This is a genomic window from Flavobacteriales bacterium, assembly GCA_016715895.1.
GTDB lineage: Bacteria > Bacteroidota > Bacteroidia > Flavobacteriales_F > PHOS-HE28 > PHOS-HE28.
Window position 1 is genome coordinate 2,181,247 of record JADJXH010000004.1, and the last position, 101,516, is coordinate 2,282,762.

98 protein-coding genes, 2 tRNA genes and 4 pseudogenes (1 of these 104 running past the window's edge) are annotated in these 101,516 nt (G+C 64.9%); 45 read left to right on the plus strand and 59 right to left on the minus strand.

Annotated features, from left to right (window positions below):
- The 10 genes and pseudogenes from IPM49_17820 to IPM49_17865 form a co-directional block, all read right to left on the minus strand.
- Window positions 1-258, minus strand: the 5' end (the start) of a protein-coding gene (locus tag IPM49_17820; protein ID MBK9276380.1) for a hypothetical protein. Its footprint begins 825 nt before the window's first position; the window shows 258 of its 1,083 coding nt (coding positions 1-258); it begins with the start codon at window positions 256-258; its stop codon lies beyond the left edge, outside the window.
- Window positions 259-484: 226 nt separating this feature from the next.
- Window positions 485-1,390, minus strand: coding sequence for a hypothetical protein (locus tag IPM49_17825; protein MBK9276381.1), 906 nt, complete (start codon window positions 1,388-1,390; stop codon window positions 485-487).
- 378 nt (window positions 1,391-1,768) lie between these two features.
- Window positions 1,769-2,991, minus strand: a pseudogene (locus tag IPM49_17830) (IS256 family transposase).
- 137 nt (window positions 2,992-3,128) lie between these two features.
- The gene (locus tag IPM49_17835; protein MBK9276382.1) at window positions 3,129-3,713 is read right to left on the minus strand and encodes a hypothetical protein; all 585 of its coding nucleotides are present in this window, start codon (window positions 3,711-3,713) and stop codon (window positions 3,129-3,131) included.
- A 372-nt stretch (window positions 3,714-4,085) separates the two neighbouring features.
- The gene (locus IPM49_17840) at window positions 4,086-4,712 is read right to left on the minus strand and encodes a fibronectin type III domain-containing protein (GenBank protein ID MBK9276383.1); all 627 of its coding nucleotides are present in this window, start codon (window positions 4,710-4,712) and stop codon (window positions 4,086-4,088) included.
- A gap of 741 nt (window positions 4,713-5,453) precedes the next feature.
- Window positions 5,454-6,248, minus strand: coding sequence for a nucleotidyltransferase domain-containing protein (locus IPM49_17845; protein MBK9276384.1), 795 nt, complete (start codon window positions 6,246-6,248; stop codon window positions 5,454-5,456).
- A gap of 43 nt (window positions 6,249-6,291) precedes the next feature.
- On the minus strand, window positions 6,292-7,104 hold the full coding sequence (locus tag IPM49_17850) for a restriction endonuclease (GenBank protein MBK9276385.1): 813 nt from the start codon (window positions 7,102-7,104) through the stop codon (window positions 6,292-6,294).
- 190 nt (window positions 7,105-7,294) lie between these two features.
- Window positions 7,295-7,867 carry a hypothetical protein gene (locus IPM49_17855; protein ID MBK9276386.1) on the minus strand — a complete coding sequence of 191 codons (573 nt, stop codon included), beginning with the start codon at window positions 7,865-7,867 and terminating at the stop codon, window positions 7,295-7,297.
- 37 nt (window positions 7,868-7,904) lie between these two features.
- Window positions 7,905-8,387: a hypothetical protein gene (locus IPM49_17860; protein MBK9276387.1), complete on the minus strand. Its 483-nt coding sequence runs from the start codon at window positions 8,385-8,387 to the stop codon at window positions 7,905-7,907.
- A 62-nt stretch (window positions 8,388-8,449) separates the two neighbouring features.
- Window positions 8,450-8,662 carry a hypothetical protein gene (locus tag IPM49_17865; GenBank protein ID MBK9276388.1) on the minus strand — a complete coding sequence of 71 codons (213 nt, stop codon included), beginning with the start codon at window positions 8,660-8,662 and terminating at the stop codon, window positions 8,450-8,452.
- 22 nt (window positions 8,663-8,684) lie between these two features.
- On the opposite strand from IPM49_17865, the gene IPM49_17870 reads away from it, so the two are divergent.
- Window positions 8,685-9,584: a phospholipase D family protein gene (locus tag IPM49_17870; GenBank protein MBK9276389.1), complete on the plus strand. Its 900-nt coding sequence runs from the start codon at window positions 8,685-8,687 to the stop codon at window positions 9,582-9,584.
- Window positions 9,585-9,594: 10 nt separating this feature from the next.
- Here IPM49_17870 and IPM49_17875 read toward each other — a convergent pair whose 3' ends face one another.
- The 3 genes from IPM49_17875 to paaZ form a co-directional block, all read right to left on the minus strand.
- Window positions 9,595-10,467 carry a glycosyltransferase gene (locus IPM49_17875; GenBank protein MBK9276390.1) on the minus strand — a complete coding sequence of 291 codons (873 nt, stop codon included), beginning with the start codon at window positions 10,465-10,467 and terminating at the stop codon, window positions 9,595-9,597.
- A gap of 36 nt (window positions 10,468-10,503) precedes the next feature.
- Window positions 10,504-11,796 carry a hypothetical protein gene (locus tag IPM49_17880; GenBank protein MBK9276391.1) on the minus strand — a complete coding sequence of 431 codons (1,293 nt, stop codon included), beginning with the start codon at window positions 11,794-11,796 and terminating at the stop codon, window positions 10,504-10,506.
- Window positions 11,797-12,040: 244 nt separating this feature from the next.
- Window positions 12,041-14,113, minus strand: coding sequence for a phenylacetic acid degradation bifunctional protein PaaZ (paaZ, locus tag IPM49_17885; protein ID MBK9276392.1), 2,073 nt, complete (start codon window positions 14,111-14,113; stop codon window positions 12,041-12,043).
- Window positions 14,114-14,473: 360 nt separating this feature from the next.
- On the opposite strand from paaZ, the gene IPM49_17890 reads away from it, so the two are divergent.
- Window positions 14,474-14,860: an addiction module protein gene (locus tag IPM49_17890; GenBank protein MBK9276393.1), complete on the plus strand. Its 387-nt coding sequence runs from the start codon at window positions 14,474-14,476 to the stop codon at window positions 14,858-14,860.
- Window positions 14,857-15,153, plus strand: coding sequence for a type II toxin-antitoxin system RelE/ParE family toxin (locus IPM49_17895; protein ID MBK9276394.1), 297 nt, complete (start codon window positions 14,857-14,859; stop codon window positions 15,151-15,153). The genes IPM49_17890 and IPM49_17895 overlap by 4 nt, the downstream gene beginning before the upstream one ends.
- Window positions 15,154-15,204: 51 nt before the next feature.
- Here IPM49_17895 and IPM49_17900 read toward each other — a convergent pair whose 3' ends face one another.
- From IPM49_17900 to IPM49_17910, 3 genes are all read right to left on the minus strand, one after another.
- A complete protein-coding gene (locus tag IPM49_17900) occupies window positions 15,205-16,035 on the minus strand; it encodes a pirin family protein (GenBank protein MBK9276395.1) in 831 nt (276 codons plus the stop codon).
- 5 nt (window positions 16,036-16,040) lie between these two features.
- Complete coding sequence (locus IPM49_17905; protein ID MBK9276396.1) at window positions 16,041-16,448, minus strand: hypothetical protein; 408 nt, start codon at window positions 16,446-16,448, stop codon at window positions 16,041-16,043.
- Between the two features lie 68 nt (window positions 16,449-16,516).
- Complete coding sequence (locus tag IPM49_17910) at window positions 16,517-16,975, minus strand: MarR family transcriptional regulator (protein ID MBK9276397.1); 459 nt, start codon at window positions 16,973-16,975, stop codon at window positions 16,517-16,519.
- A 153-nt stretch (window positions 16,976-17,128) separates the two neighbouring features.
- Between IPM49_17910 and IPM49_17915 the strand changes: the two genes are divergently transcribed.
- The 4 genes from IPM49_17915 (at window position 17,129) to IPM49_17930 (ending at window position 20,166) form a co-directional block, all read left to right on the plus strand.
- Entirely contained in the window at window positions 17,129-17,269 is a 141-nt protein-coding gene (locus IPM49_17915) for a hypothetical protein (protein MBK9276398.1), read from the plus strand.
- A 96-nt stretch (window positions 17,270-17,365) separates the two neighbouring features.
- Window positions 17,366-18,085, plus strand: coding sequence for a hypothetical protein (locus IPM49_17920; protein ID MBK9276399.1), 720 nt, complete (start codon window positions 17,366-17,368; stop codon window positions 18,083-18,085).
- Window positions 18,069-18,755: an ATP-binding cassette domain-containing protein gene (locus IPM49_17925; protein ID MBK9276400.1), complete on the plus strand. Its 687-nt coding sequence runs from the start codon at window positions 18,069-18,071 to the stop codon at window positions 18,753-18,755. The genes IPM49_17920 and IPM49_17925 overlap by 17 nt, the downstream gene beginning before the upstream one ends.
- On the plus strand, window positions 18,727-20,166 hold the full coding sequence (locus IPM49_17930) for a DUF389 domain-containing protein (GenBank protein MBK9276401.1): 1,440 nt from the start codon (window positions 18,727-18,729) through the stop codon (window positions 20,164-20,166). The genes IPM49_17925 and IPM49_17930 overlap by 29 nt, the downstream gene beginning before the upstream one ends.
- 27 nt (window positions 20,167-20,193) lie before the next feature.
- Here IPM49_17930 and IPM49_17935 read toward each other — a convergent pair whose 3' ends face one another.
- From IPM49_17935 to IPM49_17955, 5 genes are read right to left on the minus strand one after another with little or no spacing between them, the layout of a single operon-like run.
- Window positions 20,194-21,501: a hypothetical protein gene (locus IPM49_17935; protein MBK9276402.1), complete on the minus strand. Its 1,308-nt coding sequence runs from the start codon at window positions 21,499-21,501 to the stop codon at window positions 20,194-20,196.
- Between the two features lie 53 nt (window positions 21,502-21,554).
- Window positions 21,555-24,116: a hypothetical protein gene (locus IPM49_17940; GenBank protein MBK9276403.1), complete on the minus strand. Its 2,562-nt coding sequence runs from the start codon at window positions 24,114-24,116 to the stop codon at window positions 21,555-21,557.
- A 5-nt stretch (window positions 24,117-24,121) separates the two neighbouring features.
- Complete coding sequence (locus IPM49_17945) at window positions 24,122-25,444, minus strand: hypothetical protein (protein MBK9276404.1); 1,323 nt, start codon at window positions 25,442-25,444, stop codon at window positions 24,122-24,124.
- Window positions 25,445-25,496: 52 nt separating this feature from the next.
- Window positions 25,497-26,900, minus strand: a complete 1,404-nt coding sequence (locus tag IPM49_17950) for a hypothetical protein (protein MBK9276405.1) — start codon at window positions 26,898-26,900, stop codon at window positions 25,497-25,499.
- A gap of 50 nt (window positions 26,901-26,950) precedes the next feature.
- Window positions 26,951-28,225 carry an MgtC/SapB family protein gene (locus tag IPM49_17955; protein ID MBK9276406.1) on the minus strand — a complete coding sequence of 425 codons (1,275 nt, stop codon included), beginning with the start codon at window positions 28,223-28,225 and terminating at the stop codon, window positions 26,951-26,953.
- A 265-nt stretch (window positions 28,226-28,490) separates the two neighbouring features.
- Here IPM49_17955 and IPM49_17960 point away from each other — a divergent pair, with 265 nt between their 5' ends.
- From IPM49_17960 to IPM49_17970, 3 genes are all read left to right on the plus strand, one after another.
- Window positions 28,491-29,063: a Crp/Fnr family transcriptional regulator gene (locus tag IPM49_17960; GenBank protein MBK9276407.1), complete on the plus strand. Its 573-nt coding sequence runs from the start codon at window positions 28,491-28,493 to the stop codon at window positions 29,061-29,063.
- 75 nt (window positions 29,064-29,138) lie between these two features.
- Complete coding sequence (locus IPM49_17965) at window positions 29,139-30,320, plus strand: FAD-dependent monooxygenase (protein MBK9276408.1); 1,182 nt, start codon at window positions 29,139-29,141, stop codon at window positions 30,318-30,320.
- A gap of 11 nt (window positions 30,321-30,331) precedes the next feature.
- Window positions 30,332-30,817: an RNA polymerase sigma factor gene (locus IPM49_17970; protein MBK9276409.1), complete on the plus strand. Its 486-nt coding sequence runs from the start codon at window positions 30,332-30,334 to the stop codon at window positions 30,815-30,817.
- Between the two features lie 5 nt (window positions 30,818-30,822).
- Here the strand turns inward: IPM49_17970 and IPM49_17975 are convergent, their stop codons facing one another.
- The 4 genes from IPM49_17975 to IPM49_17990 all read right to left on the minus strand — a co-directional run bounded on the left by IPM49_17975 (window position 30,823) and on the right by IPM49_17990 (window position 35,598).
- On the minus strand, window positions 30,823-31,320 hold the full coding sequence (locus tag IPM49_17975; GenBank protein MBK9276410.1) for a GNAT family N-acetyltransferase: 498 nt from the start codon (window positions 31,318-31,320) through the stop codon (window positions 30,823-30,825).
- Window positions 31,321-31,461: 141 nt separating this feature from the next.
- Window positions 31,462-33,618 carry a S9 family peptidase gene (locus tag IPM49_17980; GenBank protein ID MBK9276411.1) on the minus strand — a complete coding sequence of 719 codons (2,157 nt, stop codon included), beginning with the start codon at window positions 33,616-33,618 and terminating at the stop codon, window positions 31,462-31,464.
- Between the two features lie 74 nt (window positions 33,619-33,692).
- Window positions 33,693-35,000 (minus strand): sensor histidine kinase, encoded by a 1,308-nt coding sequence (locus IPM49_17985; GenBank protein MBK9276412.1) that lies wholly within the window; start codon window positions 34,998-35,000, stop codon window positions 33,693-33,695.
- 55 nt (window positions 35,001-35,055) lie between these two features.
- A complete protein-coding gene (locus tag IPM49_17990; protein MBK9276413.1) occupies window positions 35,056-35,598 on the minus strand; it encodes a hypothetical protein in 543 nt (180 codons plus the stop codon).
- 73 nt (window positions 35,599-35,671) lie between these two features.
- Between IPM49_17990 and IPM49_17995 the strand changes: the two genes are divergently transcribed.
- Complete coding sequence (locus IPM49_17995) at window positions 35,672-36,589, plus strand: NYN domain-containing protein (protein MBK9276414.1); 918 nt, start codon at window positions 35,672-35,674, stop codon at window positions 36,587-36,589.
- Here IPM49_17995 and IPM49_18000 read toward each other — a convergent pair.
- Genes IPM49_18000 through IPM49_18020 form a run of 5 tightly spaced genes read right to left on the minus strand, consistent with a single transcriptional unit; the run spans window position 36,573 to window position 40,490 of the window.
- Window positions 36,573-37,292, minus strand: a complete 720-nt coding sequence (locus IPM49_18000; protein ID MBK9276415.1) for a HAMP domain-containing histidine kinase — start codon at window positions 37,290-37,292, stop codon at window positions 36,573-36,575. The two genes, IPM49_17995 and IPM49_18000, sit on opposite strands and share 17 nt — an antisense overlap.
- The gene (locus IPM49_18005; GenBank protein ID MBK9276416.1) at window positions 37,279-37,653 is read right to left on the minus strand and encodes a response regulator; all 375 of its coding nucleotides are present in this window, start codon (window positions 37,651-37,653) and stop codon (window positions 37,279-37,281) included. The genes IPM49_18000 and IPM49_18005 overlap by 14 nt, the downstream gene beginning before the upstream one ends.
- Complete coding sequence (locus IPM49_18010; GenBank protein MBK9276417.1) at window positions 37,650-38,081, minus strand: response regulator; 432 nt, start codon at window positions 38,079-38,081, stop codon at window positions 37,650-37,652. Before IPM49_18010 ends, IPM49_18005 begins: the two co-directional genes overlap by 4 nt.
- A gap of 39 nt (window positions 38,082-38,120) precedes the next feature.
- On the minus strand, window positions 38,121-40,115 hold the full coding sequence (locus IPM49_18015; protein MBK9276418.1) for a cation:proton antiporter: 1,995 nt from the start codon (window positions 40,113-40,115) through the stop codon (window positions 38,121-38,123).
- Window positions 40,116-40,118: 3 nt separating this feature from the next.
- A complete protein-coding gene (locus IPM49_18020; protein ID MBK9276419.1) occupies window positions 40,119-40,490 on the minus strand; it encodes a DMT family protein in 372 nt (123 codons plus the stop codon).
- Window positions 40,491-40,595: 105 nt separating this feature from the next.
- Here IPM49_18020 and IPM49_18025 point away from each other — a divergent pair, with 105 nt between their 5' ends.
- Entirely contained in the window at window positions 40,596-40,946 is a 351-nt protein-coding gene (locus tag IPM49_18025) for a hypothetical protein (GenBank protein ID MBK9276420.1), read from the plus strand.
- Here the strand turns inward: IPM49_18025 and IPM49_18030 are convergent, their stop codons facing one another.
- Window positions 40,947-41,546, minus strand: coding sequence for a transferase hexapeptide repeat family protein (locus tag IPM49_18030; GenBank protein ID MBK9276421.1), 600 nt, complete (start codon window positions 41,544-41,546; stop codon window positions 40,947-40,949).
- Window positions 41,547-41,698: 152 nt separating this feature from the next.
- On the opposite strand from IPM49_18030, the gene IPM49_18035 reads away from it, so the two are divergent.
- The 4 genes from IPM49_18035 (at window position 41,699) to lon (ending at window position 47,575) form a co-directional block, all read left to right on the plus strand.
- Window positions 41,699-42,346 carry a DUF47 domain-containing protein gene (locus IPM49_18035; protein ID MBK9276422.1) on the plus strand — a complete coding sequence of 216 codons (648 nt, stop codon included), beginning with the start codon at window positions 41,699-41,701 and terminating at the stop codon, window positions 42,344-42,346.
- Window positions 42,347-42,350: 4 nt separating this feature from the next.
- Window positions 42,351-43,751 (plus strand): inorganic phosphate transporter, encoded by a 1,401-nt coding sequence (locus IPM49_18040; protein MBK9276423.1) that lies wholly within the window; start codon window positions 42,351-42,353, stop codon window positions 43,749-43,751.
- 46 nt (window positions 43,752-43,797) lie between these two features.
- Window positions 43,798-44,991, plus strand: coding sequence for a GlmU family protein (locus IPM49_18045; protein MBK9276424.1), 1,194 nt, complete (start codon window positions 43,798-43,800; stop codon window positions 44,989-44,991).
- A 133-nt stretch (window positions 44,992-45,124) separates the two neighbouring features.
- A complete protein-coding gene (gene lon / locus IPM49_18050; GenBank protein MBK9276425.1) occupies window positions 45,125-47,575 on the plus strand; it encodes an endopeptidase La in 2,451 nt (816 codons plus the stop codon).
- Between the two features lie 41 nt (window positions 47,576-47,616).
- Here lon and IPM49_18055 read toward each other — a convergent pair whose 3' ends face one another.
- Window positions 47,617-48,075, minus strand: a complete 459-nt coding sequence (locus IPM49_18055) for a hypothetical protein (protein ID MBK9276426.1) — start codon at window positions 48,073-48,075, stop codon at window positions 47,617-47,619.
- A gap of 61 nt (window positions 48,076-48,136) precedes the next feature.
- On the opposite strand from IPM49_18055, the gene IPM49_18060 reads away from it, so the two are divergent.
- The 3 genes from IPM49_18060 to IPM49_18070 all read left to right on the plus strand — a co-directional run bounded on the left by IPM49_18060 (window position 48,137) and on the right by IPM49_18070 (window position 51,016).
- Entirely contained in the window at window positions 48,137-48,484 is a 348-nt protein-coding gene (locus tag IPM49_18060; GenBank protein MBK9276427.1) for an S-adenosylmethionine:tRNA ribosyltransferase-isomerase, read from the plus strand.
- A 72-nt stretch (window positions 48,485-48,556) separates the two neighbouring features.
- Window positions 48,557-49,756 carry a porin gene (locus tag IPM49_18065; GenBank protein MBK9276428.1) on the plus strand — a complete coding sequence of 400 codons (1,200 nt, stop codon included), beginning with the start codon at window positions 48,557-48,559 and terminating at the stop codon, window positions 49,754-49,756.
- Between the two features lie 27 nt (window positions 49,757-49,783).
- Window positions 49,784-51,016 carry an S-adenosylmethionine:tRNA ribosyltransferase-isomerase gene (locus IPM49_18070; protein MBK9276429.1) on the plus strand — a complete coding sequence of 411 codons (1,233 nt, stop codon included), beginning with the start codon at window positions 49,784-49,786 and terminating at the stop codon, window positions 51,014-51,016.
- Window positions 51,017-51,085: 69 nt separating this feature from the next.
- On the opposite strand, the gene IPM49_18075 is transcribed toward IPM49_18070, so the two are convergent.
- Window positions 51,086-52,420, minus strand: coding sequence for a hypothetical protein (locus IPM49_18075; GenBank protein MBK9276430.1), 1,335 nt, complete (start codon window positions 52,418-52,420; stop codon window positions 51,086-51,088).
- 156 nt (window positions 52,421-52,576) lie between these two features.
- Window positions 52,577-55,387 (minus strand): carboxypeptidase-like regulatory domain-containing protein, encoded by a 2,811-nt coding sequence (locus IPM49_18080; protein MBK9276431.1) that lies wholly within the window; start codon window positions 55,385-55,387, stop codon window positions 52,577-52,579.
- A gap of 175 nt (window positions 55,388-55,562) precedes the next feature.
- On the opposite strand from IPM49_18080, the gene porQ reads away from it, so the two are divergent.
- Window positions 55,563-56,678, plus strand: a complete 1,116-nt coding sequence (porQ, locus tag IPM49_18085) for a type IX secretion system protein PorQ (protein MBK9276432.1) — start codon at window positions 55,563-55,565, stop codon at window positions 56,676-56,678.
- A 24-nt stretch (window positions 56,679-56,702) separates the two neighbouring features.
- Window positions 56,703-57,404, plus strand: a complete 702-nt coding sequence (locus IPM49_18090; protein ID MBK9276433.1) for a (d)CMP kinase — start codon at window positions 56,703-56,705, stop codon at window positions 57,402-57,404.
- Window positions 57,405-57,410: 6 nt separating this feature from the next.
- Here the strand turns inward: IPM49_18090 and IPM49_18095 are convergent, their stop codons facing one another.
- The gene (locus IPM49_18095; GenBank protein ID MBK9276434.1) at window positions 57,411-58,640 is read right to left on the minus strand and encodes a 4-hydroxy-3-methylbut-2-enyl diphosphate reductase; all 1,230 of its coding nucleotides are present in this window, start codon (window positions 58,638-58,640) and stop codon (window positions 57,411-57,413) included.
- 322 nt (window positions 58,641-58,962) lie between these two features.
- Here IPM49_18095 and rpsA point away from each other — a divergent pair, with 322 nt between their 5' ends.
- From rpsA to IPM49_18135, 8 genes are all read left to right on the plus strand, one after another.
- Window positions 58,963-60,831 carry a 30S ribosomal protein S1 gene (rpsA, locus tag IPM49_18100; GenBank protein MBK9276435.1) on the plus strand — a complete coding sequence of 623 codons (1,869 nt, stop codon included), beginning with the start codon at window positions 58,963-58,965 and terminating at the stop codon, window positions 60,829-60,831.
- Between the two features lie 92 nt (window positions 60,832-60,923).
- On the plus strand, window positions 60,924-61,511 hold the full coding sequence (gene pyrR / locus IPM49_18105) for a bifunctional pyr operon transcriptional regulator/uracil phosphoribosyltransferase PyrR (GenBank protein ID MBK9276436.1): 588 nt from the start codon (window positions 60,924-60,926) through the stop codon (window positions 61,509-61,511).
- Window positions 61,415-62,455: an aspartate carbamoyltransferase catalytic subunit gene (locus tag IPM49_18110; protein ID MBK9276437.1), complete on the plus strand. Its 1,041-nt coding sequence runs from the start codon at window positions 61,415-61,417 to the stop codon at window positions 62,453-62,455. Before pyrR ends, IPM49_18110 begins: the two co-directional genes overlap by 97 nt.
- A 42-nt stretch (window positions 62,456-62,497) precedes the next feature.
- Window positions 62,498-62,872, plus strand: a complete 375-nt coding sequence (locus tag IPM49_18115) for an STAS domain-containing protein (protein MBK9276438.1) — start codon at window positions 62,498-62,500, stop codon at window positions 62,870-62,872.
- Window positions 62,873-62,883: 11 nt separating this feature from the next.
- Window positions 62,884-63,639 carry a T9SS type A sorting domain-containing protein gene (locus IPM49_18120; protein MBK9276439.1) on the plus strand — a complete coding sequence of 252 codons (756 nt, stop codon included), beginning with the start codon at window positions 62,884-62,886 and terminating at the stop codon, window positions 63,637-63,639.
- Window positions 63,640-63,705: 66 nt separating this feature from the next.
- Window positions 63,706-64,644 (plus strand): ribonuclease Z, encoded by a 939-nt coding sequence (locus tag IPM49_18125; GenBank protein MBK9276440.1) that lies wholly within the window; start codon window positions 63,706-63,708, stop codon window positions 64,642-64,644.
- 57 nt (window positions 64,645-64,701) lie between these two features.
- Window positions 64,702-65,385, plus strand: coding sequence for a response regulator transcription factor (locus tag IPM49_18130; protein MBK9276441.1), 684 nt, complete (start codon window positions 64,702-64,704; stop codon window positions 65,383-65,385).
- Between the two features lie 18 nt (window positions 65,386-65,403).
- Window positions 65,404-66,249 carry a hypothetical protein gene (locus IPM49_18135; protein MBK9276442.1) on the plus strand — a complete coding sequence of 282 codons (846 nt, stop codon included), beginning with the start codon at window positions 65,404-65,406 and terminating at the stop codon, window positions 66,247-66,249.
- Here the strand turns inward: IPM49_18135 and IPM49_18140 are convergent.
- Together IPM49_18140 and ftcD are read right to left on the minus strand one after the other, a co-directional pair.
- Window positions 66,218-68,584, minus strand: a complete 2,367-nt coding sequence (locus IPM49_18140) for a patatin-like phospholipase family protein (GenBank protein MBK9276443.1) — start codon at window positions 68,582-68,584, stop codon at window positions 66,218-66,220. The two genes, IPM49_18135 and IPM49_18140, sit on opposite strands and share 32 nt — an antisense overlap.
- Window positions 68,585-68,628: 44 nt before the next feature.
- A complete protein-coding gene (ftcD, locus tag IPM49_18145) occupies window positions 68,629-70,323 on the minus strand; it encodes a glutamate formimidoyltransferase (protein MBK9276444.1) in 1,695 nt (564 codons plus the stop codon).
- 350 nt (window positions 70,324-70,673) lie between these two features.
- On the opposite strand from ftcD, the gene IPM49_18150 reads away from it, so the two are divergent.
- The gene (locus IPM49_18150) at window positions 70,674-71,099 is read left to right on the plus strand and encodes a hypothetical protein (protein ID MBK9276445.1); all 426 of its coding nucleotides are present in this window, start codon (window positions 70,674-70,676) and stop codon (window positions 71,097-71,099) included.
- Here IPM49_18150 and IPM49_18155 read toward each other — a convergent pair whose 3' ends face one another.
- Both IPM49_18155 and IPM49_18160 read right to left on the minus strand, forming a co-directional pair.
- Window positions 71,100-71,891 carry a CPBP family intramembrane metalloprotease gene (locus tag IPM49_18155; GenBank protein ID MBK9276446.1) on the minus strand — a complete coding sequence of 264 codons (792 nt, stop codon included), beginning with the start codon at window positions 71,889-71,891 and terminating at the stop codon, window positions 71,100-71,102.
- A complete protein-coding gene (locus IPM49_18160; protein ID MBK9276447.1) occupies window positions 71,854-73,122 on the minus strand; it encodes an imidazolonepropionase in 1,269 nt (422 codons plus the stop codon). The genes IPM49_18155 and IPM49_18160 overlap by 38 nt, the downstream gene beginning before the upstream one ends.
- Window positions 73,123-73,210: 88 nt before the next feature.
- Here IPM49_18160 and IPM49_18165 point away from each other — a divergent pair, with 88 nt between their 5' ends.
- From IPM49_18165 to IPM49_18175, 3 genes and pseudogenes are all read left to right on the plus strand, one after another.
- Entirely contained in the window at window positions 73,211-73,732 is a 522-nt protein-coding gene (locus IPM49_18165; protein ID MBK9276448.1) for a hypothetical protein, read from the plus strand.
- 69 nt (window positions 73,733-73,801) lie between these two features.
- Window positions 73,802-74,950 (plus strand): annotated as a pseudogene (gene bshA / locus IPM49_18170) (N-acetyl-alpha-D-glucosaminyl L-malate synthase BshA).
- Window positions 74,950-75,471, plus strand: a complete 522-nt coding sequence (locus tag IPM49_18175; GenBank protein ID MBK9276449.1) for a hypothetical protein — start codon at window positions 74,950-74,952, stop codon at window positions 75,469-75,471. Before bshA ends, IPM49_18175 begins: the two are co-directional and overlap by 1 nt.
- A gap of 40 nt (window positions 75,472-75,511) precedes the next feature.
- On the opposite strand, the gene IPM49_18180 is transcribed toward IPM49_18175, so the two are convergent.
- The 5 genes from IPM49_18180 to IPM49_18200 all read right to left on the minus strand — a co-directional run bounded on the left by IPM49_18180 (window position 75,512) and on the right by IPM49_18200 (window position 77,944).
- Entirely contained in the window at window positions 75,512-76,321 is an 810-nt protein-coding gene (locus tag IPM49_18180) for a CoA transferase (protein MBK9276450.1), read from the minus strand.
- Window positions 76,322-76,873: 552 nt separating this feature from the next.
- A tRNA-Leu gene (locus IPM49_18185) sits at window positions 76,874-76,957 on the minus strand.
- 116 nt (window positions 76,958-77,073) lie between these two features.
- Window positions 77,074-77,433, minus strand: coding sequence for a hypothetical protein (locus tag IPM49_18190; protein MBK9276451.1), 360 nt, complete (start codon window positions 77,431-77,433; stop codon window positions 77,074-77,076).
- A 169-nt stretch (window positions 77,434-77,602) separates the two neighbouring features.
- Window positions 77,603-77,675, minus strand: a tRNA-Lys gene (locus IPM49_18195).
- 62 nt (window positions 77,676-77,737) lie between these two features.
- A complete protein-coding gene (locus IPM49_18200) occupies window positions 77,738-77,944 on the minus strand; it encodes a hypothetical protein (GenBank protein MBK9276452.1) in 207 nt (68 codons plus the stop codon).
- Window positions 77,945-78,135: 191 nt separating this feature from the next.
- Between IPM49_18200 and IPM49_18205 the strand changes: the two genes are divergently transcribed.
- Window positions 78,136-78,411, plus strand: coding sequence for a hypothetical protein (locus tag IPM49_18205; GenBank protein MBK9276453.1), 276 nt, complete (start codon window positions 78,136-78,138; stop codon window positions 78,409-78,411).
- Window positions 78,412-78,688: 277 nt separating this feature from the next.
- Here the strand turns inward: IPM49_18205 and IPM49_18210 are convergent, their stop codons facing one another.
- Window positions 78,689-78,910, minus strand: a complete 222-nt coding sequence (locus tag IPM49_18210) for a hypothetical protein (protein MBK9276454.1) — start codon at window positions 78,908-78,910, stop codon at window positions 78,689-78,691.
- 55 nt (window positions 78,911-78,965) lie between these two features.
- Here IPM49_18210 and IPM49_18215 point away from each other — a divergent pair, with 55 nt between their 5' ends.
- Window positions 78,966-79,520, plus strand: a complete 555-nt coding sequence (locus tag IPM49_18215) for a shikimate kinase (protein MBK9276455.1) — start codon at window positions 78,966-78,968, stop codon at window positions 79,518-79,520.
- Here IPM49_18215 and IPM49_18220 read toward each other — a convergent pair.
- On the minus strand, window positions 79,477-79,908 hold the full coding sequence (locus IPM49_18220; GenBank protein ID MBK9276456.1) for a phosphoribosyltransferase: 432 nt from the start codon (window positions 79,906-79,908) through the stop codon (window positions 79,477-79,479). The genes IPM49_18215 and IPM49_18220 overlap by 44 nt on opposite strands.
- Window positions 79,909-80,007: 99 nt before the next feature.
- Window positions 80,008-81,270: a hypothetical protein gene (locus tag IPM49_18225; GenBank protein ID MBK9276457.1), complete on the minus strand. Its 1,263-nt coding sequence runs from the start codon at window positions 81,268-81,270 to the stop codon at window positions 80,008-80,010.
- Between the two features lie 51 nt (window positions 81,271-81,321).
- On the opposite strand from IPM49_18225, the gene IPM49_18230 reads away from it, so the two are divergent.
- Window positions 81,322-82,065: a sulfite exporter TauE/SafE family protein gene (locus tag IPM49_18230; protein ID MBK9276458.1), complete on the plus strand. Its 744-nt coding sequence runs from the start codon at window positions 81,322-81,324 to the stop codon at window positions 82,063-82,065.
- A gap of 6 nt (window positions 82,066-82,071) precedes the next feature.
- Here IPM49_18230 and IPM49_18235 read toward each other — a convergent pair whose 3' ends face one another.
- Together IPM49_18235 and IPM49_18240 are read right to left on the minus strand one after the other, a co-directional pair.
- The gene (locus IPM49_18235; GenBank protein MBK9276459.1) at window positions 82,072-82,470 is read right to left on the minus strand and encodes a DUF1801 domain-containing protein; all 399 of its coding nucleotides are present in this window, start codon (window positions 82,468-82,470) and stop codon (window positions 82,072-82,074) included.
- Between the two features lie 82 nt (window positions 82,471-82,552).
- Window positions 82,553-83,134, minus strand: coding sequence for a methyltransferase domain-containing protein (locus IPM49_18240; protein ID MBK9276460.1), 582 nt, complete (start codon window positions 83,132-83,134; stop codon window positions 82,553-82,555).
- 173 nt (window positions 83,135-83,307) lie between these two features.
- On the opposite strand from IPM49_18240, the gene IPM49_18245 reads away from it, so the two are divergent.
- The 5 genes and pseudogenes from IPM49_18245 (at window position 83,308) to IPM49_18265 (ending at window position 88,577) form a co-directional block, all read left to right on the plus strand.
- Window positions 83,308-84,756: a sodium:solute symporter family protein gene (locus IPM49_18245; GenBank protein MBK9276461.1), complete on the plus strand. Its 1,449-nt coding sequence runs from the start codon at window positions 83,308-83,310 to the stop codon at window positions 84,754-84,756.
- Window positions 84,757-85,192 (plus strand): annotated as a pseudogene (locus tag IPM49_18250) (GNAT family N-acetyltransferase). It begins immediately after the preceding gene.
- The gene (locus IPM49_18255) at window positions 85,189-86,349 is read left to right on the plus strand and encodes an amidohydrolase (GenBank protein MBK9276462.1); all 1,161 of its coding nucleotides are present in this window, start codon (window positions 85,189-85,191) and stop codon (window positions 86,347-86,349) included. The pseudogene IPM49_18250 and the gene IPM49_18255 overlap by 4 nt, the downstream one beginning before the upstream one ends.
- A 5-nt stretch (window positions 86,350-86,354) precedes the next feature.
- Window positions 86,355-87,503, plus strand: a complete 1,149-nt coding sequence (alr, locus tag IPM49_18260) for an alanine racemase (protein MBK9276463.1) — start codon at window positions 86,355-86,357, stop codon at window positions 87,501-87,503.
- 3 nt (window positions 87,504-87,506) lie between these two features.
- A complete protein-coding gene (locus IPM49_18265; GenBank protein MBK9276464.1) occupies window positions 87,507-88,577 on the plus strand; it encodes an alanine/ornithine racemase family PLP-dependent enzyme in 1,071 nt (356 codons plus the stop codon).
- 43 nt (window positions 88,578-88,620) lie between these two features.
- On the opposite strand, the gene IPM49_18270 is transcribed toward IPM49_18265, so the two are convergent.
- The gene (locus IPM49_18270; protein MBK9276465.1) at window positions 88,621-89,313 is read right to left on the minus strand and encodes a hypothetical protein; all 693 of its coding nucleotides are present in this window, start codon (window positions 89,311-89,313) and stop codon (window positions 88,621-88,623) included.
- Window positions 89,314-89,324: 11 nt separating this feature from the next.
- Complete coding sequence (rlmD, locus tag IPM49_18275; protein MBK9276466.1) at window positions 89,325-90,755, minus strand: 23S rRNA (uracil(1939)-C(5))-methyltransferase RlmD; 1,431 nt, start codon at window positions 90,753-90,755, stop codon at window positions 89,325-89,327.
- A 44-nt stretch (window positions 90,756-90,799) separates the two neighbouring features.
- Between rlmD and IPM49_18280 the strand changes: the two genes are divergently transcribed.
- The 4 genes and pseudogenes from IPM49_18280 (at window position 90,800) to IPM49_18295 (ending at window position 92,997) form a co-directional block, all read left to right on the plus strand.
- Window positions 90,800-91,006: a hypothetical protein gene (locus IPM49_18280; protein MBK9276467.1), complete on the plus strand. Its 207-nt coding sequence runs from the start codon at window positions 90,800-90,802 to the stop codon at window positions 91,004-91,006.
- Window positions 90,996-91,325 (plus strand): hypothetical protein, encoded by a 330-nt coding sequence (locus IPM49_18285; GenBank protein MBK9276468.1) that lies wholly within the window; start codon window positions 90,996-90,998, stop codon window positions 91,323-91,325. The genes IPM49_18280 and IPM49_18285 overlap by 11 nt, the downstream gene beginning before the upstream one ends.
- Window positions 91,326-91,415: 90 nt before the next feature.
- Window positions 91,416-92,716 (plus strand): annotated as a pseudogene (gene rocD, locus IPM49_18290) (ornithine--oxo-acid transaminase).
- 50 nt (window positions 92,717-92,766) lie between these two features.
- Complete coding sequence (locus IPM49_18295; GenBank protein MBK9276469.1) at window positions 92,767-92,997, plus strand: hypothetical protein; 231 nt, start codon at window positions 92,767-92,769, stop codon at window positions 92,995-92,997.
- A gap of 290 nt (window positions 92,998-93,287) precedes the next feature.
- Here the strand turns inward: IPM49_18295 and IPM49_18300 are convergent, their stop codons facing one another.
- The 8 genes from IPM49_18300 to IPM49_18335 form a co-directional block, all read right to left on the minus strand.
- Window positions 93,288-93,785 (minus strand): hypothetical protein, encoded by a 498-nt coding sequence (locus IPM49_18300; protein MBK9276470.1) that lies wholly within the window; start codon window positions 93,783-93,785, stop codon window positions 93,288-93,290.
- Between the two features lie 371 nt (window positions 93,786-94,156).
- Window positions 94,157-95,362, minus strand: coding sequence for a hypothetical protein (locus IPM49_18305; protein MBK9276471.1), 1,206 nt, complete (start codon window positions 95,360-95,362; stop codon window positions 94,157-94,159).
- A 262-nt stretch (window positions 95,363-95,624) separates the two neighbouring features.
- A complete protein-coding gene (locus IPM49_18310; protein ID MBK9276472.1) occupies window positions 95,625-96,842 on the minus strand; it encodes a site-specific integrase in 1,218 nt (405 codons plus the stop codon).
- Window positions 96,843-97,046: 204 nt separating this feature from the next.
- The gene (locus IPM49_18315) at window positions 97,047-97,430 is read right to left on the minus strand and encodes a hypothetical protein (protein ID MBK9276473.1); all 384 of its coding nucleotides are present in this window, start codon (window positions 97,428-97,430) and stop codon (window positions 97,047-97,049) included.
- Window positions 97,431-97,474: 44 nt separating this feature from the next.
- Window positions 97,475-99,994: a TonB-dependent receptor gene (locus IPM49_18320; protein MBK9276474.1), complete on the minus strand. Its 2,520-nt coding sequence runs from the start codon at window positions 99,992-99,994 to the stop codon at window positions 97,475-97,477.
- A 42-nt stretch (window positions 99,995-100,036) separates the two neighbouring features.
- Entirely contained in the window at window positions 100,037-100,456 is a 420-nt protein-coding gene (locus IPM49_18325) for a DsbA family protein (GenBank protein ID MBK9276475.1), read from the minus strand.
- Window positions 100,457-100,766: 310 nt separating this feature from the next.
- Complete coding sequence (locus tag IPM49_18330) at window positions 100,767-101,057, minus strand: hypothetical protein (protein MBK9276476.1); 291 nt, start codon at window positions 101,055-101,057, stop codon at window positions 100,767-100,769.
- A gap of 171 nt (window positions 101,058-101,228) precedes the next feature.
- A partial coding sequence (locus IPM49_18335) for a hypothetical protein (GenBank protein MBK9276477.1) occupies window positions 101,229-101,516 on the minus strand: 288 nt, incomplete at its 5' end.

A 101,516-nucleotide genomic window follows, 5' to 3' on the forward strand; every position in this document is an offset into this window, starting at 1 on the left:
GGGCGGCAGGCCCTGCGTGCTGTCGATGAAGGTGAGCCGGCCATCCACCACGTGCGCCAGCCCGTTGTTGATGGTGCCGAACCACAGGCCGCCCTTGCTGTCCTCGAAGGCGCCCACCACGTACTCCGCAAGGGGGGGGCTGTCGTGCGCCGTGCCTGTGCCGGAGGCGAGCCCCTCAGCGGACCGCTGCCCATGCAATGAAGCATTGGAGCACGCGAAGAGCGGGAGCAATAGAAGCGGCCATAGGTGGGTGGGCATGGGATGAAGGTAGGGCGGTCATGCGGCGCGCAATTACTACGGGTGGCATTGCAGATGGCCGATAGGAGTGTGTGAGGCCTACAGGAGAGGAGCGGCGCCGTCGCGTTCCATGGGTTCGACAAGAAGAACCGGGCGAGCCGCAAGCCCCCGAATGAACCTATGGAGTGGGGCCTGCGCAAGGTCCCGAGGCGGAGCCCTGCGCAGGGCCAAAGGATGTCGCCCCCGTTCACTCCAGATCCTCCAGCACCTTCACGCGGTAGCCCTTCGCTTCCAGCGCTCGCTTCACGGGAGCCACGTGCATATAGCCGTAGAACACCGCAATGCGTTGCGCCTGATCCTCTTCCGCGGCGGCGATGATGCGATCGGCAATGGACGCGTTACGCGCCTCCCAGGCTCGTACGAAGGCCGTGTAGTCCGGATCGCCCCAGGCGGCGAGCACTTTCGTTTGAAGACTATCACCATGGGCGATCCAGGCGTGCGTGTTCACCCGTTCGAGCACCGCGCAGCGCTGAGTCGCCTCCGCTTCAGCTGCGTTGAACGCCGCCCACGCACCCTCCAACGTGCGCTGTTGAGCACTGTCCAACTTCTCCGCGAAGGCTTGGTAAGCCAGGCTCTGCGCCGCGTTGTACCGCCGCTCGTCCGTGAGGTGCAAGCGTTCGATGCCCAATGCGGCCGCCAGCGGATGCACCAGGTTCCCGAACTCGGTGTTGCTCATCCCGGCCAGGAGACGCGCGTGCCTGTTCACGAACGCGCGGCCGAAGGCGGTGCTGGTATCGACGAGGGTGTTCACATCGGCGTTCCGCAGCTGGTAACTGGCCTGGTCGCGGTTCCCGACATCCAAAGCCAGCGCGGCATAGCGCCACTTATGAAGCCAGTGCGCCGTGCTGTCCGCACCGGCCGGTGGCGCATCCCGCAACGCGTCCAGTTCCTCCAACGTGAGCACGCGCCCTTCCCACGCCACCATCACCGAGTCGCGGTAGGTGGCGTGATCCGCGCCGAAATAATGCGCCATGCTCAGCGTGTCGGCAGGCGCTGGGTGCTCCACGGCGATGGCATCCGGTGCATAGCGGAACACCTTCTCATAGGCGCTCTTCCAGTTGCACGCCAGGCTGTCGGGGATCTGGTGAAGCACACCTACCAACAAGACCTCGGGATCGCCGGATCTGGGCGGAGAGGGAGTACAACCCGCACCATGGAGGAGCACGGAAAGTGCAAGTGGTACGAGTGGGGGCGATCGCATGGACAACGATACGACGTCGAGAGGCGCAGGTTGTTACAGCGCGGGCTGAGGCCAGGGCATGTCTTGGGCGGTTGCCCGACACGCTATCCGAACCAGGCAGGTCAGCGACACGGGCACTATCGATGACCACGTGCGCCGCTGAAAAGGTGCGAACAGAGAACTGGGTCTGTTAGATAAAGTGTGTCATCATCGTTATTGCTGATGATGTTGATGTTGTTGGGTTTTGAACGAGGGGGTCCGGGGGAGACTCAGAACCTGTTGATCGGTGTTGATCGCCTGTGGATCGAAGCGTGGGCCGAAGAGCAGGCGTAGCTCGGCGGCTATCTCCCTCCAAGCGAAGATGGGCTTGGCGGCCATTTTCTCCACGATGCGCTGCTGGGCCAGATAGAGCAGCTTGAGCAGGGCCATGTCGTTGTCGAAGACGCGCTTGGTCTTGGTGTACTTGCGCAGCTGAGCGTGGAAGCCCTCGATGGGATTGGTGGTGTAGATGAGCCGCCGGATGCGCTCGCTGTAGCGGTACTGGCTGGCCAGCAGCGGCCAGTTGGTGTGCCAGGAGCTCACCGCCTGCGGGTAGCGTTCCCCCATTTGTCGCTGAAGACCTCCAGGGCATGCAGCGCTTGCTGCTCACCAGGGGCCCGGTAGATGGCCCGCATGTCCTTGACCACCTCCTTGTAGTGCTTGTAGCTGATGTACTTCAGGGTATTGCGCACCTGGTGCACGATGCAGAGCTGGATATCGCTCTGTGGGTACACCAAGGAGATCGCGTCGGAGAAGCCGCTCAGGTTGTCGATGCATGCGATCAGCATGTCCTCCACGCCGCGTTGGCGCAGGTCGCCCAGCACGCCCAGCCAGAACTTGGCCCCTTCGCTCTGCCCCACGTACAGGCCCAGCAGGTCCTTGTGGCCATCGGGGCCAACGCCCAAGGCGGTGTATACGGCCTTGTTCACCACGCGCCCTTCCTGCTTCACCTTGAAGTGGATGGCATCGAGCCACACGATCGCGTAGCGCGCCTCCAAGGGCCGCTGCCGCCAGGTCTGTACATCGGCGATCACCTGGTCGGTCACCGCGCTGATCGTGGCCTCGCTCACCTCGATGCCGTACAGGTCCCGCACATGGTCGCTTATGTCGCGCTGGCTCATCCCAAGCCCGTAGAGCTTGATGATCTTCATGTCCAGCTCGGCGTTCAGCACGCGCTCGCGCTTGGGCAGCAGCACCGGGTCGAAGGTTCCCTCACGGTCGCGCGGCGTGGCGATCTCCACCTCTCCGTGGGCGGTCTTCACCCGCTTGCGCCCATGTCCGTTGCGCCGGTTACCTCCAGGCGGCTCCTCGGCCAGGTGAGCGCTCAGCTCGCCCCGTAGCGAGGCCTCCATCAGTCGCTTCACCAGCGGGGTCAGCACCCCATCGCTGCCGCTCAAGGGCTTGCCCAGTAGCAATTGCTTCATGGCCTCCTTCTCGAAGGCTTCGTAATCGAACTTGTCCGTCTTGTCCTCCATGGGTCAGGTGTTGAAGTTCGCAATCCGGCCTGACACACTTTACTGAACAGTCTCAGAGAACTGGCCTTGCGCTCAACGCTCCGGAAGAACTCCGGCACCAGCTCGACCTTCTCGAACACCCTTCTACGATCACAGACCTACCACCGCAGCACCTCACCCTCCGGGGCCTCGGCCAGGGAAATGACATACACCTCCCGCGACGCCTCCTTCACCTCCAGGAGCACGGCCACCCATTTCGCGCCGTCGGGTCCGGGCACCCGCACCACCACCACCGGGCGCTCGGGGTCCAGGGCCGGTCGGTAGGGCTGCCCGACCGCCGTGCCGTAGGGCCACGTGATCGCCTGCACCTCGGCATCGATCCATTGGTAGCGTGAAGGCATGAGGTCGTTCTCGCGACCCAGGACCGGCAGGGAATCGTGCCGCGCGAAGCGCGTGGCCTCGCCCGGTCCAGAGCCATCCTCCGCACGTAGGATCTTCGTGCCGTTCACCCCACGAAGCGTGCGGCCGCACCATCCATGGCTGCTCGGCACATCATCGGTGCCCACCTCCGTGCGCACGAGTTCGAGGTCGAACACTCCGTCGCTGCTCAGGTCGTACGAGGTGTTGGGCGCCTTGCCGCAGGGCGGGTTGAACAGAACGGGGATAGGGCCTGGCTGTGCCATCGCTCTGCCGCCGATCAGGCAGGAGAGCACAAGGACCAGGTGCTTGGCGTGCTGGTTCATGCTGGGCGGTACACGCTTGTGCTCGTTGGGTTCATGGGGTGAAAAAGCGGGGTGCTGCGTTGAGGTGTACGGGATCGCCAACGCTGCGGGGCCAAGCCGGCTCGCTCACAAGAGTTCCTGGATAGCACCTGCACCAGCTCGCGCATGATCTTCGGCTTCAGGCCCGATCCGACCTTTTCGAACAGGCCCACCAAGCGCTCACCATCGATCAGTTCGATGGGAGGGCAGCCACGGGGAGAAGATCGGCGCCGCCACGTTGCGGGAGTTCGATCAGAGAACGCGTGCGTACCCCGAGCTGCCGAAGGGACCTTTTGAGCTGGGCTTGGGCAGGCTTCGCGCAGGTGCCAGCGCAGCCAGCGGTGGTGGTCGCGATCACGCCGCGCGGCCCAGTACCGGATCGCTCTGGCGGCCTTCGCCCAGGGCGCCCACAGCGCTTACGCAGAACCAGTAGGGCCGGTAGGCCACCAGGTGCTGCACGCGGTGCGTGATCTTGCCGGTGATGCCGATCAGGGACCATGCGCAGTTCGGATCCGCAGGGTCCTGCTCGGTCATGTAGATGTGGTAGGTGTGGCGGTTGGCCACCCCGCTCCAGCGCAGTTCCACCTCGCCGTGGCGACCGGTCATGTGCGCACCGCGCATCACCGGCGTGCCCATGGGCTGCGGCGGACCCGACGGCCTGGCCAGCTCGAAGCCACTGGAGGCCAGGATGACGGCATCGCCCTGCGCCACCATGCGCACGTAGTCCGCCACACGGCGCAGGTCCCCGGCGGCCTGGGCCACCCGGTCGTTGCGCTGCAACTTGCTCTGGCGGCTGCCCTCGTGCGCTTCGGTGATGGCGTGGCTCAAGGCCACGGCCGCGGCCCGCAGGTCGGCGGCCGCGAGGGGCGGTGCCGGCAGGTGCGGGTTGCCCTCCAGCCCATCGGCCACCACGCGCATCAGGGCGGCAAGGCGTACCGGGGTCAAGGTCTTCAGCTCCAGCTTGATGTTCGCGTTCGGCATGGCCTGCAGGTGTGGCGTTGCGGCCTTGTACGCCCGTGCACCCAAGGGGGTTGCACCATGCTCCCGACCCGGGGGGGCAGCGCACCCGCCCGGGTGATGGCCTTCACCCGGGCGGGACCTGCTGCACAGGTGATCTACATCTTCACCTCACCCGGGTGGGCGAGACCACCAGGTGAAGGAACATACACCCTCCTCCCGGGCGGGTGATGCCTCCGGGTTGAGCATGGACCTGGTCGCACCCGGGCGGGTGGGGAGGCCACCATCACCAACACATCCGCTTGACCCGGTCGGGTGGGGTGGTGACCAACACCAACAGTCCCTGCCCACCCGGGCGGGTGGGTGCTGCCTGTTGATCACCATGCGCAATGCACCCGGGCGGGGGTGCCGGGGACCATGATCGCAGTGGCCGATACCTGTGGCAGCACTCCCCGGCTCCTGAGGTCACATGCCCAATGACTTTTGGGCAACAGGCCGATCGCCCAGGCCCACAAGCCCAAGGCCTACAGGCTAAAGGCCAACAAGCTCAGAGGCCCATGAGCCCCAAGGCCAGCAAGCCTATGAGCCAACAGGCCCGAAGCCCAAGGCCAAAAGGCCTACAGGCTTTAGGCCAACTAGCCCATAGGCCCATGAGCCCCAAGGCCAGCAAGCCTATGAGCCGACAGGCCCGAAGCCCAAGGCCAAAGGGCCTACAGGCTTCAGGCCGACAAGCCCACAGGCTAAGGCCAACTAGGCCAATAAGCCTCAAGGCCAAACCTCCGCCAAGGTCCCCCGCAGTAATGCATCCAGCTTCCGCGTGTCGGCGTCCGTGGCCGTGCGGGGTTCGGGTGGGTGGGCCGCGTAGTGCGCCAGACGACCGTCGATCCAGTCGTGCAATGCCGCCACACGCGGACCACGTCCGAGTTCACCGCCGCTCATCTTGTCGCGCAAGAGCTGGTCCACTGCGGTGCGCACGCTGCGGCTGGGTAACAGGCGATCCAGCAGGTGGTGGAACTCCATGGGCGCCATGGTACCGGTGGCCGCGATCCAGTCGCAGGCCAGCAGGGGGCGCAGCACGTAGAGGTACTTCTTCAGGCGAACCTGCTCGCTTTGCAGGTACTGGGCGTGGTTGCGCTTGCCCATGCTCAGGTAGTGATGCATCACCGAAACCGGGCTGAAGAAGCCCTCGGAGAGGGTGCGCAACTGGGTGGCGGTGGAGTACTGCTCCCGGTAGTTCAGCGGACTGCGCAGCCACTCCAACAGCGGCGGGTTGCTCTTGCGGTACAGGCGTAGCGCCTTCCGAAGGTCCCAGCCGGCAAGATCGATATCGAGCGGGAGCATTTCCTCGATCACATCCCGCTTCTCGTCAATACCCAGGTACCACTCCGGTCGGTGCACGTAGATGAAACGCACATCCCAGTCGCTATCCGGACTGGCGAAACCCCACGCACGGCTCCCACTCTCAACGGCCAGCAGCACCTTCACGTCGTAGCGCTGCTCGGCTTGGGCCAATGCATCAACAATGGCAGTGTGGATGGGGGCGGGGATGGCGGGATGCATGGGCTTGGAGCCGAGGATAGGGGGAATGCCGGGGCTACGGTCTTCAGCTCTCAAAACTCCTGAAGAACTCCGGCACCAGCTCGTACACGACCCTTGGCTTCAAGCCAAGCTTGTACTTCTCGAAGAGCGTTACCAAGCGCTCACCATCGATCAGCTCGATGGGAGGAACGCCATCCCGGTTGGCCTCCTTCTGTGCATCGGGCGTGAAGCGGCCGGTGGTGAGGATCAGCCCTTTTTCGGCGCGGCCCTGCATACTACCCCGGAAGTCGCGGACCAAGGCGGGGGAGACGGTCTCCTTGTAGCGCTTGCACTGGAACACGATGTTGAAGTTGACCACATCGTTCAGGCGGATGCGGCCGATGCCATCGATGCCCTGGTCACCAGCGCCGCCGGTGATCTGGATGTCGTGGATGCCGATCTCGGTGAGCAGGCGCTTGCAGATCCGCTCGAAGCCTTTCGGGGTGAGGGCCTTCAGGGTCTCCAGCAGCGACTCGCTGTGGGCCTCGTCCTCCACGATGTCGTTGTCCAGGTTCTCCTTTTCCTTCTTGGCCTTCTTCTCCGCGCGCGACTTCGGATCACCACCCACGGTCTGGTGGATGCGCTGGAACATCTGGTACACCTGCTCCTCGGTGAGCTTGGCCTCGACACCTTCTTGTGTAAGGCGCCATGTACCGCTCTTGGGCGAATCCATCAGACCAGCCTTGGTGAGGTAGAAGCGCGCCCACTGGATCTGGTTGCGCACGCGGCTCTGCCCGGAGGGGATGAGCTGCTCCACCTCGCTGTCTGGGATCTTCAGGTCGGCGATCACGGCATCCACGACCTCGCCGGTGGCCCCTGAGCCGCCCAGGTTCTTCATGACGCGGAGAAGTGGGATGCAATACTTGAGGAAGTGGGGGCCTTTCATGGGTGATGGAGGAACGGCCCGAAGCTAGGGGGACGGATCTCAAAACCACCCTGTGCTGGAAGCTGTTGGTCAACGCCTGTAGATGTGCAGTGGTGAAGGCGAAGGTGGTGGGATAGTATGATAGGGTGAATCAAACTCGGGGCTAGCCGTATAGCTCAATAAGTTCAGCTCTGCGTTTTTCCAAGCGGCTTTGAATGACCGCCTCGGCAGCGGTTGACCATTGTTGAGCTTGAGGATTTGCTTGACGAAGTAGCCCGTGAGTTGGAGCCATTAGCTCTTTGGCCTTTGACAAAGCACCTTCCTTGTTCAGCACGCCGAGAGTGACTTCGACATTAATACTATCACCATCAGGCTGATAGAAGCGCAAGCCATCTAAGGTGGCCCCATTTGGAAAGACGCCAAACAATTCCTCGCTGCCCGACACACTGAAGCCGACGGTGATATTGTAGTAGGTCTTTTCACCACCCCACATGTTCTCGGCGCTTGAGCCAACGGACCTGACTTCCTCATTGTGGTCAATGACCTTCGGCTCAGCGATTGATGCCTGTTCCAAGAGCACAGCCTTTTTCGTCGCATTGACATACTGCTCAAAACTCCGTTCATCCTTAGCCTGCTGAATGGTTATGGCTGCCACATGGTCGTTCAAGTCGTTCATCCGTTCCTTGAAGAGGTCGTCAATAGGCTTTAGCTGATTGACAGAGAGGTAATTGCTCATTTGGGGGCTCTTGGTGGGTTGATTGGGTTTGCAGGGCTTAGTCAAACAAGCCAGGCGGATCGCACACCACGCTGTTGAACTTCGCTTCCTTCGTGCGCAGTCTGCGGACGCACTCTTCGAAGTCGTCCGTCCAGATGTCGCCGGGTGTCATTGCGACTGGCTGGAACTTGTTGATGCATGCACGGTCCTTGGCATCGGGGCGAAGCCAGGCTGAGACACAATACATGAACTTGGACCAGTCGCCGGTGGATGGCTGCATAGCCACGGCAAGGATGTCGAACTCTCCGAAACGGTAGGGCCGTGTGTCGCTGTCATCGGCGCCTTTCCCACCGCGCGTCTTTTGCGTTTCCACGACCCACATGTCCTCCGGGAACTTGCGGTTGGCCTGCCGGGCGGTCATGGGCTGGAACTCCTTGCTTCGCTGGAGCTTCACCTGCACAGAAACCTGGCCTTTGCCATCGTCGAGGAGGTAGTCGTACGCCTTGTCGCTCGGAGCGATCAGTGAAGACCAATGCTCCAAGTGGGCAACCACTTCCAGCTCGAAGACGGCATCAGTGCCGACCTCTTGCGGCCATCAGAATCCTAGCACTTTCTCGACTTGCGGTCCAGGATCTCAAATGCTTTGAGGATCATCTCTGGACTCGCTTGGAAGGTGCCTGACAGGTTTTGAACCAATGGGTGCTTTTTGAAAGCTTCTGCAACTTCCGGGTTGCTTTCATTCGCTTTCAGTATGGAGCCGATCTCTTGAGCGGCTTTGAGAGGAGCTTGTTGCCGACGGTTTCGCTTAGCTGCCATGGGGATGTGTTTTGGGCCGGACTTGGGCAAGGTAGAGCTCAATCTGTACTTTGCAACTCAGAATCCGCCAATGCCGCAGTTGCTACAGTCGCCATGGTCCAAGCAGTTCGCCACACTCGTAGAGCAGGCGGAGAACGCGCTGCTCCTTTGTACGCCGTACATCACCAAAGGACCATGCGAGCGCATTGTCGATACCGTCACGAAGCTCGGTCGCGCTTCGGACCTGAAGGTTTCGATCCTGACGGACTTGTCCCGCCAGAACATGATTTCGGGGTACACTGACCCCAAGGCACTTCACGATCTGACGACAGCTCTGCCGAAAAGCGCTGTCCGCTTCTTGCCGAGCTTGCACGCCAAGGTGTATGTTGCCGACGATCGTTTAGCCATCGTTACTTCTGGCAACCTGACTGATGGCGCAATGTTCCGGAATTTCGAGTACGGTGTCTGGTTCGATGATGAGGCCAGCGTACGTGCTATTCGGGCAGATGCCGAAAACTATGCCTCACTTGGGTCATTGGTAGATGTTACCCAGCTGTTGACGTTTGCTGAGATTGCCAGCGAACTGCGTGAACTGAGCAAGGCTGTGATCAAGACAGCAGAGAAAGACATTCAGCGCCAGTTTGATGAACGACTGAATATTGCCGAGGAGAGCATTCTTCTTGCCCGGACTGCAGGAAGGACGGCTCATGCGATTTTCTCGGATGCTGTGCTATATGTGCTTCGAAATGGACCACTTCCAACTAAAGAGATCCACGAGGCGATAAAGCGGATACATCCAGACCTTTGCGACGATACCGTTGATCGGGTGATCAACGAGCAGCATTTTGGCAAGAAGTGGAAGCACGCGGTGCGCACTGCACAACAGCACTTGCGCAGTGCCGGTAAGATCAATTTGGCGGACGACAAATGGTCGCTCGTTTGAAGTAACTGGCTTACCGCCGGAAGGTGCTGTAACCATGCAGCATTGCGGCGTATTGCAGTTGCGCCAGTTGCCGGTTCAATGCGCTGTCCACTTCGGGCAAGAAGGGTGTCGGGGTGAGGTCAAGGCCGAAGCGTTCGGCCACCAACCGGTTTCCCAATCCATAGCGCTCGAATCGTCGGATGAAGTCAGCGAGATCGGCATCGAAGTCATGCAAACAGATGCTTCCGTGCGCGTAGTCGAGCTGGCCAATGGTGCGCAAGCGGAAGCCCAAGTCTACATCCTCTCCGCCCGCAATGGGTATGGAACCATCGAAGCCCCCAGCAAGCAGGAATGCTTCACGCGAGACGAGGCAATTGGCGGTCACGAGGTAGTCAGGTCGTCCGGCTTCAGCCCCTATTGCCACTTCAGGCGGTATCAGGATCTCCTGCTGGTGGTAGTACAGCGAAACGGCATTGCGGACGAGAGGTTCTACATGCCCTGCATAGGCTACGGCGCCAGGGAGCGCGGCTAAGTAGCCGGAAAAGGACCCAGGCAGGGGTACACAGTCGCTGTCCATGAAGGCGAGCCATGGTGTGCGCGCCGCCAAAGCTCCATGATTGCGCGCATTGGCCGGACCGCGTCTTTGGCAGTTCAGCAAGCGGATGGGCAGCTCTGGCGGGAACGGGTCAAAGCCGGTTCGCGATCCATTGTCCACGACTATGATCTCGACTGGTAGTTGATGCTGCGGGTGCATGTTCCGGAAGGCTGCGAGCATCTGTGCGATACCAGCAGCGTTGTTCAGGACCGGCACCACCACGGTTATGTCCTTGACCGATGTGGGCAAAGGCGGCTGCAAGAGAAACCTTCGGCGAGGGATGTACCCGGTTCTAGACAGCAGGGTCATGGCTTCAGCTGATCAGTCAATGTTTGTGGCAGCCGGTCAGCGCCTTGCTCCTGCGATGTGAAAGCACGGTAAGCAGAATGGTTTCCAACGTGTAGTGGGATGGTATTCCCCGCATCGCAAACAGAACTGCCGGTTTGCGGGCGGGTCAAGGTTCATGTCCTCGCGTACCTTCTCAGGGTAGAAGCACTCGCCACACAATGGTTTGTACCGATTGCGGACTATTGGAGTGCGGCAGCGGATGCAGAATCCTTCCTTGGTTTTCTGCCATTCGGGTATCTCTGGCTCCCTCCGTTCATATGGCCTCGGCGCCGATTCGATGGGTTCGCTATCCTCTTCTTCGTCCAGGCTATCGCCGGCCCAGTCAGCATTCAGCATGGCCTCAGTATCGCAATGCTCGCAATAGTGTCCGACGTCGATCTTCTCGTATTTCAGTTCGCCACGCCCAGCAGGTGCGATGTACTGCGTGAACATGTGGAACTCGCCGGCGAAGGCTCCGCACTCCTTGCAAGTATTCGCCGGGTAGCTGCGCCGCTGTGTTCGGCTATACATGTCCTTGATCAGACAACCCTTGCTTCGGGCAAGTTGAAGTTCGGCATCGGTGAATTGCTCCGGCCCTGCGTACGTGCCGCCGCGTGACTCACCACCCTCCACAACAGCGATGGGCATGACGCACCCGCATTTCCAACAGCCGCCTTCGATGATCCACAGTACTACGTTGTTTTGAAAGCGCTGACACTTGGGACATCGCGGGTTCACGCATTGGTCTACATGGTCGGGCACGAGTACAGGAGCTGTGGCCTTCTCCAGATCTGTATCGCTCTTCAGATCGAAGCGGGCGAGTGCGATGCGTTGCTGGCGGTAGTAGGTAAGTGCCTGCTCTTCGGGGGCATGCGTTACTACAACCTCCAATGCCCAAACTGGGCTGTCCGCATTGGTGGAAAGAACGATGTCCGGTCGGCATGGACCGAGAGAGAGTTCCTCTTCCACCCGAGCGGCCTTCTTCAATAGGTTTCCTTCGTGTTCGCGATCGCATGCTCCGCACCGCCACTTGATAGGCAGGGGCTCCTTGTTGTCCAGATGCCGTTGGATCCGCTGGGAGAGCAATCGCTTGAAACCGAAGTGCAACACGGATTCTGGCTCGCAGTTCGGGCTTTTGACCTTATGCGCATAGTGTGGCCGCTTCGCACCCTTCTTCTGCTCCACACTGCGGCGTGGTATCATTTCACCCTTGCATTCAGGGCAGTGGTAGCGCTGGCCTTTTACGGCGTTCACGGCCAACACCAACTCCTGGGCGTCGTCGTACGCAACGGTGTATAGGATATCACGCATGGCGATTTGGGCAGGAGAATGACCCAATTCCAAAATTCGGTCCAAGACCGATCAGTTTAGACGTGGCGCGGGTTGCGTGAGCGGGCGCAGCGGCAGCCCGGCGCCGGAAGGGCCTTGCAGCCACGAGCAGCGAGGAGGCCGACGAAGGAGGACCCCGCAGCGCCGTGGGTGCTGGCCCTGACAAGCCGGCTACAGCGGAGCACGCGACCGGCCGCTTTTGGGCCGGGCACGCCCTCATCATCACCTAACTCTGGTCGAGCTTCTTCACCATCGTTAAGATCGTCGCCAGGGCCACGGTCTCGCCCGTCTCATCCACCACGTCTACAAGCCATTTGACTATCCCCCGCGCCACATCCGCCCCCTTGGGTGAATCCTCCGTCTTCGGCCGTTTCTCCTGATCCAATTTCTCGCGGCATGTGAACTTCACCTGGATGGTGGAGCCAGGGTACACCGGCTTCAGGAACCTGCACTCCTCGATGCCGTAGTTGAGCAGCACGGGGCCTTTTGGCGGATCCACGAAGAGGCCCGCCGCTCGGCTGAGGATGAAGTAGCCATGCGCCACGCGGCCGGTGAAGGGGGTGCCCTCGAGGCTGTTGGCGTCCATGTGCGCGTAGAAGCGGTCGCCGCTGAGCGCGGCGAAGTCCTCGATGTTCTGCAGCGTCACCAGGTGTTTCTCGCTGAGCAGCGTGTCGCCGATGTTCAGCTCCTCGAAGTGCAGGCGGAAGGGGTGCTTTTCGCTGATGTGGTAGCGCGCGCCCTGCTGGTACTGCTGGGTGAGGGCGGTGATGGTGGTGGGGCTGCCCTGGATGGCGGTGCGCTGCAGGTAGTGGAGCACGCCGCGCTTGCCGCCCATCTCCTCGCCGCCGCCCGCGCGGCCGGGACCGCCGTGTACGAGCGTGGCCAGCGGACTGCCGTGGCCGGTGTTCTCCTTGGCCATCTCGCGGTTCAGCACCAGCATGCGGCCGTGGTGGCTGGCGGCGCCCCACACGAACTGCTGGGCGGTCCTGTCATCGTAAGTGGCGATGGTGGCCACCAAGGAGCCCTTGCCGAGCTTGGTGAGGGCCACGGCATCGTCCAGGTCGGTGTAGGGCATCAATGTGCTCACCGGACCAAAGGCCTCCACGTTGTGGCTCTGCTGGTTCTTCCAGGGATCGGCATTGAGCAGCAGGATGGGGCTCATGAAGGCGCCCTTCGCCACATCGGCCCCGGTGACGTTCACGCTGTCGGGGTCGCCGTACACCACCTGCGAGGCCTTGAGCAGCTCGGCCAGCGCGCGCTTCACTTCCTCGCGCTGCGCCTTGCCCGCCAGCGCGCCCATGCGTACCCCCTCGGTGCGCGGGTCGCCGATCACGGTGCCGCCCAGGCGTTTGCCCAGGGCGATCTGCACGTCCTCGATGAGGTTCTGCGGCACCAGGATGCGGCGCGCGCCGGTGCAGCGCTGCCCGCACTTGAGGGTGATCTCGCGGCCCACCTCCTTGATGAAGAGCTCGTACTCCTCGGTGCCCGGCACGGCGTCGGGGCCGAGCACGATGGCGTTGAGGCTGTCGGCCTCCATGTTGAAGGGCACGCTCTCGTCGATGAGGCGGTCGTGGCGCTTGAGCATGCGGCCGGTGCTGGCGCTGCCGGTGAAGGTGACCACGTCCTGGTGCATCACGTGATCGAGCAGATCACCCGCGCTGCCCACGATCAGCTGCAGGGCGCCCTCGGGCAGGATGCCGCTGGCGATGATGTCCTTCACCATGGCCTCGGTGAGGTAGCTGGTGACGGTGGCGGGCTTCACCACGGCGGGCACGCCGGCCATCCAGTTGACGGCGCACTTCTCCAGCATGCCCCAGATGGGGAAGTTGAAGGCGTTGATGTGTACGGCCACGCCCTCCTTGGGCACCATGATGTGGTGGCCGATGAAGCTGCCGGTCTTGCTGGTCTTGATGGCCTCGCCGTCCACGTAGAAGGGCATGTTGCCCAGGGTGCGGCGCAAACTGGCGTTGGCGAAGAGGTTGCCGATGCCGCCTTCGATATCCACCCAGCTGTCGGCCTTGGTGGCGCCGGTGCGGTAGCTGATGGTGTAGTACTTCTCCTTGCGCTCCATCAGGTACAGGGCCAGGGCCTTGAGCATGCGTCCGCGCTCGGGGAAGGTCATCTTCCGGAGCTTGGGTCCGCCCACGGTGCGGGCGTAGTGGAGCATGGCGGCGAAGTCGAGGCCGCCGGAGGAGGTGGTGGCGACGAGCTCGCCGGTGGAGGCGTCAACGAGCTCGGCTTGCGGGCCGGTGCCGGCGACCCATTGGCCGGCGATGTAGTTCTGTAACTGGGTGCTCATGAGCGGAATGTAAAATGTAGAATGTAGAATGATGAAAGCTGAATGCTGCTCACCCGTTCCAAGTTGAGCGTTCTACATTCTACATTCTTCATTCCTGCCCTACAGGCCATCCAGGGGCCGGCTGCGTGGTTCTGGAGTTGCATGAGGTCCGCCTTCGCGCTGGTGCGCTTCGGCGTTCGAAGGCGAAGATCGGCACGGGAGGGCTATCCGCAGATGACGGGGTTCATCCGCAGATGACGCCGATGGCGCAGGACCTGTCCCGCCTTAGCGGGATGAATACCGGGCAGGACTGAGCTATCTGCGTCATCTGTGCCATCTGTGGAAAACCCATGGCGAGGGTCCGCGGATTAGCTTTGGGCTATGGACATCAAGACCTTCAAGCTCGAACTCTTGGAGCGCATCGCGCTGATCGATGATGAGGAGCGGCTGCTGGCCTTGAAGCGCGTGCTGGACAGCCCGCGCGGCTACGGCATTTCCAATGAGAGGATGAGCGTGATGAAGGAAGGTGAAGCCGGGTTCATACCGAAAGGGCAGCAGGCCTTCTCCCTGGACGAGGTCCGGGCCATCGTGGATGCGGTGCGCGAGGAATTCGAATTCGACCTGGACGCTGAACTTTCACCGGAAGAGGTGGCCGAACTGGAGAAGCGCGACCGTGAGATGGACAGTGGCCGGGTGAAGGGATACACTTGGGAGGAGGTGCAGCGCCTGCTGGATGGCGATCGCCAGAAGCAGCGGGGAGCGCGATGATCGTACGCTTCCATCCAGCGGCGCTTCAAGAGATGCGCGAAGCCGAATGGTACATCGAGGAGCGCCGACCAGGGTGGGGGGCGAAGTTCAGAGCAGAGGTGGCGGAGGTGATCCGCTTTGTGCTGGAAAGGGCGCATGCGCATGAGGGATCCCGCCATGGGGGCACCGGGTCCATGAAGGTCCGGCGTTTTCCATACCGGGTGTATTACCGGATCCTGCCCGATGAACTGAGGATACGGGCGGTATACCACGGCAAGCGCAAGCCAGCCGGGTGGTCTGGGCGCAAGTTCTAGCGAAGCACCCGCGCTGAAGTGCATGCACGTTGAGCATTGGCGTGTCCTCGACTACGGACGCTCCGGCCCCAATTCCCCCATCTCCCCACGCCCCAACCGCAGCCGCGCCTGGTGCATCTGCTCCTCGCTGCTCATCACGAAGGGGCCGCCGTACACGATGGGTTCGCGGTGGGGAGTGCCGGTGGCAAAGAGGAACTCCACGCCTTCCGCACCAGCGCTCACCTGCACCACATCGCCGCCCTCCGCGTAGGTCACCAGCGTCTGGGGCAGCAGGGGCTTCTCCAGCGTGGTCCCTGCGCCGCTCAGCGCGTACACGAAGGCCATCGTTTCCGCAGGAAGGGTGATGGCTTGGTTGGCGTGAAGCTGCACGTGCAGCAGCGTCACCGGTGTCACCAGATCGAAGGGGGAACGCTGGCCATCGAAGGACCCGGCCACCACGCGCACCCGGTGTTGCGCTGTCCGCACTTCAGGGATGCCCTGGGCGAAGGCATGCATGGCGCGCGGTGCTACCGTGCGGTCATCGGCAGCATGGTCGATCCAGATCTGGAAGCCGTGGCAATCCACGCCGGGCACGGTGGGGAACTCGTCGTGGTGGATGCCGCTGCCGGCCTGGGTCACATGCGCACCGCCGGGTTCGATCACGCTGCGGTCGCCCTGGCTGTCGCGGTTCAGGAAGGAACCGGCGCTGTCGGGCAGCATGTAGGTCATCACCGAGATGCCAGCGTGCGGGTGTGGCCCGAAGACAGGGCGCTCCATGTGGAACTCGGTGAGCACCAGGAAGGGCTCGATGCCGTAGCGGTGGGCCATGATGTCCACCCCGCGCAGGCCGGGGAAGGCCGGTTTGAAGGCCAGGGGGACGTGTTCACGGAGGGGCTTGTGCATGGTGTTCAAGGGTTGAGGCGTGCAGCGATGCGGGGGAGGAGCAGGGCACCCGCCATGGACACGAAGTGCATCGGCAGGGTGAGCATCGTGAAGGCGGCAGGCGTGGCCGAGCCGTCGGGCATGGGCTGGTTGAAGGTGCCCCAGAGGCTGAGCAACCCGAGCACCACGGTGCCGATGCTGTAGCCCACGCGGCCTTTGGCACCGAGCTTCTGCACGAAGAAGTAGATGATGCCGGCGACGATGAGCGGGATGAAGCTGCTCATGGTGATGCCCGTGGTATGTACGATCTGCGGGACGCTGAACCCGGTGATGGCTTCGTGCGCGGTCCGCCATGTCAGGCAGATCACGGCGGTGCCGGCACCGGCGATCAACGAGGCGAGGGAGGTCTGCTTGAAGGTGTACGTGGTGTTCATGGTTCGGGGTTGTTTGTGAGTAGTGCCGAAATGTGTTGCAACGAATAAAGGGTCAAAAAAAGGGGGCGTCATCCGCGGAGCTTGTCCAGCAGGTCGCTCAGCAGTTCGGCCTCCGCATCGGTCAGTCGCCCTTTCAGCGTTCTGGACTGCTCCTTCACCAGGTCGGTGATGGCATTGAGCTGTTCAAGGCCTTTGGGGGTAAGCCCGATGTCCACGCGCCGGCGGTCGCCCGCGCCCACCTCACGCACCACCCAGCCGAGGTCCACCAGCTTGTCCACCAGCCGCGTCACGTCCGGCGCCTTGTCCAACATCACTGCCTTGATGTCGCCGGGGCAAACGGGGTGGGGGTGGCGCCCCTTCAGGATGCGGAGCACGTTGAAGTGCTGCGGCTCGATGGGCAGGTCCTTGAACACGCCGCGCTGCATGTCGCGGAACCAGTTCGCCGTGTACTGCACGTTCAGCACCGCCTTCTGCGTGGCGCTGCCGAACTTCTGCTGGCGGATGGCTTCGGCGAACTTGGTGGGCATGACGGGGCAAAGGTAAGGGAATAATATGTTGCAACAAATGAACGACCGGTTGGCGGTCGCGGCCGGTCCGGTCGTGCACCTTCTGGTGCTGCCACAGCACCGTTGGTGTAGTTGACGGCCCAAACAGCGGACGGATCGCGCAACTTGCCTTCGATGACCAGCGCACCCGGTCCCGCCGTGCTCCTTCGCCTGCGCTGGCTGCAGCTGCGCCGGGCCTTCCCGCAATACGGTATCGTCCTGCTCGCGCTGGCCGTTGTCTTCGCGCTGGGTCTGATGCACCGCGCGGTGCTCTAGGACGCTGCCCATGCGGCCTACATCGCGGGTGGCGCACTGCTCACGGTCTGGGGCCTGCACCAGCGACGGCCCGACCTGCACTTCCTGCATCGCCACGTGCCACTGGCCCGCAAGGCCATGGCGGTGGAGTACGGCGCGTTGGTGCTGCCCGTGCTGCTGATGCTGGGCCTTGCCGGGGCGTGGGCCTCAGCGCTGGTGATCTTGGCGGCGGTCGCTTTGCCCTGGCTACCCGTGGTGCGCACCTCCGGTGTCCGTGGTAGCTGGCTCCGGCGTTGGATACCGACGCGGCTCTTCGAGTGGCGCGGCCTGGTGCAGGGCACACACCCGTGGGGACTGCTTGCGTGGCTGGTGGCCTTGGCGCTCTGCTGGTTGCCGGTGCTGCCGCTCTTCCTGCTAGGTGGTCTTGCCCTGATGGCCGCCGCTGCGCAGGAGCAGTGCGAGCCGCGCGCCATGTTGTTGGCCACGGCAGCCGATGCCCGCGCGCTGCTGCGGACGAAGGTGTTCGGTGCGCTGCGCCTCCTGCTCGTGCTGGAGCTGCCGGTGCTCCTCGCAGCCACGGTGTTCCGTCCCGAATGGTGGTGGGTGCACGTGGGCTTCGGCCTGGGCCTGCTCACGCTGGTGGCCTATGCCGTGGTGCTGAAGTACGCGAACTACCAGCCCAACGAGCGCCTGTCCGCCAATGGCGCCAACGTGTCCGTCGCCGCGCTCTTCGCCATCCTGCCCGGGCTCGGCGTGGTGCCGCTCGTCATGCTCCTCACCGAAGTGCCCAAGGCCCGCGCCAACCTCTCCGCCTATTTCCATGATCACGCTCGCTGAACTCCGCTGCGCCTACGGCGACAAGACCGTGCTGGACATCCCGGCCTATGACCTCACACCCGGTGTGCATGGGATCGTTGGCCTTAACGGAGCCGGCAAGACCACCTTCCTCAACGCGCTGTACGGCTTCGGACGCAATGCCGAAGCACGGGTGCGCTGGAACGACGCGGACATGGGCCACGGCAACACCGCGTTCCTGGAGACGGACACCTACTTCCATCCGGGCATCACGGGCCGCGAGTACCTGGAGCTCTTCATGAGCGGTCCGGCCGCCGCCGATGTGCGCATGCTGAACGAGTTGCTGGAAGTCCCGCTCGATGCGCTCATCACCACGTACTCCACGGGCATGAAGCGTAAGCTGGCCCTGCTCGGCGTGCTGAGCCTGGACAGGGAGGTGGTGCTGCTCGATGAGCCGATGAACGGCCTGGATCTGGCCTCGGTGCGCGTGCTCGAAGCGATCATCAAGCGACTGGCCGAGCGCGGACGCACGGTGATCATCACCTCGCACGTGCTGGGCCCGCTGATCGCCCTTTGCGACCGCATCCACCTCTTGCAACAGGGGCGCTTCACGCGCGTGTTCGAGCGCGGCCGCACCGAAGGCTTGGAAGCCGAGCTCTTCGCGGAACTGGATCGTCGTACCGATGATGTGGTCGCCCGGTGGGGTGGATAGCGCGAACGGTTCACCGGGCGCCGCGGAATGCACGGAGGATGGCATCTTTGTGCGAAGCGCGAACACCATGACCATCCAGCGTCTGCTCACGTACTTCCGTCTGGGTGAGAACGCCGAGGACCCGGCGGTGGCCCTGGAGACCATCGAGCGCAATGTGGTGTTCCGGGGGACCAATCTGCTCATCCTGGTCTTCGCGATCCTCATCGCGTCGGTGGGCCTCAACGTCAACTCGGCCGCGGTGATCATCGGTGCCATGTTGATCTCGCCGTTGATGGGGCCCATCGTGGGCATTGGGGCCGGTCTGGGGGTGCTTGACCTGAGGCTGGTGCGCAGGGCGTTGAAGAACCTGGGGTTCGCGGTGGGTGCCAGCGTGGTCACGTCCACGCTCTACTTCCTGGTCAGTCCGCTGGATGAGGCGTATTCGGAGATCCTGGCCCGCACCAATCCCACCATCTGGGACGTGCTCATCGCCGCCGCCGGCGGCTTTGCGGGCATCATCGCGGCGGCGAGCAAGGACCGCGGCAATGTGGTGCCCGGCGTGGCCATCGCCACGGCGCTGATGCCGCCGCTGTGTACGGCGGGATTCGGGCTGGCGCATGCGAACTGGGCCTACTTCGCCGGGGCCCTGTTCCTGTTCCTCATCAACTCGGTCTTCATCAGCCTGGCGGCCTTCAGCACTGTCCGGTGGCTCAAGTACCCCACCCGGCAGTTCGCGGATGCGGTCATCCGGCGGCGGATCGTCCAGGTGGTCAGTGGCATCGTGGTGCTCACCGTGGCGCCCAGCATCTGGCTGGCGGTGCGGCTGGTGCAGCAGAACACCTTCAAGCAACGGGCGGACCGCTTCGTCGCGATGGAGACCGGCATCCCGGACAACTACCTCGTGCAGCGCACCGTGGACCCGGTGGGCCGCTCCATCGTGCTCACGTACATGGGGTCCGGGGTGGACAGCGTGCAGGAGGCGCAGCTCAGGCGGCGGTTGGATGTACACGGCCTTGCGGGGTGCGACCTGCAGGTCCGGACAGGGCTTTCCTTGAAGGAGCTCGGCCGTGAGGATCGTGCCCGAACGGCCGGATTGCAGCGCCAGCTGGACGAACAACGCGCGTTGATGGCGCAGCTCTCCACCATCAAGGACAGCCTCGCCCGGCGGGAGGCGTTCCGGGATGAGTTGATGCGCGAGGCCATGGCCCTGGAGCCCGACCTGCGCTGGCTTGTCGTGGTGGACCTGCCGGGCCAGGCGGATTCCCTGCCGCGCGTGGTGTCCGCCCGCTACATGCACTATCCCGATACCGTCCAGGTGGCCCGCATGGACCGCTGGCTGGCGCAGAAGCTGAACGGGAGGGGCCACACGCTGGTGATCGCCGCGGACAGCCTGCCGCGGCTCCCGGCCACCCCGCCGAAGCGAAAACGCTGAGCCGCATCGGTGCCCGGGAAGCGGGCGTCACGGCACCTGCTCCACCCGCGTGGTCGTAGGCGTGGTCCCCCCGATGGTCACCAGGACGGGGTCGCGGTCGTTGGCCGTTCCGGTGTACTTGACCACGCCGTCCAGGTTCACGTCCTCCGAGCGGTACTGGCCGGCGAGCGTGGCGGTGGGGTTCACGCCTCCAATGGCCTGCAGGATCGCGTCGCGGTCGTTGCCGGCGCCGGTGTAGCTCACGCGGTCATCGCCGCTCGCATTGCCGCACCAGAGGGTCCTTGTGCTGCCCACCGTCCGGCGCGGCAGATCGGTGTTCGGCGCTGGGCGTGCGTAACAGGTGGTGGTCGGTGAGCGGAGGTCGATCGTCCAGGTATCGAACAGGCCCATGCTGAGCGCCGATGCGGTCATCACGGCGAGGTGGTTGCGGTGGCGCACCACCACGTGATACAGGCCGGCCGTGGCGGGGAGCCGCAGCGCCGAGAAACCGTCCACGCTCACCACGTCGCCGTCGCGTTGCAGCAGGCCGTGGGCACTGGCCACGGTGGGGCCGGTGGGCGATGTGCGCAGCTCCACGCGCACCCAGTCCACGATGGCGTTGTTGCCTGTAACGTCAAGCACGGACGGTGCCACGGTCTCCCCACCAGGGCCGCCGTATATCGCGGAGTACGGTTCCGTGGAGGGGATCAGCCCGGCGGTGCGGAGGTCGTCGCGCATCAGGTTCGCGCCTTGCTCGTAGGCACCATCCAGCCATATCCGGGGTTGCACCGCCACCCAGGGCAGATCATAGCTCACCGTGATGTCGTCGAACGCAGCATAGGAGTTCCCAGTGCCCACTCCGCACACGAGCATGATGCCGAACTGTGCATTGGGCCCCAACCAGTTCGGTGGGACCGCTTGATACGGACTGACCTTGAACTCCCAATTCGGGAACTGGGAGAATGAGGTGATGTTGTTCGCGGTCACATACATACCCGTGGTCAGGTCCATCCAGCAGAGAATGACCCCTGCAGCGGCCGTGGCGGCCCCCGGCCCATAGACGTACATGTGGCCCGTGATGCGGTACATCCAGGTCGGGTCGTAGGGCAGCGGGTGAAAGAGGGGGCTGGAGTAGTTGGTCGGTGGTGGCGGCACGCTCAGGTCGTAGGACTCCTTCGCGATGCCGTAGCCGCCGTTGGTCCCCAGGACAAAGACCGGTGCACTTCCGGTCCAGGACCAGCCGACCGGTGGCGCCATTCCACCGGTGCCCTCGAAGTCCTCGGACAGCAGGGTCCCCTGGGCGAGCGCCCCGCCGGAACAACAAAGCACCATGCCGACGACGGAAAGGGTTCGCATGAACAGGCAGGGTGTGGCGAGGATCGGCAGATCGGCCATTGGACGCATGGACGTCATGGCAGTTGGGTGGTCCGCGTTGCGGTCGGAACCGTCCCCCCGATGGTCTGCAGGACCACATCGCGGTCGTTGGCGGCACCGGCGTATTTCACCACGCCATCCAGGTTCAGGTCCTCCATGCGGTATTGACCGCTCAGCGTCGCCGTGGGCACGCTGCCTCCGATGGTCTGCAGGATGGCATCCCGGTCGTTGGCCGCACCGGCGTACTTCACCGCGCCATCGAAGGTGGCATCGCCGGGCCAGAGCACCATGGTGCCGTTCACGAGCTGGCGGGCGTCAGTGCCCCAGGTGGGCGTGGAAGGCATGGTGAGGTCGATGGTGGCCGGTGTACTTGAGAGGGCCATGGGTGACGCGCTCATGCACCCCAGGTGGTTGCGGTGGCGGATGGCCACGTGGTAGTCGCCGGGCTCCAACGTGAAACGAACAGGTGAGAAACCGTCCATGTCCACCACATCGCCGTCGCGCTGCAGCAACACGTGGCGAGCGGCATGGATGATGGAGGGGTCGAGCGCGTCCCGCAGCTCCACCACCACACGGTCCACGATGGCATCGTTCCCGGTCATGGCCTGTTGTCCACCGGACCGGTCGCTGTAGTCGCCACCCGGTCGTGGATAAAGCAAGGATGAGTACGGGTCGGTGGAGGGTACCAGACCAGCGACGATGAGGTCATCCGTCATCAGTCCGCTCACCTGATCGTATGGCCCTCCCAGGAACACGCTGGGCGCAACGGCGATCGACGCAGGCATGTACTCCCACATATCGTTCACCGGTGTGGCCGAGGTGGACGTGCCGCTGGTCGTATTGAGCGCACCACAAGCGATGAACCCACTGCCGCCGATGCTGAAGGCCGCCGCTTCCCGGCGCCAACCACCGCCCAAGGTGGGTAGCGAACTCCAGGTGTTCGCCATGGGATCATAGCTCCTGAACGTGTTCTGGTGGTAGAGACTACCGCCCTGAACTCCGCCTCCGCAGTAGCCCTTGTTCCCGATCGCGAATGCCATGTGGGCCTGCAAATTGCCCACGTGCGGCATGGACTGGACGCCAGCCCATGAATCGCTCGCGGGATCGTAGCGATACACCAGACTGGTCGCCGTGGTGGTGCCGCCCGTATTGCCACCGGTGACATATCCCTTGTTCCCCAATGCGAAGCCCGCTGCGGCATGCACGGCCTGTCCGGACTTGCTCGTCTTTTGTGTCCAGGCATTGGTCTGCGGATCGTACTCCCAGAGATCGTTCAAGCGGGTATTGTTCGCGAAACCGGTGGTCACGTAGATCTTTCCTTCCAGCCCGAAGGCGACAGTGGAAGCTCGCGGGACCGGCAGATCGGCCAGGGGGGACCACGCGTCGGCAAGTGGGTCGTAGGCCCAGAAGTTGCCTGTCGCTGTGTTCCTGAGGCCGTATCCTTTGCCGTCGACCGCAGCGGCCACCACCATGGTGCCGGGCAATGCCGCCTTGGCGGTCCATGCACGCAGTTCCGCGTCGTAAGCCCAGAGATCGGTATAGGTGGGGATCCCGCCATCACCTCCACCCAGATAGGCCGTGTTCCCGATGACGAACACGATCGGATCCTTTCGCGGCGGTGCAGGCAGGAAAGGTCGCTGCACCCATACACCGGTGGCGACAGGCGCTGACGGACCCAGCTCCCACAGATCGAAGTCCATCGGAGAATAACTGAACCCGCCGGTCACATAGGCCTTGCCTTGATGGGTGGTGGCCATGGCCCGCATGCGACCGTAGCTGGACCAGAGGTACGGCGCCGTGCTCCAACTGTCCGCCACGGGTTCGTATGCGAAAAAGTCCTTCACCTGGCTTCCGCCGGTATCACCAAGACCGACGAATCCTCGGCCGTTCAAGACGAAAGCCGATGCATCCGTGCGCGGTGTTCCGGGAAAGGAGGCCTTCGTCGTCCAGGTGTTCGATACCGGATCATACGCCCACAACTGTGCGGAGCCGTTGCGCACGACGTAGCCCTTGCCGGCCAGCGCGAAAGCCACACCGCCGCTGATGGAGGAAGGCATGTTCGCCCTGGGTGTCCACGTGTTGGCCGCGGGTTCCCATTCCCACAGATCGTTCTTGTTCAGGAGGCCGTCATTTCCACCACCGATGTAGACCTTGCCATTGATCGTGAAGGCGATCGCGTTGGAGCGCGGACCGCCCGGAAAGGCATAGCTCTGGTCAAAATATCCGCTGCTCCCGTTCAAGCGATGGATGTCGGACAATGCGGGCCACCCGGCACCTTGATCACCGAGTCCGACATAGGCATGCTGGCCGATGGTGACCGCAATGGCGTTCCGGCGTGCACCACCTGGCACAGCCTGGCAGATGTTCACCGCGTTCGTCACCGGATCGAAGCAGTACAGCAGATCGCTAGGTGAGTTGTTCGTTTCCCCCGTACCGAAGTACAGCTGGTCGCCCAATGAAAAGGCGACACCACCATACGTATAGGGTGTTCCGCTCACGCTGGGCGCCTTGTGGAACCACTCGAGCGCGGGCTGCGACATGACCGTGCTCACCAACAGGGCCGAGCATGCTCCGAGCAATGGGAGCCGAACGGTCATCAGCTTCATGGCAATTGCTGTGTGCGTGTCGCCGTAGGAACCGCCCCGCCGATGGCCTGCAGGATGACGTCGCGATCGTTATCGCTGCCAGCGTATTTCACCACCCCGTCCAGGTTCAGGTCCTCCGGGAGGTATTGTCCGTTGACCGTGTTCGTGGGAACGGAACCTCCGATGGCGGTGAGCACGGCATCCCGGTCGTTGCTGCTGCCGCTGTACTTCACCCGGTCATCGAGCACGGCATTGCCGGCCCACAAGGTGCGCACGGCACCCACGGTCCGGCGCGGGTCGTCCGTGAACGGAGCGGGCAGGATGGCACATGCGGTCTGGGGCAGGCGCGTATCCCAGTTCACCGGAGCGCCAGAGAAGTTCAAGGGAGCTGCGCTCATCACGGCCAAGTGATTGCGGTGCCGGAGGGTGACATGATAGTTCCCGGGGCCGGTGGGGAATGCGACCGGGGACACGCCATCGGTATCCACGATATCGCCATCCCGTTGGATCAATGCATGCCGATGGGCCACAGGGGTGGAAGAAGTGACATCGGACCGCAGTTCGAGCCGCACCCAGTCCACGATGGCATCCGGGCCGGTGACAGCGAGCACGGACGGAGCGACCTGCTCGCCGCCCACACCTCCATACACGGCTGAATAGGGTTCCGTGGCGGGGACCAGTCCTGCGGCGTTCAGGTCCGCACGCATCATCAGCGTGTTGGTGTCATAGGCTCCGTCCAGAAAAGCGGCCGCGTTGAGGACGGCACCTGAGCCGTCCGCACGGATCATCAGGTTGTCGAACCAGACCGGTCCGGTCTGATCGTCCGCCATGGACCCGAGCAGAATGGCCAGGCCCTCACCGGGCGCCAGGCCCGACACGGTACACGTGTGCTCATAGTAGGTCCAGTCCGTGGTGACCGGGGCCACCACGTTCGCACAGGGCATGTTCTGGTCGTAGGTGTAGGAGCTCGCCGACGTCATTTTTCCGAAGATCGACCGGTAGTACGCGGTCGCGGTCCCGTATCCCGGGGGGCGTTTGGCCCAGAAGGACACGGTGACGACGGTGCCGTTCGGATAGCCGAACAGCTCCTCGTAGAAGAGCGGGGTCGCAAAGGCGTAGTCGAAACACGCCTGCATGTCCACGGCATCGGCGGACATGCTCAGGACCTGGTCACCACCCAGGGGAGGTACATCCGTGGTGGTCTCCACGAAGCCCGCGGAAGGGCACGTGGTGAACCAGGTTCCGTTCAGCTCGAATCCGGGGTCAATGAATTGACCGGCCACCAACCCCGGTACCATGGCGAATAGCAGGAGGGGGGCGTGTCCGGGGCTTGGGGTCATGGTCAGAAGACGCTTCCGGCCTGGTTTGGTTGCCGTGCGCACCTGCGATCCTTCAATGCACCAGCGACAGGTGGAACCGTGCCTCGCCGACCTGCAAGAGGTACATGCCCGCAGGGAGGTGACCGGCCCGGATGGAAAGCAGACCATCGCGGAACTGCTGCCCCGCATTGATCGGCCGTCCCTGCACATCGAAGAGCCTTGCTGCGATCGTGGCATCCACAGGGGCCACAAGGAACTCGTCCACCGACGGGTTCGGCCAGACGCTGATCGCCGGCCCCTCCACCGGTTCATCGAAGCCCGTACCGGTGCAATGCTCAAAGGCACCGATATCGAGCGTGGCCTGCTGGCAGCGCAGGATGCCGTCAGCGGGATGCACGTATTCGTACCACGCCACCAGCGGGTACCCGTTGTGTGCGATGCCCGCCGGAACGCCACCGCTTTGCGCCGGGGAGCCCAAGGGGATGTGGTGGTCGTACGCGAGCGGGTCGGCGAACTGCAGGCTGGCGATGTCGGTTGTGATCAGGTTGGCCATGGTGTCCGCGCCGAAGGGCAGCACCCCGCCGGCCATGAAGTCCCCTGGCCCGGCGCAGATGTTGTTCCAGGCCTTCAGCAGCACGCTGTTGGGCATGGCCAGGTAGTTGCCCGTGGCCCGCTCGTTCACGAAGGTGTTGCTGATGACGTACAGCCGCTGCGGGCCAGGATTGGAAAGGCTCTCCACACCGTAACCCAGCAGGTTGCCGTTCTGCCCCTGCGGCCCCTGCTGCACCACGTTCCCGATCACAAAGGCCTGACCGCCGTCGGGCAGGTCGATCTCGCGGCTCGCGGTGCCATCGGCCTCGTTGCTGAAGCGGTTATACGCGATGATGTTGACGTGCGCCCTGCTTTTCAGCTCCTGCCCCACATGCGCATGGTGGCTGTAGTTGAAGCGGAAGTGGAGCGTGTCCACATGGTTGATGTACAGGTTGTGCGAGAAGCCGTCGCCGAAACCGTTGTACCCGAACTCGCTGTATTCAATGGTGATGGTGCTCGGGTTCACCGTGCCGGCCAGGATGCCGTTCTCATTGTGGTGGAACCGGCAGTGGCGCACGATGAGGTCATGCCCTTCCTGCCGGATGCCGGCGCCGTTGTTCGACGTGGAGGTGCACTCGGAGAACTCGATCCATTCGATGGTCGTTCGGTCCCCCTGCAGCACCCAGATGGCCTTGTCGCCCCAGCTGAGGCCGTTGCTCTCCAACTGGGCGAAGCCGCCCACACCGCGCAGCAGCAGGTCATGGGCCTGCCAGCGCGCGACATCGCCCGCGTACACGCCGGCTTCGATGTTCACCGTGTCGCCGTCGTTGACCAGCGTGGAGACCTGGCTGGGCAGGGTGTGGGCCTGGCCGGGGCCGACCAGCCAGATGGTGCACGGGGCGGGTCCCGGAAGCAGGAGCAACGCGAGGAATGAATGGGAGCGCATGCTTCCGAAGGTAATCCAGGCGTGGGATGTGAACGGGTCGTGGCGGACCGTTACGCCAGCAGGAGGGCGATCACGGTGGTGAGCAGGATGGCGCTGAAGCCGATGCCGACGTCCCGTCGGAGACTGCGCTCGCCGAAGATGAGCACCAACCCGAACTTCATCACGGTGTTCGACACGGTGGCGAGCAGGATCGCTGCCGCGCGCTGGGCCTCGGGCAGTTCGCCTTTGTGGGCGATGGACAGGGTGATGGCATCCATGTCCGTGGCGCCGAAAAGCAATGCCCCCGCGTACAGGCCCTGCTCGGGATAGTGCGCGGTGGCCAGCATCATCAGCCATTGCACCAGCATGTACACCGCACCGAACTGCAGGGCCACGGCGAAGTTCAGCGGGTTGGTCACCTGCAACGCCGCCGGCTCATCGGTGCGATGGTCGGCACGGCGCCAGAGCAGGACGGCGGCCAGGACGGCGGTGGCGGTGATGGCGAGGATGGAGGGGAGCGCGTGCAGGGCGAGGTTCCGGTCCACCACACCGATCTCCAGCAGGATGCGCGGATACAGCACGGCGGTGGAGGCCACGATGCCCACGGCGGCCAGCCGCCTGCCCGACACGGTGCCGGCGCGTGAACGGCGGGAGAGGCTGAGGGTCACCGCCGTGCTGCTCACCAGACCGCCCACCAGGCCTTCGAACAGCGTGCCCTTTCGTCCGCCGAAGATCTTCACGAGCAGGTAGCCTGCGAGGCTGATCCCGGTCACCAGGATCACCATCGTCCAGATCTCGCGCAGGTCCCATACGCCGTTCGGGCCATACCCGCCACGGGGAAGGAAGGGCAGCACCAGGGCCGAGATGATGGTGAACTGGATGAACGCGCGGATGTCGGCGGGGGAGAGGGTGGCGATGAAGGTGTGGAGCCGCATCTTCAGCGTGAGCAGGCTCACGACCAGGACGGTGATGGTGGTGGCCAGGAGGATGTGGTCCTCGAACACCAGCGCGCCCAGCAGGAACGCGATGATGCCGGCCAGCTCGGTGGTGATGCCGAAGCTCGCCGACCGTGCCATCATCACGTACGAGGCCACCACCATGGCGAAGAGGCCTGCGAACCCGGTCACGATGACGGCCTGGCCGTAGTGTTCAGCGAGCAGCGCGCTGAGGAAGCCCAGCAGGGCGATCAGCGGGTAGGTGCGCACCCCGGCGAACTGCTCCTCCTTGTCCACCACGCGCTTGGAGTATTCGCGCTCAAGCCCGATGAGCAGCCCGATGCCGAGGGTGATCAGCAGACGCACCAGCAGGGCGTGCGGACCGGTGCCGGGTTCAAGAAAGGGGTCCATGGTGACAGGTAGAAAGGTCGGAACTCCGGCCGTTCCGGCCAAGGATGCGCCTCAGGACCTCCGGAAGCGCAGGTCAGTGGCGCTTCTGCTCATCCGCTCCGCACCGCGTGGATCCACGCGTCCGCCACGCTTACATCGCTACCGTGGCTTGATGCTGCTCGATCGTTGATGATGGCTTGGAATGACAGCGGATGCGCGAGGACGAACCCGTGCAAGGGTGTGCTTCCCTGGATGGTAAATTGGCCCGGACAACGACCCGGCGTACATGCATCCCGATCCGGTCATAGCTGCCTTCCAGCGTGTGCAGCCGCTGCCTGATGAGGCGATCGCGGACCTGGAGAAGATCATTTCAGAGGAGCATCTGCGAAAGGGCACGGAGCTCCTGCGCATCGGCCAGGTCGCGCGCAACATGTTCTTCATCCGCAACGGACTGGCACGGGTATACTACCACCGTCAGGACAAGGAGGTGACCGACTATTTCGCGATCGACGGTCAGTTCATCGGTGCGGTGCCCAGCCTGATCACCCAGCAGCCTTCGCACAAAGCGATCCACCTGGTCGAGGATTCGGATGTGCTGATGTTCCCGGTCAAGGCGCTGGACGAGCTTTGCGCAAGGCATCATGATCTCGAGCGTGCCTCCCGGCGCATGGCGCTGTTCGGCATGCTCCAAGGGCAGGAACGGATCGAGAGCCTGCGTTTCCATTCGGCAGCGGAGCGCTATGCCTTGTTGGAGCGCACGTACCCCGGGATCACCAATCGCTGTCCGTTGCACTACATCGCCTCCTATCTGAACACCACACCGGTCAGCATCAGTCGCATCCGCGCCGGGGTTCAGTAGGTTCAGGCGCTGGATCGCACTTATTTACATAGGTAAAGTGGACCGTGTCAGGGCCGGGGAACATTTGTCCCCGTCATGGAACAACGGCACTTCACCATTCTCGGAGGGGGCATCGCCGGCCTCACCACAGCGATCGCCCTGGAGAGGTCCGGCATGTCCGTCTCCGTGTTCGAGGCCGCACCGGAGATGCGACCCATCGGCGCGGGCCTTGGTCTGGCCGCGAACGCGATCAGTGCGCTCGATGCACTGGGCCTGAAGGAGCGCACATGTGCGGTGGCCCGCGAGCTGCATGGCCTTGCCATCCTGGATGAGCGCGGTCGTACGATAACCAGAATGGAACGACCGGCAGGGACCGGGTCGGAACAGTATTCCATCCATCGTGCCGACCTGCAGTCCATCCTGCTCGCTGAGCTGCGGAGCACGCCGATCCAGCTCGGAAAACGCGCGGTATCGGTATCCCAGGACGGATCCGGGGTCACCGTTCACTTTGCCGATGGATCGGTACACCGCGCGGAGCACCTCATCATCGCCGATGGGGTCCGATCCGCCTCACGCGCTTTCCTGCTTCCGCACGTGAAGCCCCGGTATGCGGGATACACGTGCTGGCGGGGGGTGGTCCATGCCCCTGACCTGCGCGTGGAGCAGGCTACGGAGACCTGGGGGCGGAAGGGCCGCTTTGGCATCGTTCCGCTTTCCGGAGACCGCATCTACTGGTTCGCCACCGTGAACAGCAGCGGGCAGAATGAGCGCCACCGGGATTTCCGCATCCACGACCTGGTGCTGCACTTCGCGGACTACCATGCACCCATTACGGACATCCTTGCACGGACCACGGACGAGGAATTGTTGTGGGACGATATCCATGACCTGGCGCCCTTGGCCCGCTTCGCGTTCGATCGCATCCTGCTGATCGGTGATGCGGCACACGCCACTACGCCCAATATGGGGCAGGGAGCCTGTCAGGCGATCGAGGATGCCGCTGTGCTGGCAGGCATACTGCGCGGTGGATCCGACGTGGTGAGCGCCTTCGAGCGCTTCCAGGAGGTTCGGTGGCCGCGCACGAAATGGGTCACGGATTCCTCTTGGAGGTTGGGGCGCATCGCACAATGGGAGGATCCCTTGGCCATCCGGCTTCGCAACGGGCTGTTCCGCATGCTGCCGGCATCGATCAATGAGGCTTCGATGCGACACTTGGCCGATGTTCAATTCGACCCGGTGCCCGAGAAGGACGGCTACACCCGCATGATCACCGAGTGAAACGGATCACCATGGACATCAACGACTACAACCGGCTCGTGAGAATGCATTCCAATGCCCTCCTCCGCTTCACCCTGCGCCTTGTTCGCGATCGGGATGAAGCGAAGGACCTGGTGCAGGAGGCGTTCCTGCGCCTCTGGATGAACGTGGACGGTGTGGATGCGTCAAAAGGGCGCAGTTACCTTTTCACCACGGCCAGGAATCTCGTCATCGATCGGAAACGCCGGCGCAAGTTCCTTGTGCACTTTGAGAGTTGGCACCACGATCACCACGCCTGCCTGCAGCCAGCTGCCGGTGTGAAGGAAGTGCTGGACAGGGCCATGGACAGGCTGCCTCCCCATCAACGTCGGCTGTTGCAATTGCGGGCCATTGAGGGACACAGCTATAAGGAACTTGCGGCCCGGACAGGTATGGACATGGCCAGGGTGAAGGTCTATCTGCACAGGGCACGAAAAGCAGTGCAGACACACATCGGTGATCCCGGTCTCGTGGTGTAATGGAATCAGCGTCGCACCGCATAGATCCACTCGTCCTCCATCTGGCCGTTCTTCACCAGCGTGCCCATGAGCTTCGCCTCCAAGGTGAAGCCGGCCTTCTCCAGGGCCTTCTGCGAGGCGATGTTCCTGCCAAAGGGCGTGGCGTAGATGCGCGTCACCTCGGGGAAGGCCGCGAAGCCCAGCGGCACCATCTGCCGGATCGCCTCGGTCATGATACCCTGGCCGCGATGTGCCGCCGCTAGCCAGTAGCCCAGCTCCAGGTTGCGGCGCCAGAGGTCGGCCTTGGGATGCAGCCCGATGGCGCCCACGCACGTGCCATCGATGTCGATGCAACGGCGCAGCGGAACAGGCTTCATCGCTTCCTCCAGGAAGCCACGGCCATGCTGCTCGGTATAGGGATGCGGGAAGGCGTCGGTGAGGTTGGCGGCGACCGTGGGGTCGTTGGCATGCTTCACCAGCGCGGCCAGGTCATCGGGGCGGAAGGGGCGGAGGGTGAAGTTCATGAGGCTATGAAGTGGTGAGCGTCGAGTAGTGAGTGGCGAGTGAAATGCCCCCAAAGGAACGCTTGTCGTCGGGGCATTTCACTCGCCGCTCAACGGCCGTAGGCCGAACTCGCCACTCGCCACTCTGATGCCTTTCAACCCTCAGAATTTCGGCGTCACACCCATATTGTGGAAGAAGAACGCCCACTTGTCGGCCTGCTCGGCGATGATCTTGCTGGTGGGTTTGCCCGCGCCGTGGCCGGCCTGGGTCTCCACACGGATCAGCACGGGGGCATCACCCTGCTGGGCGGGTTGCAGCGCACTGATGAACTTGAAGCTGTGCGCGGGCACCACGCGGTCGTCGTGGTCGGCGGTCATCACCATCGTGGCCGGATAGTTCGCGGGCTTCACGCTGTGCAGCGGGCTGTAGGCCTTCAGGTAGGCGAACTCCTCGGGGCTGGTCTCCGCGTTGCCATACTCGGGCGTCCAGCCGAAGCCGGCGGTGAATTTCTGGAAGCGCAGCATGTCCAGCACGCCCACCTCGGGGAAGCACACGCCGAAGAGGTCGGGACGCTGCGTCATCACCGCGCCAACGAGCAGGCCGCCGTTGCTGCCACCATTGATGCCCAGGTGCGGCGTGTCGGTCCACTTCCCGGCGATCAGGTATTCCGCCGCGGCGATGAAGTCATCGAACACGTTCTGCTTCTTCTCCTTCATGCCGGCCTTGTGCCAGTCCTCGCCGTACTCACCACCGCCGCGCAGGTTGGCCAGTGCGAACACACCACCTTGCTCCAGCAGCAGCATGCGGCTGGTGCTGAAGCTGGGGGTGAGGCTGACGTTGAAGCCACCATAGGCATAAAGCAGCGTGGGGTTCTTGCCGTTCTTCTCCACGCCCTTCTTGTGCACGATGAACATGGGCACCTTCGTGCCGTCCTTGCTGGTGTAGAACACCTGTTCGGTGACGAAGTCGCTCGGGTCGAACTTCAGCTCGGGACGGAACCACACCTCGCTCTTGCCGGTGGCGTAGTCGTACTTGTAGATGCTGCCGGGGTCGGTGAAGCTGGTGAAGCTGTAGAAGCTGAAGGTGTCGCCACGCTTGCCGCCGAAGCCGCCCGCGCTGCCGATGTCGGGCAGTGCGATCTCCTGCTTGTCCGTGCCATCGAGCTTCATGCGGTGGAAACGGCTGGTGGCGTCCTTCAGGTATTCCGCGAAGAGCAGTCCGCCGCCAGTGCTCACGCTCTGCAGCAGTTCCGGGGCCTGGGGGATGATGTCCTTCCAGTTCTCTTTGGCGGGGTTCTTCGGGTCCACCTCCACCAGGCGGTAGTTGGGCGCGTCCACCTCGGTCATCACCAGGAACTTGCCGGTGGCGGGCACGAAGTCGATGATGCTCGTCTTGTGGTCGAAGCCGGTCTGCAGGGGCACCCACTTCGTGGCCGGGGTGGGGATGCCACCCGTGCGCAGGTCGTGGAAGTACATCTCGAAGCCGTCGGTGCCGGTGCTCACGTACAGCGTGGCGAACTCCTCAGCCTCGGTGACGCCGGCGCCCACATAGAGATCGCCGTTCTGTTTGTTCTCCCACACGAGCACATCCTTCTCCTGCGGATCGCCTAGCTTGTGGTAGTACACCTTTTGGAACTTGCTGGCGGCGCTCAGTTCGGTGCCCTTGGCGGGGGTGGGGTAGCGGCTGTAGAAGAAACCGTCCTTGTACCACGAGGCCCCGCTGAACTTGCTCCACTTGAGCAGGTCGGTGGTGGGCTGCAGGGTGCTGAGGTCGTACACCATGATCTCCTGCCAGTCGCTGCCGGCCTTCTGCACGCTCACCGCCATGTAGCGGTCGTCGTGGCTGGTGCCGATGGGGCTGTAGGTGGTGGTGCCGGCGGGGTCGAGCGCGTTGGGGTCGATGAAGACCTTGTCCTCGCCATCGAGGCCCTTGCGCACGTAGATCACGCTCTGGTTCTGCAGGCCGCTGTTCTTCCACACGAAGTAGAGCTCGCCCACACGCATGGGGCCGCCCACCTTGGGGAAGTTGTACAGCTCCTCATAGCGCTTGGCGAGGCTGTCGCGGAAGGGGATCTTGGCCAGGAAGCCGTTGGTGACGGCGTTCTGCGCCTTCACCCATGCGGCGGTCTCGGCGCTGGTGTCGTTCTCCAGCCAGCGGTACGGGTCGGCGATCCAGGTGCCGTGCAGGCTGTCGCCGGCGGTGCTGTCCTTGCGGGTCTCGGGGTAGGCGATCTTCTCCACGGTGGTCGTCTTCTCGGGTTGCTGCGGCGACCCGCAGGCGGCCAGCAGGAGCACTGCGGGCAGGATGGGCTGTTTCATGACCGGGTTTGGGACGGCGAAAATAGCCGCCACCGGGCCGCCGGGGCCGGGACAAGCAGGGACGGACGGTTGGTTCAGGCCACCTTGCGGCGGCCGACCTTGTGGCCGCGCAGCTCGTAGTGCGTGCCGGCCACGGGCAGCAGATCGATGTCGGCATCCAGCTGGCCGGCCAGGGTGTGGATCAGCTCCATGCCCAGGCTGTTGGGCCGTTCCCATTTGTCGCGACCGGGGATGCCGGGTCCGTCGTCGCCGATGCGCAACAGCAGGCCGTCCTCCTCACTGCCGCTGAGGTGCACGGTGAGCGTGCCCTCCATCCGCCCTTTGAAGGCGTACTTGAAGCTGTTGCTGATGATCTCGTTGATGAGCAGGCCGAGCGGAACCAGCGTGTCCACCCCCAGCGTGCGCACCTGGATGTCGATGTCCTGCCGGAGGCGGACGCCCACGGCATAGGCATGGATCAGGTCGCGCACGAGGCTTTCCAGGTAGGACCGTACGTCGATGTTCGCCAGGTCCTTGCTGAGGTAGGTCTGCTCATGCACGAGGGCCATGGCGCTCACGCGGGTGATGCACTCGTTGAACAGCTCCTTCACGCGGGGGTCGTCCACCTGGTCGGTCTGGAAGCGGATGAGGCTCTTGACGATCTGCAGGTTGTTCTTCACGCGGTGATGGATCTCCTTCAGCATCACCTCCTTCTCCTCCTTGCTGAGCATCGTTTCACGGAGCTCCCGGTTGGTCTGTTCGAGCCGTTGTTTCGCCTCAGCGAGCTGATCGCCGCGCTGGCGGCTGTCCACGAGAAGCCTGCGGTTCATGCCCACGAGCAGGGCGAACACGACGGCCATCAGGCACGACAGGAACATGAGCACCTGGGCCTCGTCCCAGCGACGGCTGAGCTGGGCGGAATGGACGCTGAGCCCCTGCTCATGGACGGCGCGGGCAGTGCGGTCGATGGTCTTGGAGGCGCGTTGGGCCACCAGCTGGAGGATGGCCTGCACCGTACGTTCCTCGCGAAGGTCGACCGCCTGCACCTCGGCGAGATGGTGCAGTGAATCGGCCTGGTCGAAGGCGAGCAGCAGCCTGGGGCGCAGTTCGGTCATGCCGGGCTCCTGGCTGAACCGGGCCGCGGTGCGGTCGAGGTCGGCGCGCAGACCGGTCATCCGTTCCTCCCAGTGGCCGCGGCCGGTGTGGAGGTCCACCCGGTGCATGGTGGCGAGTTCGCTCACCGCGCGGCTCATCCGGGCCAGGGCGTCGAGCAGTTCCACTTCGGCGCCCATGCGCTGTTGCACGTCACGCGCACGGGAGACCAGGTGAAGGTCGAAGGAGATGAAGAGGACCGCCAGCACGGTGGCGACGATCGGCCAGAAACGATGGGAGCGGTGGTCCAAGGGGGAGCGTTGGCGTCCGGTTCAACGGAGGCCACGGCCCGGAGGTTGCCCCGGATCAGGGCGCGGTGCGGAGCAGGGCGCCGAAGTTCCTGAGGAGCCCCTCGCCCTTCTGCCGGGCCAGCGCGCGGATCTCGGCGAGGAGCCCGGAGGCCGTACGGGCGGACAGGCCCGGGGGGCGCCTGGCCGCGGGGCCGCCGGCGGTGATCACGCCGAGGTCCGTGCCGCCGCGCATGGCGCTGCGGTTGCCGGTGTGACGGAAGGGACCGATGCTCACCTCACAACCGCCGTTGGTGGCGATGATCCGCACCCGGTAGCTCACCCGGCCCATGGTCTCCTCCCGTCCGGTGATGTCCTTGGACCGGAAGTTGAAATGAGCGCTGCCTTCCAGATGGTCGGGCCGCTCATCGGCAGGGCCCAGCGAGGCCCCGGGTTCCCGACCGAAGGTCTGCGCCCAGGCCTGCTGCGCCCGTTCGATCACCTGCGTCCGGCTCAGGGGCAGGCTGTAGGCGGTGGTGATCATCAGGGCCTGCGTGCTGTCCGCCTGCGCCCGCAGCCCGAACGTCCCTGCGAGGGAGCATAGCAAGATCAGGCCGCGCATGGTCCGGCGAAGGTACGGGGGGCGGTGGAGGCGACTACTTTTGGCCCCTTCTTCAACCATCAACTTCACATCCATGGCAGGTGCAACGGCCCTCAAGGTGGGCGTCTTCTACGACGGCAGCTATTTCACCCACGTCAGCAACTATTACAACTACGTGCATCCGCACCGCAGGCGCATCCACATCGGCGGGTTGCACGACTACATCCGTCACATGGTGGGCGAGCGGGAGGGCACCCACCCCAACCTCTGCCACATCATCGATGCCCACTTCTTCCGCGGGCGCTTCACCGCGCGCGAGGCCAACGAGAAGCCGAACCAGCTCTACTACGACCGCGTGTTCGATGATGTGCTCATGTACAACGCGGTGCAGACCCACTACCTGCCGGTGAAGGACCTGATGGGCCGCAAGCGGGAGAAGGGCATCGACGTGCTGATGGCGTTGGAGACCTACGAACTGTGCATGCTGAAGCGCTACGACATCGTGGTGCTGATCGCCAGCGACGGCGACCACGTGCCCCTGGTGCGCAAGCTGCACGCGCTCGGCTGCAAGACCATGCTGCTGGGCTGGGACTTCGAGTTCACCGATCAGGAGAGCGGCGAGGTGCAGGTGACCAAGACGAGCACCGACCTGTGGAACGAGGTGAGCTACCCGATGCCGATGCACGACCTGATCGACGAGGGTCTTCGCGACAACGATGCGGTGGTGCGCGAGCTGTTCGTGCTGCGGGACACCACGGTGCGTGAAGGCGAGGAGGGGGCGCCGGGGGCCGCTGCGCTGCCGGTGGACGATGAGCGGCACCGCAGCACGGTGATGAGCCTGCACAGCGGATACGGCTTCATCCGCTACCCGGACAACAACCTGTTCTTCCTGCGCGACGACCTGATCGACGTGCCCTTCGCCGAGCTGGCGGTGGGTGACGAGCTGGAGTTCAACGTGGCGATGAACGCCAAAGGCCAGCGCGTGGCCAAGCGCATCACCCGCCCGGCCTGAGGGGTACGGCGAGCGTGAACGTGCATCCGTTGCCCGGTCCATCGCTGTGGGCCACGAGGCGGCCGCCGTGCGCCTGTGCCCACTGGTGGGCCCGCGCCAGGGTGCCTCTGGACTGGCCTTCGCCCGCGGTGGGCTGCGAGCCGAGCCATGCATACCGGTCGAACACCTGGGCCAGGTCCTCCGCGCCGAGGCCCACGCCCCGGTCGATCACACGCACCACCGCATCCCGGTCGAACCGCACGGCCTGGAGCTTTACGGTGGACCCTTCGGGGGCGAACTTCGATGCGTTGGTGAGCAGGGCATGCACCAGATCGATGAGCAGGTCCTGTTCGCCGAGGATGGGCAGTGGCTCGGCGAGGTCGAGGTCGAGGGTCTGCCGCTTCCGTGCGAAACGGGCCGAGCTGCGCTCAGCCGCCAGCCGGGCGATGGAGGCCAGGTCGGTCGGCCGAAGGTCGAGGGTGCCGGGCCCGCGCTCCACACCCAGGTCATCCAGCGCGCGCTCCAGGGTGTGCATCGCCTGGAAGAGGTTGCGTTCGGCGAACCGGTGCAGCTCTTCCGCGCTCAGGCCCGACCCCGGCTCCCGCAATCCGCGCAGCGCCTCCAGCGCGGCACCGATGCGGTTCTTCAGGTCGTGCGAGAGCTTGTGCAGCCGCTCATCGAGGGCGGTGCGGTCGCGACCGCCGGAGGCTTCAGTGGGCGACATCGGCGCGGAGCAATTGCTCCAGCATGTCCATGAGGCCGTCGGAGCTGATGGGCTTGGCCAGGTAACGCGCACCTTTCAGGGCCCGGATGGCGTCCACCACCTCGGGCTTCGTGCTGGCCGTCAGGAACAGGATGGGGATGGGGTCGGTGGCATGGATCTGCTGGGCGAGCTCCAATCCGGTGCGCGGGCCTTTCAGGTAGACGTCCATGATGATCACATCCGGGCGCTCCTGGTCCAGGAGGTCCTCGGCCTCCTCGCTGCTGCGGGCCACGCCGATCACCTCGAAGCCCATGCGTTCGATCTGCAGGCGGTAGCCGAAGGAGATGATGGCCTCGTCCTCGATGATCAGGACCTTTTTCATGGGATGGGGGGGTTGGCGGAGGCCTTTCGGGCCTGATGAACGGCCACGACGCGCTCGAACGATTCGGCGGTCAGGGCCTTTTCCACGTAGCCTACGACGGACCGGAAGCGCCGGGCCTGGTCCATGTCGCAGGGGCGGTTGCTTGAACTGAACATCACCACCGAGGTATGGTCGTTGGGCAGGATGCCGTCGGCCTCGCACACGCCGACCAGGTCGAAGCCGGTCATGCCGGGCATGTTGATGTCCACGAGCATCAGGTCAGGCCGGTCGCCGTCGGCGCGGAGATGCTCCAGGGCCGCGTTGGCGTTGGTGAAGCAGGTGATGCGCCCGGTGAAGCCGCTCCGCTTCAGCACCATTCGGGTGACGAAGTTGCAGTCCTCCTCGTCGTCGATGAGGAGGATGTGCGCGATCGGGTGCGCGGCGGGCATGGGCCCTTGCTACGCGATCGGAGGGGCCAGGGTTCCGCCTCAGTCGCGCAGCAGGCGGTCCAGCATGGCCACGCCGTCGGGCGGGCCCAGCACGTAGAGCACGTCGTCCGGTTGCACACGACTGGTGCCGTCCACGCCGGTGAGCACGCGGCCGCCGCGCTTGATGGCGAGCACGCTCACACCGAACCGTCCCTTGACGTCCACGTCCATCAGCCGCTGGCCCACCACACGGCCCTTGCCGAAGCGCACGGGCAGGGCGGCGAGCTCCTGTTCCGACGGGTGCACGGTGAGCGATTCGGGCGGGCCGCCGCGGTCCATGGAACGCAGGGCCCGGTAATGCGATCCGCGCACGCGCATCACCAGTTCCTCCACCTCGTTCTCGGGTACCAGATAGCGGCGCAGGGTGCGTGCGAAGATCTCGATCGAGGTCTCGAACTCCTCGGGCACCACCTCATTGGCGCCGAGCTTGCGCAGGTCCTCGATCTCGTTGAGGTAGCGGGTGCGCACGATGAGGTGGGGGGCATCGCTCAGGCGCCGCACGCGGCTCACCACGCGCCGGGTGGCGGCCGGGTCGCTGATGGCCACCACCACCACCCGGGCCCGAGCCACATGCACCTCCTCGAGCACGTGCTCGTTGCTGGCGTCGCCGATGATCACATCCGCGCCGAGGCTGCGTGCCTGTTCGGCCAGGTCCGGGTCCATCTCCACGACGACATGCGTGATGCCGGCCGCGCGTGCGGTCTGGGCCACGTTGCGACCGTTGAGGCCGTAGCCCACGATCACCAGGTGGTCGCTGAGCCGGTGCGCGCTTCGTGCCTCGGTGCGGGCCTGGATGAGGGCGTCGAGCCGCTGGCGCAGGCGTGCGGGCACCAGCAGCCGCAGCAGCACCGCGGTCCATCGGCCCGACCCGCCGATGATCAGCGGGGCGAGGCCCATGGTGGCGATGGAGACCGACAGGAAGAGCTGGTAGTGGTCGCGCGACAGCAGGTTCTGCTCGAGCCCGGTGGCGCTGAGGATGAAGGCGAACTCGCCCACCTGGCACAGGGCCAGGCCGGTGAGCAGGGCCGTCCGCAGCGGGTAGCGCAGCACCATGGCGGCCACCGTCGCGATGAGCGTCTTGCCCACGAGCGTGAGCAGGGTGAAGAGGAGCACCAGGCCGAGATGCTTGACAAGGTGGCCGACATCGAGCAGCATGCCGATGCTGACGAAGAAGAAGCTGATGAAGACCTCGTGGAAGGGCAGGATGTTGCCGGTGGCCTGGAAGCGGTGCTCGCTCTCGCTGATCACCAGGCCGGCGAAGAAGGCGCCCAGCGCGAGGCTCAACCCGATGGCGCTGGTGAGCCAGGCCGTGGCGAAGCAGAGCACCACGATGGTGGTGATGAAGAGCTCGCGGCTGTGGGTGCGCACCACGGCGTCCAGCAGCCGGGGCACGGCATAGCGCGCCAGTACGATGATCAGCACGAGCAGCACGAGCATCTTGCCCAGCATGCCGAAGAGGTCGCCCAGGGGATCGGCGCTGCGCCCGGCGAGCATCGGCGTCAGCAGGATCATGGGCACCACGATGATGTCCTGGTAGATGAGCATCGCGGAGGCCACGCGACCGTGCGGAGCGCCCACCGCCCCCTGCTCCTGCAGGAGCTTCAGCACGATGGCCGTGCTGCTGAGGGCGAACAGGAAACCCAGGAAGATGCTCGGCGGCCAGGCGAGCCCGAGCGCGTGGGCCACGAGGGCCGTCAGGGCCACGGTGCCCACCACCTGCAGGGTGCCGCCCACCAGCACGGTGCGCGCCACCGAGGCCAGGCTCGACAGGCTGAACTCGATGCCGATGACGAACAGCAGGAAGATGACCCCGACCTCGGCCAGCAGTTCCACCTCATGCGTGGCGCCCACCAGCCCGAAACCATGGGGCCCGCACAACGCGCCCGTGGCCAGGAAGCCCAGCAGCACCGGCAGCTTGAAGCGCTTGAAGAGCAGCACCATCCCCACGGACAGGCCGAGGATGATGACGATCTCCTGGAGCAGGGGGATCTGCATCGCTCAGCGGTCCTTGAAGACGAGCCATACGGCCGCCACCAACAGCAGCGCGGCCACCGCGTGGTTCCAGCGGAGCGCCTCCTGCCGGAAGGCGATGAGGGTGAAGACGGCGAAGACCGCCAGGGTGATCACCTCCTGAACCACCTTCAGCTGCACCAGGGTGAACGGGCCGCCATGCCCGGCATGGCCGAGGCGGTTCGCCGGCACCTGCAGCACATACTCGAAGAAGGCGATGCCCCAGCTGATGAGGATGATGCTGAAGAGCCCCAGCCGCTTGGCCCAGTGCCACTCCTGGAACTTCAGGTGCCCGTACCACGCCAGGGTCATGAAGGTGTTGCTGGCGATCAGCAGCAGGATGGTCCACAGGCCGCGCATGTCGCGTTGTTCGGTCGCGAAGGTGGCGCCGTCACCCGCCACCGGCGCATGCGGGCCGGTCCAGTTGCCCAAGGTCGGTTGTTGATGGGCCGTACCTTGGCGCTGATGTTCGAGCATCGTTCCGAGCCGCTGGCCAGCCGTGGCCGGTTCCTGCGGCGCCAGCTCCGGTACGTGGCCTGGGCCGCGGTCTTCGTGGGCCTCAGCCTGGCGGTGGGCACCTGGGGCTATGCCGGCCTGGGCGGCCTTGGTCCGGTGGATGCCCTGTTGAACGCGGCCATGATCCTTTCCGGCATGGGACCGGTGGACCCCATGCGCACCAATGCCGCCAAGCTCTTCGCTGCGGTCTATGCGGTGTACAGCGGTGTGGCCCTCCTCACCACCGTGGCGGTGCTCCTCGCACCGGTGGTGCACCGCATGCTGCACGCACTGCATCTCGGTGACGAGGACCGGGAGTGATCACTCCGGGCGCCGGGTGGCGCTCCAGGTGCTGTACTGAGCGGTGATGGGCGGCCTGCTCCGGTCCACTTCGCGCAGCGGTTCGCACGGCCTGAGCGTGGCGTGCAGCTGGGCGGGCAGCTGCTGGTACAGGTGGGTGCCCTCGGTCTTCCAGGCGAGCATCGCATCGCTCACATCCTTCACCACGCGCGCCGGATTGCCCACGATCACCTTCCGCGCCTCCCACACGCTGTCCGCAGGAAGGAAGCTGAGCGCCCCCACGATGCAGCCCTCCCCGAGCACCACGTTGTCCATCAGCACGGCGTTCATGCCCACCAGGCAGTTGGCGCCGATGGTGGCCCCATGGATGATGGCCCCATGGCCGATGTGCGCGCCGGGATGGAGCACCACCTTCACCCCGGGGAACATGTGGATGGTGCAGTTCTCCTGCACGTTGCAGCCGTCCTTCACCACGATCTCGCCCCAGTCGCCGCGGAGGGCCGCACCCGGACCGATGTACACGTCGGCCCCGATGACCACGTTGCCGGTGACGGCCGCCTGGGGATGCACAAAGGCGGAGGGATGCACCACGGGACGATACCCGTTGAACTCGTAGAGCATGGGTTCGCCGCGGCGACCGTTCGATGGGCCGCGGGGGGTGCAACTTAGGTCAGGTCGGCGCATCCGCGCGTGTTAAGCCAGTGTTAAGCATTGGGGGGTGGCCCGCCCGGCCGGAAGGCCCGGTTACTTTTGCCGCGCCCAATCCGAACCCCATGGCCCTCGGCTCGCTGTTCCAGATCTTCCGTCCGAAGGACCGGATCTTCTTCTTCCACTTCGAGGCCTCTGCGGCGAACGTGCTGCGCATGAGCGAGGACCTGCTGGCGATCATGGCCACCGAGCCGGGCGCCCAGCGCACCGCGATCCTCGAGCGGCTGGAGATCACCGAGCGGGCGAACGATGACCTCACGCACACCATCTTCACGGAACTGGCGCGGAACTTCATCACGCCGCTGGACCGGGAGGACATCCACTACCTGGCGAGCAGCCTGGACGATGTGGCGGACTTCATCCTGGCGGCGGCCAAGAACCTGGAGCTCTTCGGCATCGGCAAGCCGGACGACACGGCCAACGAGCTGGCCCGGCTGGTGAACGAGGGCTGCAAGATCATCCAGCTGGCCGTGCAGGGGCTGCGGCTGATGCACAAGGACAACCAGCACGCCGAACTGGTGGTGCGCATCAATGCCGTGGAGAACGAGGCCGACGAGGTGCACGACCGCGGACTGCAGCGCCTCTTCGCACAGGAGAAGGACCCGATCACCCTCATCAAGCAGCGCGACCTGTACGGCACGCTCGAACTGGCCACCGACAAGTGCGAGGACGTGGCCAACGTGCTGGAATCCATCATGTTGAAGTACGCCTGAGGACATGACGCTCCTGGTCGTCATCATCGTCCTCGCCCTGGTGTTCGACTACATCAACGGCTTCCACGACGCGGCGAACTCCATCGCCACCGTGGTGAGCACCAAGGTGCTGACCCCGCTGCAGGCGGTGGTGTGGGCGGCCTTCTTCAATTTCGCCGCCTTCTGGATCTTCCAGGACCATGCGGTGGCCAACACCATCAGCAAGACGGTCCACCAGGAGTTCATCACGCTGCCGGTGATCCTGGCCGGCCTCATCGCCGCCATCATCTGGAACCTCCTCACCTGGTGGTACGGCATCCCCTCCAGCAGCTCGCACACCCTCATCGGTGGGTTCGCCGGCGCGGCGCTCGCCCATGCGCTGGCCACCGCCAACGGCTTCACCCTGACCGAGGTGATCGAGAGCGACAAGGTGACCAAGACCGTGCTGTTCATCTTCCTGGCCCCGCTCGTGGGCATGGTCATCTCCATGTTCATCACCCTGGTGACCATCGTGCGCAACCTGTGGACCCGCATCGCGTTCATCCTCGTGGCCGCCGTGGTCACCTGGTTCCTGTTCCTGCACCTGCAGCAGGGCAAGCTGGAGGAGAACCTGGCGAAGTATTACAAGGTGGACGTGCTCAAGAAGGCCGCGGCCGAGGATCCGGCCAGGTCGGTGGACCTGGAGGCCGCACGGGCCCGCTACGAGGCCGCGCTACCGCACCTCACGGGCTTCGGCTCGCGCGGTGGGGAGGGCATCGCCCAGGAGATCCGCACCAAGGTGGATCCGGAGGTGGATGTGGCCAAGCTGGCCAAGGGGCTGGACAGATCGGACAATTCCATCATCCGTGTGGGGCTGATGTTCACCGTGCTGCTGTTCATCGGCGTGTACATCTACACCGAGAAGGTGCGCACCCCGACGGCGCAGTCCGTGGCCAACATGTTCAAGAGGCTGCAGCTCTTCAGCTCGGCGGCCTTCAGCATCGGTCACGGCGGCAACGACGCCCAGAAGGTGATGGGCATCATCACTGCGGCGCTCATCGCGCACGGGACCATCACCGACATCAAGGAGATGCCCGCATGGGTGCCGCTGGCCTGTTACACGGCGATCGGCCTGGGCACCTTGAGCGGCGGATGGAAGATCGTGAAGACGATGGGCACCCGGATCACCAAGGTGACCCCATTGGAAGGCGTATGCGCCGAGACCTCCGGGGCCATGACCCTGTACCTCACCGAACAGATGGGCATCCCGGTGAGCACCACGCACACCATCACGGGTTCCATCATCGGGGTGGGGGCCACCAAGCGACTGAGCGCGGTGCGCTGGGGCGTCACCATCCAGCTGCTGTGGGCGTGGATCCTCACCATCCCGGTGAGCGCCTTGCTGGCGGGCCTCGCCTACTGGGTCTGCACGCTCTTCGGCCTGTAAGCCACCACGGTCGGGCGGTTCGGCCACACCGGGCTACCTTCGGCGCATGGCCATCCTGCTGCACGACGCCGGCGCTCATCCCCATCTGCTCCCGCTCACCTTCACACGCCCCGTGGGCGCGCTGCGACCCGGCATCCTCACCATCGCCGACGCCTGGTGGCGCATGACCGAGCTGCCCGTGGGCCACCGCACCGAGGCCTATCTGCGCGATCGGTGGCCCGAGGTGGGCGGTGAGGTGGTGCGGGATGTCCGCGCCGGACTGCTGCCCCTGCCCGAACTGGTGAGCGCCGTGCTGGACCTGGAGCCCGGCCGCATGCTGGTGAAGGAGGGCCGCGTGCTGGCCATCTGCCGAACGGGCGCACAGCCACCGGCGGAAGCCGATTGGAACGCGCCGCCCACCTACCTCATCCCCGTGGCCTTCGCCGGCGAGGTGGTGGAGATCACCCGTCCCTGGCACCTCTTCCAGCATTGCGGACGCGCGATCATCAACGACTTCGCCCTGCTCACCGAGGGCCGGCGTTCGCAACCCCTCAGCGGGCTCAACACCGTGGTGGGCGACCCCTCCCTGGTGTTCCTGGAGGAGGGGGCCGTGGTGGAGGCCGCCGTCCTGAACACCCGGAGCGGGCCCATCCACATCGGCAAGGGCGCCGAGGTGATGGAGGGCTCGCTGATCCGCGGTCCCTTCGCCCTGGGGGCGCACGCCCAGCTGAAGATGGGCGCCAAGATCTACGGGCCCTGCAGCTTCGGCCCCGAATGCCGCGTGGGTGGCGAGGTCAACAACAGCGTCATCCTCGGCCACAGCAACAAGGGCCACGACGGATTCCTGGGCAACAGCGTGCTGGGCGAATGGTGCAACCTGGGCGCCGACACCAACACCAGCAACCTCAAGAACACGTACGGCCCGGTGAAGGTGTGGAGCTACGCCGAGCGCGCCATGGCCGATACGGGCCTCCAGTTCTGCGGGCTCATCATGGGCGACCACGGCAAGAGCGGCATCAACACCATGTTCAACACGGGCACCGTGGTGGGCGTGGCCGCGAACGTGTTCGGCGGAGGCTTTCCGCCGAAGCACATCCCCAGCTTCACCTGGGGCGGTGCCGAGGGGCTCGCCGAACACGCGTTGGACAAGGCGCTGCACACCGCCCAGCGGGTGATGGAGCGGCGATCGATGACCCTGGACCCCTTGGACCGTGCGCTGCTCGCCCATGTGCATGCGGCCACGGCCATCGACCGGTCGTGACCTGACGGAAGGGCAGGCGGTCGATCCGGGCACGGCCCTTGGAGTGAGCGGAGCGCCTTCTGTGGAAAACCTGCATCCGGTGCGGATCCGCGAGGGGGATACCTTTGAACCTGTCATCCTGGCACCCACGTTGATGAACGACCTCCTGCACAGCGACCCCGCCCTCTTCAGTTCCGAGGCCCTCGAGAACGAGACCGAGCTCATCCCCTTGATCACGGCCGAGGACGAGGAGCAGATGAACGCGGAGACCACCCCGCCCGAGCTGCCCATCCTGCCGTTGCGCAACACGGTGCTCTTCCCCGGGGTGGTGATCCCCATCACGGTGGGGCGCGACCGCAGCATCCGCCTCATCCAGGACGTGTACCGCGGCAACCGCACGCTGGGGGTGGTGAGCCAGAAGGACAGCCAGATCGAGGAGCCCAACGCCGACGACCTGAACCGGGTGGGCACGCTGGCGCAGATCATCCGCATGCTGCGGATGCCCGACGGCAGCACCACGGCCATCATCCAGGGCAAGAAGCGCTTCGAAGTGCTGGAGATGGTGCGCATGGACCCCTACTTCACCGCGCGCATCAAGGAGTTCGCCGAGGTGCGGCCGGAGAAGGACGACAAGGAGTTCCACGCGCTGGTGAGCAGCCTGAAGGACCTGGCGCTGGAGATCATCAAGCAGAGCCCGCACATCCCCACCGAGGCCCAGTTCGCCCTGCGCAACATCGACTCGCCCTCCTTCCTGGTGAACTTCATCAGCAGCAACATGAACGCCGAGGTGGCCGAGAAGCAGCGCATGCTGGAGGTGGCCGACCTGCGCGAGCGGGCCAAGCTGCTGCTGGCGCACCTCACCAGGGAGCTGCAGATGCTGCAGATGAAGAACGAGATCCAGAGCAAGGTGCGCACCGAGGTGGACCGCCAGCAACGCGAGTACTTCCTGCACCAGCAGATGAAGACCATCCAGGACGAGCTCGGTGGCAACCCGATCGAGCAGGAACTGGAGGAGATGCGCGCCAAGGCGGCCAGGAAGAAGTGGAGCGCGAAGGTGGCCGAGACCTTCGAGAAGGAGCTCACCAAGCTCCAGCGCATGAACCCCGCCGGCGCCGAGTTCAGCGTGCAGCACAACTACGTGCAGCTGCTGCTCGAACTGCCCTGGGGCGAGTACAGCACGGACAAGTTCGACCTGCGGAACGCGCAGAAGATCCTGGACCGCGACCACTTCGGCCTCGAGAAGGTGAAGGAGCGCATCATCGAGCACCTCGCCGTGCTGAAGCTCAAGGGCGACATGAAGGCGCCGATCATCCTGCTCTACGGACCTCCGGGCGTGGGCAAGACGAGCCTGGGCAAGAGCATGGCCGAGGCGCTGGGCCGCAAGTACGTGCGCATGAGCCTGGGGGGGCTGCACGATGAGGCCGAGATCCGCGGACACCGCAAGACCTACATCGGCGCCATGCCGGGCCGCCTCATCCAGAGCCTCAAGAAGGCCGGCACCAGCAACCCGCTCTTCGTGCTCGACGAGATCGACAAGGTGGGCAAGGACTTCCACGGCGACCCCGCCAGCGCCCTGCTCGAAGTGCTCGATCCCGAGCAGAACAACGCCTTCCACGACAACTACGTGGAGATCGAGTACGACCTCAGCCGCGTGATGTTCATCGCCACGGCCAACAGCCTCGGCACGATCCATCCCGCCTTGCGCGACCGCATGGAGATCATCGAGGTGAACGGGTACACCGAGGAGGAGAAGGTGGAGATCGCCCAGCGCCACCTGCTGCCCAAGCAGTTCGCCGAGAACGGCATCAAGCCCAAGCAGCTCAAGCTGGCCCCGGGCCTCATCGAGGCCATCATCGAGCAGTACACCGACGAGAGCGGCGTGCGCACCCTGGAGAAGCGCATCGCCAAGCTGGTGCGCCACCGCGCCAAGCAGATCGCCCTCAAGCAGAAGCACAGCATCACCATCACGGTGGACGACCTGGTGAAGATCTACGGCCCCAGCCACGCGCGCGACAAATACCAGGGCAACGATGTGGCCGGTGTGGTCACCGGGCTGGCCTGGACGCCCACGGGCGGCGACATCCTCTTCATCGAGACCAGCATCACCAAGGGCGAGGGCAAGCTCACGCTCACCGGCAACCTGGGCGACGTGATGAAGGAGAGCGCCATCATCGCCCTGGAATACCTCAAGGCCCACAGCGGGATCATCGGGCTGGACCCCGATGTGTTCAAGCGCTGGAACGTGCACGTGCACGTGCCCGAAGGGGCCACGCCCAAGGACGGTCCCAGTGCCGGCATCGCCATGCTCACCAGCATCGCCAGCGCCTTCACCCAGCAGAAGGTGCGCAAGTTCACCGCCATGACCGGCGAGATCACCCTGCGCGGCCGGGTGCTGCCCGTCGGCGGCATCAAGGAGAAGATCCTCGCCGCCAAACGCGCGGGCATCAAGGAGATCATCCTCAGCGCGGACAACCGCAAGGACATCGAGGACATCGACGTGCGCTACACCAAGGGCATGCGCTTCACTTACGTGACCGAGATGATCGAGGTGGTGAAGCACGCCCTTCTCAAGGAGAAGGTGGAGAACGCGCTGAAGGTGGCGTAGGGGCACGCCGGAATGAGCGAATGGTAGCCACTCGCGAGGGACTACCTAGCCTGTCGTTGCTTCAGCTCAAGATCATCGCACCATCCGTCCGCGTTGGCGTCTAGATAGACGAATACACTGTCCGCAGTGTATCTCACCCACTCGTCGAAATACCCGTTTTGTCCAAAATCCTCAAACCGGGCCACCAATCGATCGCTTGGGTCGAAAGCATACTGGACTTCGAAGATGCCATTGAAGTCCTCATCTACCTGCACGTAAGCGGCTTTGTCATTTGTCGCGTAGGTGATCACTGAATCGTCCTCAAGGTCACGGTTCCTGTCATATCCAACATCCAAGAGCCTGCGGTCAGCTTTGAGACGACGAATGGTGATATCTCGGGGTAGGTCATGTTCCCACAGAACTTTACTGCCAGTCCACCTGGTGTTCTTCCGGTATTGAGCGTAACCGAAGATCAGGCTTGAGACCAGAGCGATGCCCAGCACAATGATCGCCTTGCGCATAGGCGAATCTACTTGTACCGAGCCTTGGCGCGAGCCACACTATTCGAACTTCGCCTCCCACATGGATCATCCGCGCCTGCTTTCCATTTCCACCGTTCAGTACGACCTTCCTCCGGATCGGATCGCCCAGCATCCGCCGGCCGATCGGGGAAGCTCACGGCTGCTGGTGTACCGCGAGGGTGCGATCGAGGACCGGCGGTTCGCCGAGCTGCACGATCTGCTGCCATCGCGCGTACTTCTGGTGATGAACGATACCCGCGTGCTGAACGCGCGGCTGCATTTCCAGAAGGACACCGGCGCTCGCATCGAGGTGTTCTGTCTGGAGCCCGCCGACGGCGGTCCCTTGCAGCAGGCCTTTCAGCGCACCGGCGAGGTGGAATGGCGCTGTGCGGACGGCCTGCGGATGTAAAGCCTATGTTAACTCCGGTAACATGGAGTTAACATAGGCTTAATTCTTTCGCAGCTTTGCGATAACCCGCCCATGCGCGCATCACTGCTCCTCATTGGCCTTCTGGTCCTGGTCGTCAGCACGTGGGCCCAGCGTCCGGGCGAAGGTCTATCGGCTCGGTTCGACAAGGGCAGAGGTGTGGTCATCCAGCGGGATAGTCTGTTCAGGATGACGGTCCGCTTTCGAATGCAGAACCGGTTCGCCATGTTGAGCGAGAGCGGTGATGACCTGTCCATCGGAAGCAGTGACATCCGGATCCGCCGCATGCGGCTGCGCTTCGATGGTTCCGTGCTCAGCTCCAAGATCCAGTACAAAGTGCAGTTGGGCTTCAGCAAAGCGGACCTGGACCTGGTGGATGGCACGGTGGCGCAGCCCATCCGCGATGCGGTCGCCACCTATGCGCCGGACGGACATTGGAGCTTCACGATCGGTCAGACCAAGCTGCCCGGCAACCGCCAGCGCGTGGTGTCCTCCGGGGCGCTGCAGCTTCCGGACCGCTCCATCGTGAACGCCGCATTCACCTTGGACCGCGATTTCGGGGTCTTCGCCACCTGGCAGGCCCCTATCAAGGCGCATGAGCTCGCTGTGAAGGTGGCGCTCACCAGCGGAGAAGGGCGCAATGCCTCACCCGGGGACGAAGGCCTTTGCTACACGGGACGCATGGAATGGCTTCCGTTCGGGGCGTTCACCGATGAAGGTGATTTCTTCGAGGGGGACCTGGCGCGGGAGTCCAGGGTAAAGGTCTCTGTGGCGGCGGGCTATTCCGCGAACATCAACGCGCGCCGAAGCGGTGGACAGCTCGGTACGTTCCTTCCGGACGATCAAGAGCGCACCTTGAACACCTTCATCGCCGACGCCCTGTTGAAGTACCGCGGACTTGCGGTGAGCACCGAGTTCTGCCACCGGGACGTGGCGGGCGCACCCGTGGTGATGGCAGCCGATGGTGGGTCCGTCATCGCCTTGGAGGGCTGGGGTTGGAACACCCAGGTGAGCAAGCTGCTTGGCGCCCGGAACGAGGTGGTCGGGCGCTATGCGATGGTGGTGCCGTCCGACGCCCTGCAAGGCTTCACGACCCGGAGCGAGGAGGGCTGGCTGGGCTATACACGCTACATCAACCACCACCGGGTGAAGCTGCAGAGCGCGGTCAGTTATGCATGGGCCGGCGGCCGGGCCGCCTTCGATGCACCCGGGGCGCGCTGGGGCCTTTGGTTGCAGATGGAGCTGGGCATCTGATCATCGCCCGTACCGATCTTCGCGGTCATGCCGCATCCCCGTGATCTGTCCGTCTCCGCCGTTCAGTACGACCTTCCTCCGGATCGGATCGCCCAGCATCCGCCGGCCGATCGGGGAAGCTCACGGCTGCTGGTGTACCGCGAGGGTGCGATCGAGGACCGGCGGTTCGCCGAGCTGCCCGATCTGCTGCCGTCGGGCGCACTTCTGGTGATGAACGATACCCGCGTGGTGAACGCGCGGCTGCACTTCCACAAGGATACCGGCGCCCGCATCGAGGTGTTCTGTCTGGAGCCCGCCGACGGCGGTCCCGCGGAGCAGGCCTTTCAGCGCACCGGCGAGGTGGAGTGGCGCTGTGCCTTGGGCAACGCGAAGCGATGGAAGCAGGGCCCCTTGGGTCAGGTGTTCCGCTCGGCGCAGGGTGACGTGCAGCTCTTCGCCGAACGGCTGCCCGACGATGGCAGTGGGCCGCGCGTACGGTTCAACTGGCTGCCCGACGGACTGTGCTTCGCCGACGTGCTCGCGCGCGCCGGCAAGGTCCCTCTGCCGCCGTACATGCACCGGGAGGCCGAGGACGAGGACCAGGAACGGTACCAGACGGTCTTCGCCCGTGCCGAGGGATCGGTGGCGGCACCCACGGCCGGCCTGCACTTCACGCCGGCGCTGCTGGAGGCCCTCGTCGCGAATGGCGTACAGCGCGCCCACGTCACCCTGCATGTGGGCGCGGGCACCTTCCAGCCGGTTCACGCCGGGACCATGGCCGGCCATGCCATGCACCGGGAACGCATCCTGGTGTCGCGGGAGGTGGTGCAGCAGTTGCACGACAGCGTGGGGGTGCGGCCCATCGTGGTCACCGGCACCACCACCATGCGGACGCTGGAGAGCCTGTACTGGCACGGCGCCCGGATCCTACGCGGCTCCGATCCGGAGGAGATGCAGGTTCACCAGTGGGAGCCGTATGAGTTCCCGCTGGCGGATCATCCGGGCGTACGCGAGGCCTTGGGCGCCGTGCTGCGCTGGATGGACGGCCGTGAGCTGGATCAGGTCAACGGTAGCACGGCCTTGCTCATCGCGCCCGGCTACCGCGTGCGGCTGGCCGATGCGCTGATCACGAACTTCCACCAGCCCGGCAGCACCCTGCTGCTGCTGGTCGCGGCCTGCGTGGGGGAGGACTGGCGCCGGATCTACGATCATGCGCTGGCCGGGGGCTACCGCTTCCTGAGCTACGGGGACGCCTCGCTGCTGTGGGTGCGGCGACCGTGAACGGGAAAGCCCCGCCGTGATGGCGGGGCCTTCCTACCGGGGTCATAGCCCCGGTGCGATGCTTCAGGCTTAGAGGGGAAGCGTCCAGCCGGCCGTCCAATCGTCGCCCGCCGGGACCGCGCCCTTGAACGTGGCCGGGGAGAACCAGCTGTCGAGCGTGGTGGGGTCCACGGCATTGGCGTTCTCGGTGCCCACGTAGCCGGTGAGCACGCCCGGGTCGGTGGCGGAGTTGGTGGCGTCGTTGGCGAAGGGATCGCAGCCGTTCCAGTTGGTGGCGAAGCCGTAGGCGGTGCTGTTGCGGCAGATCAGCAGGCCCTGGTCCATCCAGGTGCTGGAGCTGTCGCTGACGCGGATGCCGCTGCCGGCACCGGCGCCGGCCACCAGGCCGTTGTACAGGCTGCCGCGGGTGCCGTGGCGCAGGCGGACGGCCTCGCTGGCGGTGCCGTCATCGGCGGCCACGATGGTGAAGTTGCTCACGATGGGGTTCGAGAAGGGCTGCACCATGAAGTCGGTCTCCCAGTTGTCGCACTCGAAACCGCGATCGCAGCTGGCGGCGTCCTGGTGCACGGCCCAGAACTGGCCCTTGCCGCGCCAGCCATGGCTCCAGTCGAAGCTGTCGTCGCTGTTGCCTGTGCTCAGCGCCCACTTCAGGGTGGCGGTGCCGCCGAAGAACTCGAAGCCGTCATCGCTGCCCTTGTAGGCCTGCAGGTGCTCCAGCACCGTGCCACTGCCCACACCGTTGAAGGAGAAGCCGTTCAGTTCATTGTCCGTGCCGAGGATCTTGCCGGCGTACTCCACGCGCACGTACTTCATCACGCCGCTGTTGTCGCTGTCGTCGCTGCCGCCATAGGTGCCCGAGCCACCCTCGCCCTCGGCGGTGCAGCCGCCGCCGCCGCAGATGTTGATCTGCGCGTAGCCATTGAGGATGATGCCGCCCCATGCGCCCGGGGCCGCGCCGCCGGTGATGGTCTTGATCGTGGTGAACACGATGGGGGCCGAGGGGCTGCCCACCGCGTTGATGCGCCCGCCGCGTTGCACGCTCAGGAAGGGTGTGGTGCCGTCGTCGGCCGCGTAGATCATCGTGCCGGCATCGATCGTGAGCACCGCGCCGGTGTTGACGAAGACGCCTCCGCTCAGCAGCCAGCGCTTGTCCGAGCCCAGCGTGCGGCTGCTGCTTACGGTGCCGCTGAGGATGTGGTAGGTCTGTCCGTTGATCACCGTGGTGGGGTCCGTGGTGGTATAGACGCAGGTGCCATCATCGTTGTCCGCATCGGGATCGTAGTTCACGGCGCTGGGGTCTGTGCACCCTTCCTTCTTCTTGCAGGAGGTGAGCGGTGCCACGGCGATGCCGACCACGGCGAGCGTGGTGAGGAGGCGGCTGGTGAGGGAGGCGTTGATCTTCATGGTCTGTGTTGATGGCGCAAAGCTCCAGCCGCATCATGAGGCCGATGTGTGCCGAGCGTTATCCTTTCCTTAATCATCGCCGGCATCGCCCGCACATCCGCTTAACATGAGCGGCGCGCCGGACCACCCGGTCCGGCGCGCCGCTCATCTTCGTCCTTACAGGATGCGGAAGCCGATGCCGGCGGAGATACCGACGCCGGTGCGGTACTCGCTCACGAGCGAGGTACCGTTGGGCGTTTCCTGCTGCACCCGCACCGGGGCGTCGAGCAGGTTGCGCAGGTTGAGGTTCACCTGCCAGCGGCGGCCGATGTCGCCGCGCAGGATGAAGTTCAGGGTGTGCACCGGCAGCTCGTACTGGTCGCCCAGGCCATTGGCGCCCGCAGCGAAGACGCGCGCACCGAACACGTTGTACGCGGCGGTGGCCGTCAGCGTCAGCGTGCGGCCCAGCGCGCGGGTCCAGCTCAGGTCGGCGTTCAGCAGGTAGGGGCTGGCGCCCTGGAGCGGACGGGCCGCGTTCGTCAGCACCACCGTCCCGCTCTCCGATCCGGCGTTCTGTTCGCCGACCTCGAGGCGGCTGCAGAGGTAGGTGGCGTTCAATCCGATGCTGAAGGCGTTCCACACGCTGCTGTCACGCCCCATCAGGTGGCCGATGTTGCGCACCAGCTCCACCTCCACACCCGCCACGGTGGCCTGGCCCGTGTTGCGGAAGCTCATCAGCTGGCCGCTCGCGGTGGCCAGCGCCACCTTCTCGATGGGGTCGTTCAGCACCTTGCCGAAGGCGCCCACGGCGAGCAGTTCGCCATGCCCGGGGTAGAGCTCATAGCGCAGGTCGGCGTTGTAGTTCGTGCCGTTGCGCAGGTCGGGGTTCCCGATGTTCTTGGTGCCCGCGAAGAACTCGGTGTACTCGAAGGGGGCCATTTCACGGAAGCCGGGCCGGCTGATCGTCTTGCTGCCGCTGAGGCGCAGCACATGACGCTCACGCAGGTCGAGGCGCAGGCTCAGGAAGGGCAGCAGGTCGTCGCTCTCGATGCGGGCCACGCGCTGGGGCTGGTAGAAGCTGTCGCTCTGCTTGCGGTACACGATGCGCTGGTCGCCCTGCTCGAAGCGCGCGCCGGTGAGCAGCTTCAGCTTTTCGGGGACCAGGTCCACTTCGGCCGCAAGGTGGGCCCCGTTGATGTTCCGCTCGATCCGATGGTCCGCTTCGGGGCCGGTGCTGTTGTTGAGGGTGAACTGCCCGGCGGCGTAGGTGGTGGCGTTCAGGTACTGGTCCGGCGCGTCCACGTCGACCCCGCCAGGGTTCGCGGCGTTCACGCCGGTGAGGTCGTAGGTGAGGATGTCGTACCCGAAGCGGCGCTCCATGCGACGCACCTGGTAGCCGGTGCGGAGCGTGAGCACGTTGTGGAGCTCCATGTCGCGCTCGCGCTGGATCACGCGGTAGGCGGCACCGGCCTGGGCGCTCAGCTCCTCCTCGCGGAGGTCGCTGTACCAACGGTGGTTCTCGAGGCGGTCGATCGCGTTGAAGCGGTAGTTCGTGGTCCCGCCATCCGTGTTGTAGAGGTAGACCAGTTGCCGACGGTCGGGTTCGGCCGCATCGGCGGTGCCCATCGATCCGCTCCAGTCCAGGGTGAGGCGGTCGGCCCGGCCGAACGCATGGTGGCCGGCGAGCTGGTTCACCCACATGCTGTTCCGGCGGAAGGTGTAGCGACGCGCATGCACACGGTCGGCGTAGTCGAAGTGGAAGCCGTCGTTCACACGGTGCTCGTCGCTGCTGAGGTTCACCCACAGGCTGGTGACGGACACCTGATGCCGCTTGCCCAGTTCGAGGTTCAGGCCGGCGAGCGCGGAGCTCTGGGTGTTGAACTGCCAGCTTTGAAGTTCGTAGTCGATCAGCGCGGCGTTGCTGGCGTTGACGATGCGCACGGCCCCTTCCCGGTAGCGGTGCTCGTTGCGGTAGCTGGCGCTTCCGATCACGCCCAGCGCGATGTGCTCGCCCAGCCGGAGGCGCGTGCCGCCGGACAGCCCGAAGTTGAGGTCGGGCGCGGCGGTGCCCTGCGTGCCGTTGAGGTTCGTGGGGACCAGGAGCTGCTCCCCGCCGATGTTGGTCCCGGGTCGCGCGGCGCCGGCGGGCAGATCGCGCGTGCCATCATCGCGCCCCCAGAAGTCGCTGCCCCCGCCGTTGGAGGAGCGGAAGGTGCCAAAGGTGGTGCGTGTGTTCACCCCGCCGCCCACCTGGATGCGCAGGGTCGGCTCGGCCGTGGCCCGGCGCGTGCGGATGTCCACGGAACCGCCACTGAAGTCGCCGTAGAGTTCGGGGGAGAAGGCCTTGGTGACGGAGATGCTGCCCACCACATCGGTGGGGATGATGTCCAGCGGAGCCACCTTCATGTCGGGGTCGGGGGAGGGCAGGGGCAGGCCGTTGAGGTAGGCCGCATTGTAGCGGTCGCCCAGGCCGCGCACGAAGACGTAGCGGCCGCCCACGACGCTCATGCCGACCATCTTGGTGACGCCCTCGGCCACGTCCGTCGCACCTTTCTTCCGCAGCTCCTGTGCGCCGATGGTCTGCACGAGCTTGTCGGTCTCCTTGCGCTCCATCATCAGCACCGACTCGCGCTCACGGTCCACCGTATGCACCACATCCACCTGCTGGAGCTGGTTGGAGGGGGTCGCCAGGGTGACATCGGCGGTCGTGGCCGCACCCGGCACCACGGTGATGGTGCGCTCCACGGGCTCGAAGCCCACGAAGCTCACCAGCAGGGTATGTTCGCCCGCCGGGCAGGGAAAGCTGTACTTCCCGTCCAGATCGGTGCTGGCGCCGAAGGTGGTGCCCTTGATGATCACGTTCACGAAGGGCATCGGCTGCACGGTGCCGCCCTCGTTGGCGGTGATCACACCGGCCACGGTGCCGTTCTGGGCGAAGGCCGTCCACGTCACCAGCAGAAGCAGGGAGAGAAGGAGGGTGCGGTGCATCGAAGGAGGCGAACGGTCCTGTTCGTTCGCGCCGCAAAGGTCCCGGCATGGTGTTACGTCGGTCTGTTCCGATCGTTAAGGCTTTGTTACGTGCGGTCACCGGCAAGTTCTCGGGAGCGGATAATAGGTCGTTCTATCTTGCGTTCCCTAACCGCGCCGCCCGGCGCGTACCTGCATGAAGCGATCCCTCGCCGCCCCTGTCGCCTTGCTGCTCCTGTTGGCACCGGTCAGGGCCCAGCTCGGTGGTCAGGCCGTGTTCCGCGTGCTCGACATCCCCTCCTCGGCCCGCATCAGTGCCTTGGGGGGCACCCACATCGCGGTGATGGACGACGACCTGAACATGGGCATCTTCAATCCCTCGGTGCTCAACTCCACCATGGGGCGGCAGGTCGCCTTCAGCTATCTGCCCTACTTCGAGGGCATCAAGATGGGGTTCGGGTCCTACGCCCATCACTTCGACAGCCTGCGCACCACCTTCAGCGGCACGGTGCAGTTCGTGGACTACGGCACCTTCCAGCGGACCGAGGCCGATGGTTCGGAGACCGGCACGTTCCGCGGAGGCGAGTACGTCGTGCAGCTCGGGGCCTCGCGTGCCTTGGACAGCCTGTTCACCGTGGGCGCCAACCTGAAGTTCATCACCTCGCAGCTGGAGGCCTACACCGCCACCGGCTGGGCGGCCGACCTGGGGGCCACCTTTCACAAGCGGAGCATGGGGCTCACCGTGTCGGCGTTGCTGCGCAACATCGGCTTCGTGAGCTCGCGCTACACCGACCAAAAGGAGAAGCTGCCGTTCGATGTGCAGCTGGGGGTCAGCTACCGGTTCCGCCATGCGCCGTTCCGCCTGGGCCTCACCTTCGTCAACCTGCAGCAATGGGACCTCACCTATGACGATCCGGTGCAGCAGCAGCAGATCGACCCCACCACGGGCGAGCCGATCGTGGAGGAGGTCTCCTTCTTCGAGAACGCCGTGTTGCACCTGGTGCCCAACGTGGAGGTGTTGTTGGGCCGCTACTTCAACCTGCGGGTGGGCTACGACTTCCAGCGGCGGCGCGAGCTGAAGGTGGACGGCAAGCCGGGCATCAGCGGGTTGAGCTTTGGCCTCGGCCTGCGCGTGAGCAAGGTGCACCTGAGCTACGGCTTTGCGCAGTACCACCTGGCGGGCATCTCCAACACGATCACCCTGGCGGCCCGGTTCAGCGACTTCAAGAAGCGCCCCCCCGGCCAGGAGCCCGAACGCAGGCGGAAGCGCAAGGAGGAGGCCCCGGCGCCGGTGAGCGTGCCCGAAGGCTGAGCAGGACCGCGCTACCTTGCGGCCGTGCGGCGCATCACCATCGCCATCGACGGCTTTTCGTCCTGCGGCAAGAGCACGCTGGCCCGGCAGCTGGCCCAGCACCTGGGCTATACCTACATCGACAGCGGCGCCATGTACCGGGCGGTGGCCCTCTTCGCCATGGAGAACGGCCTGGTGCGCGACGGGGTGCTGAACAAGGAGGGACTGCTGGCGCTGCTCGACGGCATCGACATCCGGTTCCAGCACGACCCCATGACCGACCGCAGCGCCACCACCCTCAACGGGCGGAACGTGGAGCACAGGATCCGCTCCCTGGAGGTGAGCAACCACGTCACCCTCGTGAGCCCGGTGCCCGAGGTGCGGGCCAAGCTGGTGCGGCTCCAGCAGCGGATGGGGCGCGAGAAAGGGGTGGTGATGGACGGCCGGGACATCGGCACGGTGGTCTTCCCCGACGCGGAGGTGAAGCTGTACATGACGGCCCGCCCGGAGGTGCGCGCCCTGCGCCGCTACCACGAGCTGAAGACCAAGGGCGCGGAGGTCACCCTGGCCGAAGTGGAGGCCAACATCCGCCGGCGCGACCTGGACGATACCACCCGGGCGGCCGATCCGCTGACCATGGCCCCGGATGCGATCGCGATCGACAACAGCGACATCACCGCGCAGGAGCAGTTCGAACTGGCCCTGGGCCACGTGCTCGACGTGCTGGCCCAGGTGGGGCAGGAGTAGGGCCGCCTAGCCCGTGGACACCATCCCCTCCACCACTTCCACCGGGTCCTTCACGCCCGCCACAAAGCCCAGCACCTTCAGCATCACCTTGTCCAGCAGGGTGTCCGGGCAGCTGGCGCCACTGGTGAGGATGATCGTGAGCGGGCGCTTCGCAGGTAGCCAGCCATCCGTGGTCTCGAGCTTGTGCCCGGGATAGTTGAAGTGCTGGATGGTGTCCGCGCTCAGGATCTCGCCTTCGTCCTTGATGAAGTAGGTGGGGAACCTGCGCTCCAGCAATTCCACCAGGTGACTGGTGTTGCTGCTGTTGTAGCCGCCCACCACCAGGGCCAGGTCGGCCTCGGCCTTCAGCAGTTCGTGGGTGGCGTCCTGGTTGTCGTTGGTGGCGTAGCAGAGCGTGTCGCGCGTGTCGGCGAAATGGGCCTTGATGTCCGAAGCGCCGTACTTCCCGATCATCACCTGCTTCAGGTGGTCGGCGATGGCCTGGGTCTCGGTGGCCAGCATGGTGGTCTGGTTCACCACACCGATGCGCTGCAGGTCGCGCGCGGGGTCGAAGCCGTCGCTGGCACGGCTCCGGAACACGCGTTCGAAGGTGTCGGCCGGTTCATCGCCGCGGATGATGCGACCCAGGAGCTCGGCCTCGGCCATGTCACGCAGCACCACGGCGGGGGCCTTCCGCACGGTATGGCTGAAGGTGGCCCGCGTCTCCTCGTGCGTGGCCTTGCCGTGGATCACCACCGTGTACTGCTGATCACCCAGCTGGTCGCTGCGCTTCCACACCTTCTCCACGAAGGGGCAGGTGGTGTTGTACCGCAGGGGGTCGATGCCGATGGCCTTCAGCCGGGCCTCGGTCTCCAGCGTGGTGCCGAAGGCCGGGATGATCACGATGTCCTCGGCCGTGAGCGCGCTCCAGTCCATCAGCATCCGGCCGTGCGTATCCTGAATGAAGTGCATGCCCCGCGCGGTGAGGTCGTCGTTCACCGCCTGGTTGTGGATCATCTGGCTGAGGAGGAAGATCCGCCTGCCGGGGTTCTCCTCCAGGGCCTTGTAGCTGATCTCGATGGCGTTCTCCACCCCGTAGCAGAAGCCGAAGTGGCGGGCGAACACGAACCGCACCGGTCCCAGGTCCAGCAGGGTGGGGGCCAGGTCCTGCTTGCGCGGGTCCTGTGCCTTGCGGAACGCCTTGATGCGGCCGATGAGCGCGCTGCGGTAGTGGACGGGAATGGTGAAGCTGCGCACGACGGGACGGGGCGATGGGTGGGAGGAGGCTGGGAACGGCTGAGGGTCAGGGCACACAGGGCGGGCTGCCGCCAAAGGTAGCCGGAGGGTCCGCTGTGCTGGCCTGCATTCCCCGGGGGCGCCGACCCGCCCCGATCCCATTCACGGGTTCAATGCATTGAGGATCAGGTTCCTTTTGTACTTTTGCGGTCCTTTTTCGGATCCGCCCTCCGCATCCGCGGTCCGGCAGGCCTTAGCAGGAAGCTCACGCAGGGACACCGTGAGCCAACACAACCCTCCCGGTCGGTGGCCCCTTGGGTCGGGATACAAACGTCAGTACAGCATGTCGACGGAACAGAACAAGGTCACCTTCGCCGAACCACCCGCGGATTTCGATTGGGCCGGATTGGAGGATGACAAGAAAGGCATCCCGGCCAAGGAACGGGAGGCCATGGAGAAGGCCTACGAGGACACCCTCAGCAGCATCTCCGAGAAGGAGGTCCTCATGGGCACCGTGGTGGGCATGAACAAGAAGGAGGTGGTCATCAACATCGGCTACAAGTCCGAGGGTGTGGTGCCCCTGAGCGAGTTCCGCTACAAGCCCGACCTGAAGTTGGGCGACCAGGTGGAGGTGTACATCGAGAAGCAGGAGGACAAGGGCGGCCAGATGGTGGTGAGCCACAAGACGGCCCGCGTGCACAACGCCTGGGGCAAGGTGAACCACGCCATGACCACCGACGAGGTGATCACCGGCTACGTGAAGTGCCGCACCAAGGGCGGCCTCATCGTGGACGTGTTCGGCATCGAGGCCTTCCTGCCCGGTTCGCAGATCGATGTGAAGCCGATCCGCGACTACGACCAGTACGTGGGCAAGAACATGGAGTTCAAGGTGGTGAAGATCAACCAGGAGTTCAAGAACGTGGTGGTCTCCCACAAGGCGCTGATCGAGGCCGAGCTCGAGGCGCAGAAGAAGCAGATCATCGGCGGCCTGGAGAAGGGTCAGGTGCTGGAAGGCACCGTGAAGAACATCACCAGCTACGGGGTGTTCGTGGACCTGGGCGGTGTCGACGGCCTCATCCACATCACCGACCTCAGCTGGGGCCGCGTGAGCCACCCCGAGGAGGTGGTGAAGCTGGACGACAAGATCAACGTGGTGATCCTCGACTTCGACGACGAGAAGAAGCGCATCGCCCTGGGTCTGAAGCAGCTGAGCCCGCACCCCTGGGACGCGCTGAGCGCCGACATGAACGCCGGCGACAAGGTGAAGGGCAAGGTGATGGTGATCACGGACTACGGCGCCTTCGTGGAGGTGTCGCCCGGCGTGGAGGGCCTCCTGCACGTGAGCGAGATGAGCTGGAGCCAGCACCTGCGCAGCCCGAAGGACTTCCTGAAGGAGGGCCAGGAGATCGACTGCGTGATCCTGAACATCGACCGCGAGGAGCGCAAGATGAGCCTGGGCATGAAGCAGCTCGCCGCGGACCCCTGGGCGGACATCGAGTTCAAGTATCCGGTGAACTCACGCCACACGGCCAAGGTGCGCAACTTCACCCACTTCGGCATCTTCGCCGAGCTGGAGGAGGGCGTGGACGGCCTCATCCACATCAGCGACCTCAGCTGGACCAAGCGCATCAAGCACCCCAGCGAGTTCTGCAACGTGGGTGACGACATCGAGGTGCAGGTGCTGGAGGTGGACAAGGACAACCGCCGCCTCAGCCTCGGTCACAAGCAGGTGGAGCAGAACCCTTGGGAAGTGTTCGCTGGCACCTTCACCGAGGGCAGCGTGCACGAAGGCACCCTGGTGGGCCGCAACGGCAACAACTTCATCGTGTCCCTGCCCTACGGCGTGGAAGGCACGGTGAGCACCAAGCACCTCAAGAAGGCCGACGGCAGCAAAGCCGAACTGGAGGAGAAGCTGCCCTTCAAGGTGCTCGAGTTCAACGGTGAGGCCCGCCGCATCGTGCTGAGCCACACCCGCACCTTCGAGGAGGGTGACGACAGCGAGGAGCTGGGCACCGCGCGCGGTGGCCGCGCCCGCAAGGCACCGGCCGGCGAAGGACAGAGCGCCAGCGTGAAGAGCGTCAACGAGAAGGTGGAGAAGAGCACCCTGGGCGATCTCAGCGTCCTGAGCGACCTCAAGAGCGCCATGGAGAACAAGGAGCGCTCCAGCATGAAGGCCCGGAACGAAGAGGACGAGGAGGGTTCGGAGAACTGACCCTTCCGACCGCACGACCAGCGAAGCCCCGGCCCTGCCGGGGCTTCGTCGTTCCATGACGGCGCGCTGCATCCCGTTATCTTCGGGGCCGCATGCACGCCGCCACCCTTCTGGACAGCACCGCCTTCGGCCTCACCGTGCAGCGGCTCTGCTACCAGCTGGTGGAGGACCATGGTGACCTGTCCCGCTCGGTGCTCCTGGGCCTGCAGCCCCGGGGCGTCTTCCTCAGCCGGCGCCTGGTGCGGGATCTGGGGCGCATCCTGGGCGGTGTGCACATCGACTCCGGCGAGCTCGACATCACCTTCCACCGCGACGACTTCCGGCGGCGCCCCATGCCGCTCGCCCCGAGCGCCATGCAGATGGACCTGTCGATCGAGGGCCGCCACGTGGTCCTCATCGATGATGTGCTGTACACGGGGCGCAGCATCCGTGCCGGGCTCGACGCCCTGCTGAGTTTCGGGAGGCCCGCCTCCGTGCAGCTGCTCGTGCTCATCGACCGGCGCTTCGCGCGCGAACTGCCGATCGCGGCGGACTACGTGGGGCGCTGGGTGGACAGCATCGAGGGGCAGCGCGTCACCGTGGAATGGGCCGAGACCGAGGGCCAGGACCGCGTCCTCCTGCATGGCGGGGAGGGCGGCACGGCACGCGGCATCCATCACCAAGCCTCCTCCGCCCCGTGAGCGATCAGCTGAGCACCGACCACCTGCTGGGCATCCAGGACCTTACCGCGGATGACATCGACCTCATCTTCCGCACGGCCGACGGCTTCAAGGAGGTGCTCTCGCGACCGATCAAGAAGGTGCCCTCCCTGCGGGACATCACCGTGGCCAACCTGTTCTTCGAGAACAGCACCCGCACCCGCATCAGCTTCGAGCTGGCCGAGAAGCGGCTCAGTGCCGACATCATCAACTTCTCCAGCTCATCCAGCAGCGTGAAGAAGGGCGAGACCCTCATCGACACGGTGAACAACATCCTGGCGATGAAGGTGGACATGGTGGTGATGCGCCATCCCGATCCCGGTGCCGCCGTGTTCCTGAGCCGGCATGTGCGCGCCCGCATCGTGAACGCCGGCGATGGCACGCACGAGCACCCCACACAGGCGCTGCTGGACGCCTACAGCATCCGCGAGAAGCTGGGTCGCGTCCGCGGCGTGAAGGTGGCCATCGTGGGCGACATCCTTCACAGCCGTGTGGCCCTCAGCAACATCCACTGCCTGCACAAGCTGGGTGCCGAGGTCACCCTGTGCGGCCCGCCCACCCTGATGCCGCGGCACGTCGCCAGCCTCGGTGTGCGCGTGGAGCACGACCTGGACAAGGCCCTGGCGTGGTGCGATGTGGCCAACATGCTGCGCATCCAGCTCGAGCGCCAGGGTGGCGACGGCATGGCCAACTTCCCGGGGCTGCGCGAGTACGCCATGCTGTACGGACTCGATCTGCCGCGCTACCGCAGGCTCGGCAGGGAGATCGTCATCATGCACCCGGGGCCCATCAACCGCGGGGTGGAGGTCTCCAGCGAGGTGGCCGATCACGCCAACAGCATCATCCTCGATCAGGTGCAGAACGGTGTGGCCGTCCGCATGGCGGTGCTTTATCTGCTCGCCGGGCGGATCCCGAGGGAGAATTGAAGCGCTGATTATATTTGAGCCCAACGCCTTCAGGCGAGGACCATGAACTTCACCATCGAGGACAAGGGCAAGTACACGTTGGTGACCTCCAACGTGGACAAGCTGGACACCACCTGTGCGCCGGAGCTGAAGAGCGAACTGGTGTACCTGAACAAGACCGGTGTCCGCAACATCATCATCGACCTGAAGGCGACGCGTTACTGCGACTCCAGCGGATTGAGCGCACTGCTCGTGGCCAACCGCCTCTGCCGCAGCGTGAACGGCCTGCTCATGGTCTGCGGCCTGCAGGAACCCGTGCAGAAACTGGTACAGATCTCACAGCTCGAAAGCGTCCTGTCCATCACCCCCAGCCTCAACGAGGCCGTCGACCTGCTCTTCATGGAGGAGATCGAGAAGGACGTGAAGAAGGACGAATGAACCGACACCGCATGAAGCACACCCTACTCTCCCTTTCGCTGATCCTCACCGCCTCCGCCGCTTCGGCGCAGTGCGTCCCCAACCCGCTGTACGCGGACAGTGCCTTCGGCGTGTGGCCGGACACCACCGAGAATTTCGCCGTGGGCATGGTGAACGTCTTCTATTCGGACACCCTCAACATGATCGTCCCGCAGGATGCCGGCGAGATCGATCCCCAGTTCGCCGGCCTGGCGCTGGACAGCGTGCGCCTGAACAACATCGACGGCCTGCCTGCGGGCCTCGCCGTGTACTGCCTGTCGCAGACCGGGGCACAGTGCACCTACCTCACCGGCATCCTGGGGTGTGGCACCATCGAGGGCACACCCACGGCTGAAGGCGTGTACCCGCTCACCATCAACGTGACGGCCTTCGCCAACCTGCTGGGCAATCCGGTCCCGGTGGACTATCCCTTCTCGGGCTACAGCATCGTGATCGGCCCGAACACCGTAGGCGTGGTGGAGAACACGATGGCCTTGAGCGGCGTGCGCAACGTGCCCAACCCCTTCGCGGAACGCACCACGATCGAGTTCCAGCTCTCCCAGCCGGGCAATGTCACCATCCGGCTGTTCGACCTGCTGGGCGCCGAGGTGCGGTCCGTGCGTGTGGCCGGCAGGTCCGGTCTCAACCGCTACGTGCTCAATGCCCAGGGTCTTGAGGACGGTCTCTACCTCTACAAGCTGGAGACGGGCCGCACGAGCTTCACCGGTCGTATGGTCCTCAGCCGCTGACCGTGCCGCATACCGAACGCCGGAGCCCCGTCCTCATCGACGGGGCTTCGCTATTCCCGGGTATGCATGCGCTTTGAGGTGATCCCTTTGGGAACGGGCGCGGCCCTGCCGGCCCAGGGCCGGTCGCCGAGCGCCCAGGTGGTGCGGCGTGAGGAGTCGCTCTATCTGGTGGACTGCGGCGAGGGGACCCAGGAACGGCTGCGGATGGCCGGGTTGAGCTTCATGCGCATCGGCCACGTGTTCATCAGCCACCTCCACGGCGATCATTACTTCGGCTTGATGGGGCTGCTGAGCACGATGCACCTGCTGGGCCGCACGCGCGAGCTGCATGTGCACGGACCGCCCCCCCTCAAGTCCATCATCGACGTGCAGCTTCAGGCCTCGGCCACCTGGCTGCGCTACCCGCTCCACGTTCATCCCGTGCTCGACGACGCACCCCGCGAACTGCACGTGGACACCCACCTGACCGTGACCTCACTGCCCCTGCGTCATCGGCTGCCCACGACGGGTTTCCTGTTCCGCGAGCGGCCCGGACCCCGGCGCCTGCGGCCTGAGCGCATCGCCGACATTCCGCACTACCTGCGCACCGCGGTGAAGAACGGCGACGACCTGCGGCACGAGGACGGAAGAGTGACGCCGAACGCCGAGCTCACGTTCGATCCACACCCACCGCGGGCCTACGCCTATTGCTCCGATACGGCCCATCATCCGGGGCTGGTGGAGTGGATCCGCGGCGTGGACCTGCTCTACCACGAGGCCACCTTCACCCGCCATCTGGCCGCCCGGGCGCGTGAGACCATGCACAGCACCGCGGCGGAGGCGGCGGCCATCGCACGCGATGCGGGCGTGGGTGGGCTGCTGCTGGGCCATTTCTCCTCACGCTACAAGGATCCCGGGCCCCTGCTCCTGGAGGCCTTGGAGGTCTTCCCCAACGTGGCGCTCAGCGAGGAGGGGCGCAGCTATCCGATCGGACGATCGATCGTGGACAACTCGACGGCGCCCTGAACCGCTGCCGCGGATACCTTTGGCCGTGTTTAGAACCAATCTAAACAGTGCTGAACGATGCGTGTGAGGACCCTGATCGCGGATGAGGCGGACCTGGCCGTGGCCGGTCTGCGGGCCATCCTTGCCGATGTGCCGCGGGTGGACCTGCTGGGGGAGGTGCGTGACGCGGAGGGCCTGATGCAGGCGGTGCGTCGCGAGAAGCCCGATGTGGTGCTGATCGACCATACCGCCGCCGGGTTGGGCGCGGACGCCGTCCGGGATGCGCTGAAGGCCTCACGCCGCACCCGGTTCATCGCCATCACGCACGATCCCTCGCCGGTGGTGCTCGCCCACGCCCTGCGCAGCGGGGTGTCCAGCTACATCCGCAAGGACTGCGACCGGGACGAGATCGTGAACGCGGTGCTGGATACGGCCGACGGTGCACGCTTCTTCTGCGGCAAGGTGCTGGCGGTGCTGGAGCGATCGTCGCTCACCGTGGAGCAGCTCGCGGCTCAGGACATGAGCTGCGCCCCCGTGACCCTCACCCCGCGGGAGTGCGAGATCGTGCGCCTGATCGCCGACGGGCTTTCGTACACCCGCATCGCGGACCAGTTGAGCGTTTCGGCCCATACGGTGACGACCCACCGGCGGAACATCATGCAGAAGGTCGGGGTGAACAGCACGGCCGCGCTCGTGATGTACGCGGTGAAGCAGGGGCTCACGAGTCCCAACCGATACCTCTTCAACGCCGGGCAGGGCTGAGCGGCGATCTTTGCCGCCATGGGCGTTCTGTTGATCGGCGACGTGGGCGGCACGTCCTCGCGCTGGGCGTTGCTTGGCGACGGCGATCCCGTGATGCTGCATGCCGGTGATCCATGGCCCGGGTACAATGCCGCCGCGGGCGACCCCACGGCGCTGGTGCAGCGGTTGCGCGCCGCCGTGGCGGAGGTGGGACCTGTGGAGCGGGTGCTGGTGCACGCGGCCGGATGCGGCACGCGGGAGCGTGCGGAGCGGTTCGCGACCGGGCTGAGGACCGCGCTCCCAGCGGCCGTGGTGAAGGTGGAGGGTGATCTGCTCGGTGCGGCGCGCTCGGTCTGGGGCTCCTCGCCGGGCTTGGTGCTCATCGTCGGCACGGGCATGAACGCCGCACGATACGATGGCGAACGGCTCGTCTCCGGCATCCCGTCGCTCGGCTACATCCTGGGGGACGAGGGCAGCGGTGCCGACATCGGCAGGGCGCTGCTCCGCGATGCCTTGCGCGGCCGCATGCCCGCGGTCGTGCAGGCGGCCGTGTTCGGCGACGGGCCGGTGCTCGCGGAGGTGATCGATCGGGTGTACCTCCGCCCGGGCGCTGCGGCCTTCATCGCGGCACAGGTGAAGCGGTTGTCCGCCGTGCGGGATGAACCGTACGTGCAGGACCTGTTGTCCGATCGCTTCCGGGCCTTGGCGGCCGAGGTCGCGCGTGCGCTTGGCCCCGGGGAGCTACATGCGGTGGGTTCGGTGGCGGCGGGTTTTCAGCGGGAGCTGGCGGCCGCGCTGCAGGCGCACGGCCTGATCCTGGAGCGGGCCGTGGCCGATCCACTTCCCGGATTGATCACCTACGTCCGGGCGGGGGGACCTCGGTGAGCTCCATCGCGTTCGCGGGCAGCTGGAGGGCCTGCAGGATGCTGGTGAACCCCGCCTGGTTCTCGCCGCTCTGCAAGGCGCGCTGCACCTGCATCTTCTCCACGGCCGTCAGGTGCCAGCTCAGGCTGATCTCCTCGCGCTCGTCGTGCCGCAGCTGAAGGTCGACCACACGCACGGGAACGGCTGACCAGGTGCTCAGTTCCTGCATCAGCTGGTCGTAGTCCTGGTCCTGCACACGCACGAAGTTGCCGTACACATTGCGCGCGGGGTCGAGCAGGCGCCCGAGCAGGGAGGCGCTCACCTCGCGCACCTCGAGCTCCTTCTGTTTGTCGCGCATCTGCACGATCACCACGCCACGGGTGTGCCGGGCGATCCAGGATCGGTGTTCGCGCAGGAAGCTGCCCAAGGTGCGGAACCCGTAGTTGTCGCGGATGCCCGCGTCCATCACCCGCAGCGGCGGATCGCTCGGCAGGGTCACCACCGGGGTGATGTACGGGAAGGTGGCGCTCATGCGGAGCGCGCTGGTGAGCTTCAGGTCGCCGGCGCTCTGTGCGGCGAAGAGGCGGCGGAACTCCACGGCCTCGGGCTCGGGTCGGTACTGCAGCGTGGGGGAGGGGGCGTTGGAGGTGAGGTGCGCTGCGGGTTGCGCGCTGATGAGCAGCCGTCGGCCGTCGTTGATGCAGGTGGGGGCCACCATGAAGAGCGGCATGCGGGCCTCGCGTTCGTCCTCTGCCATCTGGTCCAGCCGCACGTCCAGAACCCCGCCGGTGTTCTCGTTGAGGCGCTGTTCGAACACGAATCCGCGGTCGCGGGTGTACAACCGGGTCCCATCGCTCACCCGCTGGTACCGGATGAACATGTCGTTCGTCACCAGGGTGAAGGCCACCGGGTTCAGGATGTCCGTGGACATGTTGTCCACGTGGCCCGGGTCGCGTACCGAAGGCCCGCCCTCCTCGGCGTTCCGCGCCACCTGGCGGTAGTACGCCGCTCCGATGGCGCCACCGGATGAGCCCGTGATCAGGGCCGTGCGGATCATCAGGGTGCCGTCGAGCAGGCTGTCGATCTCGCGCATGCACAGGTAGGTCCACAGCATGCTGCGCAATCCGCCCCCGCTGGTGCTCACGATCACCAGGGGGGGCAGGCTGTCCCCGGTCAGTGCGCGGTTCTTCGCATGCCAGCGGTCCAGGATGCCCTCCATGGTGGCGCGGTCGCGCTCCACGGCCTCCGTGTCATAGGCCAGCCGCGCCAGTTCGTCACGGCCGTAGGGCGCCGGAGGGGCCAGGTAGTCCAGTCCGTGCGCCTGGCTGTCATACAGGAAGGCTTCGGTCCGCAGGCTGATGAGGTTGATCACCACCACGGCGCCGGCCACCACCGTGAGGGTCCATCCCTTGAACCAGCTGTACAGGGCGCTGAGCACCATCAGCAGCATGGTGAAGAGCAGGAAGGCGCTGGCCCCCGTGGGGATCTCGAAGAAGCGCACCCCGGCGAACGCGCCCAGCGCCACGAAGCTGATGATGACGATGACCTCGAAGATGGACCCGTTGATGTGGTTCTGCCAGAGCACGCTGCGCAGCAGGTCCTTGTCGTAGTGCCGGCTGCTGCGCGCCAGGGCGATGCGCAAGGGGGGCACGAGGTAGGTCTCCACATGCCATTTGCGGGTGCGTTGCTCGCGACGCAGCCAGCGCGTGGCACGGCGTTGCTCGGTGCGCATCGGGGGGATCGGCGGCATCGGCCCGGGGGGATCGGCGGGGTGCTCTTCGGGGCGGTATTCCTCGGGACGCAGGCCGGTCATCTTCACGATGTCCGTATTGGTGCGGGTGAAGTAGGCCAGGGAGATGAGCTGGAAGAGGAAGAGGCCGGTGAGGAAGGCCAGCAGGTGCAGGGCCACATCCGCGGGAGGCACCAGTTCCTTGGTGAGCTGAAGCCGGGCCGAGCACCACAGGTAGGTGAGGGTGAAGGCCACCGGGATCACCGCGTTGTTGATGTTGAACTTCAGGAAGGGCCGGCTCAGCGTGGCGATGAACGGGAACCGGTACGCGTGCATCGTGTAGCTGTACAGGTTGAAGGCGGTGATGAAGCCGCCCAGGGCGAAGCCGTTGAGCAGGAATCCCCAGGGGTTCACGGCCCCCATGTACTCCGGATAGAGGAAGAGGTAGGGGATGCCGTACTTCTGGCCCAGGTTGCCGGTGATGTATGCCCACAGCACCAGCCAGAAGAAGAGCAGCAGATGGTTCTTCTTCAGATGGAGCACCAGCAGCTGCAGGGGGAAGAAATAGACCACCCTGCGCAGCCAGTGCCGCGTGTTCCGTTGCGCCACCCGGTAAAGATGGACCATCTCATGGATTATACGTCCATGAGGCCCAGTGTGTTGTCAGCGGTCTACACCTTGTCGAGGACCAGGGCCATCACCTCGGCCTCCAGGGCTTCGGCCTTCGCCTTCAGCGCGTCCGCCTTGGCGAGCACGTCCTTCTTCCACGCCTCGTCGTCCAGCCCGGCGCAGTTGATGCGCACGTTGAGGTAGCCGCCCAGCGCCCCGGTGCGCGCGCACATGGCGCCCACGCCGGCATCGCTCACGCTGGCCTTCAGCCCCATCTCCGCCATGGCCTTCATCACGGCCATGCTCTCCACGCACACCTCCAGGGTGCGCAGCGGCACCATGATCGCGCCCTTGGTGGCCTCGCGGATGGCGTCCTTGCGCGCGGCCGCCTGCTCCGTCGTGTCCTTGGGCAGGCCCATGGCGGCCAGGATGCGGTCGTACGCCTTGGTGTCGTCGTCCACCAGGCGGATCAGTTCCTGCCGGTACCCTTCGCCCTTCACCGCCCACGCGCTGAACTCCTCCCAACGCTCGTCCCAGCCGCGCTTGTGCGCGCTGAGGTTGGCCACCATGGTGCCCAGCGCGGCGCCCAGCGCACCACAGTACGCGGCCACGCTGCCGCCGCCGGGCGCAGGGCTCTCCGCCGCGGTCTCCTCGCTGAAGCGCTTCAGGTCCATGCGCGCCAGGCGCTCATCCTTGGCATCGGCCAGAAGGTGTTCGATCACGCGCTTCTCCGGGTCGAAGGGCGCGAGGTCGTCGAGCCCCAGGCTCTTCACGGCCAGCTTGATCTTCTCGCGCTCGCTGATGCCGAGGCTGCGCTCCTGCCGCTTCAGGAAGAAGTCGGCGGCATCCAGCAGTGCCTGCTTGGGCACCAGGCCCACGAGCTCGCTGCCGGTGACGCGGATGCCGCGCTCCTGTGCGCTCGTGCAGGCCTCGTCGAAGGCGATGTGCATCGGCGTCACGTCGATGTCCGTGAGGTTGAGCGAGAGCTGGGCGATGCCGTACTCCTCGATGAACCAGCCGATGCCCTTCACGCATTTCAGCTTGCCGGGGATGGTCACCGGGTTCCCATCGGCATCGAGCACGGGCTTGCCGGTGAGCGGGTCGCCCTCGCGCTTCACCCTTCCCGCTTCGCGGATGTCGAAGGCGATGGCGTTGGCGCGGCGGGTGCTGGTGGTGTTGAGGTTGATGTTGTAGGCCACCAGCAGCTTGCGGGCGCCCACGGCGATGGCGCCGCTGCGGGCCACGCTCTCGGTGAAGGCCGCCGGACCGAAGTCGGGTTTCCAGGCGGGGTCCACGAGCTTCTTCTTCAACCCCTCGTATTCGCCCGCGCGGTTGTTCGCCAGGTTGCAGCGCTTCTCCTCGCTGGCCGCGCGCTCGTACAGGTACACGGGGATCGCCAGTTCCCGGCCGATGCGCTCGCCGAGCTTCTGCGCGTAAGGCACCAGCTCATCCAACGTGATGCCGCTGATGGGCACCAGCGGGCACACGTCCGTGGCGCCGAAGCGGGGGTGCTCGCCGGTGTGCGTGCGCATGTCGATCAGCTCCTGCGCCTTCTTCACCAGCCGGAAGGCCGCCTCGCACACGGGTTCCGGCTCGCCCACGAAGGTGATCACCGTGCGGTTGGTGGCCTTGCCGGGGTCCACGTCTAGCACGCGCACACCTTCCACACCGGCGGCCGCGGCCACGATGGCGTCGATCTTGGCGCGGTCACGGCCTTCACTGATGTTGGGAACGCATTCGATGATGGGGCGCTGCATGGCGTAGGTGATGGGGCCGCAAAGCTAGCGGGCCGCTACCTTGCCCGCCATGAAGCGCGCTTCCTGGGCCGCTGTACTGGTGGCCTCCTCCGCCTGGGCCCAGGAGACGACGCTGCCTGCGGAGCCACGGTGGTCGGCATCCGTGGACCTGGTGGGCCCCGTGCGTTCCGTGCTCGCCGCCAACGATCCGCTGCCGTTCCAGCAGGTGGACCTGGCCCTGCAGCGGTGGACCTGGGGTGATGTGGCCTGGCGCGTGGGCTACGGGTTCGTGAGCGATCGCTGGGAGGAGGACCGGGACGTGCTGGTGGTGGTGGACAGCCTCACCTTCGAGCAGGAGCGCATCGTGGCCCTTGAGCGGTCGCACGCGGTGCGTGGGGGCCGTGGTCCAACACCGCGACCGGGTCTTCGCGCCTTCCGCCGGGATCTCGCTGGTCCTCGGCCTGGAGCAGCAGGAGGCCGTGCGGACGGCGACGGGGCTGACACCGGACACGATCCCCTGCACGAACTGCATTCTGGAGGAGATCCCGGGGTATGTGAGCGCACTGGACGGCGAGCGGCGCGATGCCTGGGGGAACCTGGGCCTGGAGGCGGCGCTGGGCATGAGCTACAAAGTGGGCCGGCGCATCGAACTGGAGGCCCGCGTGCCCCTGGGCCTGCGCTGGCGCTTCCTCGTCGCCAGTTCCATCACGGGCACGGCTCCCGAGGTGGAGCCGTGGGCGGATCCGTGGCGCTTCAGCGTCGGGTTCCCCGCCCTGTTCGTGCACGTGCGGTGGTGATCAGGCGATCGCCAGGCTCACCAGGTTGTTCAGCATGTGCAGGCCCACGGGCACCCAGATGGAACCGGTGCGCGATCGGGCGTAGCCCAGCACCACGCCGAGCATCAGCACGAGCAGCAGGATCGGCGCGGGGTACTGCATGTGCATCAGGGTGAAGGTGCCCGCGCTCAAGGCCACGGCCACGTGCTCGTCGCTGATCTGCCGCAGCGAACCGTAGAGCAGCCCGCGCACCAGGGCTTCCTCGAAGAGGGCAGGCAGCACCCCGATGCCCAGCACCAGCATCAGCGGATCGTCCGCGGTGCGCACCACCTGGGCCATGAAGTCCGTGGTGAACGCCGGGAACAGCCGGCTCAGCACCTCCTGGGCGGCCGCCACGAGGATGAAGACCCCGGTCCAGGTGAGCGCGGCGCGCCAGGTGGGCATGCGCAGCCCCAGGAACCGACGCAGGTGCGGGCCCACCCACTGGCGCACCAGCACCATCAGCAGCAACAGGGCGACGAGGCCGCTCCACAGGCTGGCTTTGGCGATGGCCGAACCGTTGGTGCTCTGCTGCTGCATGGCGTCCACCAGCACCGGGTCCTGCAGGAGGTCGGACAGGGCCAGGTCCTGCAGCGCCGGGGTCACCGCGCGGCAATGGGCGATGAACACCCCCGTCTGCACCAGGAAGAAGGTGGTGAACACGATGAGGAAGATGCCCATGCCGCGTGCGAAGCGCAGGCCCGGCGGCATCGACAGCTCGGGGTCGAGGCGGTCCTCAGGCAGGGGCGTCTCCGGTCCGGATGATCGTTCCATCGATGATGACGGTGTCGAGGTGGTCGGTGCCGAAGGCGTACGGCAGGTAGGCCAGGGAGGGCACCGGGCGCGCGATCAGCAGGCTGGCCCGCTTGCCCGGGGTGAGGCTGCCGAGCTCGCCGGAAAGGTCCATGGCGGCGGCGGCGTTCAGGGTGGCGGCGTTCACGGCCTCTTCGGGCAGCATGCGCAGCTGGATGCAGGCCAGCGAGAGCACCAGGTTCATGTTGCCGCTGGGCGTGCTGCCGGGGTTGTGGTCGGTGGCCAGCGCCACCGCGCAACCCCGGTCGATCAGGGCCCGCGCCGGGGCGTAAGGGATGCGCAGGAAGAACGAGCACGACGGCAGCAGAGTGGGTATGGTGCGCCCCTGCTCGAGGGCGTCGAGGTCCGCCGGCTCCATCACCTCCAGATGGTCCACGCTGAGCGCGCCGTGCCGCACGGCGGCCGCGATGCCGCCCAGGCTGGTGAACTGGTTCACGTGCACCTTGCCCGGCAGCCCATGGCGCGCTCCGGCCTCCAGGATGCGCTCCAGCTCGTCGACGGTGAAGTAGTTCGTCTCGCAGAACACGTCCACGAAATCGGCCAGCCCTTCCTGCGCCACCTGCGGGATGAGCTCCCTGGTGATCAGGTCCACGTAACCCTTCCGGTCGTGGGCGAACTCCGGCGGCAGGGCATGGGCCGCCAGCAGCGTGGCCTTGATGCGCAACGGAAGATGCTCCTTCAGTCGCTTCACCACGCGAAGCATCTTCAGCTCGCTCTCGGCGCTCAGCCCGTAGCCGCTCTTGATCTCCACGGCCACGGTCCCCTGGCGCATCATGTCCACAAGCCGGGCCCGCGCACGGTCGAACAGGTCCTCCTCGGACATCGTCCGCAGCGTGCGCGCGCTGTTGAGGATGCCGCCGCCGCGGGCGGCGATGTCCTGGTAGCTGAGCCCGCGGATCTTGTCCACGAACTCCTCCTCGCGCGGGGCGGCGAAGACCACGTGCGTGTGCGGATCGCACCAGCCGGGCAGCACCAGCCGGCCCGTGGCATCGATCACCGTCAGGTCGTCCGTGTCGGCGAGGTCCGGCCGGTCGGCCATGCGCCCCACGGCGATGATGCGGCCATGCTCCGCCAGCAGCCAGCCCTCCTCGATGACGGGCAGTTCGGCCATGGCCTGTCCGCCCACCCGGTCGGTGCCCACGGGATGGACGCCCACCAGGGCCTTGGCGTTCGTGATGAGGAGGCGGGCCATGCGCGGCAAAGAAAGGGCAAGTGCGGCGCGCGCCGAAGACTGACGGTGGTCAGGCCCGGGCCAGGGGCGGAGGTCCATCTTCACCCACATGAGCGTCCTGGAGTTCCGCCCCCGGTTCCGCTTCACCACACCGCTCGGCAAGGAGGAGGTGGTGCGGCGGATCGGTGCGCGCCTGCGCGAGGAGAACCCGCACCAGTTGTGGTTGAAGAACGCGGACGACCATCTGGTGCTGAGCTTCCCGAGCAAGGCGACGCACGCGTGGTCGCCCCAGATGGACATCAACCTGGAGGTGCAGGCCGGTGGCACCCTGGTCCGCTGCCTCATCGGTCCGTCCCCCGGCATCTGGATGCTGTTCAGCGCCGGGCACATCGTGCTCAGCCTGCTGGCGATGACGGGTGCCACGCTGGGGTTCGCGCAGCTCTCGCTGGATCACCTGGCCTGGGGCTTCTGGGCGTTGCCCGTGTGCGCCGTGGGGGCCGTGGTGCTGTTCCTGCTCGCACGGGCGGGCAGGGGGCAGGCCACGGACGAGATGCGCGTGCTGAAGCACTTCGTGGATGGAGCGCTGGGCTGCGACTGTTTCAAGCTCGCCATGGCGCAGGCGGAGGAGTGAGCCGTCGGCACCAGCCGCCCCTCGCCGCACCTTTGCACCCCGGTGGGTCCAACCGCCACCGGTGATCGCATGCGCATCGGCATCGTCTGTTACCCCACCTTCGGCGGCAGTGGCGTGGTGGCCACGGAGCTCGGGCTCGCCCTGGCCCAGAAAGGCCACATCGTGCACTTCATCACCTACGACCGCCCGGTGCGGCTACGCGACCACCAGGGCCAGGTGTTCTACCACGAGGTGCGTGTGAGCGACTACCCGCTGTTCGACTATCCGCCGTACGAGCTGGTGCTCGCCAGCAAGATCGTGGACGTGGCCCGCTACGAGGGGCTTGACCTGGTGCACGTGCACTATGCGATCCCACATGCCAGCGCCGCGTGGATGGCGCAGCAGATCCTCGCGTCCCAGGGCATCCGGCTTCCCTTCATCACCACCCTGCACGGCACGGACATCACGCTGGTGGGCCGCGACCCGAGCTTCGAGCCGGGTGATCACCTTCAGCATCGACCGGTCCGATGCGGTGACCGCGGTGAGCGAAAGCCTGAAGCGCGACACCTACGCCCACTTCCCGGTGAAGGGCCCCGAGCAGGGCGGGCGCGACATCCGGGTGATCCCCAACTTCGTGTGCACCGACCAATATGCGGCGCCGGATCCAAGTTGCGGGCGCGCTACGCACCGAACGGGGAGAAGCTTCTGGTCCACATCTCCAACTTCAGGCCGGTGAAGCGCGTGGAGGACGTGATGCGCGTCTTCGCCAAGGTGCGCGAACGCATCCCCAGCCGCCTGCTGATGATCGGCGACGGCCCGGACCGGCAACGGGTGGAGATGCTCTGCCGCGGCAGCGACCTGTGCCACGATGCCTTCTTCCTGGGAAAGATGACCGACCCCGAGGACATCCTCGCCAGCTGCGACCTCTTCGTGCTCACCAGCGAGAGCGAGAGCTTCGGCCTGGCGGCCCTGGAGGCCATGGCGTGCCGTGTACCCGTGGTCAGCACCGACACCGGTGGCACACCCGAGGTCGTGCGGCACGGCATCAGCGGCATGCTGAGCCCGGTGGGCGATGTGGACCGCATGGCGGAACACGCGGTCGCCATCCTGAAGGACGAGGCCACGCTGGAGCGGTTCCGCCAGGGCGCCTTCGAGCAGGCCCGGCTGTTCGATGTCCGCACCGTCCTCCCGCGCTACGAAGCGCTGTACACCGAGGTCATCGGAACGCCGCTGGAGTGATGGAGCGGGTGAGCGATCGCGTGAGCGTGAACCGGGAGCCGGGCCGCACGACGGTGGGGATCAGCGCGCGCCTGGCCCGCGGCCGCGAGGCGCTTCTGGTGGCCTGGACCCTGGCGTGGCTGCTGTGCGGCGCGCTGATCCTGTGGGAGGCGCTGCGGCAGCCGAAGGGCGAGCTGCGCCAGTACCTCTTCGTGTTCCTGGCGTTCTGGACCTATTTCCTGGTGCGGGTGGCCCGCGCGGCGCTCTGGCGTCTGAAGGGCTTCGAGCTCTGGCGGATCAAGGATGGTGTCCTCACGATCAAGGACAGCGTCCTCGGGTACGGCAAGGCCACCGATCATGCGATGGAGAACATCAGCGACCTGGGGCCGCTGGACCGCGACCAACGGTCGTGGAAGTGGCATCTCAACGAGAGCTTCTGGGTGATGGGGGCGAGCGCCTGCAGTTCACCGCCCTGGGCCGCAAGGTGGCCTTCGGCAAGGGCCTCAACGATGCGGAGGCCGCGCGATTGCTCGCGATCCTGAAGCACGCGCAGCTGCAGTTCCGCACCCGGGAACGCTCTGCTTAAAGCTCGCTGATGCGGAAGGCGTTGCCGCGGATGCGGTGCGTCATCACCCCGTCAATGGTGGAGGACAGCGTCATGGCGCGCGCGGCGGGGGAGCCCATCACCTCGTCGAGGGCGCGCACCGCACCGGCCGGCACCTGGGCGGCCTGCAGGGCGGCAAGCAGCGTGTCGCGCCGGTGGAGCGCGATCGCGGGCGCCAGTGCTTCGGCCAGGGCGGCGCGGTGCACCACGCGGTCGCGGTTGGTGCGGAAGCGGGGATCGGTGGCGAGCGCGCCGCGATCCAGCACCTCGCAGAGGTTGCTGAACTGGGTATCGCTGCCCACCGCGAGGATGATGCGTCCACCGTCCAGGCAGGGGAACAGTTCCCCGTACGGTGCGATGTTGGGGTGCAGCGTCCCGATCGGAGCGGCCACGTGGCCCGTCATCAGCTGATTGCTGGCCTGGTTGATGAGCCCGCTGAGCGCGGCCTCCTCCAGGGACACCTCCACGAAGGCCCCGCGGCCGGTGGAGGCGCGTTGGATCAGGGCCAGCAGGATGCCCTCCTTCAACTGGTGCGCGGCGAGCACATCCACCAAGGCGATGGGCAGCTTCGCCAGGTGTTCACGGTCCGTGCCGGTCATGCTGATGTAGCCGGTCTCGGCCTGCAGCACCACATCGAAGGCGGGCCGGTCACTGCGGTCGGCGAAACCGGCAATGTGGCCGTGCACGAGCCGCGGGTTCAGGGACCGCACCCGATCGCGCGACAGGCCGAGCTTCTCCGCATCGCCGGACAGGTGGTTGGTCACCAGCACGTCCGCTTGGTGCAGCAACGCATCCAGGCGGGCACGCCCTTCGGTGGACTGGAAGGTCGAGCAGCTGATGCTCCTTGCCCCAGTTCACGCTGCTGAAGTAGGCGCTCACCGGTGCGGTGGGGTCTTCGATCGGCAGCTTCCACCGGCGGGTGACATCGCCACCCGCGCGCTGGTTCTCCACCTTCACCACCCGGGCACCGAGCTCGGCGAAGAACAGGCCGACACTTGGACCGGCCAGCACACCGGCCGTTTCCACCACCAGCAGGTCCTCGAACGGTTTCATCGGTCAAGTGTAGGAAGGATGCGTGATCGGACCGGTCCGCCTGCGCGTGAACAGCGTTCGGCTCGGGCGCGAACGAAAAAGCCCGCCGCTCCGCGGCCGGGCTATCATCAAGTGCCCAGGACCGGGCTGGCCGGGGACGGCCGGACCAGGTTTGGCCGTGAAGTGGATCAAGCCCGTGTCCGCTTCGCGTCCATGGGGCTATTTCATTCGCTTCCTCGCTCGAGCAAGCTCGGCTCGGGCGCGAACGAAAAAGCCCCGCCGCTCCGCGGCAGGGCTTCATCATCAAGTGCCCAGGACTGGACTCGAACCAGCACAGCCTTTCGGCCACTACCCCCTCAAAGTAGCGTGTCTACCAATTTCACCACCTGGGCAGGTGCCTTGACGGTCACAAGGACCGCCAAGCGGCGCCAAAGATAATCGGGTCAGGAACAGGTTGGTGAGATCGGTCGGTGCATCACCGCAATACCACCTGACAGCAGGATGCGGCTTATCGACGGACGCTGTTCCTGCGCTTCTTCACCTGCTTGTTGATGAGCAGGGATTGCACCTCCGAATAGAACCGGAACGTGTAGCTGCCTTGGGCGAGCGTGGAGGTGTTGATCGTCACCACCGGCGTCCAGGGGAGGACCTGCGACATGACGATGTCACCCATGCTGTTCAGGAACTCCACCCTGCACATCGGGGTTTGCTGCGTGGGCAGCGCGACGTTGAGCGAGTTGTCGAACGGCTCGGGGTAGACGTAGCTGTTGTTGTTCTGATTGCCGACGGTGCCGATCGGCAACACCTGAGCCTGCGTGGCGAACGGAGCGGCACAGAGCAGAAGGGCGACGAGGATCGTGGAACGCATGAGGTCGGTTTTTAGGTCGTTAGTGCGAGATGGGTTCGACAGGGAGAGAGCGCTGGGCGAATATAGGACAGAACGGGGATGTCGGGCCGCCGGCCTCCCCACCTCTTCCACCGCCCCCTGTTCACCAAGGGTGTTCAACGACGAAAGCCCCTCGCAGGGGGCTTTCCAGTGACTCCGCTGGGGCTCGAACCCAGGACCCCAACATTAAAAGTGTTGTGCTCTACCAACTGAGCTACAGAGTCTTCCAACCGCCGGGAGGCGGTAAAGAGGGTGCAAATGTAAACAGGGAGGGCGTCCGGACAAATCAACCGTCCTTCTTCTCGATGAGCGGGTGGCGTTCGAACGGGCGGCTGCGGTCGAACAGGTAGCGGTAGGTGGCCATCGTGCGGTAGTTCACCGCGTCGAGGTTCTCGCACACCTTGATCATGCGCGGATTGAAGTCGCCGATCCAGGTGAGCACGGTGTCCCGGTACAGCCCCTGCTCCACGATCTTCTCGGCGAACACGATCATGGCCCCCTCCAACCCCCTTGCCCTGGAACTCCCGGGCGACGCCGAACACGATGCCGGTCATGGTCTTCACCGTGCCGCGCCATTTGTGCCACAGGAACTTCAGCTTGCCGAGCCAGTTGAGGTCGCCGTTCACGTGGCGGAAGATCTCGTTGAGCTCGGGCACGCTGATGTAGAAGGCGACGGGCTTCTTCTTGTGGTCCACCCAGATCAGGATCCGCGGGTCCATCACCGGCTTCATCGCCCGGATGATCTTCAGCGCCTGGGCCTTCTCCATGGGCTTGAAGCCTGCATGGTCCACCCAGGCCGCGTTGTACACCGTGCGGAAGTCCTCGGCCAGTTGGTCCACGCTGCGGCCCCGCGCATCCCGGATGGTGAAGTCCGGATCGTTCTTCAGCTGGTTGTACTTGCGGTGGAAGATCGGCTGCGCCTTCACCTCCATGCTGCGCTTGAAGAAGAGCTGCTTGTAGTACTCCCTGAAGCCATAGCCCTCCAGCAGGTCGCGGTAGTAGGGCGGGTTGTAGTTCACCCCGTAGATGGGCGGGTCGGTGAAGTTCTCGATCAGCAGGCCCCAGTACATGTTCTTCTCCCCGAAGTTGATGGGGCCGTCCATCGCCTGCATGCCCTGCTCCCGCAGCCAGTCGCGTGCGGCGTCCAGAAGCTGCGTGGCCGCGGCGCGGTCGTTGATGCACTCAAAGAAGCCCATGCCGCCGGTGGGCTGCTCCTCGGTGCGCGCCGTCTTGGGGTTCACGAAGGCGGCCACGCGGCCGATCGCCGCACCGGCGTCATCATACAGCACCCAGCGCCAGCTGCGCCGCCCTTGAAGAGCTTGTTGCGCTTCGGGTCGAAGACCTTCTCGATGTCCTGTCGCAGGTGGGGGATCCAGTTCGGGTCGTCCCGGTAAATGCGCCAGGGCAGGCGCATCCAGTCGCGGAGGGTGCGCTGGTCTTCGGCGGTCACGAGCTTCATCGGCTGCGAAGGTGCGGATCGTCGGCGAACAGGAGGGCGGTGGCACCTTTGCCGTGTGCGGATCGTGCTCACCGGACCGATGTGCGCGGGGAAGACCCGGGTGGGCCGCGCCCTGGCCGACCGCCTCGGGCTTCCGTTCGCCGACCTGGACCGCATGGCCGAGGAGCGCATCGGCGGGCCCATCGTGCCCTTCTTCACCCGCCAGGGGGAGCAGGCGTTCCGTGAGCTGGAAAGCGAGCTGCTCCACGCATGGCTTGCGGACGGCGCACCCGGCGTGCTGGCCGCCGGCGGGGGAACGCTGGCGGATCCGGTCAACATGACCGCTGCGTTGAACGCGGCCACGGTCGTTCTCCTGCAGGTGGGCGAGGATGAACTGGTCCGCCGGGTGATGCGCGCGGGGCGCGATCGTCCGCTGTACCTGGGCCTTGACGAGGCCGGCGTGCGGCAACGCACCCGGGAGCTGCTGGAGGCCCGTGGGCCGATCATGCGCACGCCACGATCACCGTGGACGCCGAGGCGGCCGTGGAGGAGGTCGCGCGCCGGATCGTCGTCGCCCTGGGCCTTGGTCAGGAGAGCTGAACCTTGTCGCGGCGGCCCAGCTCCACGCTGATGTGCTCCTGCAGGGTGGTGCTGAGGGTGAGCCCCACGATGTCCGCCCGGATCGGGAAGGTGCGATGCCTCCGGTCCACCAGCACCACGGTGGTAAGGCGCTTCACGGGCACCTGCACGAGGTGCGCCGCCGCATGCATCAGGGTGCGGCCGCTCATGAGCACATCGTCCACCAGCACCACCGCCCGGCCCTTCAAGCGCTCCGGCGGAGCGGAGAGGCCGATGGGATGCGCGTGTGGAGCATCCTTGTCAAGGGTCAGTTCGAGGACGTCGACGGTGAACGGTGCGATGTCCGCCAGCAGCTGGGCGAGGCGTGCGGCCAGCTTGATGCCGCGGCCGCTGATGCCCACGAGCACCACATCGCGCTCGCGATGGTGTTCCTCGTGCAACTGATGCGCGATGCGTTCAAGCTTGCGCCTGACCTGGTCTGATCGAGGACGATCGTGGTGGTGGCGGCCATGCGGGGTGCAAGGTAGCGGTGCGGCCGGTCAGGGGCGCACCACCAGGCCCCGCCATCCACCGCCATCCACAGCCTGAAAGGTCCACAGGAGCGGCCCAGCGGCCCCCGTCACGGAAAGGCGCACCAGGCCCGGTCCGGCGATCGTCCGTTCGGCGGCGAGGCGGCCATCGGCATGCATCAGGCGTAGCAGCCCTGCACCCGTGGCGTCCAGGTGAAAGGCCTCCGCATCGCACCAGGCGCGGGGCGTGGACGTGCCTCCTTCCGGTACCGATACACCGCCCACGAAGAGCTCCATGCTGCTGGAGTCCGTTCGGCCGCAGGCGTCGGTCACCACGTGCCACACGGTGTACGTGCCCGACGCTCCGTACACATGGTCCGGGTCGGACACCACACTGGTACCGCCATCCCCGAAGGACCACAGGTGGGTGAGCGCCGCTGGCTCCGTGCTGGCGAACTGGACCGACCCGGCCCCGAGGTCAACGTACGTGAAGCCCGCATCCGGGTCCATCGCGCCGATGTCCCAGGTGTCGAGGCTGTCGAGCACCACGGCCTCGACCGCCAGTTGCAACAGTCCGGCGGTGTCGGGATGCAGAACGGCAGGGTGGTAGGCCCCCACAGGGCTGCGGCGGAAGAAGGTGGCGTACATGGTACAGGCCACCAGGTAACTGCCGGCCATGGACGGGTGGCTGCCATCGGCGGCGTAGAGGTTGATGCCGGGATGCTGGTCGCGGACGTGCGACCACGCCGCGCCGGCCGCGGCGCATTCCGCCACGTTGTCGGTCGCCATCTGCAGGTAGCGCTCACGCAGCAGGGCCTGCATGCCGGCATAGGTGCACACGGGAGGCCAGTTGGCGCAGTTCTGCTGGTCGCCGTCCTGCCGGCCCCAGGTCATGTAGAACACGGGCGTGGTGCAGCTGTCGTTCGCGCGGATGGCGTTCACCAGTTGCGTGGCGAAGGGAAAGACCTCCACCTCCACCTGGGCCAGCGGGAAGCTCGGACGCTGGCTCTGCTCCTGCAGCACCACGAAGTCCCAGGGCTGCGCATCGATCAGGGCGAGGCTGGTGGGGTTCGTGGAATGCTGCTCGAAGGTGTGGCCCCCGGGCATGTTCGAGGCCACCTCCACCGTGTCGCCGAGGCTTTCGGCCACCTGTTCCACCAGCGTGGGCAGGGTGTTCACCCCGGTATAGCTGTTGCCCAGGAAGAGGATGCGGGTGGTCTGCGCCTCGGCCGGGGGGGTGAAGGAGGCCACGGCGAGCGCGCCGGCCAGGGGGAGGAGGCGGGAACGATGCATGTGTTGGTGACGAAGTTCGGTCGCAACGGCGTTGTCCGGTACCTTGACCGCATGGAGCTGTTGTGGTTCGCACTGCTGTTGGTGCTGGCCGAAGTGCTGGGCACGGTGGGCGGCTTCGGCTCGAGCATGCTGGTGATGCCCATCGCGGGATGGTTCCTGCCCTTCACCGAGGCCCTCGGGCTCACCGCGGTGTTCCACGTGTTCAGCAATGTGTCCAAAGTGATCCTGTTCCGTCAGGGCTTCTCATGGCGGGTGTTCCTGCCGATGGTGCTGCCCGCGGTGGGCGGGGTGTACATCGGAGCCCGGCTCACCGGCGTGGCCGATGGGTCGATGCTCACGCTGCTCCTGGGCGTGCTGCTGGTGCTGCTCAGCGGGGTGTTCCTGCTCTTCCCCACCGCCCGGGTGGAGCCCACCATGCGCAACGCCGTGCTCGGCGGTGGCCTCTCCGGGCTGGTGGCCGGACTGGTGGGCACGGGTGGTGCGATCCGCGGGGTCACCCTCGCCGCGTTCGGTCTGGAGCGATCGGCGTTCGTCTGCACATCGGCCTGGATCGATCTCGGGGTCGACCTCACCAGGTCGGTGGTCTACATCGAGCAGGGCTACGTGAACGAACGGGTATGGACCTGGCTCCCGGTGCTGGCGGCGGTGAGCGTGGTGGGTTCGTGGGCGGGCCGTTCGCTGCTGCGCCGCATCCCGCAGGACCGGTTCAGGACCTGGGTGCTGCTGTTGGTGATGCTGATCGGCCTGTACCTCCTGGGCCGTCAGGCATGGCCGTTCCTGCTGGCCGCCATCTGAAGCCCGTCACCGCGTGCGGACCTCCGCCTTGGAGCCGCCGTTCAGCCGGCTGTCCGGAAAGCGGCTTCCGGTGTACTTGATGATCCGGTCGAACAGTTCGACGGTCTCCGGCTCCAGCCGGCGGAAGCGGATGCACGAACGCCCGTGGTCATACGCCTTCAGGTCCTTGTTGAAGGCGTCGAGCAGGTCGTGATGCATGATGTAGAGCGCCATGAAGCTCTTCTGGTTGCCCACCGCGCAGAAGGCCGTCCCGTCCAGCAGATAGGTGGGCAGGCCGTTGCGCAGTTCCTCGGTGACACGCGGGAACGCGCGAAGCACCAGGCGTCGCACGTGCGTGAGCGCGGCACGCCGATCCTCCGGCAGGGCGTCGAAGTAGGCTTCGCAGGTGGAGGCGTCGATGCGCATGGCGGGGCGTGAAGATCGGTGCTGGACCGATGCGCGGGCGTAGCCGGGTTACGACGGGGCGCGCTGAGGCCGTGCGCGACGGTCAGTCGCGCGGCGCCTCGATCCACAGTTCACGGCCACTGCGCGGCGCGATGGAGTTGTGGCAGGCCGTGAAACGCACCCGTGGGAACACGGGCTTGAACAAGGCCTCGTACTCCACCTGCGAGCCTCCGAAGGGAGGCCTGTCGCTGTTCAGCGGATCGTCGAACAGCACACCGACCAGCTTGCCGCCGGGCCGCAGCATGCGATGCATGGCGCGCACATAGTCCGGTCGCAACACCGGGTCGAGCGCGCAGAAGCAGGTCTGTTCGATGATGCGGTCGTAGCTGCCTTCGTGCCGGAAGAGATCGCCCACCAGGAGGTGTTCCTTCGGGAAGTCGGGGCAGCGGGCGAGCAGGTCCTTGAAGGGCGCGTCGGTGAGGTCGATCACGAACACGTTCCGGAAGCCGAGGCGGTGGGCGTGTTCCGCCTCGTAGGCGCGGCCCGCGCCGGGGAACAACAGGCGCAGGTCCTTGTCCGTCAGCTGATCGAGATAGGCCCTCAGCGGGGTGGAAGGCGCACCAAGGTCCCAGCCGGTGTCGCCGGCCTGATAGCGCTCCTCCCAGAAGTTCCGATCCAGTTGCATGGCCCGAAGATCGGGACATCCGGCGTGCCTCGCTGTGCGGCACGGTGCACGGGACCCGCGACCGGGTCCCGTCGATCGGGCTATCTTTGCGCAGCTCCCTGGCGCGCGATGCGTGCCCTTTCCGGTCCTCCACCTGCGGGTGCCATGGGCCGTCACCTTCTGAACCGAACGAGTTGCACTGGATCGACGCCGGTATTTTCCTCCTTTACATGGTCCTCCTGGTGGCCGTGGGTGTGTTCCACATGCGGAGGAATTCCAGCGCCGAGGACTACTTCGTCAGCGGACGCAACATGGGCCGCTGGCACATCGGGTTGTCCGTGGTGGCCACCGATGTGGGCGGTGGATTCTCCATCGGTCTGGGTGGGCTCGGCTTCGCGATGGGCCTCAGCGGCTCCTGGATGCTCTTCACCGGATTGATCGGCGCCTGGCTCGCCGCCGTGCTGCCGATCCCGCGGGTGTACGCGCTGGGTAGTGCACAGCGGCTGCTCACCTTTCCCCAGCTCTTCGGCCATTACTACGACGGCCGTGTCGCGCTTGTCGCGGGCTTCATCTCGGTGGTCGGTTACCTGGGCTTCACCAGTTCGCAGATCCTGGCCGGTGCCAAGCTCGCCTCCGCGGCCGTGGTGGGCCTCGACCTGCATACGGCACTGGTGGTGATGGGCGCCATCGCCATCGTCTACACGGCGCTGGGTGGCATGAGCGCGGTGATCCACACCGATACCGTGCAATGGGTGGTGCTGCTGGCCGGCTTGATCTTCGTTGCGCTCCCGCTGTCGTGGCAGGCCGTGGGTGGTTGGGAGGTGATCAGCGCCACGCTGGCACCCGAGCTGCTGGCCTTGGACCACATTCGGCCGGTACAACTGCTCAACTGGGCCATCACCATCGTGCCCATCTGGTTCGTGGGCATGACGCTCTACCAGCGCATCTACGCCAGCCGCAGTGAACGCGAGGCCCGGCAGGCCTGGTTCATCGCCGGGCTGTTCGAGTGGCCGGTGATGGCCTTCCTGGGTGTCGTCCTCGGCCTGCTGGCGCGGGTGGCGGCCGAACAGGGGATGTTCGCAGCGCTCTTCCCGCTCGGTGCGGGCGAGATGGACCCCGAGATCGGTCTGCCGCTGCTGCTGCGCACCATCCTGCCGGTCGGCTTGATGGGCGTGGTGCTCGCCGCCTACTTCAGCGCCATCCTGTCCACAGCCGACAGCTGCCTGATGGCGGCCAGCGGCAACCTGCTCACGGACATCGTGCTGCGGAAGCGGCAGGACATGCCGGTGAAGCGGCAGCTCCGGTTATCGCAGGTCTTCACATTGGTGCTCGGGCTGGTGGCCCTGGTCCTGGCCGGCACCATGGAGAACGTGCTCACGCTGATGTTGCACAGCTACGCCTTCATGGTCAGCGGTCTGTTGGTACCGCTGGTAGCCGCGGTCTTCTTCGGGCAGCGGCACGCACCGGCCGCGCTTGCATCCATGGTGGTCGGCGGGGGCACCACCCTGGCGCTCACCACGCTCGCCGTACCGCTTCCGCTGGGCTTGGACGCCAACATCTTCGGGATCGTGGCTTCCTCCCTTTGTTTCACCTCGGTGGTGCGCCTTGTTCCGGGGCGCGCCGCCGGCATACCCGCCCCTTGAATGGAATTCATCCACCTGGACAGCGCCACCGGGCCGCATCCGCAGTTCACCAACGACCGCATCGCACACTTCCTGGAGGTGCATCTGGACCAGTTCGGGTGATCGCAGGGAGGACATCCTGAAATGCCTTGCCTATGTCTTCGATCCACAGCGCGGTGGCTTCGTGGTGCTGGCCGTGGATGGTGATGCGGTCCAGGGCGCCGTGGTGGTGAACGAGACCGGCATGGGCGGCTACATCCCGGAGAACATCCTGGTGTACATCGCGGTGGACCGTGCCTTGCGCGGGCAGGGCCTGGGCCGGAAGCTGATGCAGGAGGCGCTCACGCGCGCGAAGGGTGCCGTCGCGCTGCATGTGGAGCCGGACAATCCGGCCCGCAAGCTCTACGAGGCGCTCGGCTTCACCAACAAGTACCTCGAAATGCGTCTGCACCGATGAAGAGGACGAGCATCCCTTCCCCAGTGAACGATGGCCTGCTTCGGAAGCTGGTCTACCTGCGTCGAGAACTGCACGCCCATCCGGAGACCGCCATGGAGGAGCACCGGACCGCGGACCGCATCAAGCGCTACCTCGAAGTGCTGGCCCCCGATGCCCTGCTCACGCACGTGGGCGGAACGGGTGTGCTCGCGCGATTCGACGGCGGCTCGAGCGGTCCCGCGCTGCTCTTCCGCTGCGAGCTCGATGCGCTGCCCATCGAGGAGGAGAACGACTTCGCGCACCGCTCCACGATCGAGGGCCGGTCGCACAAGTGCGGGCACGATGGCCACATGGCGATCCTGTGCGGGCTGGCCGAGCGGCTCGCGGCCGAACGACCGGCGAGCGGCAGGGTCTGGCTGCTGTTCCAGCCGGCCGAGGAGAACGGCCTGGGTGCCGAGGCAGTGCTGGCGGATCCGCGCGTGAAGGGGATGCGGTTCGATCGCGTGTTCGCGCTGCACAACCTGCCGGGTGTTCCCAGGGGAACCGTGATGCTGCGTCCGGAGAGCTTCACAGCAGCCGTCAACAGCATCATCATCACGCTGAAGGGCAGGACCTCGCATGCCGCCGAACCCGAGCACGGCATCAATCCGGCGGCCGCGATGAGCGAGCTCATCACCCGCAGCCTGGCGCTGGACCACAACGTGCCGGCCGATGCGCACATGCGGGTGGTCACCCCCGTGCATGCACGCCTCGGCAGCAAGGACTACGGCATCAGCGCGGGCTCCGCCGAGGTGCATCTCACCCTGCGCTGCTGGCATGATGCCGAACTCGAGCGCTTGCAGCGCGAGGTGGAGGCCATCGCCAACGAAGTGAGCGTCCGGCACCGGCTGAAGCTCGACATCACCTACACCCAGCACTTCCACGCCAACCGCAACGATGCCGCCACGGTGGACCTGGTGCGCGAGGCCGTGGAGGCGGAGGGGCTCGCTCACCGGGAGCCGGAGCATCCCTTCAAGTTCGGCGAGGATTTCGGGCTCTTCACCCAGCGCTTCCCCGGTTGCATGTTCGGGCTGGGGGCGGGGAGGGAACGCCCGCCCTGCACAATCCCGACTACGACTTCCCCGAGGACCTCATCCCGCAGGGCATCGCCGTGTTCGAGCGGATCGTCCGCCAACTGACCTGAATGTTCGAAACGAGCACCATCACCATCAGCCGTAGTGCGCTGCGAAGGAACCTCGCCTTCCTGCGTCAGCGGCTCAACGGCGCGCGGTTGTGCAGCGTGGTGAAGGGCAATGCGTACGGGCATGGCCTGGACGCCTTCATCCCGCTGGCCATGGAAGAGGGCGTCGACTACTTCGGGGTGTACTCCGCCGATGAAGCGTGGCATGTGGTGGAGCACCTGCGGAAGTGCCCGGACCTCTTCATCATGGGCATGGTGGAGGTCGATGGCCTGGCCTGGGCGGTGGAGCATGGCGTGGAGTTCTGTGTGCACGACCGGCACCGGCTGGAGCAGGCCATCGGCGAGGCGGGCAGGCAGAAGCGCAAGGCGCGCATCCACATCGAGGTGGAGACCGGCATGCACCGCACCGGCTTCGACCGCACCGCGCTGGGACCCGCGCTGGACCTGATGCGCGCGCATGACGAGCACATCGAGCTGGTGGGCCTCTTCACCCATTTCGCCGGGGCGGAGAGCAGCAGCAACGATCAGCGCGTCACCGCCCAGATGGCGCACTTCCAACAGGCGCTCGACCGATCCCATCTGGCCGGCCTGCATCCGACCTATGCCCACCAGGCGTGCAGTGCGGCCGTGATGAACTATCCGCATACGGTGGGGCCGATGGCGCGCGTCGGCATCATGCAGTACGGCTTCTGGCCCAACCAGGAGACGTGGTTCCGCTACAGCGCGGTGAGCGGTGTGTCCACCGATCCGCTCAAGCGCCTCATCGGCTGGAAGAGCCGCGTCATGGCCATCACCAGGGTGGCGGCGGGCGGCTTCATCGGATATGGGACGAGCAGTGAAGCGGCGCACGACATGCGCATCGCCGTGGTGCCGGTGGGCTACGCGCACGGCTTCGACCGCGGGCTCAGCAACCTGGGCCGTGTGCTGGTGCACGGGCAGCAGGCACGGGTCGCCGGCATCGTCAACATGAACGCCATCAGCGTGGACATCACCGACATCCCGGGAGTGGAGAAGGGTGACGAGGTCGTCCTCATCGGTGAGCAGGGCGACCATCGCATCACGGTGGCCAGCTTCAGCGAACTGAGCGAACAGCTCAACTACGAGCTGCTCACGCGCCTGCCGCGCGACATCCCCCGGACGGTCATCCCCTGAACCATGGCCTACCTGAAGCTCTATCGCGACAAGCTGCGGAGGAACCACGCCGTGCTGCAGCGCTGGTTCGACGGCAACGGCATCGCGTGGGGTGTGGTCACCAAGCTGCTCTGCGGCAACCGCACCTACCTGCAGGAGCTGGTGGACCTGGGCATCACCGAGATGCACGACACGCGCATCAGCAACCTGAAGGCGATCAAGGCCATCGCGCCCCAGGTGCAGACCGTCTACATCAAGCCGCCCGCCAAGCGCAGCCTGTCCAGCGTGGTGCGCTATGCGGACGTGAGCTTCAACACGGACCTCTTCACCATCAAGGGGCTGAGCGAGGAGGCGGTGAGGCAGGGCCGCCATCACAAGATCATCATCATGGTGGAGATGGGCGACCTGCGCGAGGGCGTCATGGGCGAGCACCTCACGGACTTCTACGCGCAGGTGTTCCAGCTTCCGGGGATCGAGATCATCGGGCTGGGCACCAACCTCAACTGCCTCAACGGCATCATGCCGAGCGCGGACAAGCTCATCCAGCTCAGCCTCTACAAGCAGCTCATCGAGGCCCGCTTCGACCGGGTGATCCCCTGGGTGAGCGGCGGCACCACCGTCACCGTGCCCCTGCTGCTGAACAAGGAATTACCCAAGGGAGTGAACCACTTCCGCATCGGTGAGGCCCTGTTCTTCGGAGCCGATCTCTTCACCGGTGGCTTGCTGCCCGGCATGGAGTCCGATGTGTTCAAGCTCTTCGCCGAGGTGATCGAGCTCTACGAGAAGCCGGTGGTGCCCATCGGGGTGCAGGCGGAGAATCCGTCGGGTCACAAGCCGGAATTCGACGAGGCGGACCGGGGACGCACGTCGTACCGGGCCATCCTCGACATCGGCCTGCTCGATGTGCAACCGGGCTTCCTCATCCCCGAGGACGAGCATGTGCACATCATCGAGGCCAGCAGCGACATGCTGGTGGTCGATCTGGGCGACAGCCCGCACGACTACCGGGTGGGCGCGGTGATGAGCTTCAGGTTGCGGTACATGGGCGCGCTGGGCGTGATGAACTCCCGCTACATCGACAAGGTGGTGGAGTAGCCCCACCGCGCCGCGGTGGGTGATGGGCGGCCGGCGCCGCGCCTCAGTCGATCAGCGCGAACCGGAACACCATGCTGCGCTGCCGCGCGGCCAGGGTGGCCTGAACGGGGTCGTCGTAGGCACGCTCGCGGCCATCCAGCATCCCCAGCAGCTCCAGCAGACCGGTCTCCTTCGCCTGGGGCTCGTAGGCGGCCAGCAGCTTGCCCAGCTTGCGTCCCGCGAGCGTCGCGATGGCGCGGGCACGCTGTTCCGCCGCGGTGTACATGGCCTGCAGCACGGCGGTCTGCGCATCCTCCGGCTGGTCGAACCGCCAATGCGCGATGTGGCCTTCCAGGCCCGGACGACCGCGCAGGGCCTCCACCATCGGCTTCAACGCCTCGCGGTCCCTGGCGGTCACGCGCAGCACCGGTTGTGGCGGCTGCGCGTACAGGGCGAGGGAGAGGTCGTCGCCGGCATCGGTCGTCCGCACCACGGCATGGCCCATGCCGCGCAGCTCCTTCTCCAGCTTCCCCAGCTCGCGGTCCGCACGCGCCGCCATCTCGCGCTGCACCTTCTCCCAGTCGGCGTTCTCCTCGTAGGGCTGGTCGCCGGGATCGCTCCAGCGGATCTCGTACACCACCTCGCTGAAGCGGAGCGGCACGGTGTCGTGCACGGTGAGCTCGATGGTCTGATCGGTCAGGGTCTGCCCCAGGGCGAGGGCCGGGGCGCACAGCGGAAGCAGGGCAGGGAGGCGCATGATGAAGGGGTTCAGCGGCGGTCCAGGCGGACGATGTTCTCCACGTGGAAGGTGTGCGGGAACATGTCCACCGGTCGCACGAAGGTGACGCGGTAGTGGTCGTTCAGCAGGGCCAGGTCGCGGGCCTGGGTGGCGGGGTTGCAGCTCACGTACACGATGCGGGGCGGGGCCATCTCGCGCAGGCGCATCACCACGTCCTCGTGCATGCCCGCGCGCGGCGGGTCGGTGATCACCACGTCCGGACGGCCGTTCCGCTGCACGAAGGTGGCGTCCAGCAGGTGCCTCAGGTCGCCCGCCTCGAAGTGCACGTTGGTGATGCCGTTCAGCCGGGCGTTGGCCCAGGCGTCCTCCACCGCCTCGGGCACGATCTCCGCGCCCACCACCTGCGCCGCCCGGCCGGCCACGTACAGGCTGATGGTGCCCGCCCCGCTGTACAGGTCGTAGACCCGCTCGGTCCCCGTGAGGCCCGCGAGCTCGCGGGTGAGCGCGTACATGGCCTGCGCCTGGGCCGGGTTGGTCTGGAAGAAGCTCTTGGGCCCGATGCGGTAGCGAAGCGCACGTCCCGTGGCGGCATCGGTGAACACCTCCACCAGATGATCGCGCCCGGCGTGCACCTGGATGTCGAGGTCCCAGAGGGTGTCGTTGCGCTTGGTGTTCACCGTCCACAGCACGCTGGTGAGCTGCGGGAAGGCGTCCAGCAGCGCATCGAGCAGGGCGGTGCGCTGTTCGGGCCGGTCCTCGCCGAAGGCCACAAGCACCATGCACTCGCCCGTGAGGGTGGTCCGCACCATCACCGTGCGCAGGCCGCCCTGGTGCGCGCGGATGTTGTAGAAGCTCATGCCCAGTTCGGCGGCCTTGGCGCGGAGGAAGTTGCGCACGGCGTCGCTCGGGGCGGGTTGCAGATGGCACTCGTCCACCTGCAGCACGCGGTCGAAGCGCTGGGGGATGTGGAAGCCCAGGGCGTTGCGGTCGGCGATGTCGCCCATGGTCCGCAGCTCGGCGTGGGTGAACCAACGGTGCGCGCTGGCGGTGAACTCGAGCTTGTTGCGGTAGCCGCGCGTGGCGGGCGAGGGCAGGGTGGGCTGCACCTCCGGCAGCTCCAGCCCGCCGAGGCGCTCCAGGTTGTCGATCGCCTGCTGGCGCTTGAACTCGAGCTGCTTCGCATAGTCCAGGTCCTGCCACTTGCAGCCGCCGCAGCTGCCGAAGTGCCGGCAGAAGGGTTGCACCCGGTCGGGGCTGGGCTCCACGATGCGGGTGGCCGACGCCTCGGCGAAGCTCTTCTTGCGGGTGTGGATCCGCAGGTCGGCCGTGTCGCCGGGCACCGCGCCGGTGACGAAGACCACCAGTCCATCCAACCGAGCCAGGGCCTTGCCGTTGGCGCCCCAGCCCGTGATGGGTACGGCGGCCACCTCTTCGGCGGTACGGGACGCGCGGCGCGGCATGGGCGGCAAAGATGGAAGGTTGAGCCGCTTATCTTTGACAGGCCATGAAGATCCTCCTTGAAGTACCCACGAGCAAGGCTAAAATGATGATCGAGCTGCTCAGTAGCATCTCTTTCGTCAAGGTCGCTCCGTTGAGCAAGGATAAGTCCCGTCGGGTTGAGGACCTGATCGAGGCGATGGCGGAGGTCGGCGAGATCAAACGCGGTGCACGCAAAGGCAAGCCGTTGAAGCAGTTCCTCGATGAGCTTTGAGGTCATTGCGCTGCGGCCCTTCCAGCGCGACCTGAAACGGCTCTTGAAGAAGTATCCCTCCTTGAAGAAGGACGTCGCAACCTTGGGTGCCATCCTGGAGCGTGACCCCTTCATCGGGAAGTCCCTTGGGAAGGACTGCTACAAGGTCCGACTTTCGATCACGTCGAAAGGCCGCGGAAAGAGCGGTGGAGGCAGGGTGATCACGCATGTTCATGTGGCGGGCGACACGGTGCATCTGCTGGCGCTGTACGACAAGGCGGAGCGCGATACGCTTTCGGACAAGGAGTTGGAACAATTGCTGAGCTGGATACCGGAATAGGGAATGTCGCATGACTTGGAGGTTCGCCGAACGCACGGCCCCGAACCCCTAGTTTTGCCGCTTCCGCGCAGAACGCCCGTCCTTCCAGCCATGTCGATCCACTCCAGCATCCGCACCCGCACGCAGCAGGCCATCGAGCTCGAGGAGCACTACGGGGCCCACAACTACCACCCCTTCCGGTGGTGCTCGACAGCGGCAAGGGCGTGTTCGTGTGGGACGTGGAAGGCAAGCGCTACTACGACTTCCTCAGCGCCTACAGCGCCGTGAACCAGGGCCACTGCCACCCGCGCCTCGTGAAGGTGATGCAGGAGCAGGCCACGCGCATGACGCTCACCAGCCGCGCCTTCTACAACAGCGTGCTCGGCGAGTACGCCCGCACCGTGTGCACCCTCTTCGGCTACGACCGCATGCTGCCCATGAACACCGGCGCCGAGGCCGTGGAGACCGCCATCAAGATGGCGCGCAAGTGGGGCTACGAGAAGAAGGGCATCCCGGCGGGGCAGGCGAAGATCATCGTGTGCGAGGGCAACTTCCACGGCCGCACCATCACCATCGTCAGCATGAGCACAGACCCCGACAGCCAGGGCGGCTTCGGGCCGTTCACGCCCGGCTTCGAGGTGATCCCCTACGACGACATCCCCGCGCTGGAGCGGGCGCTGGAGGACCCGCACGTCTGCGCCTTCCTCGTGGAGCCCATCCAGGGCGAGAAGGGCGTGTACGTGCCGGCCGACGACTACATCCCCCGCGCCATCGCCGCCTGCAAGGCCCGCAACGTGCTCTTCATCGCGGACGAGATCCAGACCGGCATTGCGCGCACCGGCCGGCTGCTCGCCTCCTGCCACCACAGCGGCTGCCACTGCACCAAGGGCCTCTGCGAAGCACGCGAAGGGGTGCAGCGCCCCGATGTGGTGATCCTCGCCAAGGCCCTCAGCGGCGGCATGTACCCGGTGAGCGCCGTGCTGTCCAGCGATGCGGTGATGAACGTCTTCACCCCCGGCACCCACGGCAGCACCTACGGCGGCAACCCCATGGGCGCGCGCCTGGCCATCGAGGCGCTGGGCATCGTGCAGGACGAGGACCTCTGCGGCAACGCCGACCGGCTCGGTGAGCTCTTCCGTGCCGAGATGCGGAAGCTGGTGGACGAATACCCCTTCGTGAAGCTGGTGCGCGGCCGCGGGCTGCTGAATGCGCTCGTGATCGAAGCCCGCACGGCGCCGGATGGCTCCCCGAGGACCGCCTGGGAGCTCTGCCTGCTGCTGCGCGACAACGGCCTGCTGGCCAAGCCCACCCACGGCGACATCATCCGCTTCGCCCCGCCGCTGGTGATCACCGCCGAGCAGCTGATGGAGTGCGTGAACATCATCCGCACCAGCGTGCGGCAGTTCGCGTAGGTGGACGAAGCGAGCGGGTGGGCGCTACCTTTATGGTCACATCACACGCCATGAACACGACCGCCCTACGTGACCGCCTTCATGCCTTGGTGGACTCGATCCGGAACGAGGCCTTGCTCTCGCGTGTGCACGAACTGCTCGCCAGCGCGGTCGGTGACAGCGGCGTGTGGAGCGCCTTGACGGTGGAGCAGCAGGAGCGCGTTCTCCGGGCGCACGAGGCCTCGAAGGATCCCGCGAACCTGCGTGCGTCGGAAGAGGTGCTCCGGCGGCATCGACCATGAGCCTCCGGCCGGCTCGTGAGCGGCGCGTGCTGCCTACCCGCGGTGGTCATTCGCAGTTGGACGCTGGCGCGCCGCCTTGGGCGCGATGGCGTTCAAGGGGAGGAAAGAAAAGGGGAAGAAATTCACACGATTTTTTTTTCTTTCGGGCCTGCTCTTGCCGCAGGCCGCTTTTCATCTTGTTCCTGGACGAAGTGTTCAATCCTTCAACGGGGTTGGCAACGGGACGAGGGCGGCTTGCGGCAAGTGCATGTTAACATACGACTCGCTTTATAGGTTCCTTCACGCGCCATCTACATAACTTGGAATACGTAACAATCACCACCGAACAGAAACCCATATTTCCCAGCACTCAATTCTTTCGATGGAACTATTTCGTAGAAGTCATTTTCTATTCGTCTAAAATTTATTTTAATCTTACGTTGAAGTAGGTCTTCAGTCTTTCTACCTTGGTATTTGACGCCTAAACCATCTTTAACTGGTTCAAGGATATATAACTCTAATCCTTGAATCATCCATTGGTTGTTGACTTGCATGACAATTCGAAAATCAGACTTCCTGTCAACTATAACGGACAAAGTTGTATCTGGCGCGAGGGTCTTCCATCTAGTAGACCAATTTGATCCATACTTTACTTTTAACAAATGGTGTTCGAGACCAAATGGTTTCTGATCTCCGTTTGTAACGAATGGTATATCCATGAATTCTGGCCTTATCAGACTGTCTTGTGCATGACAGAATGTGTTGGATAGAAGTAATGCCAGAAGTGCAAGTTGATTTAAGGCTTTCATGGTTGTATGTTAACGGTCAAGTATAAGCGTAGTGCGGGATTGAAAGCACTTCGCTTTCGGTTTAACCATATGTTTATTTATATTCAATTAGTTTAAATATAGCACTTAGCCCGCATTATGCTTATACAATGTTATGGGCAGGTTTTGTATTCGGGATTGATGATATATTTTCCCCTACTTTGTCTTATAAAATATGGAGTTCCGTAAACTTTCTTTTGTTTGTTTTTCGGGTCAATAGAATGTTTTGCTAGGAAAGACTTACTGGTTTTTAAACAATCTATTACATCGTTAACTGTGAAAGGTTCTTTTAACCCATTACAAACTTTTCTTAGAATGCATTCAAATATTTTACTTCTCATATTCTATGGTATTTAGTTGACTAACTCAAAATAAATTTCTACTGGAACATTTTGCCATTCATCTCTATCCAAATCGTGAATTTTTAAAGTAATAGCGGGATACATATTTATATTTTCCCATTTATCGATAAACTCTTTGTTAGTTAAGATTTGAGCAATACTCATTTCTTTAAAATTAATGGGTTCATCTTTTCTGTAATTGAACCAATAACCGGGTTTTTCAAATGTTAAATCAAAAGTAAACTTAACTTCCTTTAATAAAGAATTGATAACCTTTAGTCTTTCGTCTTCAGAAAGGTATGAGGAATTGTCAACTCTAGACCCTAAAAAATATAGCTCTCCAGAATATAAGTTGTTTCCCCAATAGTTATCGCCAAGAGTAGAGTTTTTAAATACTTCATAAACCAATGGGTTTAATCCCTGGTCTGACCCTGATGCATTTGAATATGCTGATTCTGGTGTTGTTTCATATAGCCTATTTAATGATACTATATCAATATTTCTATTTGAGACATTTTTAATTGTCAGTGTGAACAATGGTGTCAGATTGGATTTATTAATTAATTGAGCTTTTGAAATAAGTACCTTGTATTTGTTATTTCCAAGAGCAATAAAATTAGTGTCATTGCTGCTCAGCTCAAGGAGGTCTTGAGATTTTGAAATCGACTTTACTTCATTTTCAGAAAACTTTTTGTTAGTAAAAAGTTCTTTAAGTTTTATGTATTGTTCCATTTCAAGACCTATACTGCCTTGGAATGACCAATTTGCACTACTCGCCATTATGTAAGTTAACTCGTAATCAACACTATCAAGTACAAACCATATATTTCCTAAACCTGAACCATCAGTAATTGCTCCATCATTCATCGAAACTTTAAGGCCCTTTATGCTACCATAAAGATATGTGTCTTCGAAATCTCGAGTGTTATTTAGTCCGAAACCATCTTTCTTAGCAGATTTTCGCTTGAATTCGGTTATTGTATAAGTTTCATCAACTTTATCGGCCTTACCTTGATAATAATTGTTTATTTGATATCGAAGTTTGGCTATGTTATCCCCTTGAGAATTGCTTGTTAAGACCATATAACAAGGTCCGTCTAATGAACCTACAAAAGCAGTTCCTTCGAATTGATTCAAATTTTGAGTTAGGCTCAATAGGTCATTAAACAACTTGGACTCCTTAGGAAGTTCCTGCTCTGTTACTTGCTCATCAATCACATCTGATTCATTGTTTTCTATTTCGCTATTGGAGTTTTTATTTCCATTCGAGCAGCCGACTATAGAAGCAGAAAAAATAATATTGCTAAAATTCTCATCTGATTTTTCATTTTCTATTGATTTTGGTTTTTGTCAACTTGCCCATGGCCCCAACGTTGGGTATACGAAGATCTTCGCATATCGCCGGAAGTAGCGGCTGGGTAGATCTTCGTGCTAATGGACAATTGGGGGTGGTTTTGCGAACGTTTTGACGGCGATCTTGTCAAGGCGCATCCAAGTTATCCATGGGGTTCACGATGCCCTGCAGGTATCGTGTGCTCACATGCGTGTAGATCTCCGTGGTCTTGCTGCTGGCGTGTCCCAACAGGGCCTGAATATAGCGCAGGTCAGTGCCTTGTTCCAACAAGTGGGTGGCGAAGCTGTGGCGCAAGGTGTGCATCGTGGCTGGCTTTCGGATCCCGGCCTTCTCCATAGCGGTCTGAAGGACCTTCTGAGCGCTTCGGGCGCTGTAGGACCCGCCTCCCTGCCCTTCGAAGAGGAGTTCCCGGGGCTGGGTGTGTTCCACATAGCGCTTCAGGAGTTCGGCGGTGCTGCGCCCGAGCAGGGTCGTTCGGTCTTTGTTGCCCTTGGCTCCACGGATCCTGATCAGCCCCCGGTCAAAGAGCAGGTCCTCCGGCCTCAAGGCAACTAACTCGCTGACGCGAAGCCCGCCTGAATACGCGAGCGCGAGCATGGATCGATGCTTCAGGTTGGTCGGTGCCTTCAATACAGCGGCCACTTCGCTCTTGCTCAGGACCAGCGGAAGCTTGGTCTCCTTCCTTGGCCGCTCGATGAAGGTGACGCGCCGCTCATCGCCCAGCACGTTCATGTAGTAGTAGCGGATGGCGTTCACCGCCTGATTCAGGGTGCTGTTGCTCACCTTGCGGACCGAGGCGAGGTGGTGTTGAAAGGCCTCGATGTCCTCCGTGCGGATGTCGTTCGGATGCTTGTTCGGGAAGTGCTGAAAGAGCTGCTTCGTGGCACCGAGGTACACCGGGATGCTGCGCGGACTGTAGCGGCCGATCTCCAGCTTGCGGCGCATGGCGGCCAAGGCCTCCTCCTGCGCCTTGGACAGGGTGGAAGCGGTGGGCTTTTGTTGTGCTGTGGCCGTTGAGGTCGCTGGGCGCTTGGACCCGCTGGCCGCTCCGGCAGTGCGTGGTGGCTTGGGGATGGGCGGAGCGGGTGCGCTCGTCCCGGCCTTCTTCCGCAAGCCGTTCATGTCCACCCAGGCCTTGCCTTTGAACGCCGCGAAGATCTCCTGAAGGTGCTCGGGGGCGTTGGGTGTATACCAGCACCGATGGGTCTTGCTCCACCGGGCTCCGGCGTGCTTGGCGGCCGCGATCAACGCGGCATCAAAGGGGAAGTGCAGGGCGATGCACCGCTGGGCATGGTGCACCAGGTGCTCCAGCCGGACCGCACGATCGATGGCCTTTTCGTCCATGGCGGAAAGGCAAGATAACAGCGTCCGGCCCACCTCTGGCGCGAGCGTCCACGCTCGTGCCATGAACGCCTGACGAGGGGCCGACGCACGAGCGTGCGCGCTCGCGCGCGTGTGTGCGTTCACCCGCGTTACGAACGCGGGCGAAGGAGAGACCGTCAGCGCCTGATGCTGAATATGGAATAGGTCTTGAACCGGGGCGTAACCCTACCGCTTGCTGCGGTCCACCTCCTTCACCAGCTTGCCCTGCTCGTAGTGCAGCTCGCGGTAGATCTGGCCATCGGGGCTGTAGTCGTAGTGCACGCCATGCTCCAGGCCGTTCTCCCAGCTCTCCAGATACTTCTTGGTGCCGCTCTCATAGAAGTAGGTCCACTGCCCGTGCTCCACGCCGTTCAGGAAGTGGCCGGTGTATTCCAGCTGGCCGTTGGGGTAGTACACCTTCTCCATCACCTTCTCGGCCTCCTCGCCCTTGCCTTTCATGTAGATGACCACCTCGGGCTTGCCGTTGGGGTGGGTGGAGGCCACGAACTTGTGGGTGCCGCAGGCGGAGAGCACCGCACAGGCGACCAGGGGGAGGAGTGCCCGCTTCATGCACCGGCGAAAATAGGCCACGGCGGCCACCCGGCGGTGGGCCGTCAGAACCAGGCGATGAGCTTGACGTTGAGGCGACGCGGCGTCAGGTTGTCCGGGATGGCGTAGAAGCGGCCGCTCACATCCTGCACCCAGGTGTAGTCGATGGTGTTGTTGATGTTGAGCAGGTTGAAGACCTCCACGCTCACCCACATGTCGTTGATGTGGCGCAGGAAGCCCTTCTTCTCCTGCCCGCGCGCGCCGAGCAGCTGCTTGCTGAAGCCGATGTCCACCCGGCGGTAGAGGCCCGTGCGCAGGGTGTCGCTGTAGCGGTCGTCGTTGGGCGGACCGAAGGGCAGGCGGGTGCCGAAGACCAGGTTGAGGTGCACCTTGAAGGTGGGCCAGCGGGGCATCTCGTCCTGGAAGTAGAGGGCGAAGTTGACGCGCTGGTCGGTGGGCTTGGGGATGTAGCCCGGTTCGATGCGCGTGGAGTCCACCGCCACCTGGTCGAAGGTGTAGCCCGGGCGGATGGTGTCGCCGGCGGCGTTGAAGCGCAGGTAGTAGAAGTCGTCCAGCAGGTCCTCCTGCACGGTCATCACGCTCACGCCGGCCCACGACTCGATGCCGGGGATGAGCTCGCCGTTGAGCTTCAGGTCCAGGCCCATGGCGTAGGCCTTGGCGTTGTTGCGGCCGTAGTAGCGGATGCGCACGTTGTCCACCTCGTAGGGGATCACGTTGTCCATGAGCTTGTAATAGGCCTCGGTGGTGAGCTTGAAGGGGCGCTGGAAGATGCGCAGCTCGCGTTCCCAGCCCAGCAGGAAGTGGATGCTGCGCTGGGCGCGGATGTCGGGGTTGAGCTGGCCGTCGAAGCCTCGCAGCTCGCGGTAGAAGGGGGGCTGGTAGTAGAGGCCGGTGGCGAACCAGAAGCGGTGGCGGCGGTCCACGGTGTCGCCCTTGTGGGTCACGCGCGTCCATCCGGGGGCGTAGGTGGCGCGCAGGCGGGGGCTCACGACGGTCTCCTGGTTGTAGCTCCACCAGTTGGCGCGCAGGCCGGCGTTGAGGCCCCAGCTGCGACCGGGGAGGGTCTCCCAGGTCCACGCGTTCTGCACGTAGGCGCTGGCGCGGTAGCTCTCCAGCTCGGCGCGGCTCTTCAGCACGTAGCTCAGCTCCAGGTCCTCGCCGTTGCTCTGGGGGATGCTGTAGTCGGCCGAGTCCACCATGGTCCACTCGCTGAGGCGGTCGCTGATGGTCTCGCGGCGGCCGTCGATGCCCCATTGCAGGTAGCTCTTGCGCAGCTGCTTGTAGCCGCGGTGGGCCACGGTGATCACCTGGGTGCTGAGGTCGTTGCGGGCATGGTCGAGGTAGCCGCCCACGCCCAGGTTGCGCACCACCTCGCCGAACTGGTCGCTGCCGAGGTCGCGGTCCAGCTCATCCAGGAAGTACTGGCCCAGCACGTCGAAGGTCTCGGTCTCACGGGTGTCGAAGGCGCTGACGGTGAACTTCAGCAGGGCGTCCTTGCCGGCCTTCCAGTTGAGGTTGAGGGCGCCGGACCAGGTGTCGAACTCGGTGCGCTCGCGGCCCTCGAAGAAGACGGTGAAGCGCAGGGCCTGGTTGAAGTTGCCGAACTCGGTCTGCCGGCTCTGGGGGATGAGGCGGTACTGGTTGCTGGAGTAGAGGCCGAGGAAGCCGAGCTCCACCTTGTCGCTGAGGTCGTAGGTCCAGTAGGATTGCAGGTCGAGGTAGCGGGGGTCGTACTCGCCGCGGGTGTCGAGGCTGCGCAGCAGGTAGGCGTTGGTGCGATAGCGGAAGCCGGTGATCTGGCGGAGGCGCTTCTTCAGCATGGCGCTCTCCAGGTGGATGGCGCCGCCCTGCAGGCTGGCCATGGCCGAGCCGGCGAAGCCCTTGGGGCGCTTGTAGGTGATGTCGAGCACGCTGCTGAGCTTGTCGCCGTAGCGGGCCTCGAAGCCGCCGGCGCTGAAGTGGATGCGCTCGATGAGGTCGGGGTTGGGGAAGCTCAGGCCCTCCTGCTGGCCCGCGCGCACCAGGAAGGGGCGGTACACCTCGATGCCGTTCACGTACACGAGGTTCTCGTCGAAGTTGCCGCCGCGCACGCTGTAGCCCGAGCTGAGCTCGTTGCGCATCACCACGCCCAGTTGACCGCTCAGCAGGGCCTCCACGCCACCCATGGGGCTGGGCATGAAGCGGGTGAGCTTCGCGTCGAGCACGGTGATGCCGGCGTCGCGCTCGCTGTCGCCGCTGCGCACGTCCACCTGGCCCAGGGTGTTCACCGGCAGTTCCACGTCCAGCCGCTGGCGCTCGCCGGCGCGCACGGTGATGCGGCGGTCCTGGGTGCTGCCCGCGAAGCTGAAGCGCAGCAGCAGCTCCACCCCGGCGGGCACCTTCAGCTCGTAGCGGCCGTCGTCGGTGGTGGTGGTGCCGCGGGCCATGCCCTCCACGAACACGTTGACGAAGGGGGCCACGCGGCCGTCCGGCGTGCGCACGGTGCCGAAGAGGGTGCCGTCCTCCTGCGCGAGGGCGGGGAACAGGGCAAGCAGGAAAAGCGCGAGCAGGCCGGTGCGCAGCATGGGCGGCAAAGTAACGGTGCCGGTCCCAGCTTGGTATGCGGGTCAGCGGGCCTGGAGCGCGGCGCGCACGGCGGCCCGCAGGTCCGCTGCGGAGCGGTAGCCGCTGCTCACCGGCCGGGTGCTGCCCTTGTGCACGAGGAACACGGCCGGAAAGCCCTGCACACCGAGGTCGGCCGAGCGGCGCATGTCGGCCTCGAAGGCGAGCTTGGCGGCGGGGTCGGCCATGGCGCGGGCCAGCGCGCTGCCCTCCACGCCGTGGCGCGCGGCGAGGGTGGGATAGAGGGCCTTGTCGTTGAGGTCAAGGCCATCGCGGAAGCAGGCGTGCTGCACCTCGTGTGCGAACGCGACGGTGCGCTCCGGGGCCAGGGTGCGGAAGGCGGCGATGGCCAGGCTGGGCGGCACGCTGCTGCTCCACCGTGTGCCGAGGCGCAGCTGCTCCTTGTACGGCTCGCCGATGCGCACACCGGTGTAGGACTCCAGACGGGGATGGCGCCCAGGATGTAGCCGGCCATGTCGCCCATGGGGCCCTCGCGGTCGCCGGTGACCATGCCACCCAGCACCAGCTGCACGTCGATGCTGTCGGCCATCTGCGCCAGCACCGTGTCCAGCTCGTGGCCGAAGGCGTAGCACCAGCCGCACAAGGGGTCCATCACGTAGAGCAGCACGGGGCGTCCGTCGGGCATCGCGGTGGTGTCGGGTACCTCGTGCGGCCGGGCGGTGCACGGGAGACCGCACAGCAGGAGGGTGGTGGCGGCGAGGGTCGAGAGCGGGCTCATCCGGTGGCCAGGGCGGCGCGCACGTTCTCGAGGAGCTGATCGGGGCCGCCGTAGTGCTCCAGGAGCCGGATGCCCTTGGCGGCGCACAGGTCGCGCAGGGCCTGTCGAGGACCCTCCTCCACGCCGCCGCCGACGATCAGCAGGGCGGTGGGTCCCCCGTCCAAGCGCGCGCGCAATTGGTCGTCCTCCAAGAATCCCTCCGCCGCGTGACCGGCGCTGCGCAACTGGTGGTGCACCAGCGCCATGATGCTGGGGTTGCGGCCGAAGTAGACGATCGGGTCGCTCATGGCGTCGAAAGATAATGCGCGGTGGATAGCGGGTCATCGGCATGCCCCCCGACCGAAGCGGTTCCTGCGCCTATGGACCTGGCCCGGCCTGCACGGAACGGAGCGGAACCGGCCGAACGGCAGCGCATGTGAACGGGCGAAGGCCCCTTGCACGCTGGATCTTCCTGATGTTCACGCGCGCTTCCGGACCAGCTCGTCCGCCGTGATGCCGTCCTCCAGCCATGGCCCGATGCCGGGCCTGTCATCGATCGAGATGTCCTTGAAGGTGAGCATTTCCCTCAGGCGACCGCTGTCACCGGGCCGGAAGCCGGTCTCCCGGGCGAAGTCCTTCGGATTGTGGAAGGTGCCGAAGAGCATGTCCATCAGCGGCAGGTCGGTATAGTTGCCACTGTGCACCCCGCGTTCATGGTGGCGGCTGTGGCTCTCGGGGCGTTGCACGAGGTAGCCCAGCCAGTGCGG

Excerpts from the sequence above, each read along its gene's own strand:
- rlmD (MBK9276466.1), bottom strand. The coding sequence starts at position 90,755 with ATGCCGCGCCGCGCGTCCCGTACCGCCGAAGAGGTGGCCGCCGTACCC.
- IPM49_18125 (MBK9276440.1), top strand. The coding sequence starts at position 63,706 with ATGCGCTTTGAGGTGATCCCTTTGGGAACGGGCGCGGCCCTGCCGGCC.
- IPM49_17855 (MBK9276386.1), bottom strand. The coding sequence starts at position 7,867 with ATGAGCAATTACCTCTCTGTCAATCAGCTAAAGCCTATTGACGACCTC.
- IPM49_17850 (MBK9276385.1), bottom strand. The coding sequence starts at position 7,104 with ATGAAGAACCTGGGCGGCTCAGGGGCCACCGGCGAGGTCGTGGATGCC.
- IPM49_18270 (MBK9276465.1), bottom strand. The coding sequence starts at position 89,313 with ATGCGCCTCCCTGCCCTGCTTCCGCTGTGCGCCCCGGCCCTCGCCCTG.
- lon (MBK9276425.1), top strand. The coding sequence starts at position 45,125 with ATGAACGACCTCCTGCACAGCGACCCCGCCCTCTTCAGTTCCGAGGCC.
- IPM49_18315 (MBK9276473.1), bottom strand. The coding sequence starts at position 97,430 with ATGAAGCGGGCACTCCTCCCCCTGGTCGCCTGTGCGGTGCTCTCCGCC.
- IPM49_18035 (MBK9276422.1), top strand. The coding sequence starts at position 41,699 with ATGGCCCTCGGCTCGCTGTTCCAGATCTTCCGTCCGAAGGACCGGATC.
- IPM49_18165 (MBK9276448.1), top strand. The coding sequence starts at position 73,211 with ATGAGCGTCCTGGAGTTCCGCCCCCGGTTCCGCTTCACCACACCGCTC.
- IPM49_17915 (MBK9276398.1), top strand. The coding sequence starts at position 17,129 with ATGACCAGCGCACCCGGTCCCGCCGTGCTCCTTCGCCTGCGCTGGCTG.
- IPM49_18080 (MBK9276431.1), bottom strand. The coding sequence starts at position 55,387 with ATGCACCGCACCCTCCTTCTCTCCCTGCTTCTGCTGGTGACGTGGACG.
- IPM49_18285 (MBK9276468.1), top strand. The coding sequence starts at position 90,996 with ATGAGCTTTGAGGTCATTGCGCTGCGGCCCTTCCAGCGCGACCTGAAA.
- IPM49_18115 (MBK9276438.1), top strand. The coding sequence starts at position 62,498 with ATGAACTTCACCATCGAGGACAAGGGCAAGTACACGTTGGTGACCTCC.
- IPM49_18070 (MBK9276429.1), top strand. The coding sequence starts at position 49,784 with ATGCCGCATCCCCGTGATCTGTCCGTCTCCGCCGTTCAGTACGACCTT.
- pyrR (MBK9276436.1), top strand. The coding sequence starts at position 60,924 with ATGCACGCCGCCACCCTTCTGGACAGCACCGCCTTCGGCCTCACCGTG.
- IPM49_17835 (MBK9276382.1), bottom strand. The coding sequence starts at position 3,713 with ATGAACCAGCACGCCAAGCACCTGGTCCTTGTGCTCTCCTGCCTGATC.
- IPM49_18005 (MBK9276416.1), bottom strand. The coding sequence starts at position 37,653 with ATGAAAAAGGTCCTGATCATCGAGGACGAGGCCATCATCTCCTTCGGC.
- IPM49_18015 (MBK9276418.1), bottom strand. The coding sequence starts at position 40,115 with ATGCAGATCCCCCTGCTCCAGGAGATCGTCATCATCCTCGGCCTGTCC.
- IPM49_17935 (MBK9276402.1), bottom strand. The coding sequence starts at position 21,501 with ATGCGAACCCTTTCCGTCGTCGGCATGGTGCTTTGTTGTTCCGGCGGG.
- IPM49_18295 (MBK9276469.1), top strand. The coding sequence starts at position 92,767 with ATGAACACGACCGCCCTACGTGACCGCCTTCATGCCTTGGTGGACTCG.
- IPM49_18075 (MBK9276430.1), bottom strand. The coding sequence starts at position 52,420 with ATGAAGATCAACGCCTCCCTCACCAGCCGCCTCCTCACCACGCTCGCC.
- IPM49_17960 (MBK9276407.1), top strand. The coding sequence starts at position 28,491 with ATGCATCCCGATCCGGTCATAGCTGCCTTCCAGCGTGTGCAGCCGCTG.
- IPM49_18330 (MBK9276476.1), bottom strand. The coding sequence starts at position 101,057 with ATGAGCGACCCGATCGTCTACTTCGGCCGCAACCCCAGCATCATGGCG.
- IPM49_17845 (MBK9276384.1), bottom strand. The coding sequence starts at position 6,248 with ATGCATCCCGCCATCCCCGCCCCCATCCACACTGCCATTGTTGATGCA.
- IPM49_17975 (MBK9276410.1), bottom strand. The coding sequence starts at position 31,320 with ATGAACTTCACCCTCCGCCCCTTCCGCCCCGATGACCTGGCCGCGCTG.
- IPM49_18200 (MBK9276452.1), bottom strand. The coding sequence starts at position 77,944 with ATGATCGTGTTCGCCGAGAAGATCGTGGAGCAGGGGCTGTACCGGGAC.
- IPM49_17970 (MBK9276409.1), top strand. The coding sequence starts at position 30,332 with ATGGACATCAACGACTACAACCGGCTCGTGAGAATGCATTCCAATGCC.
- paaZ (MBK9276392.1), bottom strand. The coding sequence starts at position 14,113 with ATGAGCACCCAGTTACAGAACTACATCGCCGGCCAATGGGTCGCCGGC.
- IPM49_17840 (MBK9276383.1), bottom strand. The coding sequence starts at position 4,712 with ATGCCGAACGCGAACATCAAGCTGGAGCTGAAGACCTTGACCCCGGTA.
- IPM49_18010 (MBK9276417.1), bottom strand. The coding sequence starts at position 38,081 with ATGCCCGCCGCGCACCCGATCGCGCACATCCTCCTCATCGACGACGAG.
- IPM49_17890 (MBK9276393.1), top strand. The coding sequence starts at position 14,474 with ATGGACATCAAGACCTTCAAGCTCGAACTCTTGGAGCGCATCGCGCTG.
- IPM49_18320 (MBK9276474.1), bottom strand. The coding sequence starts at position 99,994 with ATGCTGCGCACCGGCCTGCTCGCGCTTTTCCTGCTTGCCCTGTTCCCC.
- IPM49_18040 (MBK9276423.1), top strand. The coding sequence starts at position 42,351 with ATGACGCTCCTGGTCGTCATCATCGTCCTCGCCCTGGTGTTCGACTAC.
- IPM49_18225 (MBK9276457.1), bottom strand. The coding sequence starts at position 81,270 with ATGCATCGTTCCCGCCTCCTCCCCCTGGCCGGCGCGCTCGCCGTGGCC.
- IPM49_18300 (MBK9276470.1), bottom strand. The coding sequence starts at position 93,785 with ATGAAAGCCTTAAATCAACTTGCACTTCTGGCATTACTTCTATCCAAC.
- IPM49_17990 (MBK9276413.1), bottom strand. The coding sequence starts at position 35,598 with ATGCGCGGCCTGATCTTGCTATGCTCCCTCGCAGGGACGTTCGGGCTG.
- IPM49_18255 (MBK9276462.1), top strand. The coding sequence starts at position 85,189 with ATGAAGAGGACGAGCATCCCTTCCCCAGTGAACGATGGCCTGCTTCGG.
- IPM49_18140 (MBK9276443.1), bottom strand. The coding sequence starts at position 68,584 with ATGGTCCATCTTTACCGGGTGGCGCAACGGAACACGCGGCACTGGCTG.
- IPM49_18065 (MBK9276428.1), top strand. The coding sequence starts at position 48,557 with ATGCGCGCATCACTGCTCCTCATTGGCCTTCTGGTCCTGGTCGTCAGC.
- IPM49_17995 (MBK9276414.1), top strand. The coding sequence starts at position 35,672 with ATGGCAGGTGCAACGGCCCTCAAGGTGGGCGTCTTCTACGACGGCAGC.
- IPM49_18110 (MBK9276437.1), top strand. The coding sequence starts at position 61,415 with ATGGGCCGAGACCGAGGGCCAGGACCGCGTCCTCCTGCATGGCGGGGA.
- IPM49_17950 (MBK9276405.1), bottom strand. The coding sequence starts at position 26,900 with ATGCGCTCCCATTCATTCCTCGCGTTGCTCCTGCTTCCGGGACCCGCC.
- IPM49_18020 (MBK9276419.1), bottom strand. The coding sequence starts at position 40,490 with ATGCGCGGCCTGTGGACCATCCTGCTGCTGATCGCCAGCAACACCTTC.
- IPM49_17965 (MBK9276408.1), top strand. The coding sequence starts at position 29,139 with ATGGAACAACGGCACTTCACCATTCTCGGAGGGGGCATCGCCGGCCTC.
- IPM49_17895 (MBK9276394.1), top strand. The coding sequence starts at position 14,857 with ATGATCGTACGCTTCCATCCAGCGGCGCTTCAAGAGATGCGCGAAGCC.
- alr (MBK9276463.1), top strand. The coding sequence starts at position 86,355 with ATGTTCGAAACGAGCACCATCACCATCAGCCGTAGTGCGCTGCGAAGG.
- IPM49_18060 (MBK9276427.1), top strand. The coding sequence starts at position 48,137 with ATGGATCATCCGCGCCTGCTTTCCATTTCCACCGTTCAGTACGACCTT.
- IPM49_18210 (MBK9276454.1), bottom strand. The coding sequence starts at position 78,910 with ATGAAGCTCGTGACCGCCGAAGACCAGCGCACCCTCCGCGACTGGATG.
- IPM49_18175 (MBK9276449.1), top strand. The coding sequence starts at position 74,950 with ATGGAGCGGGTGAGCGATCGCGTGAGCGTGAACCGGGAGCCGGGCCGC.
- IPM49_18135 (MBK9276442.1), top strand. The coding sequence starts at position 65,404 with ATGGGCGTTCTGTTGATCGGCGACGTGGGCGGCACGTCCTCGCGCTGG.
- IPM49_18000 (MBK9276415.1), bottom strand. The coding sequence starts at position 37,292 with ATGTCGCCCACTGAAGCCTCCGGCGGTCGCGACCGCACCGCCCTCGAT.
- IPM49_17930 (MBK9276401.1), top strand. The coding sequence starts at position 18,727 with ATGATGTGGTCGCCCGGTGGGGTGGATAGCGCGAACGGTTCACCGGGC.
- IPM49_18190 (MBK9276451.1), bottom strand. The coding sequence starts at position 77,433 with ATGCGTTCCACGATCCTCGTCGCCCTTCTGCTCTGTGCCGCTCCGTTC.
- IPM49_18025 (MBK9276420.1), top strand. The coding sequence starts at position 40,596 with ATGTTCGAGCATCGTTCCGAGCCGCTGGCCAGCCGTGGCCGGTTCCTG.
- IPM49_17945 (MBK9276404.1), bottom strand. The coding sequence starts at position 25,444 with ATGACCCCAAGCCCCGGACACGCCCCCCTCCTGCTATTCGCCATGGTA.
- IPM49_17980 (MBK9276411.1), bottom strand. The coding sequence starts at position 33,618 with ATGAAACAGCCCATCCTGCCCGCAGTGCTCCTGCTGGCCGCCTGCGGG.
- IPM49_17880 (MBK9276391.1), bottom strand. The coding sequence starts at position 11,796 with ATGCGTGATATCCTATACACCGTTGCGTACGACGACGCCCAGGAGTTG.
- IPM49_18230 (MBK9276458.1), top strand. The coding sequence starts at position 81,322 with ATGGAGCTGTTGTGGTTCGCACTGCTGTTGGTGCTGGCCGAAGTGCTG.
- rpsA (MBK9276435.1), top strand. The coding sequence starts at position 58,963 with ATGTCGACGGAACAGAACAAGGTCACCTTCGCCGAACCACCCGCGGAT.
- IPM49_17905 (MBK9276396.1), bottom strand. The coding sequence starts at position 16,448 with ATGAACACCACGTACACCTTCAAGCAGACCTCCCTCGCCTCGTTGATC.
- IPM49_18130 (MBK9276441.1), top strand. The coding sequence starts at position 64,702 with ATGCGTGTGAGGACCCTGATCGCGGATGAGGCGGACCTGGCCGTGGCC.
- IPM49_17900 (MBK9276395.1), bottom strand. The coding sequence starts at position 16,035 with ATGCACAAGCCCCTCCGTGAACACGTCCCCCTGGCCTTCAAACCGGCC.
- ftcD (MBK9276444.1), bottom strand. The coding sequence starts at position 70,323 with ATGCAGCGCCCCATCATCGAATGCGTTCCCAACATCAGTGAAGGCCGT.
- IPM49_17925 (MBK9276400.1), top strand. The coding sequence starts at position 18,069 with ATGATCACGCTCGCTGAACTCCGCTGCGCCTACGGCGACAAGACCGTG.
- IPM49_17910 (MBK9276397.1), bottom strand. The coding sequence starts at position 16,975 with ATGCCCACCAAGTTCGCCGAAGCCATCCGCCAGCAGAAGTTCGGCAGC.
- IPM49_18310 (MBK9276472.1), bottom strand. The coding sequence starts at position 96,842 with ATGGACGAAAAGGCCATCGATCGTGCGGTCCGGCTGGAGCACCTGGTG.
- IPM49_18160 (MBK9276447.1), bottom strand. The coding sequence starts at position 73,122 with ATGGCCCGCCTCCTCATCACGAACGCCAAGGCCCTGGTGGGCGTCCAT.
- porQ (MBK9276432.1), top strand. The coding sequence starts at position 55,563 with ATGAAGCGATCCCTCGCCGCCCCTGTCGCCTTGCTGCTCCTGTTGGCA.
- IPM49_18055 (MBK9276426.1), bottom strand. The coding sequence starts at position 48,075 with ATGCGCAAGGCGATCATTGTGCTGGGCATCGCTCTGGTCTCAAGCCTG.
- IPM49_18265 (MBK9276464.1), top strand. The coding sequence starts at position 87,507 with ATGGCCTACCTGAAGCTCTATCGCGACAAGCTGCGGAGGAACCACGCC.
- IPM49_18045 (MBK9276424.1), top strand. The coding sequence starts at position 43,798 with ATGGCCATCCTGCTGCACGACGCCGGCGCTCATCCCCATCTGCTCCCG.
- IPM49_18120 (MBK9276439.1), top strand. The coding sequence starts at position 62,884 with ATGAAGCACACCCTACTCTCCCTTTCGCTGATCCTCACCGCCTCCGCC.
- IPM49_17955 (MBK9276406.1), bottom strand. The coding sequence starts at position 28,225 with ATGGACCCCTTTCTTGAACCCGGCACCGGTCCGCACGCCCTGCTGGTG.
- IPM49_17875 (MBK9276390.1), bottom strand. The coding sequence starts at position 10,467 with ATGACCCTGCTGTCTAGAACCGGGTACATCCCTCGCCGAAGGTTTCTC.
- IPM49_18235 (MBK9276459.1), bottom strand. The coding sequence starts at position 82,470 with ATGCGCATCGACGCCTCCACCTGCGAAGCCTACTTCGACGCCCTGCCG.
- IPM49_17865 (MBK9276388.1), bottom strand. The coding sequence starts at position 8,662 with ATGGCAGCTAAGCGAAACCGTCGGCAACAAGCTCCTCTCAAAGCCGCT.
- IPM49_18155 (MBK9276446.1), bottom strand. The coding sequence starts at position 71,891 with ATGGAACGATCATCCGGACCGGAGACGCCCCTGCCTGAGGACCGCCTC.
- IPM49_18240 (MBK9276460.1), bottom strand. The coding sequence starts at position 83,134 with ATGCAACTGGATCGGAACTTCTGGGAGGAGCGCTATCAGGCCGGCGAC.
- IPM49_18030 (MBK9276421.1), bottom strand. The coding sequence starts at position 41,546 with ATGCTCTACGAGTTCAACGGGTATCGTCCCGTGGTGCATCCCTCCGCC.
- IPM49_18280 (MBK9276467.1), top strand. The coding sequence starts at position 90,800 with ATGAAGATCCTCCTTGAAGTACCCACGAGCAAGGCTAAAATGATGATC.
- IPM49_17940 (MBK9276403.1), bottom strand. The coding sequence starts at position 24,116 with ATGACCGTTCGGCTCCCATTGCTCGGAGCATGCTCGGCCCTGTTGGTG.